Genomic DNA, 115,047 nt, shown 5'->3' with positions numbered 1-115,047 from the left:
CAATCGCACGTTCTATCGCCCGGTAATGGCGTTGATTCCGGTTGGTATATTGGATATACTCGATTCCTTTATTCCCAACGATGAAAATAAAAAAGTGTACTGGAAGAGCCAGAGTGATGAGCTCGCCAGACTACTAACGATTAAACTACAAACCCTGCAATCCTTTAACGCATGAGTACATTATTAAGACAACACGCTGAACAGTTATTTGCCCACGAGCTGGACGAACTGCGAAAAGCAGACACTGAAAAACGTCCGCCTAACTGGAGTTTATCACCGCAGGCTGTAGTAACCTATATTTTAGGCGGCAAGCTTAAGAATGGTTTTGAGGTAACTCCGAAATATATAGGCAATCGAAGGCTTATTGAGATTGCTGTGGCTACACTCACAACCGATCGCGCATTGCTGCTATATGGTTTACCAGGTACCGCAAAGTCGTGGGTGTCTGAACATCTCGCGGCTGCTATATCCGGCAATTCTACACTCATCGTACAAGGTACAGCAGGAACCGGTGAAGAAGCGATACGCTACGGCTGGAATTATGCGCGTCTGTTGGCAGAAGGTCCATCTGAAAAAGCTTTAGTGGAGACACCGGTTATGCAGGCAATGCGCGATGGTAAAATTGCCCGCATTGAAGAACTGACACGTATAGGTTCGGATGTGCAGGATACACTGATTACTATACTTTCCGAAAAGACGATGCCGATACCAGAGTTGAACACCGAAGTACAGGCAGTAAAAGGCTTTAATGTAATAGCTACTGCAAACAACCGCGATAAAGGTGTTAACGAATTGTCAGGTGCGTTGAAGCGAAGATTCAATACGGTCATCCTTCCATTGCCTGATAACATGGACGAGGAGATTGATATTGTTCGCAGACGCGTACAGAGCTTCGAGAAAATTATGGAGCTTCCTGCAGAGCCACCGGCTGTAGCCGAGATCAAACGCATCGTTACTATTTTCAGAGAGCTTCGTTCCGGTGTAACGCTGGATGGTAAAACAAAGATCAAAGTTCCGTCTGGTACACTCAGCACAGCGGAAGCTATATCTGTAGTAAACAGCGGTATGGCTATGGCTGCATATTTTGGTGATGGCTCTTTGAAAGCAGCCGATCTTGCAGCCGGTATCATAGGGGCAGTGGTGAAAGATCCGGTGCAGGATAAAATTGTGTGGCAGGAATACCTGGAGACGGTAGTTAAGCCACGCGATGAGTGGAGAGATATATACAGAGCTTGTCGCGATCTGGGTATATGAGTGTTCATGTTCTGGGCATACGACATCACGGTCCGGGTTCGGCCAGAAATGTAAAAGCATTCCTGGAGAAAACGCAGCCGGATATTATACTGGTGGAAGGTCCGCCGGAAGGAGATGAGTTGTTGCGCTGGTCCGCGCATAGTGGATTCAAACCACCTATAGCGATACTGGCCTATATACCGGATCAGCCGCATCGCGCAGTATTCTATCCCTTTGCTGAGTTCTCGCCAGAGTGGCAGGCGATATATTTCGGTGCCAGGAAAAATATACCGGTCCGCTTTATGGACCTTCCGCTTGTGCACAGCTTTGCGCTCGAGAAGAAAGAAAAGCCTGCAGAGGATACTATATCCAGTAATGCATTTCGTCATGCAGAAGTTACTCCGGAAGTATACCAGGACCCGCTTCGCCACCTGGCAGAAGCTGCAGGTTTTAATGATGGTGAACGCTGGTGGGAGTATATGTTTGAGCATCGCAGGGACGATGAGGGTGTATTTGATGCTGTACAGGAGGCTATGCAAACGCTTCGTACTGAACTACCGCAGAAAGATGACTATGTAGAAAAGCTTCGCGAAGCCTATATGCGCAAAACCATCCGACAGGCAGAAAAAGATGGTTATCAGAATATAGTCGTCATCTGCGGAGCATGGCACGCACCGGCATTGGTAAATATGCCGAAGCAAAAGGACGACAATGATCTTCTGAAAGGACTGCCCAAAGTAAAAGTAGAAACCACGTGGATACCGTGGACGTATAATCGCCTCACATACACCAGCGGTTATGGTGCCGGTATAAAGTCTCCCGGCTGGTATGAGCACGTATGGCATTACCCCAACGATGATGGTACACGCTGGATGGCAAAGGTTGCCAAGCTGTTTCGCTCGAGGGATATGGATACTTCGACAGCTCATATCATCGAAGCGGTGCGTCTGGCAGAGGCACTTGCCGCCTTGCGAAATCTCAGCAAAGCGCGCCTCGAAGAACTGAACGAAGCAACACTTGCTGTACTCTGTAATGGTGACGAAATATTGCTGCAGTTAATACGCGAGCAGCTAATTGTAAGTGATACGATCGGACAAGTTCCGCATGAAGTACCCAAGCCTCCGTTGTTGCAGGATGTAGAGAAAACACAAAAGCGCCTGCGCACGCCGGCAGAAGCTGGCATCAAAGAACTTACACTCGATCTTCGTGAAGACACACAGTTACAACGAAGTATATTTCTCCATCGGTTGTTGCTGATTGATGTGCCGTGGGCACACATCATGCAGGTGCGAAGTAAAGGAACGTTCAAAGAGCAATGGCAACTGAAATGGGAGCCGGAGTATTCCATCCGCATTATTGAAAAAGGTAATTGGGGAAATACACTCGAAGAGGCGTCTGCTAATTATGTAGCAGCACAAGCGAAAGATGCTCCGGGTTTGCAGGCGGTGTGTGCATTGCTCGAAAAAGTTATACCGTCTGACCTTCCAAAAGCTGTTCAAGCGTTGATCACACAGATCAATAACCTGGCAGCGGCTACTAATGATGTTGTTCAGTTACTGGAAGCGTTACCTGCATTAGTGTCGGTGTCGCGCTATGGTAATGTGCGTCAGACAGACGAAACGATGGTGCTGGGTATTGTTAACTCCATGATCGCGCGTGTGTTTGTGAGCCTGCCTGCTACTTGTGTAGGTATAGATGAAGAGGCCGGTTCAAAAATGACAGAGCATATATATCAGCTGAATGAATCGATCATCTTGTTAAATCAACAGGATCAGCGCAGCGAATGGTATACTACGTTGCGCACGATCTGCAATCACCCTAACACAGCGCCTATTGTGAGTGGATATAGCACACGTATACTCTGCGATGCAAAGATTGTGGAGGGTGAAGAACTTGCTAATCGCTTTCACTTTGCTTTATCACGCACAGCCAATACATCGGAAGCCGCCTCATGGCTGGAGGGTTTTCTGAAAGGCAGCGGTACCATTCTGATTATTGACAACCGACTTTGGACATTGGTAGATCAATGGGTGAAGAGTTTAAGTGAGGCTGATTTTATAGCATTGCTTCCGTTAATGCGCAGAACATTTTCTCAGTTTTCACATGCAGAGAGAAGAAAGATCGGAGAGAAGGCAAAGAAAGGCATAACCGATCCAACGGCTACCGCGCTGGCACCTGCAGAAGATATAGCGGATGTAGCACGGGCTATGAGAGGTATACCGGTGATAGCACAACTGCTGGGTATAAATAAAAAAGGAACAGATCAATAAAGTATATTTCATGGATGCACATCTTCGTAAATGGCGAATGATACTCGGAGGCGAGCAGAACGATGGAACTGGTTATTCCCTCGGAGATACAGATCTGCAGATAGATAAAACACTCGAAGCGTTATATGATGCGGAGCGAAAGGGCGGTCTCGGTCCTTCATCACCAAACGTAAGCCGATGGCTGGGTGATATACGTACTTACTTTCCAAATACCGTTGTAAAAGTAATGCAGCAGGATGCGTTGAAACGACTCAACCTTACTTCCATGCTGTTGGAGAAAGAGATGCTTGAGAATGTTGAACCCGATGTGCACCTGGTTGCAACGCTCATGTCACTGAGCCGCGTCATACCTTCCAAGACAAAAGATACAGCGCGACAAGTAGTAAGACGTGTGGTGGAAGATCTGATGAAGAAACTTGCACAACCTACGCAGCAAGCTATCGCAGGTAGTCTCAATCGTTCAACACGAAACAGGCGTCCGCGACACAACGAGATCAACTGGCGCTCGACTATATTGAAGAACCTGAAACATTATCAGCCCGAGTATAAAACGATTATACCGGAAACGCGTATTGGTTATGGTAAACGAAGACGTTCGCTGAAGGATGTAGTACTGTGTATTGATCAGAGCGGATCGATGGGAACATCCGTTATATACTCCGGTATATTTGGAGCGGTAATGGCATCTATACCCGCCATCCAAACCCGCATGGTTGTTTTCGATACAAGCGTTGTTGACCTCACAGAAGAACTTGATGACCCGGTTGAATTGCTGTTTGGTGTTCAGCTCGGTGGCGGCACTGATATTAACCTTGCATTAACGTACTGCCAGCAAATTATACAGCGGCCTGCGGATACGGTGCTGGTTCTGATTACCGATTTGTATGAGGGAGGCAGTGACATTGAAATGCGTAAACGAGCCAAGACATTGACGGAGGCAGGTGTTCAGGTTGTTGTGTTACTGGCGTTGAACGATGAAGGTGCGCCATCATACGATCATGGCAATGCTGAATACATGGCATCGTTAGGTATACCGGTATTTGCCTGCACACCGGATAAGTTTCCAGACCTGATGGCTGCTGCACTTAGCAAACAGGATATTACTATGTGGGCCGCGAAGGAAGATCTTGTAACGCGGAAGTAGAAACACAAACAGATGACTGTCTGATCAGGCAATATATATCAGTTCAAATTGTATAGCGAAAAGCATGAAAGGGGAATCGTATGGCGGTTCCCCTTTATTTATTGTTAAACAGAGCTATCGTTTCAGGCGTTAACGCCCGTCATTGCGCGGCACTCTTCTGCACATTGGCGGCAGGCCTCTGCGCATACGCGGCAATGTGTCATACCATGTGCTGCATGCTTCTCACATTCTTCAGCGCATACTTCACAAATTTCGGCACAGGCGTGGCAGAAGAGCAGAGCGTGTTCGCCTCCCATTCCCATCAGGCGTGCACTGGCATAACATGCTTCAGCGCATTCACGGTCTAGTTGGATACATCTGGTTAACATGGCTACATCTTTCTCGTTCAGGCAAGACGTTGCGCAGTGTTCACATTCTGTTGCACATTCAAGACATGCATCAATACAAGTTTGATAGCGTTCGTATTTCATGGCAATTTTACTTTAGTGGTGGAATCATTTCTGATGTTTTCAGAACAATACGGTAGTGCGAAAACATTATGCCGGGAAGTATCCCATTTACAACGCGTGTAATATTTCCGTAGTCAACGTGCTTTGCCGGAATGTTTTTGATTATGATGTAGCGATGCTTCAACAAGTATTGAGGAGTGTTGCGAACCATTTTTAAATGCCTGCGTTATTATGCAACACGATGTAGTAACACGAGCTTTCCGCAAAACGAGAAGTTTACTATTTTTGCATTATTCAAATCAAAACGTCACCACGTGTAGGATTTAATTTCTTTCAGATTCCATTCAATATTGGCAAGCCGGCTTCAAGGCTTGTATTGTTTACATTCTAACGAAAGAAATTATGCTTACGCTTCAAGGTGTTACGTATGTACATCCGAACAAGGATGTATTATTCACGGACATAAATATTAATATTAACAAACACGAAAAGATTGCGCTTATCGGCAATAATGGCGTTGGTAAATCTACGCTGTTGAAAATATTGTCGGGCGAGTTGCTGCCTTCTGCCGGCTTTGTGAAAGCGGAAACGAAACCATACTATATACCTCAGATTTTTGGACAGTTCAATACGTATAGTGTAGCCCGGGCGTTGCGGATTGAGTCCAGGCTTCAGGCTTTACAGGAAATTCTGCGAGGCGAAGTTACAGAGACCAACCTGGCATTACTCGATAACGATTGGTCGATAGAAGAACGATGTCAGGAAGCACTGACGCATTGGGGTCTTGGCGGACTCGATCTGAATCAATCCATGGCATCACTCAGTGGTGGACAAAAGACTAAAGTTTTTCTGGCGGGTGTTATGATTCACCAACCTGAAATGGTTTTGCTCGATGAACCGAGTAACCACCTGGATATATCTGGCCGAAGGGTTTTGTATGATTATATAGCATCTGTCAATCACGCACTGATGGTGGTTAGTCACGATCGTACACTGCTAAATTTATTGCCTGTGGTATATGAAATGGGTAAGCACGGTATAATGGCATACGGTGGTAACTACGATTTTTATACAGAGCAAAAACAAATTGAAAACAATGCGTTGAACCAGGGGTTGAAAAGTAAAACGAAAGCGCTACGTAAAGCAAAGGAGGTCGAGCGCGAGTCGATGGAGCGCCAACAAAAGCTCGATGCCCGTGGCAAAAAGAAACAGGATAAGGCCGGACTTCCTACTATCATGATGAATACTTTCAGGAACAACGCTGAGAAAAGTACGGCACGGATGAAAGGTATACATGCAGAAAAGATTGGTGCTATTGCAGAAGAGGTAAATCAACTTCGTAAAGAACTGCCCGATACCGACACTATGAAGATGAACCTCGATAATGCATTTCTTCATCGCGGCAAAGTACTGGTAACGGCCAACAAGATTAACTATAGCTATAACAGCGTATTCCTTTGGAAGCAACATCTCGATTTTCATATCCGAAGCGGTGATCGGATAGCTATTAAAGGTACCAACGGCTCCGGCAAAACAACGCTGATAAAAATTATACTTGGAACGCTAGAGCCCGGTATAGGTACACTTGAGCGCGTTGATGTAAAAGCAATCTATATTGATCAGGATTATTCGTTGATCGATAATTCACTGAGTGTTTATGATCAGGCGCAAAAGTATAACACTATCAACCTGCAGGAGCATGAGGTAAAGATTCGTTTAAACCGCTTTCTTTTTCCCAGAGAAGATTGGGACAAGTCCTGTAAAGCACTTAGCGGAGGAGAAAAAATGCGATTGATGCTTTGCTGTTTAACAATAGGTAATCGTGCTCCTAATATGATTATACTCGATGAGCCAACAAACAACCTCGATATCCAGAATCTTGAAATTTTAACAAACGCTATTAATGAATATCAAGGAACATTGATTGTGGTTTCGCATGATGCGAGCTTTTTGAAACAAATACAGATCGAGAGATATATAGAGCTATAATCCTGATCTTATGCCAGGGGATTAATCCCCTGGCATCGGATTATGAGTAAATTTTCTAATAAAACATGCACAAGTCGAATCAATGGGAGGGTTGTTTTTATATTTGTGTAGATAATGTTTTTTGTTTTGCGTAAGATCCTAACCTTGTTACTTGTGGTCTCCATGGCCGGTAGTCCCTTCGTTGTGTTCGCTCAGCAAGAGGCCTCCAATTGGGTTTTTGGCGTTGGAGGTGGACTTGATTTCTCCTGTTCTACCCCTCAATTTTACTCAACTCCATTTGATGGATTGGAAGGCGGAGCTGTTATTTCTTCAGCTGATGGTGACTTGCTCTTTTTTACGGATGGTAATGTTGTATGGAGCAGGGACTATCAAATTATGCCGAACGGTCACGACTTGGGAGGCTTATGTGCAGGTTATGGTAACTATGCATCATCTTCTCAAAGTGCCCTTATTATTCCACATCCGGGAGAATCTAATCTATACTATATATTTACAACAGACTGCACGGAAGATGGTTTTGCCGCGGGGTTGCGTTACTCGGTTGTAGATCTGTCTCTAAATGGCGGCATGGGTGACGTAACACAAAAGAACAAGCCTCTGGTTGCTAATACAGAAGAAAAAGTAGCTGCCGTCTTTCAGTCAAACGGTAAAGATGTATGGGTTCTGACACACGGAGTGCAGTCCAATAAATTTTATGCATTTTCCATCACAAGTGCAGGACTTAATACAACTCCGATAATCTCTTCCATAGGCCAAAGTCATCCAGGCGGTAGGGGATACATGAAGTTTTCTCCCGATGGCCAGCGGCTTGCTGTTGCTTGCTTTCTCTATGGCTACAATAACGATGGTATACCGTTGGAATTATTTAAGTTTAATATCTCTACAGGTCAGGTTACATCGGATTTTGTTATACCTACAGGGACTGAGGTTATTTATGGAGTTTCATTTTCTCCCAACGGCAGAGTACTATATACATCTTGCGCGTGGGGATGTTCAGGAAGTCTCATTCAACAGTATAATTTGGATGCAGGTACACCACAGCAAATATATGATCAACGCTATACCATTCGGGATACATATGTACAGGGAGGTATGCAATTGGCGAATGACGGCAAACTTTATTTTTTATCAACGAACTCCACAAAAGTGGAAGAGTATCTGGGAGTGATTATGTATCCTGATAAAACCGGTAATGCTTGCGAGCAGATATCGAATTACGTTGAACTTCCTTGTTGGACCGGTGTGACATATGGCGTTCCTAATTTTATTGAATCATATTTCAGAGAGCAGGTAACTAATGGTAATTGTACGCAAAAAAATGAAAGCTTTGTTGAGAATTTTGATTTTGGTATATCATCAGATTGTCATACCCGTAGTGTTTTCTTTGATAATAAATCTTCTGTTATAGACGCGGAGTTATCCAGACCAACCTTGTTCTACTCGTGGCTTATTAATTTTGGTGACGGAGCAATACATTGGTCACGAGTACCTGAAGATGCTACACATACTTATGCCACACCTGGTACCTATACAGTAACATTGTCAGTTTCGAGTGCAGGTTGTGTGATATATTCTATGCAACAGCTTGTGACTATCGGAGCGCCCTCTCCTAAATTTAGTTATAAGCAGGACTGTAAAACACTTGCTGTCAATTTTAACAATCTAACAAGTGAGCAAGGTGAGGCCTATACCTTGCATTGGGATTTTGGAGATAACAGTATTGATAACACTAGTGACGCAAAGAATCCAACACATAAGTATGCTATACCAGGGAAATATGCGGTTACACTGACAGCTACAAATGACTGCGGATCATCATCAACCCAAATGGAATTTCAGGTGTACGAACCACTTTCGGTATCATTGGGACCAGATACCGCGTTTTGCTTTGAAACAGATTATATATTGAAGGTAGCTCGACAGCCTAAGGCTTCCTATCGATGGAGCACAGGTGATACGTGGATCGATATTAAAGTTACTACTCCTGGAGAATACTCAGTGATAGCGAGCCGAGATGGCTGTGTTGTTTCCGATGTAATCCAATTGAAGTATGAAGATTGCGATTTGTGCAGTACAGTTGTCAAGGATTTACAACTTGGCAGCGATACTACTATCTGCGAAACGGATCTTATTCATCTTGGTGTGGATAAATCTGTTAAAGGAGAATTTTTATGGAGCAATAGTCAAACAGAGCATGGTATTGATGTAACCGAAGCAGGCAAATACTGGCTTACACTTATACAAGGAAATTGCCAGACATCGGACACTGTAACAGTTGATATACGGGACTGCACTGTATGTGATGTATTTATACCGAACGTGTTTACGCCCAATATAGATAGTAAGAATGATGTTTTTGCTGTTGATGTTAGATGCGAGCACTATGCCTTTAGATTGACTATATATAACCGTTGGGGCGATAAATTAATTACTGTTTATGAGCCATCCTGGAACGGGCGCATCGGAAATGAATTTGTCTCCCCGGGTATATATTACTATGCCGTGCAGTATTCGTTTACGGGGCCGCAATCACGGGTAATTACTCATCAGAAAAAGGGTTGGCTACATGTGGTCCGATAAACTTCAGCGAATGTTCAAAGAGTTAATCTCCTGGCAATAGATGTTGCCTGTTTGTAAAGCTGATATAGTTTGTTAGCAATCCTCTTATTTGTTCAGCAGCCACTGGGTTGGCGGAATGAACTTTGAATGTTAGTTTGCTCAAATCTAATCCTGATTCATAGACCAACCATTTGGCGGCAGCGTATCCATCGGCAGCCACTTCTCCATTTGCATCCAGTCCTAAATCGTTATCAAAGCTGATGAATTCAGGTAGGCCATGCTTTTGTATATGGGTTACAAATTCATTAAAGCTTCTCACAACGTCAAAGGTGTGTACAACGGAATAGTCATAAACCATATCAACAGTTCGCAGGTCGTCCAGGAATAGCTTTTTCATAATGATTATTTATTGGAATCTGCCAAACACCTCAGCAAAGGGGTCGCGCCCTACTATTGTATAGTAAAATAAACCACCGAGCCAACCGTGAAACAATCCTAATACGTATACATTTCGATGGCGCAGGTAAATATAGGTGTATAACAAGGCGAGAACGAACGTGCCCGCAATCAACCAGTAGTCTGGATAATGTACCAATGCAAAAAGTACAGCGGTGATAGTTATGATGAAAGCCTCGCTCGTACGATTTACTTTCAGGTGTTGTAAATTGCCTGCCACCAGACCGACAACAAGGAATTGCTGGATCGTGCCCCATGCTGGATATAAAATAAGAATGGGAATAATATGCCAGCTAAAGTTTATACTGTGACGCTGATAACCTATGATGAAGAATATAGCAATCGCAATTACTCCAAAAGGCAAAAGCTTGCGTGCCACTGTTCCAAAGTTATCTGTACGAAAGCCCCAATAGGCGAGTATGCCTTTTACCCGTTTGCTCTGATTTATAACATAGATCGTCCAACCAATGATTGCTATCGCTATAAAGGGAAGTTGCCATTGCGATATATCCATGAAGATAATTTTGCCGATGCCCATCAGGAGTACGGCCGTTATTTCATATTTCCTTCGTTTATCCGAAATGAAGTGTTGAGGATCAGAGAGATTTTGTTTCATGGTGTTTGTCTATAGGCAACTATAGCAAATATAAATCTGAATCATTAATATCTAGCAGGGTATTAATTCCCCTGCTATTGATAAAAATGAATACAATCTACCTCTTAAAATCGCGGAATTTGATTTTCGCTACGATTCGCTGACCGTGACGATTAAACAAATCGACTTTAGGCTTCATGATGAGACCTTCTGCGATGTGCTTTTTATCATGTGCAATGATAGAGGTGTAACCTTTCTTTACAAAATCTACTGCTTCTATCAGTGTACCGGTACCGATAATTGGTACGATATCTACTTTAAATTTGTTAGCAATGTCTTCTACGTTTTCGCGGGACAGCCAGAAGTTACCGACTTTTACATCGAACAAAATAAAATCAGTACCCTGAGTGATGTAACGACTACCATCCTTCTGGATTTTGTTACCGTAGCCTTCACCGTATATACATACTTCGGTTGCATCAGTAAAGATTTGTTTCATAGTTTCTGCGGTAAATTTCTGTTGCAGTACATTTAGCAGGAAGGTTGGTATATGTGCATCATCGGTTTTTCCTCCGAAGCGCACTTCACCACCATTCCACATGATGCGAATGTTTGTACCATCAATTTTTTCGGTCCAGGTCCATGGAATATCTTTCAGTGTTTCAAATTCCGGTAACGCCCAGTGGCCTTCCATCAGTTGTTTAAAGTTGGTTTCAGGACTGCGCAAAAACACAGTCTGAATCTTGTGGTATTCTTTCATTAGTTTATTCAATAAGAGTGTTAATAATTGTATTAGGTATAGCGAATGATATATGCGTTCAGAAAAGACATGGCAGCGCCACTCCGATGTGTTTTCATCAGACGATATATACTTTTACTATCGTGGAGAATAAAAAAAGCCCCGGGTTGGTTTACCAGGGGCTTGTATGCATCAGCAGTGTGATGTTTTATCTATACATATACCCAGGGTAAATCCCAACAGCTCTTCCCGTTAAATACGAGGCGTATTTAGGGAGCGTATTTTGGTTTGCGATGTTTACTCCTGGTTTCATTTTAGTTTTAATTTTTTATCGTGTTGCAAATATAGTATGAGTTTTTGATGTTGTGGTGTAGTATTCCTGTATTTTTTTATGATGATTGTTTTGATAAAGGCCCTGACACTCGGGGCTTTCTATTTGTATAGGCTCAATTCAACCTAAACTCCTTCGGAGACTTTCCCATCTTCGCCTTGAAAATTTTTGTAAAGTAAGAAGGATGTTCAAAGCCGAGGTCGTAAGCGATTTCGCTTATTGATTTATCTGAACCCCAGAGTAATGATTTGGCTTTCTCTATTAACTGAAGGTGTATATGCTCCTGCGTGGTTTTTCCGGTGTAGCGCTTTAGTAAATCTGACAAGTAATTAGGAGAGAGGTGTAACTGCTCAGCAAAATACTTTACATCGGGTAGACCTGTATTTATAAGTGTGTCTTGCGCGAAGTAAGCCAGGAGTGCATTTTCAAATTGTTGTACTATATCGTGGTTTACTTTGACGCGTGTAATGAACTGGCGGTCGTAAAAGCGATTACAGTAGTTTAGCAGTAGTTCGATGTTGCTTACAATAAGCGCATGCGAGTGTTTGTCGATATTCTGAGAGTATTCGCGTTTTATGTTTTCGCCACAAGTGCGTAGCATTGCTTTCTCATCGTCAGATACGTGCAGTGCTTCGTTGGCATCATATTGAAAGAATGAATACTGATGTATTTTTTTTCCGAGGTCGGTTTTGTGGAGCAGATCTGCGTGGAAGAATAATCCCCAGCCTTCGTTGTATGCAATATAGCGTTGTGTAGATATAGCCTGACCCGGAGCCGTAAATACGAGCGTACCTTCATCGAAATCGTATTGCGATTTGCCATACTTCATAGAGCCTTTTAACTGCTTGAGATATACTGAGTAGAAGTGAATGCGGAAAGGTGTTTCTTCCTCCGGAAAGTTGTTGCGATTTATTTCGTCTAAAGAAACAAATGAGACCAGTGGATGCTTGGGTCCCGGACAGCTATACAGCTTGTGCAGGTCGCTGATGGTGTATATATCTACAAAAGTATTTGGCATATTGACATGTCAAAGATACGCAATAATGTTTCTGAATTTATTTACTGTTGTTGAGTATGCACTTCTTATAGGTACATACCCCCGGCTACTTCAATACGTTGTCCGTTTATCCATTTAGCATCATTGGAACATAGAAATGCTACTACGCTTCCAATGTCGTCAGCTTGTCCAATCCGCGGCAGCGCTGTGATTGCTTTTATATGCTCTTGTACTTGAGGTGTTTCACGAAGTCGGCTGCCATTAAAATCGGTAGCGATGGCGCCTGGCGCTACTACATTGGCACGTATATAGCGTTGTCCTAATTCTTTAGCTATATACTTGGTGAGTGTTTCTACTCCTGATTTTACACTGGCGTATGCGCCACTGCCGGGATTTGTAAAGCGTGTTAAGCCGCTGGAGATGTTTACAATGGCACCGCCATCGCTGATATAGGGCAGGGCTTTTTGTGTAAGGAAGAATACACCTTTTAAATGTACATTTACAAGTTCATCAAACTGCTCTTCTGTCGTGGCTGCAAGCGATGGTACAGTTATGCCATGTCCTGCGTTGTTGATAAGAAAATCGAAGCGTTCTGATTGGAATCTATTCTTTAAGGATGTCAGTAATGTAGCGTAAAAAGTATCGAAGCTTTTCGTGTCACCGGTGTTGAGTTGTAAAGCTGTGGCACGTTGTCCGGTTTGTTCGATAGCAGCTAAAACAGAAAGTGCTTCGTCTTTCCTGGAATTGTAGGTTATGATTACATCGTTACCGCGTGCAGCCAGGTTTAAGGCTATATCTTTTCCAAGGCCGCGACTTCCGCCAGTTACCAAAGCGATTTTTGTTATGTTCGTTTTCATATTGTTTTGTTTTTAATTACGATGTAAAGGTGCACACACGCCTCGTGACGGATTTATATCTATCTACGCATTGCTTATACTTTTCCCGGTTTGGTTTGCGCGCAGATTTTGCAGGTTGACGCAGAGCTGGATTTGCAAAAAGATGCTATATTGGCTAGTGTAGGATGGTTAAATGTTGGCTTAAACTAATCGGAATTAGTACTTATGAGCTATATAGAAGATATTCGGATTTATGATCGCAAGGAGGATAAATTTCGTTCCGTGTTAACGAATTGTGTTTCTCACATGTTCAAGCGTATTTTGAAAAGTAAACTCAGAACACCAAACGTCTTTATTTTTTCGATATATCTGACGGATGATGAAAGTAAACACTTAAGTTACTATCACTATGGAGGTTTTTTGACTATTGATTATTTCTTTGATCCAGATGTCTACCAGCAGAGTAAAGATGTTTTTGAAAGAAAGAAAATGATTCTCGATATGATTCGTAATGCGCTGCTTCACGTGGCTTCTTGCGAAAACTGGGGAACTGATATTATTTTAGACACGTATAATACATGCTTAGCGAGCGAAATAAAAAATGAATGGTGGTTTAAAGGAAAACCGATTGCTTCACCTGATAGAAGACATTATATCGGTATGTATACCGTGTATGATTTTAGTCGGTTTGAATACTGGCTCGTACTGTTTGATAAGGCCAAAACAGAATTGATACGACACTTAGTATACAAGGATCGTGCAGAAATTTTTGTAATTTCTCATCTGTCATGGCAGGATCGTGAGCATATTGTATACAAATTTGGCGGGCCCCAAAAGTTGTTTATATATAGTATTGATGATCTGCTACAATCGCGTGTTGCCGAAATTCCTGAGAAGATACATTTGATGTTTAAGTAAACAACAGGACACGCAAATGTAGCTATCAGGTCAAGTGTAAAACACAATGTTACTCATTCCTTAAACTCTTCACCGGGTTCTCCAATGCCGCTTTAATAGATTGGTAGCCTACCGTAACCAGTGCAAGTGTAATACATAGCGTTCCTGCGAGTATAAATATCCACCATTCTATGTTGGTTCTATAGGTATAGCCTTGAAGCCATTGATCCATAGCATACCATGCGATGGGTGTACCAATCAATATCGCGATAGCTACGAGTGTTGCAAAATCTTTGGAGAGAAGCGCGGTAATGCGAAGTACAGATGCTCCCAAAGTTTTTCGGATGCCAATCTCTTTTATTCTGACTTCAGCCATATAGCTGGCGAGTCCGAATAGTCCAAGACATGAGATGAAGATCGTTAGTATAGTGAATACCGAAGTGAGTGATGCGGTGCGTTCGGTGTCTTCAAATTTCTGTGCATAGTCATCATCTGAAAAATGAAACTCAAAGGGATATTCAGGATTATACTTTTGAAAGAGTGCTTGTATACCTGCAATGGCTTGCTGTGGAGCTATATCTTCTCTCAGTTTGATGTGGATTACATTAAATCCGCTTCCTTTTTCTCCTTCAATAACGAGGGGCTTTATAGTTTGATAAGGTGATCCGGTGATAAAATCTTTCACTACGCCAACGATATGATACTCGGTACCATCCGTTTCGGTTACTCGTTGACCAATCGGGTCTTTAAAGCCAAATGCCTTCGCTGCCGCTTCGTTGATGAGCATGGCCGTTGAATCGGTCGGGTATTTTTGAAGATCCATATCGCGACCTTGTATCAAGTGAAGTGATGCAGTTTCCACCAATCCTTCGTCAGCCGACATTCGGTCAAAGTCGGTTTTGTCTTCCGGATTTTTACCTTGCCATTGCAGGTCCCACGTGTCACTCATAATCATGCTCATGGGCGACAGCGTTTTGGTTACGCTTGAAGCTATACCGGAATTGATGAGCTCATTTTTTAACGGTGTATAGTTCTCGTAGAGATCGCCTGTCATCCAATGATATACCAGTGGTGTCGCATTATAGCCGCGATCGCGTGTTTGCGTATAGCGTATCTGTTGCACCACTACCATGGTCGCTATAATCAGCACGATTGCAAATGTGAACTGTGTAACGACCAGTATCTTTCTCGGGTTGATGCGTGCAAAACTTTTTTTGAATGTGCCCTTTAGCACCGTAACAGGTTTAAAAGACGAAAGGAAGAATGCCGGGTAACTGCCAGCAATAATACCCGTGATAATCGTGAAGGCAATCAATGCTATCCAGAAATATAGTTGTGTAAAGGGTACTGAAACGATTTGGCCAACGAGTGTATTAAAGTAAGGTAACATGAACTGCACCAACACAACGGCTATAGCTGCCGATATACCGGCCAGCAAAATTGACTCGATTAAAAATTGTCCTATCAGCAATGTTTTATCAGCACCGGCTACTTTTCGTACACCAACTTCTTTTGCCCGTTTTTCACTCCGCGCGGTGCTTAAGTTCATGAAGTTAATGCAGGCTACCAGTAGAACGAATCCACCAATAATGGCGAATAGCCGTACCGTTTCTATTCGTCCTCCGGCAGATTTTCCATTTTCAAATCGTGAGTATAAATGCCACTGACTGATCGGGTGAAGTATAATCTCTTCTTTAACAAGCCCTTCGCTGTGACGAATGGTGACGTCTTTTATCTTTTCGCTTACGGATGCAAAGGAGTGCCCGGGCTTGAGTTGGACATACGTAAATATACCATTGTTCGCCCAGTTTACTTCGTCATCGTTTGTACGTTTCATGTACCCCCACGACAATATATACTCAAAGTCGAAATCGGTATTGGGCGGCAGGTCTTTCATAACACCGGTTACACGGTATAGCTCATTATCGATTTTAATCTCTTTTCCCAATGCATGAATGTCGTCAAACATTTTGAGCGCCATTTTCTCTGTTACAATAATGGAGTAACTATCGTTGAGTGCTGTGCCGGGATTACCTTCTAATAGTGGAAAGGTAAATATCTTCAGGAAGGAAGGATCTGCAATAAGTGCTTTTGTTGATATTTTACGATCGTCTACAACCGTAACAAACCACCGGCTAAAGGTTCGTGCTGCATCTGCTACATCTTCATACTCTGCTTTGAGTGTTGGGCCAAGAACCTTTGGTGTATACGGCCAACACTCAATCTTGTCGTTCATCCGGCCTTTGTTCCAGGCCTGGTATATATCTGGGCGATTTACATGAAAGGTATCGAAACTTACTTCATGGTCTATCCATATAAAAATTATGATCGCTGTTGCCATTCCCACGGCAAGCCCGGAAATATTAATGAACGAGAAGCCTTTGCTTCTGATGAGATTCCGGAGTGCGACCTTAAAATAATTTCTGAGCATGCGTGAAAGTTTATGACCTATTCAGGAATGCACTTGCAAAGCATATTCCAGAATGAAACCCATTTTCTTGCTTGCATTCCAAGAGTATAAACTTATAACATGTCCGGAATTGAAATAATGTGAACGGAAATGGAGTTTAATAGACATGTTAGGACTGGCTTTCTCGGCATTGCCTGCTTATTGATTCCGCCTGATTGTTCAGCCATCAATACGTTGCAACGGTGGGGTACACTAAATGTATTGCTTGTGGATAAATAGTATTATTTTTCCAGCCGATATTTGCTGTTCTTGAGTTTTAAAAATCTCTTTTCAAAGATCTCGTACGACATCATTGCACTTACAATACAAAACGCCAATCCTAACAAATTGTTTATATAGTAATTGTCCGTTGGCCGAATGTGATAAACCACCAATAGCGCTAAAAGATGAAATATATACAACCCGTATGAGATCTTTCCCAGATAACATATTGGCTTGAGAAATAGTAGTTTTTGCAGCCATTTCAATTCGCTGTTAATTGCCAATGTTACTACTGAAAAAGAAAACAACCCCGCACTGGTATAGGAGATGAAAAAGAGAATGTTGCTCGTGCTTACGTGGGGCGTCATAATTATTCCGCACAGACTTACAGCAAATATTGCTAAGAGAAGTATAGTCGGTATATCTTTTAATCGGTTATAGTAATATGCCATTAAGGTTCCTGCAATAACAGACTCAAAGTGTGTTACCGGCAGAACCCATATTGCCGGGTGACTTGCTTGCGCGTGTATAAAAAGAAATCTGGAAAGTAAGCCTGTCGCAATAATGCTGATGAGTATAGCTTTGCTCGTTGCCTTCTTTAGACGCGATGCAAACATTACGACAAAAGGAAGTACAAGATAAAATTGTTCTTCGTACGAAATAGTCCAAAGGTGGCCCGTTGCAGTGTGTGGATTGTAGCCATGTATAGCGGTAGCTATATTATCGGTGAAGGTAGCCAGCGTTACGAAGCGGAAAAGACTTTGCTCAGGTTTGAATACAAAAAACGAGATGGTAATTATAAAGATAAGGTATGCGAAGTATAGCGGCCATATTCGCAGCATCCTTCGCATGTAGAATTTAAAGAGACTGATTTGGTTGCGTGTTTGTATTTCGATAAGCAACAACCGCGTGAGAAGAAATGCCGACAGGCAAAGGAAGATATCGACACCTACCCACCCCATCTTTTGCAGACCCGACATGGCTGCAACACCGGCAACATTTGTATGGTGTATAAATATTAAAATGAATGCAAGAAACCGGACGGAGTCCAGTTGAGGTATGTATACAAATGAAGAGGCAGGTGATTTACTTTGATTCATCGGTCCATGTAAATGTACATATAGTCTCTATACTTTGGTTTGAGTTACAATGATTTAGCGCCCCAACGTTTTGAGATGTACATATTAATGCACTTCATCCACCACTTCCTCCAACGTCTCAGCTTCAAATAGTTTCTCCCATCGGCCGTTTCGTTTGCCTTTTGCTTGTTTGCTATAGGGTGTAATTTCATCGTATTGCGTGTCGACAACCAGCTTGCCGCTTTTGTTGATGAAGCCCCATTTGCCGTTGCGTTTTACAGCAGCGTGTCCGTTGTAAAATTCAGTGGCATCGTCCCATTCTATGGGTATAACTATTTTGCCGAGCTTGTTGATGAAGCCGGCTTTATAGGCATCGGTATTTCCTTTTAATACCAGCGCATAACCCTCTGTGAATTTTCCGGGCATAAGGCCTACAGGAGCGCGAAGTATAGATTTGCCGGTCTTGTCTATATATTCAAAAACTTCACTGCCCACGACCTGCACCAGCGCAAGGCCGTCACTGAAATCTTCAGCGTATGAAAACTTGATCGGTATAACAAGTTTTCGTGTTGCATTGATGTAGCCGAACTTCTCATCTTTCTTTACCCGCACCATTTCGTGTGGTGCAGAGATGTCACCGATAAAATCATATATGGCAGGACAAATCGCCACGCCTTTGGTGTTGATTATACCGTAGTGATTATCTTTCATTACCTGTGCGAAACCTTTGTAAAAAGGACCTGCCTCCTGCCACTGAATGGCGCTGATCATAACACCTGAATCGACATGCTTGTATCCAGTGAGCCCGTTGAGTGTTAGGCGAACAATTCCTTCGTCTGATACATTGGTAATTTTATCGTACTCCAGCGGAATAACGTAGGCACCTTTCGCGTTAATCATGCCCCACTTCGATTTGTACTCTACACGCGCTTTGTCTGCAAAAAAATCATCGACATAATCCCACTGCGCAGCTGCAACGGTATCCCTACTGCTGTTAATAAAACCATAGAGACCATTCTTCCTGAATCGTTGGAGGCGGTCGGTTTGTTGTTGCTGTGCGAAAGAAGTTGAGTGAATGATGAATACGAAGAGAAAAAGTAAAACGATCCGATACATGTTAAAAAATGACTTGTGCTGAAGTTAAGGTGATAAATATATCGGGTTGTTGATTGGAATTGCCTATTTTTTATATACCAAGCCGGTACGTTTTAAGTTCGGTTTTTATGTAGTGTGAAAGTTATTTTTGTCAGCTTAATTTAGGCACCGCCTACCTTGAATTCTTCACAACGATACCAATATCTCCGGCATACGTTCGAAACTGAAAGAGTTGGTCGGAAGGGAGCCAGTATCTCTTCTTTTTGCCGTTCTTAAAATGAATCTTGAAGTATTGATCGCTTATCTCGTCTTTCGGGAGTATTTGAAATAATATATAGTCGATATTTGAAAGCTTGTATATTCTGTTTTTGCGGAAGGATAGCGCTGGGAAAATGATCTTTAGTTTGTCGGGGTAAAGGTATATAGTTTTGTACATCGCCCGGAAGTACACGTAAAAACCAACGGTATATATCAGCTCTACATATTGGACTTCTTTGTAGAAGGAGTCGTGCGGAGCAACCAACCCAATGATGAAAGCATTAATGAAGTACCAGGCAAGCATTTGTCCCCAGGGAGATCTTACAATTTTTACTTTGTACGAAGAGGGCCGGGGAGGATAATCTATTGTAGACACGGCATCAGATAATTATAGTTGCTTTACCGGTTTGTTATATTGACGCTCACGGTTTTGCTCATACGACTATATTAGTCACTCCACCAGTTTTATCACTTCTTCTTCCTTCAATTTTCTGACTGCCATTTCGTGGGCAGAGAATTCTTTATTGCGTGGCCAGATGTGAAAGCCTCCGGAGAACTGCTGTCTGAATTCAGATATGAGTTTATTGAATGCAGCTTCATCAATGCCCATGCCGGGATAGTAAACGTAATACCATTTGCCCCATATACCATTTTCATCGATCTGTCCATGGTAATCGATTTGATGCGTGCTATAGTGTTTCATAAAACGACAAGTCATGGAGGTAAGATCATAGTGACCTTCGAAGGTGAAAGCGCCAACGTCATCATGTCCGTTGCCTGAGATGTTACCGTTTATAAAGTCAAGCATCAGCAGCATTTCATGTCGCTCTTGGCTATGGTAATAAACGTAGAAGCCAGTCCAGTACCCGCTGGGGAGGTGTGGATGTTGCTCGTAACTATCGGGAGACTCGCGCATCGATGCTCTTTCGTTTAACTGGTTTTAAAAAATAACAGACTTCATTTGTGAGATAAACTCCCGCAGAATTTTAGTAGCCCAGATACGGAATTGCGTTGCCTGCAGGCTGTTAACCCGATAACCTACCGCGATGATGGCATCGAGATTGTACAGCGCAGTAAGATAATTCTTGCCATCTGCAGCAGTTATTTCCATTTTGGAAACAACTGAATCTTCACGCAGTTCACTACTATCAAAAATATTTTTTAAGTGTTTGCTTACGGCCGGAACTTCAACCCCGAAGAGTTCAGCCATTCTCTTCTGGGAAAGCCAGAAAGTTTCTCCGGCATAAAGCACTTCAATGCGCACGTTACCTTGAGGGGAACTATAAAAAATGATATCTGAACTTTGCGGTTTATCCATTTTGCGTAGTTAATTCTTTTTTGCATAAAAGACTATATCGTTGCTCTCCGCATCTCTGGATTGTAATTCTTTATGAAGTTTGCTTCCTAGGATAAAAAAATAGGCAACATTTCGTTTCGCTCTTTGCTATTGTATAGATATTGAACCCAGTCCAGTACCCGCTGGGGAGGTTTGAATGTTGCTCGTAACTATCGGGAGATTCAGGCATAGTAGTAATTACATCTGTGTTTAATGACAGTAATTTTTATACTATACATATTATGTGAAGGGTGTGATAAATTCCAACGCTTCAATTCTTTATTGTTCAATCAACAGCGAAGATACTTTTACATCCAGGTATTTGGCAATTTCAAATAGTGTAGCAATGCTTGGCTGGCTATCATTAGTGCACCAGCGTGATACTGTGCCGGGTTGAACATTCAAATAATCTGCGAGCTCTTTATTGGTCTTTTTCTTTTCTGCCAGTACGACCTTGAGCCGGTTATATTCAGGACTTGCTGTTTTGCTCATAGTTTCTTAAACGTTTCGAACAAAACTAAGTGTTTGAAAATTAGTGCTTTAAATGTGTTTTAAGCGCATATTATTATCATTAAAGTATTATTAATGTCATTTATTGTTATTTATATGCTTATTGATGTTATATTTATGACAGTAAAGCATCTAAAAATATTTTATGACGACTAAATGTTGCCCATCAGAACTGCCTTATCAAAAGGAACTCATTCTTCAACTCCTCAAACAAGAGCTTAAGAGTTATAGATTCTTTAACGGCTTGCGCGAGGTTGGCCTTGATGATTCTTTCTATCATTCAGACTTCAGTTCGCTGGTTCTAACCTATATAGGCTTTGATGATGAAGAGAACGTAACCTATGATTTCTATTTCGCTTTACTTGAAAAGTATAGCACGTACTTCCAACCTAATGAAGAAACTGTAACGAAACTCGCTCTAAGTGTATATTTAGAACTTGTGCTAGAATTAAAAAGTAGGAAAGAACTCAGCCGGGACTAAGGTTCACATATACGCTGCCATCATTTCTTTCGTTTCTTTTTCTGTTTTTCAGCAAATTTCATCACCTCTTTTTGCTTTTCGTCAAGCAAAAAATGATAGTATTGATCGAGATTGTTCAGTGAGCTTGTTACTAATTCAATATATCACTCTTAAACTCTCTCGATAATTGCGATTGGTAAATGGATTGTTTGATGTTCAAGTAATATCCGCGGAAATAAAGCCCATAAAGTCGTTGTAATTTTTCAATAAGAGTCATTTTCTCGTCATTGGAGAGGATAGAGTTTACCATTAACCTGGAAGCAAGAAACACAAACTGATCGTTTAAATATTTGATGAAAATATGTAAATCATTATAAAACGAATGTTGTGACGCATCCGCAATTACCTGCTGCATGAATGAATCTAAAATTGCTGGCTGTTGGTGTCTATTTCCATACACGCCTTGAATTTCCTTAAAGTCTTCCTTGAGCTCGGAATATAACTTGTAAACTATTTCTATTTCCGCTTGTTGATTTATAGCATTAAACTGAAGCTTGTTCGCTTTCACTTGCTCTTGAAAAGATACGTAGACTAAAATTGCCCCGACTATTGCAATAATTGGAGCTGTCATGCCATTAATGGCATCTCCAACTGCACCTTTTTCATGAAGATCCCAAGTAGTTGACCTTGCAGGCAACGAAAAGAGATAGACGGCAAGAAATAAGGAGCAGATGAACAGTAAAACCCCTGAGATTGTCTTCCACTTTAGTTCGTTTTTCATATTCCGATGCCTACAGATTTTGAGTCGAGGAAAATTTCTTTTTTGACATATTACTTTGCTGTTCTGCGCTTCAAATCTTTACAAAGCAACATGCAGACGAAAGAGGGCGTTAGTACCTAGTGGTTTCTAGAACTATTATTTATCAGGTTTCGATGATAAAAGATTTCTTAAACATAAAGAGAATGATATTAGTAAATTGTCAACCCTTCGTTGAAGATCTTGTTTACAAATTCGTAAATTGAATGTATAACTACAAGCAATGAGAAAAGCATGGATAGTTTTAACCGTTACATTAGAAAGTCCTCTTTCGGCTAACTTCCCTGCAATTTCCTTTGCGATGCTTTTGTTGAAAGCACAAAATAAAACGTTAGCTGTGGACATTGGAATGTGACGAGCACATTCCATGATAGTAGTTGTTTTTCCTGCTCCGGCTACAGCGTCTATGATCCCAATTCCATTACCTTGCTGAACAAATCTAAATATAGTTTGTTGCTCTGGAGTAAAGTTCATATTTATTATGATTTGCTAAACCAATCTTAGAGGTTTGACGTATTTCGTTTTATAAAAAACGAAATGGCTACTTAAGCAAGATTCAATTTCTCAAACAGAATTCTATTTCTTTCCTTTGAATCTCTAAGGACCTTATCAAAACTAATTATTTCAATGTACATATTATAGTTATCATTGAAAGAAAAATACCCATCACTATTTGGCAAAATTTTATAGCCAGCATCATCAGCGAATTCTTTTAATTTTTTAGTGAGATCACATACTATATATGCGTAGATAGGCGTGTTCTCTCTGAAATTAAATTCTCGCTCATTTTTGTCTTTTGCGTGACCCTCAATTATTTCTCTAGCGTATCGGTTTATCTGTAAAATTGGGTTTTCCAGATCGGTATAGTCATCTCGCATTGGCCTTTTAAATTCAATCAAAACAATTGAATGATATGGCTTATCATCATTAGTAAATGCGAAAGGTTTGTTAAATATTATTATGTCTGGTCGCTCAGCAGATTCCGACTTGGCGAGTTTAATTTTTTTAAACGATTTGTCTGACGCGAGATATTTATGATACGATAACTTTTCGTCCAACATCCATAGGTTATGGTCCTCGAATCCAATCTCGTCAGAAAGCTTTTGAAGTGGGAATATTAAACTATGGACAGCTTTTTCAGTGGCTTTCTTGTTTAAGAGTTTTTCAAAAAGATCAAGTACTAATTTTCTATGAACTACATACTCAGAAAGTTTTGCATTACCAACCTCTACGACTTTAGCGTAAAGTTCTTTGTGCTGTGCATTGAAAGCGTCTATATCGTCTTCGTTTTCAATAAATTTTAAAACTGTGTTAGTTTCCTTTTTTACATCGAGTTCTAACTCTTGTTGAATTTTAAAAACCTCAATCTCCATCTTTTCTTCTGATAATGTAGACGGAATCTTTTTAAGTTTATCAGATTTATACTTAAGGAGCTGCTTGTAACGAGGATGTTGCGAAACAAACTCTTTGACTTTAGTTATTCTTACTTCCGATAGCTTGGTAATTTGATCTTCAAATTCAGTATGTAAAAGATCGGTTATTTTTTTTCTAAGCTCCTCTTGAGTGGTTTCTCCTGAATATTCCAGATCGCTTTTCGAAAAGTTTATAGAAGTCCTCTCATCGTTGACATTTTCATCTAAGTATTTTCCCTCCACATAGACAGCGATAGAAAAATTCCCGTCTTTATCAACTAAGAAATTGTCGAGTTCAGGAATGTCTATTGACATTTTTTCTGATATCACTTCTCTATTATGTGCGCAGTAATGAATTTTGTTGTCGATCTTACTACTATAGAGTTTTACAATGCGTAGGGTAAATTTATTGTCGCGTATTGGAAGATTTTTATTTTTTACTTTGCCTCCGGTAAATACATTAAAAAGATCGTTCACTACTGTTGTTGTCCCCAAATCATTAATACGGATGCGAGCACAATCCGTAGCCACAAAGTATATAAATGCATGTTCAATAATTTTGAAGGCAATGTCCTCAGTTTTGGAATTGCACCACTTACGGTAATCGTCTTTAAGTCCTTTTAGTTTTACAATTGTATATCTATCAGTTGTCGAGTTGACTTTTTCCAGCGTGTGTTGTTCGATGCCTTTTTTAGTCGGTTCGAAACGGAACTTTCGAAGATTCCACTGATCATTCTCGTAGAATCGGCTTTCAATTTCTGCAGCTTGAAAAGCTCTTAACCAGGTAAAGCGACCTATGCCTTTACCTCCCTTTTTGTATGTCGAATGTGCGAAGTTAAATGACTCATAGTTAGCTTCCGTAAAGCCAATCCCATTATCGCGTACTACAAAGTCAACAATTTCAGGTAGAAGCTCTTGACCATCTAGTTCCAAACCCTTCTGATTTAACCTTATGATGTCAACATCCACGATACCAGGTTTAGTGGAACTACCTTCTTCAATTGCCTGAATAGAATTTATAATAGCCTCGTAAAGTGGAAGAAGGGTGTTGTTGTAAGCTAGCTTTTTCTCGTTGATTTTCCCCTTAATATCTATCTCCATGATTCTGTATTTTCAGAGTGCTATAAACTTATGCTAACCGAGAAGCCCAGTCGGGTTTAAGTGAATATTAGAACTAATATATTTCTTTGTAAATGTTGATCAAACTCTACAAGGCCTATATTTTCCGAATGTCGGATATAAATTTCCGAACAACTAGATTTTGCCTCCCAACAGATTACTGGCCTTCAAATTTTATTCCGTTCCCTGCCACAATAGCATGAAATAATCACGGGGTATAGGAAGCGTTAAGGAAGGCCTTAGGATCGCTATACCTAGCCTTTACCTTGCTTTTCGAAAAACAGCTCTAAAATCAGAAGTTTCTTTGGTGAGTCGGCAGTTTTGTTAGTACTTGGGCTCATGACTATAAAGGGCATTGTAACCGTATTTATACACCTGAGCGCAGGCTTTGCAGCCTGGTCGCAGCTGCTATGCGAAGAGGCGAATCTGCATAAGCTGATTATAGGTATAGATCATGTTCCTATAGTTGTGCGTGATCTGAATGAAGCAAAGACTTTGTTTTCCGACCACCTGAAGTTTACGGTGAAAAACGGCAGAGAGCATGAAGGTATCAGTAACTTCTTCGTAAAATTTCAAGACGGTACATATCTTGAGTTCATCACACCGTTGGATAGTTCATTCGCTATCGGCAACTACTATTCAAACTTTCTCAAGCACAGGGCGGGAGGAACCAGCCTTGCGCTATCCGTAAAGTCAGCAGACTCTGTAATGCTGTCGCTTCAACAATGCGCGGTGCCGTTCAAATCAAATGAGAATCCTGTGTGGCTAAGTGTTGAACCTTCAGGTTACGATTTGTTCTATATCGAATACAGAAACAAGACTTGGAAAGAGCGTGAAGTATATACAACGCATGCCAATCAATCGCTGTCGTTGAAATCTGTTTGGTGGATTTCAGAAGATCCTGCAAAGTATATATCAAATTTTACGAAGCTCGGTTTTGTCCATACAGGTGCGTCCACATATTTGGGTATTCGGGCACAGGTACTAAAAGCCGGGTCAAGCGAATTAATAGTGGTGAGTAGAAGAGACGGTGCCAGTATACTCGCCAACTTCAAGTCGGCTGCAAGGGAAGGTGTTTTTGGATTTACGGTTCAGGTAAAATCGTTGGCTACAATCAAGCAGTTACTCAAAGATCAAAACCTGGTCATTAAAGGTAACAGTATCATATACTATGTTAGGGATTACAATTTCTTCATTGTGTTTACTGAGTGAAATGAATGCTGTATCCTCCGGATAGATAGTTACGTTATTGGGGTAAAACTTAAACGATCATCCCCATGAAACCCATCAACCCTGACCGGTATAGCACGAACGATCATCAACGTTATTATAGTCAGCTAACCATACTACCGGTTTTAATACTCTTTATTTCATTGCTATTCAGTTCGTGTGGAGGCGCCTCAAACGGAAATGATAGTCTTCATGCCAATAGCAAAGCAGAAGTTAAAATAGGCAACCAGGTTTGGATGGTTCATAATTATGATGGCATCACCTTCAGCAATGGCGATTCTATACCACATGCAAAATCGGCTGAAGAATGGGAGCGAGCTGGTCGGGAAGGAAAGTCAGCTTGGTGTTACTATAAAAATGATGCAGGCATGGGAGGTAAATATGGACGTATCTATAACTGGTATGCCATCAACGATGCGCGCGGTTTTAGTCCGGAAGGGTGGCATGTGCCCACCAATGATGAATGGATAGCCTTGGAGGAGTTTGTAGGTACAGCAGAGGCTGGCCAGCGATTGAAATGTAGTGGCGATACTACCAGCGGATTCTGTGCGCTTCTCGGTGGGTATCGAAGTAAAGAAGGAGGCTTTTCGGGCGTTGATGAATTTACCTATATGGCCAGCGCCACCGAGCGCGATCAACAGGCAAATGATGCTTGGGGACGCGGTATACATAACACCAACAATTCCATCATGCGCTGCGGTCTATATAAAGCGCACGGCATGTATGTGCGACTTATTAAAGACTAATTAAAGTATATATATACTGATGATTACGATATCGATACTATAGCTAAAATGCTGTACACAATGCTGTGCGATCAACGCAGAACGAAATTTTTTAAACTACGTTAAAATGGTTATTTTTGAATATGGCCAAGAGGAAATCTAATAGCGACTTCCAATATTCTCATAATCCATTGGAAATGGAGCGCACGCTCGTTGCCAAAATTTCTGAGACGGGCAAAGAGCAACTGAAAAAGCGCAGAAAGGCAGGGTTGTCGTCATTTTATGCTAAAGAGGGAAAAATCGTTGAAGTATTGCCCAACAACTCTGAACTTGTACGACACACAATAAAATCCAAGTGGGTTGTTTTAAAGAAGGAAAAAAGATCTTTAAAACTTAAATGAGTCGGCTCCGTCTTATTGCCGGCCCAAATGGCTCAGGTAAATCTTCCATCTTTCAGCTTATTAAGGAGTTTAAAGAAAAGCAGAAGGTCATCCCCACAGGTCCATTTATCAACTCCGATCAGATCGAAAAGGAATTTAAAGACAAGGGCTATATTGAGCTTAGACTTTTTGGTATTGAATCTCCTCCGGCCTCGCTAATTTCCGATTACCTGAAAATATCAACGTTTAAAGATCCTTATGATGCAAAGGTAATCGTTGATCTTGTTGTGTTAAAAGATGGATATTTAAAACTAAAAGCAGAAAAGTCTTCACCATTAATTGGAATGATTGTGTCGGATTTGATAAGGGAATATCTTTTATCAAACGGTATTTCATTTACAATGGAAACAGTTTTCTCTCATCCAGACAAGCTTGAACTTATTCGAAAAGCTATTGCCAAAGGCTATAAGGTATATCTATATTTCGTATCTACAGAAGATCCGCTTATCAACGTGAAACGTGTTGAGGGACGTGTAGCTGCCGGAGGTCATGATGTACCTTATAATAAGATTATCGAGCGATATGAGCGAACAATGAATAATCTGTATGAAGCCGTGAAGCTTTCTTACCGCGCCTATATTTTTGATAACTCAGGAAAGACAACCGTTAAAATTGCCGAGAAGGATAAAGATGGAACGGTATATATCGAAGAATCTGTTCCTGAGTGGCTACTTAAATATCTCAAAATCTCCTAAGGAAAATTATTAGTCTAAAATTTAAATATGCTATGAAGCAGCACGATGATTTAAGTCGAACTAAGCGATCTTAACTTTGTCTGTGTTAGTCTGTCGGTTCCATCGGAGTATAATTAATTTCTAACGCTGCAGGGTTATCGAACCAACTCCGGCCAAATACATCAAATATCACTACCGCGAGAAGTTGTTTGATTTTTTGAGCATCCTTCAAATTACTGGCTTCAATACTTTTCACAAACCTTCTCTGTTCATCAACTTTGGAAAATCCAATTCTGCGAAGCCTCTTCTTCATGTACGGAAAAAGCGATCCCTTCTTATAGGACAGTCCAATACGTAGCAGATTATTTATGCATGCAAAATCAAAAACTAAAGCTTCGCTCTTGTTAAGGTGCAACCTGAAGCTTTCGATTGAGCCATCCAACAGAAGAAAAATGGCATCATCTATATGCTGAGTATCAAGGAGAGTATATTTTGAGTCTTCGAGTTTATCGAGTGCCTCATTTGTCTTCTTTATCTCTTCTGTAAGATGTCTGATGAGTTGTGGGGCATTGGTATACTTCTCCAATTGTTCTTCGAGAAAGACCAACTTTCGATAGTAGCCTGCACGTTCATCAAACCCGGGATCTCTTAAATTCTTAAGTGTGTGTAATCTGCCAGCAATATGACTATGTGCCTTTGCAAAGGCCTTCGCTTCCGAAAACTCCCATTGCTCAGCGGCTGTCTCCACGCATTTTTTTAAACGGTCCTTCTCCTTTTCGAGGTAACGAATGAGATCATCAAGATTATCAAGTTGGTCTTCAATGTTATCATCAGCTGTCATGGATATGAAGATATATAATTCTTACAAACAAAAGATAAGAAGCTGTGGAAAGACATTGTTCAGAGATTTATCCGAGTTGAATTACAGGATGTACTTTCTTATTTCTGTAAGAATAACTTTATTGATTCCACTTTTGCGTTTAAGCCGCTATACTTTTTGTTGTCGTCTATAAATTCAATTTCTACAAAGGGGTCCTTTTTTACCTTTTTCCAGGTGCCTGCTATAGTGTTGTTGAATAGTACCAGCGGCTTGAATATACCGTTGCCTATAAATGATTTGTCGATGTCGGCAGGGAATGCAACGTCTCGGCCTTCCGTATAGCCAACCATATATTCATCGTAAGGAGGAAGTAGTGCTGTTACTTTCTTCTTTTGATGTTGTGTGTTTTCGAAGTATAAATAATTCAACCCATCCACGGAAGTGCTCTTGAGGTCCGAGCCTAATCCTGATATTCCGAATGCTGCATCCGTCATGCTCAAACCGCTCCACCATGCAAAATCTTTTGCAGTAGCAGGACCTCTCGACTTGAAATATACCGATGCGAGTTTTACAAGTGCATCTTTACGGGATATATTCTCGGAAGGCGGAACTCGTCTGTCGAGGAGTGCATAGGTAACTTTGTTGTTCTTTCTTTCGCCATTGCAGATACGCATTTCCAACTCGGCCCGTATTAATATCTGTGTTATAAGTAAACTTTCTGCGTTGATTTTCTTTCTGGCGAGCCGATCGGTGAGATCTTCCTTTGTAAGGTTGTGGTCGCGGTTCAATTCAGCCTCTATAACCTTCCATGCTTTTTTAAACACACTGTCCGTAAGACCAACTTGTTTATCTATATACTGCGTTGCTTTCTTTACATTGGGTGACGACAGTTCCATCATCCAACGGATATCGTTAGCATGAACAAAGTGCCACGTTGGTCTGAGTATATGCGTGCGGATAATTTCGCCAGCGTTTATGCTCTTCTCTATAGCAGTATCGGAAGGGTTTTGCATGCGCATACCAACGGCCCACTTTGCCATGGAATAATCCTGCGACTGCATGGCTCCGAAATGAGAGACAACATCTGCGCAAGTGTTAAACTCCGCAGATGTTAATCCCTGATTGGTCAATCGTAATTCTATCAATTCCTTTACCTTCATACTAAGCTGTCTGTTGAGCAAAAACTTGTCGGAGGTCGTTCACAAATAAATCCGGAACTTCCATGGCAGGGAAATGACCACCTTTATCGTGAAATATATAGTGATCAGGTTCACCCGTGAAAGATATCAGTTTTTTAAAGAGCGATTTGTCTTCGTTCTTTGCATATACCGTCATAGCTGTGGGTACTTTGGGTGGTGTCCATTGGTTCGCTTCTTGTGAGGCACCATCGTCAGATCCCCAGTTAAAAGCCATGCTCATATTTTCATATAGTATCTCGGCACTTGAGGCGCCAATTTTATTGAACCAATATAACGATACATTGGTGAGAATCTGATCGACAGGGATTGCATCTTCTGGTAATTCCTTTTCTTCGTCAGTCCACTCTTTATACTTTTCAATCAACCAACCCAGTTGTGCCACCGGACTATCAGACAACGCATAGGCTACTGTTTGTGGTCTTGTTGATTGTATTTCAAGATACGCTGTTCCGTTCTTTTTATACTCCTTCATGCGCTCGAGTCTTGGCTTTTCTTCCTCTGATAAAAACGAAGTATCGGATGGAAACATACCGAGACCTGCTACCGAGTAGAAATCAGTATTCACGTGTGTGCCGATGAGTTTATGTGCTGCCAATGCCGACATGGTACTGGTTATACCGGCCCCCATATCACCACCGTGCACCGCGAACCTGGTATAGCCTAATTGTTCCATCAAGGTGCTGAACGCTGCAGCAATGCGAAACATATTCCATCCTTTCTCTTTCACCGGTGTTGAAAAACCAAAGCCGGGAATGGAAGGTATAACTACATGAAAGCTCACTTCATTCTCGTTGCCCGGATTAGTAAGCGGTTCAATTACATTGATGAAGTCTGCGAAGGAACCCGGCCATCCGTGGATTAGCAGGAGTGGTGTAGCATTGGCATTGCCGGATTTTATATGAAGGAAGTGAATGTTCTGACCATCAATTTCGGTGATGAACTGCGGATACTTGTTGAGCAGTGCTTCCTGTTTTTTCCAATCAAATTTAGTGAGCCAGTAATCGGCCAGCTTTTTCAAATAATCTGTTGGTGCACCTTTTTTCCATCCTTCGTTGATCATTTCGTTGGGCCAACGGCTTTTGGTCAGTCTTTCGTTCAGATCGTTGATTTCGTTCTGGGAGATTTGAATTTTAAATTGTTTCATCGCTTTTGGGTTTTGTTGAGACAAAGTTGGCGCGAGATACCTCCGTGCGGCGATAACAATTGTTAATAAATACTATCTCCGGTTTCTGATCCTGCTTAACGAAACGGAAGTAATGCCTAAAAACGATGCTATATAATGCTGCGGCACCCGTTGCAGTATATGTGGACTTTGCTTTACCAATTCGTTATACCTTTCCTCCGGACTGTTTTTAATTCGGGAGAGAAACAGCTTTTGGTAATACATCAGTCGCTCGAATGTCTGTTGCTCCAGTTCCTGCTTGATAAGTGGTGAGCTTTCTATCATGGTGAAGTAATCCTTCTTGCTTAATATGTGGAGTATAGAAGGTTCGATTGTCTCAATGGAAAATAAACTCGGCTCCTCATTCCGAAAACTCTCGGCAGATGAGACACCTTCTCCTTCAAAGAAAAACTGGAATGTTATATCCTTTCCGTCTTTATTGAAGGACAATCTTATACAACCTTTTTCAATGTAAAACATTCGTTCTGAAGTCTGGCCCTCCTTTAATAGAATTGTTTTAGCGGGTAGCTCTTCGCGTTTAAAGAAGTGCCTGAACCGTTCCCATTCGGCATTAAGCTGTTCACGTTCTTTTACCATGGTGGAAATTATTAATTAAGTAGGGAAGTTGAAATAGCTGGGGAGTCGGGGAAGTCAGGAAGTCGGAAAGTGAAAAGCTTGTTTACTATACTCATCTGGCTGAATATATAGATGTATTTAAAAAATGATTAATCAGGTATACATCTCTCAACCACTGTTCTAATACAAGAAGATCGTTATAGCATATATTACTGCCTCCGCTTATACAATTTTACTATTTCGAACCAAAGCACCGACACAATGCCTGTTAACACAGCTCCGAACGCCTGGCTAATGGAAAGGGTTGTGAATTGAAAGAAGGCAGAAGCTGGTTCAATGAGTATGAAACATATAGTCAATATTGCAGTTATAGCGATGATGGCAGGAACCATTGCATTCTTATACCGGATGGTTGTCACTACCGAGTAATAAAATGATCTATTCACAAGTGTCAGGAAAATATTCGCTGCTATCAATGTAACGAACACCATTGTGCGTGTAACGGCTTCGTTATTGAATTGGTGCCGGGAGTATTGGTATATAAATAGAATGCCAATCGTTATTGCAAGGCCTTGTACAATACTTACGCTTAATTCGCGCCAACTAAAAAATGTATTGGTCAACGGTCGTGGCTTCTGTATCATTACATTTTTTTCCACGGGTTCATTTTCGTAAATGATAGAACACGTTGGTCCCATGATCAATTCCAGGAATATGACATGAACAGGAGTGAAAATCGAAGGATAAGCCCATCCCAGAACGAGTGGAATGAAAACTGTTAGAATGATGGGTATATGAATCGAGATGATATATTGAATAGCTTTTTTTAAGTTCCCATATATCTTCCTTCCCATGGCAATGGCGTCAATCATTTTTGCCAGATCGTCATCAGTCAGTACCAGTGAAGATACCGCCTTGGCAATCTCCGAACCTTTTTTTCCCATCGCGATGCTGATGTGTGCCGCTTTCAGGGCAGGCCCGTCATTTACACCATCACCTGTCATTGCTACTATATGACCATTCGCCTTCAACGCATCCACTATTCTAAGTTTGGCCTCAGGAAACATTCTTGTGAAGACATTATATTCTAATACTTTCTTTTTTAATTGATCTGTTGAAAGATTCATTAGTTCATCACCACTCACAGCTTTTTCATAGCCGCGGAAATTTACCTGTCGCGCTATCGTTGCTGTAGTAGCTGCATTGTCGCCCGTAATTATTTTGATCTGTATACCAGCCTGATAAAATGAGTTGAAAACATCTTTGATATTTTCTTTCGGAGGATCGTAAAATGCCACCAGGCCAAGAAACGAAAATGACAATTGCTGCTGCTCTTGGGGAAATTGCAATCCTGCAAAGTTACTGACACCTACACCAAGTACTCTGAAGCCCGCGCGAGTCAGTTGATCCAGGGCGGTTATGATACTAGTTTTTTCCTGAGTTGTGAGCGATGATACTTCCATCATGGCTTCCGGTGCTCCTTTAGCTGCGATAATTCTTTTACCATTGATATCCTCGAAAACATGCGTCATCATGGGTGGCCTGCCTCCCAACGGATATTCATGAATCATCTTAAAATTACCTCGGTCATCTGTTGCTGCAGTGTGTTGATAAGCGTCATGCAACGCCAGCTCCATCGGATCAAAAGGAATAGGTTCACTAGCCCACATGGCTGCAGCAATGATCTCATGTACCTGAGGTTCATTCTCTATATCATGTATCAAACCTGTTGACAAGGAAAAAACCTTTGTTAGTTTCATCCTGTTTTCGGTAATGGTACCTGTTTTATCAAGGCAAATAATCGATGCACTTCCAAGTGTCTCAACCGTTGATGTATTCTTTACAACTACGCCCAGCTTCATCAACCGCCATGCACCCAGCGCCATAAACGTTGCAAATGCAACCGGAATTTCCTCCGGAAGAATGCTCATGGCCAGTGTCAGTGCCTTCAGCAGACTTCCCAACAAATCATACGACTGAAAAAAATTAATTGACCAGATGATCATAAAAACAACAGTGCCTGCGACTGCCATTTTTTTCACGAAGCTGCCTATCTGTTTTTGAAGAGGTGTTTCTCCTTCCGCTATTCCTTCTATCGTCTTACCAATCTTGCCGAGAGCCGTGGCAGAACCAATTTCTGTAACTACACAAATGGCGAGTCCGCTTGTAACCAGACTTCCTTGTAGTACTTTATCGTTGGTTGTATTGTCTTTCTCAATTGGAAGAGATTCACCTGTTAGTATAGATTCATTTACAGCAAAGTCATTCGATTGAATAATTTTTCCATCGGCTGGTATCGAAGTTCCTTCTTCGATGATCATGTAGTCGCCCTGTACCAATTCCTCTTTCGGAATAGTTGAAATTTTACGCTCACGTATAACCCGGCAAAGTGGCTGCGTTAATGCACGAAGTTTATCCAGCGCTTTTTTACTTCGCGATTCCTGAAAAAGAGAAATGCCCGTAACAACTACAATGGAAGAGACCATAAAGATTCCATCGCTTGTATTACCTGTCACGAAATAAATCACGGCTGCCACTATGAGAAGGATCAGCATAGGTTCTTTCAACAGGTTGAGTAAGACGGCTATAAAATGATTCTTCTTTTCTTTGATTTCATTTCGCCCGGTTATAGCGCGAGACTTTATCACTTCAGCAGCTGTTAGTCCACTGATCCCGGAGTTTTCAACTATTATATCGGCCTGAGTTCTCAAATTAAATATCAGATTATGATTGAAGTTGTACACTTCATAGTCTCAAAATAGAGAAAAATCAGGGGGGAATCTATACCTCTTTAACTAAATCAAAGAACCTCGTACTAGAGTGAGCTGTCACTTCGTGCCTCACAAATAAAAGGTAATGGTGTCTGCCTGGAAATGATGGCGCCTACATATAGTAATTTTTCATTGTGAATGATACTTATTTTAGAACAGTTCTTCATCGCCCGCAACTTATTATACCGGACGCTTTAATCATTCTGGTGACAGTAAATTTTCACATTACATCAATAGAAGAACAAACACTTAAACAGATAAAAGAAAATCGTAAGCATGAAAGGAGAATAAATCATAAGGTTGAAAAGACTTCTCATTCATCTTAAGCCGAAGAAGAACATTCAGCTATATAACTCTATATGGCGATTACAGATGCTTATTCAAATCATGCTGTTCAATGCTTCTTCTTCGTGACAGCTCGCTATATATAGATTGTGCCATAGCATTCAACTGCTGCTCTCGCGTGCCGATGTTCGAAAGATCAAGCGATTCACTCTGTTGTGTGAGTTGAAAATATAGGTCGTGAATGGAATCGTCCTCGGTATCCAGGCCCATCATTGTTAAGATTGTTTCACTTAATTGGAGATGGTAATCGCTTGCGTTAAGGCCGAGATTGTTCAGGCCGCTTACAAGTTTGTTGTTAGTTAAATCATCTTTGATTAAAGAAATGATGAGATTTTTGTCCTGCATAACAGATGTATTTAAGTGCACAATGATAATTTAAAAATGCATTATATGCATTATAAAATGCATTAAAAACTTTTAGTAGTGCGTTTGGAGTGCTGTTTCTGTTTGATTGCCAAATCCTAAATTTGATTGAAACGATTCACTGCTAGGATAAAAACGAATGGCTTTTAAGGAAATAAATCGCATCAAGGTTGTATTGGTTGAGAAAAGAAGAACGAATAAATGGTTAGCAGAAGAGCTCGGCATGAACACTACAACTATATCGCGATGGTGCCGCAATGACGTTCAACCTCCGTTGGAAACTCTTGTTGAAGTAGCAAGATTACTTGACGTTGATATCAGGGAGTTGTTGGTGCCTACGAAGAAGTAGATATATACTTTGAAACAAAAGCTCTAAAAAGATAAATAAGGTTTAACCCGGATTTGACAGTATATATACTATGAAAAATATTAAACACACCATCAAAGGAGCTCTGCATTAGGTTAAACCCTAATCAAGCTCTTTATGAAAAGACAAAGGCAAATGCAGAAGGCATTTGGAGTTAATGAATTCGGACTTGTTGATTTTCCTGTGAAGATTTCAAATATCCGGATATCAAGAATCATTTATGGTAATGAAAGAGGTTGCTCTTGGTGCTTCCCTCATGGATGGGAAACAGATAACTCAACCATGTTTATCAACAGTCAGCGAAACTGGAAATGCTTCAGAAGAACAAAATGGAAATCCCTGTAGAAGAAAGGCCGGATTACTCCCGGCCTTTTCTTGATTTTCAACTCAATAGTAAATTATCAGACGCCCGTTAACGTTGGGTTAATTGTCCTCACTGTGTCATGAATAAAGTTTGTACATTTCTCCACCCAATGTAGCAGGCGTTAAATATAGATTTTCTGGCTGCTAACGTACGGCTCCAATTACCTCGCAGATTCTTTTTTAACTAACGAGGCCCAGGCACCCGTTGACCATAGCGCCCATACAATAAGCACAGGTTGAAAGAATAATCGTATCAATCGTTTTTGATCGGTATCTAATCCAAAAGCATCGATGCCATTGGTGTATTGGGAAATGTTTCCAGGGAATACAAGGATAAAAAAAATGGCTAATGCAACCCCCACTTTATGTTTGTACTTAACCAAGAAGATCATACTTAAACCGAGTACTATCTCAACTATACCCGATGACAGCACGACAAAATCCATAAAGGATTCATTGTTCGGTAGCCAACGCGGAACCTGTGCCTGAAATTCTTTACGTTGAAAGGTAAGATGTCCTACACCGGCGAGCACCATAAATGCGCCAAGCAAGACTCTCATTACATTTTGAATTGTGGTGGTTTTCATGCTGTAAAAATAGTTTTACGATGGATCGATTCACCCAGACCTTGATCAAAGCGCCATTAAAATTTGTAATTTAATCTTTCGAAATTTCTAGTGATATATATTCTTCAAAATCATCTTTCCAGTAAAATTTGTGTTCGCCTCAATTTGAAATTTTGACGAATACACTCATTGCAGTCATCAAATGAAAAAGCCTGCAATCATTTGATTTGCAGGCCTTCGTTTTTTTGATATTGTTATTAGATGAGGAGGAGGGAGTGATTACTAAAATCTAACTTCTTCTCCTTCAAATATTTTCTTCGTATCAATTTGCACCGGTGTGACTAATGACACCTCACAAAGTCTTACAAAAGTTCTGATTCCTTATGAGGCAAAGATACAAAATCAGCCATTCATTGTTGAAAAAAACTTTACAAAAAATGTAAAGTTTTTCGTATATTTACGTTAATGGTTATAGTGGAAACAGCTTCCGGACAAACTCATCCTATTGCGATAAGTTCTGTTTCCCACGGTGAATTAAAGTTGCTGAAGAAGGCCAAGTACTCATTCAACTGGCGTCAAACTGCAAAAACTTGCCCTTTATTCAAACTAACGATCGAAGGCCAAGAAGAAATACTCGGTGTTATGGCATTAGTCGAGCACCCTGGAGACAATAGAGTGGAAATAAAGCTGCTTGCGAGTTCAGTTGAGAATATTGGTGCAAATAAGAAGTTTGAAGGTATTGTCGGTTGTCTTTTGGCATACGCATGCGGTGAATCATTGAAGAACTATGGGGAGTTGGCATGTGTTTCATTATTACCTAAGACAGCCCTTAAACAGCACTACATGGAAAAATATGGAATGCTCGATGGTGGCCGACAGGTATTTTTAGAAGGTAAACCTTTGTTTGATTGGGCTAAAAAGAATCTCTGAAAATGAAAAAAAAGGAAGATTATTTAGATCGCGAGAAATTTGATGGTTTGATTCTTACAAGGAATCTGAGCAGCAAAGAACTTGATAAAGCAAAAGATGAACTAGCGGAAGCACGGAGAAGAATTCAATCTGGCTTAAGTGACAGGGATCGACTTGCTGCCAAAATTCTTCAATTCAAATTGAAACTAAAGGACTATCTGAAGAAAGATGATTTTGACCCTAATATGAGGTTTAGCTCTTGCTTAGTTCAATATGTTCATATTTTGGATATTAAGCGAAGAGCGTTTGCAGAAGAAATCGATATTGATGAGACTGAACTTAGTCAGGTAATAAATAAACATCGGCCACCAGCGGAATATCTTTTTATTAGGTTAGAAATTCACTCGAATAATAATATACCAGCTAATTGGTGGTATAAATTGATCGAGAAAGAAAAAGAGCATCATATTTCCACCGACAAAGGATTGAGGAATCAGCAAAAGAAACATGTTCGTAAGAAATTAGAAGTAACAGTCTAACAGTCGTTACTCTAAATATTGATTTACCCACCCAATGTGCGAGTTCCGAGCACATTTTTGGCTGCCAAAAATACATCTTGCTGATGCTGGAAGACCGGCATCGAGAGAGGGATTTTTGTTGACAAAGTTACATCTTGCTGAGGCCGCGAAGTCAAGGCATCGGCTCTTCTTTTTTGTGGACAAAAATACATCTTGCTGTTGCCAGAAGACTAGGCAACTCAATTAATCTAACAGGATTTTGTAATGCTCTCTAAGATTGAGACTTTACTCAAATCATGCGGATTGAACTCCCTTCATGCGGATGAAACGATGGCTGATACTGAATATATCCTAGCCGCTGAAGATCTGAAATTGCTTTGTGATATGTTGTTTTAGAATTGAGATGAGACGCACGCATCAGTTGGCGTCTTGATACATGATAGGGACTTTTGCAGTCGCTTAGAAGCCAGGCGCGACAGAGGGCGGTGAAGAGAGAAATATGGGAAGGCTTCAGACGAGCATCTGAAGCCACCCGATTAAGGTACGTTTTAAGTTGCTCAAGGTGGTCCATCTACCTGCGGCTACCTTCCAGAAGTTTGATAAGGTCATCGTATTTATAGAAGATGATACCGCCTACCTTACTGCAAGGTAGTGAGCCATTCACCCGAAGGTTCTGCAAGGTGCCGTGAGAGACTCCAAGCATCTTTCTCACCTCAGAACTTTTGAGCCATTCTTTCTTCACCAGCGACTGTGATGCGCCAAGCATTGCTTTTAAGTCTTCCAACAATTGCACGCGGAAATGCTGCAAATCCTCATGCTTAAAAATTGCTTCATTCATAATCAAAAAGTTTTGTTTGATTCGAATGTGATGCAATTGAATTCAAAAATCTACCCAGTTGGGTCCCAGCTGGGGAAGAAATATTTGTACAGACCAAATGAAGCGACAGTATTGTTTTGCTGAATTCGAAGGTTTATTTTAGTATATTTCACGGTTGTGTTGTGATCGCAACGCCTTTCCGATTTCAACCAAAACTCATAATCTGCGATGAACTCGTAGTTGAGAAGCTTGATATCTATGTCATCGATTTTCAATTTCCAACGAAGGAAGGATTGCGTGTGACGGAAGGAGGTTTCATATCGCTCGAATGTCAATGGCGAAAATTCCTTATTTATAAGTTCTTTCATCTGATGATTATGCTGCGCGAAAATTTCCATCAGCATGCGCGGTCGCTCCAGTGAAATGCCGAACCATTTTGCTTTGATGTTGTCAAGCGTCACTTCTTTCCCTTCATTCATCAGCTCACGTTGAAGATCAAACGCTTTCATCTTGAAACCTTCAATGCATCTGTTAACTCGCTTGGCTTCCTCGTTTGTACCTTTTACTTTTTCGTTTTTCCATTCTTCGGGCTTGACGTAAATCTTTGTGTTCGTTTCAAACTTCTGATCGCCCATGTAGATGCGCATGCACACTGGTGCTAAGCCTGCCGCTGTAGATCTTCCTTTGCGAGCATAGAACTTCACTGAAATTGTTCTCCGTACCATAGTCACTTTTGTTTTAGTTAAAAATGAATTTCTAAGGCACTGAAATCAAGATGTCCAAATTTTGAACTGGTTGGATTTCAATGTGTTTGGTACGATTTAGTGACACTGATTTGCCGCATGGCTTGGTCACTGAATTGTCACCTACAGATCAGTAACTTTTGGTGACAAATGGAAGGCGCTAAAATGAAAAAACCTCGAATCCATAAGGAAATCGAGGTTTTAACTTTCTTTGATTGATACTCAGCAGAGGAGGAGGGATTCGAACCCCCGGACCTGTTACAGTCTCCGGTTTTCAAGACCGGTGCAATAAACCGCTCTACCACTCCTCTGTGTTTGCTGGTTTATTTAAGGAGTGCAAATGTATAGCTTTCTTAAAAACCAGCAAAAAATCTTGAAAGAAGTTTTTTACTTCTGTTCGTCTGCGAAGTCAACAAACACTTTTTTGATGTCTTTATTGTCGATTTTCGCGGCATTCTTGGAGTATGCGTCCAATTCCAGCAGTACAATGCGCTGGTCGTTGAGGTTGGCGCGTAGTTTTTCGATGTCTTTATCGAACTCCAGGTTTCTCCGCGCTGACTTCAATGCATACTTCCGGGCAAAATCATCGCCCATGGATTGAATCTTGTTCCGGATGTCGATACCAATCTTGATCTTCTCCAGGATGTTTTCTTTCGAGCGACCAACAACTTCCGTTGCCTCCAGCGTACCCAGCGTAAGCACCGTTGTACCACCCACAGCCGAAACTACTTTCGACTGATCCGAATTGTCAACCACAGCCGGAGTAAAACCGGTAACAGCACCGAGCGATGCGTTTACAATCGAGCGGTTCTTTTTACCCTTCTTCGCTTTCTTATAGTCTGCATTTAATTTTTTCTGGTTGGCATCGAGTTGGTCTATCAGCACCAACGCATCCACCAGGTTAGCTCTATATTTCTGGTAAAGGTGACCGTCTTTCTTGATCAGGTTTTCAGTGTCGGCAATCTTGATGCGTACTTTTCTTTGTGTACGATTGTTTGATTTATCTACTACAAAGAACACAATCTCGGCTATTAAGAAACTCTGCGTGTCGTCTACAAAATCATAACCCGGTGTCCAGGTAAACTCAGATTGAAGCGTTGTATTTTCTTTGAGACTTGCTGCCGGTATACGTTTATCAGCTGATACAAAACCAACGTTACGAACATTGTCGTCACCGTTGGGGTCAGATATATATATCTTCAGGTTCAGTGTTTCATCTTCTTTAATGGTGAAGAGTGAATCACCGGGTACGATAAGGATCTCTGGTGGAAGATCAAGCTGCGTCTGCGCGATCTTTATTTTACCTTTTGATTCTGCTTTGTCGGGTTGATCCTGCACGATGAACTCCACCTGCAACGGACTATTCTTCAACGAAGAAAACTGTCCGCGCGAAGGTGTCCAGGTAAATTGTCCGAGTGATGAAAGCGCAGAGCCTTCCGGCATTTGTGATTGAATGGATTTGATTACGATCGGGTCGCCATCCGGATCATATACATAATCATTCGCGATTTGGTAGGTGTTCTGGTTTGATTGCTTTACGTAGAACACCGGGAGATCTTCTACAACCGGAGGACGATTGATGTGACGCACTGTAAACGTAACGGGTTTACGCTCGCGTTTACCATCGCGTAGTGTTGCCTGAAAAATTACCGTAACATCTTTTGTTAATGCTACGCGATCTACCAGGTCGTACGAAGGCTTCCAGTTGAAATTACCGAGTGTATCGAAATTTATATTGAGGCCTTCAGCTCCTTCAATGGAAAAGAATGCCGGCACCTCGGGTGCAATTTTTACTTTGAACGATACCTCTTGATTTTCATTGAGTACATTCCATCCTGTTGAATCAGGAAAAACTAAATGATGATTTTGGCCGATGGCTGTTAAGCAACTACAAAACAAAAAAATGAAAATATTTAAATGCTTCACGATTAAAGTTTAAGTTAGTTCTAATTCTAAGGAAGCCGTAAAGTTAATAAGATCGAAAGTTTTAGATATGCCACGTACCAAAAAGAAACAAACTGATAAAAATTTCTTTACGGATGTGTTTGATGTAGCGCGGCTCATTCCCGTGGGTCGTGTAACCAGTTACGGTGCTATTGGACAATACCTTGGATTGAAATCGAGTGCGCGCATGGTAGGCTGGGCCATGCATGGTTGCCCAAAAGATGTACCCGCACATCGCGTTGTAAACAGTAAAGGTCTGCTTACCGGAAAGCATCATTTCAACCCACCGGAAAAAATGGAGCGACTTCTAAAGAAAGAAGGAGTGAAGGTGGTTAACGATAAAATCGTAGCGTTCAACGAAGTTTTCTGGAATCCTTCAACGGATTTGGAGTTGAATGAAACCAAACCGAGAAAAAAGCGTCCCAAAACTGGATAAGATGTAAGGATTACCCCTCTAATTTAACTGTATTTGCGGCATTTGTCGCTGTGGCATAGGGTTGGCAATAGGTGGTTTCAAAACAACGACTTATGAAGACCCTTATCAAAGTTCTTGTTGCTGGTTGCTTTTTAATCTCTTCTTCTGCTTTTGCAGATGATGTAATACCAGTACCTGCTTACAAGCACAAAGATCTTTTCGTGCTGAAAGCTCATAAGAAATTTAAGGGAGCAAAGGTTGAAGTTTTCCATGCCAATGGTGAACTGATCACTTCGCATAATATGCAAAAGCGTAAGATGATCATCGATTTTGGCAGCGTACAACGGGGTACCTATGTGATACGACTCACCAAGGGAAACGAAGTACAGGAATATCAATACACAAGCAAACACAAGTGATGCATCTACCGATGATGCACCTGTAAAAATATAGTGGGGTTGGTTTTAATCGGGTCTAGGCTGCTTCAGACGAGAGGTGGCCTTTTCCTTTTTATAGCTTCTGCAACTAACCCCGTGGCTACACGCAAACCTTAAATCTTCACGTGTGCGTGGTCTTTTCTCGAAATGAGCCACAAGCCAAGAAATGTGATCATGCCGTTGATCAACAAAATTTCCAACCCGATTTTATAGCCTCCGAAGAGTTTTTCAGAATTGAGACTGAGCAGGTAAGAAATTGCCGGAGAAAGCACGCAAACAATGGGTACGAGCTTGTCGCGCACCTGCAGCTTGGTAAATAAGCCGAACGCGAATAGTCCCAATAAAGGTCCGTAGGTATAGCCGGCTATGTTCAGCACGGCATCGATGACCGAGCGCTTGTTGATTTCTTTAAACACCAGAATGATGATGAGAAACAGGAACGAGAACCCTAAGTGCACCATAAATTTTTGTCTGCGCTTTACGGCTTCAGGCTTGTCTTTGAAATTCAGGAAGTCGATGCAAAATGAAGTGGTGAGTCCTGCGAGGGCAGAGTCTGCACTGGCGTATGACGATGCTGTTATACCGAGTAAGAAGAAGACACCAACGGCCAGGCCGAGTTCATTGATGGCGAGTCGCGGGAACAACTCATCTGACGCTGCAGGCAGTGGTATATTATTCTTGGAGCTATACATATATAGCAACGCACCGAGTGTAATGAACAACAGGTTTACAACCACCAGCAGCAAGCTGAACCAGAACATGTTTTTCTGAGCTTCGCCCAGGTTTTTACAAGTGAGATTTTTCTGCATGATCTCCTGGTCCATCCCGGTCATAGTAAGCGTGATGAACGCTCCCCCTAAGAATTGTTTCCAGAAGAATTGCGTGGAATTGGGATCATCGAAATAAAACATCTTCGAGTACTCGCTCGATCTTATCGTACTCACCATCTCGCCAAATGACATACCCAACTGACTGGCTATTTGCCAAACAGCAATGCACACGGCCGAGATCAGAAATATAGTCTGGAAGGAGTCCGTCCACACAATGGTTTTAACTCCGCCTTTGAAAGTATATATCCAGATGAGGAGGATTGTTGTTGCTACCGTAACAAAGAAGGGAACGTTCCACGCATCAAATAAAAATAATTGCAATACAGTTGCCGCCAGGAACAAGCGGAGCGATGAACCAATAGTACGCGACACCAGGAAAAAGAACGCACCGGTTTTATAGGTCCAGAAATTAAAACGTTGTTCGAGGTAAGTATATATGGATATCAGGTTGAGTCGATAGTACAACGGCATGAGTATACCGATGATTAACCAGTAACCTACCAGGTAGCCGAGCACGACTTGAAAATAACCGAAGCCGATTTTGCCAACATTGCCGGGAACCGAAATGAATGTTACACCTGAAAGCGATGAGCCGATCATACCGAAAGCCACCAGGTACCAGGGCGACTGGCGGTTGGCGGTAAAAAATGTATTGGTGTCGGCCCCGCGCGATGTGATCACGGAGATGAATATCAACGCACCAAAATAGACAATCATGATAATGGCAACCAGTGTGGGAGTCATGTTTATGAAGTTTGCAGCGCAAAGAATCAGGAAATCGGATCAAATCCAAATCGATCTTGAACGAGACCGTTTCGCAACGTATTTTTGTATTATGAAACCCATGTATCAGGAAGAAGTATTGACCGATGTGGATGTGCTGGAAGCGGTGGAGACGATCGATCAGATGGATCTGGTAGTTTTCAACGATGACGTTAATACATTTGATCATGTAATCGAAACGTTGATTCGCGTTTGCAAGCATACCCCTGAACAAGCGGAACAATGCACACTCATCATTCACTATAAAGGTAAGTGCGCTGTGAAAAAAGGAACGTTTGATTTTCTGCGTCCTATGCGTGAGGCGATCTGTGAGGTGGGTATTGATGCCCGCATTCTGTAATCGCGTAGTCTTGCCTGTCTGAAATTTTATACCTTAAATCTTTGTTGCGTTTACCGTGGAGTATCCTTCCAAACTTATTGAAGAAGCTGTAAATCAAATCGCGAAACTTCCCGGTATCGGTAAGAAGACTGCTTTGCGTTTGGTGCTGCACCTCATCAAAGCGAAGGATGAAAATACCTATGCGTTAACGGATGCTCTGAATAAACTTCGTGCAAACATCAAGTTCTGCAAAGTTTGCCATACTATATGCGATGCCGAGATGTGCTCTATATGCTCGAGCCACAGACGCGACCGAAGTATAGTATGCATTGTGGAGGATGTAAAGGATGTGATGGCGATTGAAAACACAGCGCAGTTCAACGGGGTGTATCATGTGCTGGGTGGAGTTATCTCTCCGGTAAATGGTGTAGGACCTGCGGATCTGAAAATAGAGTCGCTTGTAAATCGTTTAACCAACGGACAAGCCGAGATTAAAGAAGTAATTCTGGCACTGAGCCCCACCATGGAAGGCGATACCACGGCCTTCTATATAAACAAGCGCATTCGCGAGATCGCGGTTAAAGTAAGTGTTATTGCGCGTGGTGTACCCGTAGGCGGGGATCTGGAATATGCAGACGAAATAACGTTAGGTAGAAGTATAACGGGCCGTACGCTTTTCAATTAATACCAATTGCTGATTTCAATTTTTAAAAATTCAGACACAGAAGTATAGTCTGAAATATGAAATCTTCAAATCTGTGGGCAAATCTTCCAACTTAAAGCGATAATGCCTTTCTTTGCTCGCTTTTTTTACAAACAAAATTATGAGTACACTTTCCAACCGAATCAACGCGATTGAAGAATCTGCAACCCTTGCAATGGCCGCGAAGGCTCGTGAGTTTAAAATGAAAGGTATAGATGTTATAGGTCTTAGCCTTGGTGAGCCTGATTTCAAAACTCCTCAACACATTTGTGAGGCTGCCAAGAAAGCGATTGATGATGGAAAGTATTTTGCATACCCTCCGGTAGCCGGCTACCAGGACTTGCGCGAAGCCCTGGCTGCCAAGTATCAGAAAGAAAACAATGTTCCCTATAAAGCCGAAAATATAGTTGTATCAAACGGAGCGAAGCAATCTATAGCAAATGCTATGCTTGCGTTGCTGAACCCGGGTGACGAAGTAATTGTATTCTCGCCATACTGGGTAAGTTACGATGCATTGGTTCGCCTCACGGAAGCAACCCCGGTAATTATAAAAGGCGGTATAGAAAATGATTTCAAAGTTACTGCGAAGCAACTGGAAGCTGCCATTACTCCCAAGACAAAAGCAGTGATCTTCTCATCGCCATGCAACCCTACCGGTTCTGTATTCTCACGCAAAGAACTTCAGGATATAGCGGATGTTGTATTGAAGCACCCGAACCTGTTGATCATCGCTGATGAAATATATGAGCACATCAACTTTACAGGCGAGCAGGTAAGCATAGCATCATTCCCCGGAATGTTTGAACGTACCATCACAGTAAACGGTTTTGCAAAAGGTTATGCCATGACCGGCTGGAGAGTTGGATATATAGCAGCACCAAAATGGATTGCTGATGGTTGCAATAAAGTACAAGGACAAATTACATCCGCCAACTGCTCCATAGCACAACGCGCTGCACTGGCCGCTGTAACAGGCGATATAGCACCTACTACTAAAATGGTGGAGGAATACCGCAAGCGCAGAGATATAGTATATAACCTGTTGAAAGAAATTCCAGGCGTAAAGGCAAACTATCCGGAAGGCGCCTTCTATTTCTTCCCGGACGTAAGCTCATTCTACGGAAAATCAGACGGAACAAGAACAATCAAGAACGGAGATGATCTTTGCCTGTTCCTGCTAGAGAAAGCACACGTTTCACTAGTCCCAGGCGGGGCGTTCGGAGATGAAGCCTGCATAAGACTTTCATACGCAGCTTCAGAAAGCGATCTGCGCGAGGCACTGAAGAGACTGAAGGAGACGTTGGCAACGCTGAAGTAAGAACTAAGTATATAAAGAACCCTGAGCGTTGCTCAGGGTTCTTTGCTTTTTATAGGTATAAGCTAAGCCATTAATTTTTTGTAGCTACTACGTGGAAACGTTTCATAACGGCTCTCAATCTAGAAGCTTGTAGCCAGCAACTATTTCAACAGCTAATTCTCAAACTGCTCCTCCAGCGGTGCGTCCTTCTCCAAATCGCGGATCACTTGCCGATCCAGCGCAGTCTCTTTTATTACGTTGTAGCTTGCCCAGAATTCTTTGTTGTAGGGGTAGTCCTGGTATTGGAGGCCATAGTTGCGCATCTTTTCGGTTGATCGGATGCGCTCGGCAGTGTTGGTATATACCTGGTTGATGAGGAGATGTTGCACGAGTTCAGTGTCAAACTTCAGTGCCTTTGTGGTTATGTCGTTCCACTTCTCGTGTGTCACTACGGTAATGTAGTTGAGGTACATCTTGCCGCTATATTTCCGGAAATCAATTTTCTTTTTGTAGCCGATATAGGTGTTCACTACATCTTTGCGCGAGTCGAGGTTATCGCCTGTATATTCTATTTCAAAATCAATGTGGATGACGGCGTAATCTTCTTTATCGATAAACACCTTCAGCTTGAAATCCTTTTCATACGACACTACAAAGATCTCGCGGTCGTTGTAATGAGAGTCTTCTTCGCGCTGCATGTTCTCGAATACTTCTTCCGCTATCTCATGGTGGTAGCGTATCGTATTGTGAAGCAGCAGATCTTCCAGTAAATTTTTTTGATCGAAGTATGCAGCAAATTTATTTTCGTATCCTAAACTCTTACGCACTTCCACAAGTTTTACATGTTCGCGTAGCTTGGATGGGTTTCTTGGTTTAGCATAGTTCTCGTCAAATATTTTTACGGCAGCTTCCAGTAATGCTATAGTGGTACCGCTTACTTTTTTAATGTCGCGGTAGAAGCCGTCCATCAGAAATGGCTCCATCGGAAAGTTCTGTTCAATTTTTGAAAGCGCTATACGAAATATTTCCCCGCCTTTTGTTACGGTGTCTGTCACAACAACTTCGTCCAGCATCGTTACAGATTTATTCAGCGCTATTGTTCCTGAGCTCATTGACCAGACAGGCGCTTCAAAATTCTCGTAGCCAAGCATGCTCACCACGATAATATCGTTTCGGTATTCGGAAGGAAAATGGAAATCGAACTCGCCATTAGCGTTGGCGATGGTGCCGATCGGCTTGCCCTTAATAACGACCGATGCAAAAGAAAGTGCCTCACCCGTTGCCTTGTCGGTAACTCTGCCTGAAAGTGTTATTTTCTGCGCAGAGACACTGAAAAAGCCAATAAGGAGTATAAAAACAATGATAAATCGCATTTATCGGGGGAAATAGACGGTCAAATTGGACATTAACTCCCGGCTTTCAAACAATGAGTAGGATATTCCTTTAAATTGAAGATTTATCGCCTTTAATCAAGCCTGATCGGTTTTGTATTTCATTGTGTAACTTTAAATTATGAATTTGCCGGTCTTGAAGTCTATAGAAGAAATACCACGTGTCTGGAAAAAGGCTTACCTCTTACTCTGCCTTTGGTTTGCCGCCAATTACGGTGTGGGTACTTTTATAGAGTGGAAGCTGGAGAACCCCAATACCTACATTTTCTGGAATGCCCTATATCTGTTTGAAGTTCTCTGCATTCTCATCATCGGTATCTTCTTTTACGCCAACTGGCTGTTCCGTTTCAGAATATATTTCCAGGTAGCAGGCCATGCCGCAGGTGCTATGATTCACTTTATGATCATGGGTACGCTGTCCTATTACCTGGAAGATTATGTGGAAGGCTATATCGGCTGGGACTTCTGGAAAGCACACATTATCGGGTTGCTCAAGTGGGAAGGACTTCATTTTCATGATCAGTATATAATTACTGTTGGAGTATACTATGTGATTGGCTACTTCCAGGGTTTGCAGAAACAGGAGCAAGAGAAAAGTGAGCTTGCCTTGAAGAACCGCGAGATGCAGATCTCGTTACTCAAGTCGCAGATTAACCCGCACTTCCTTTTCAATACACTGAATTCAATCAATACCCTCATTGGTTCCAGCAAAGAGCAGGCGCGTAAAGTAATTACACAGCTCTCGGATATATTCCGGTATGCGCTTGATTCGCATGGCGACCAGATGGTAAAACTTATTCACGAGCTTGACTTTATTGACAACTATATACGCATTCAGCAGGTTCGTTTTGGAGATCGCCTGAAGTTTGTAAAACAAGTGGATTTCTCTTGTTTGAATGTTGAGATCCCTCCGATGATTCTTCAGCCCCTCGTTGAAAATTCTGTGAAGTATGGAATTGCCCCGAAGGAAGATGGCGGAACGATCATCCTTACTGTAAAACGTTTTAACAACATGATCTTTTTTGAAGTAAAAGATGATGGACTCGGTTCAAAAGCGAAAAAGGTAATGGATGGAAGTTCCAGTGGTGTAGGTATGAAAAACACGGATCAGCGTTTGAAAAGTATTTTTGGTCCGGGCTCGGGTTTACGAATTCACTCCAATGAGTGGGGGTATTCTGTCAGCTTCTTTATTCCGTACGAGGAAATAGTTGAAGAATTGAAAAGCAAAGCAATGTAACTTATTAAACTATATCTATACATGAACATAACTTGTGTTATTGTCGATGATGAAAAATTAGCACGCGACCTTTTACAAGAGTATTTGCAACAGATGCCGAACATCCAGGTAATTGGTGAATGCTCGAAAGGAAAGGATGCTGTAGAGTTAATTGATAAGGAGAAACCAGATCTTGTTTTTCTGGATGTACAGATGCCGGGCATGACTGGCTTTGATGTACTGGATGAAATCACACACGATCCATACGTGATATTTTGTACAGCATACGATCAGTATGCGCTGAAAGCATTTGAGAAAAATGCAGTTGACTATATTCTGAAACCTCTCGACCAGGAGCGTTTCAAACTCGCGGTTGAACGTGCTATAGCGCGTATGAAGATGGAGCAGAACAACGTAGGTGAACTGCTGCGCAACCTCAAAACTGAAAACAAGACTTCGTACGACTCGCATATATTTGTGCAGAAGTCTGAGAAGTTGTTGAATCTTCCTGTAGATGAAATAGTATACCTGGAAGCTTCCGGTGATTATACTATTCTTACTACCAAGAACGATCAGTTCGTGAGTTCATCCGGTATAGGTAAACTGGAAGAGATTCTGAATCCTGAGATTTTTATCCGTGTACACAGAAGTACGATCATCAACATCAATAGTCTGAAAGAAATTGAAAAACATTTCAATGGTGGCATGGTGGTGAAGATGCAGAACGGTAAGAGCTTCCCGGTTAGTAGAACGTATGCTAAGCTTATTCGTAAGAAGGTAGTATAAATATACTTGCATTAATTTTGGATTCCCGTGGGTTAGAAGTATTGCTAAACTCACGGGAATTTTTTTTGGCCTGCAGAAGACGCAGGCAAATACAAATAATACAATTAATGCATTTGTGATTTGATGCAGTCACTTGCAGGTTGCCTGCACTATATATTTTGAAATGCTGTTAAAATATATCTGCGAAAATCAGCGTCCTCTGCGGGCAACAAAAAACGCAGCTATGGAAAAAGAATCTTTTCCCCACCCGAATACTCAATGGTAACATTCTTCCCATGCGCCTTCATGATCTCGCGAATTTTAGTTTCGAATGCTTGCTGAGCTTCCTTTACAAAGTCTGCCTGTGCAGCATATCGCTTTGCATCGTTGTTGAATGCGTTGATGGCCGCAGTTCGATCTTCTGCCTTGATCGGATTCCACCACCCATGTTCATCTTTGAATTTTATATCGCCCATTGACTCCAGTGAAAGTAGTTTTGGATGCGGGAGTATAATGGTTGCATTTTCTTCATTGATGTTTATAGTAAACTTCTGGTTGAGGTCAAAGCCAGCCTTTGCCTCAAAGGTGCCAGTGATCGAAATAGTCTTGGTACTCTTCAGCCAGGTGTTGGTCCACGCGTAGTTGTGCTGAAATTTTTGAGATATAGTGGCGAGTTCCAATATAGGCGTTTGCTGTTGCAAGACAACGGTGTTATTAACTGTTACCTCCGGTGTAAATTGAAAAGCCTCTTTAAAATCGCGACCAAGTTGTTTGGCTCCTTCGTAACTGCGCTGTGCAACCTGTGTAGGTATATATACAATCAATACATAAGCCGTAATGCTTAACGTTACCAGCAGTAGAATGATGAGTATGATTTTTCGGTTTGAGAACATTTCGCGTTGCTATATAAGCTATTCTATATACTATTTAACCTGCTCTACCAGTTCAAGCCTCTTTACAATGGAATTGACAGAAAGAATTGTGCCGGGTGACAACACTGCGTTGGCCCCAATCTTTGTTCCATCGCCAACCAATGCTCCGAACTTGGTAATGCCAGTGGCCATTTTTTTTCCATCAATCAATATAGTAATCTCTTTGTCGGTTCGCTCGTTGTAATGATTGGCAATGACAGAGCCTGCTTCCATATTTACTTTTGACCCTACAATGGAGTCGCCTGCAAAATTAAAATGAGCCAGGGCTGCGTGAGGCATAATGAAACTCGATTTTATTTCGCAGCCTGGTCCGATGCTGCAGCCTTCTCCTAGAAATACACCACCTCGTAAATAAGCGTGCGCTCCTATAAAGCAGCCAGCGGAAATGATGGCAGGACTTTTTATAGTAACATGTTCTTCAATGCGCGCGTCCTTGTGAATAGCAACATGGTCGCGTATAGTATATTCTCCGGAAAGCGTCTTTATCTTTTCTAGAATATGTACGGATGCGGATGTGGTGATGTCCCACGGAGCGATGCCTTGCAGATGCGCGAAGATCTGTAGGAAATTTGGTGTATAGGACTGAAGGTTGATTGTATTCATGATTGACTATTGTTCATATAGTTCAAGCGGAAGGCCATCAGGATCGGAGAAGAATGTAAAACGCTTGCCGGTATACTCATCCACGCGTATAGGTTCTGTTACTACGTTGTGTGCTGTTAGCTCCGCGACTGCGGAATCGATATTGCGCACTGTAAATGCGAGATGACGCAAGCCTCGTGCTTCTGGTCGCGATACACGCTGTGGTGGATCAGGAAAAGAAAACAGCTCAATGGTATAGTGATCGCCAAGAGCCAGATCCAGTTTATAGGATCTACGTTCAGCCCGGTAATATTCTCCCAGCACGCGAAAGCCAAGTACCTCGGTATAGAATTTTTTAGACACTGCATAGTCAGAGCAGATAATGGCGATGTGGTGAACGTTTTCCAGTTGCAGCATGTGAAGTAATTATCAACTTAAATTTCATTATTTTTTGTTCATCATGGACATACTTTGCATCGTTCTCGGGATAATTTTCATGCTGGCGGGGTTGGCCGGTTGTATTCTTCCATTACTGCCAGGCCCACCGTTGTGTTTTGTCGGTATGGTGTTGCTGCAGTTAAGAACAGAGCCTCCATTCACAACAAAGTTTCTGATTATATGGGGAGTAATTACGGTTGTTATAACGGTGCTGGATTATGTTATACCACTCTACGGAACCAAAAAGTTTGGCGGCAGCAAGTATGGTGTGTGGGGTTGTACACTCGGCTTGCTCGTAGGTATATTCACCGGACCGTGGGGTATAATTATAGGCCCGTTTATAGGTGCCTTTATAGGCGAGGTAATGGCCAACGCCAATTCATCGCAGGCCTTGCGTGCAGCCTTCGGGTCGTTCATCGGTTTTCTGTTTGGCACGCTGCTGAAACTTGTTGTATGCTTTGTGATGTGCTGGTATTTTGTAGCAAGCCTGATAGGTTGATGAATAAATATATACCTTGCAACAATAGTGAAAATAACGATATGGCAAACTTTAGTCTCCCGATTCAAATCCGATGGGCTGATATAGATCAGAACCGTCACCTGCGCCACTCTGCGTATTATGATTATGGAGCGATGGCGCGTATGATTTTTCTTTCAGAACACGGTATCACTACACAAAAACTGGAGTTACTTAAAATAGGTCCGATCTTGTTTCGTGAAGAAGCTGTTTTCAAAAGAGAAATTACACTGGACGACAAGCTTACGCTGGATGTAGAGTTGATTAAGGCTACGAAAGATTTCGCGCGTTGGAGCCTTCGTCATAATTTTTTGAAACTCGATAATACATTGGCGGCTAACGTTACCGTGGAAGGTGCCTGGCTCGATCTTGAAAAAAGAAAGCTTATAACGCCAGATGAGTATATCCAGTCGATCTTCAGCGAATTTCCTCGCGCAGCCACATTCGAGTGGATTATTCGTGAAGAGAAGAAAGCCTAATTACCGAATACCCATCGCTCGATTACTTCAGGATAATGCTTGTATTCGAGCTGATGTACTTTGTCGGCTATCTGCTCCGGTGTATCATCTGCGTGCACCGGGCATGTTGCCTGAAAAATGATCTCGCCTTCATCGTACTTGTCATCTACAGCATGAATCGTGATGCCCGTCTTAACATCACCGCCAAGCTTAACCGCTTCATGTACTTTCATGCCATACATTCCTTTACCACCATGGTTGGGTAAAAGAGCCGGATGGATATTGATGATGTGGTGAGGATAAGCTTGTATCAGGTACGATGGTATAAGCCAGAGGAACCCGGCCAGTACAACGTGAGTAACTTTCTTTTGGTGTAACCAGTCCAGTACAACAGTGCTTTCTTTGAACTGCGGTCTGTCGAATACTTTAGCATCAACACCAAAGTTGCGTGCCCGTTGTAATGCAAACGCCTGCGGATTGTTGCTCAACAAAAGAACAACTTCAATGGAGGGATGATTTTGAAAGTACTTAAAGATCTCTTCAGCATTGGTTCCGTTGCCGGAAGCAAAAATCGCCAGACGATATTTCTCAGACATAGGTCGCAAAGATAACGCAGCGTTACTATTCGTTGCACCTGCTATAAATAAAATTATGACTATAGCACATCGCGATTCACAGCGAAGCGATTAACTTTAACCTGTAAATCTACCTTGTTACTGTTATGGAAACCTTTGGCGAAAAAGTAAAACGTACAACAAAAAAAGTGATCCGCGCTATAATCATCTTAGTGATACTGGGTGGTGTTATCACCTTTTCATTTTTATACTGGGGTACTTATGAAGATGGCGTAATGGCCGGAAAGATTCTGCGCATTAGCGAGAAGGGCGTGATGTTTAAAACCTACGAAGGGAAAATCAACCTTGAAACGTTCGGTGCGCTGAAGGGGACCAGTCCTATAGCAGAGTCGTTTGACTTTTCGGTTGAGAAGAGCGATAAAGATCTGATCAAGCAACTGCAAACTGTAGCCCTTAGTGGCGAGCGGGTAAATCTATACTTTGTAAAACGATATGCGCGTTTCCCGTGGCGAGGTGATACTAAATATTTTGCTACCCGCATCGAGCGCTTGCAATAACATTAAGGTAAATATATACCTATATACTGAGGCTGTTCATGATGATGAGCAGCCTTTGTTATTGAATTCGCGTGTGTATCATTAGCGAATCAATACAGATTTCTCTTCCATCAGTTTAATGATTCTGCGCAGGTAGTCGATTTCCTTGCGCGAGAGCTCGAGTTGCCGTTGGTATTCTGTTTCGGATGAATGGTTGCCGTTTTTGTCCGTTTGTGCAGGCTCATTTGAGTAGTACTGAAAGAAATCGTGGTTGAGCACCTGCGAAATGCGAAGCAGCAAACCTGTATCGAGATGGCGCTTGCGGAAAATGCGATAGACATTCTGGCGTACCGTTCCCAGTTCATCGGCAAAATCGGTGAGCTTCATTTGGCGATGGTCAAATACTTCCTTGATTTTGGGGCCTATTTCAACATATCCCATGATCCAACTATTTTTTTTGTGAACGATCGGATGATAAAGTCTTAATATACGCTTTGTAATCAGTTGGGTTACAATTGTAACCAAGGGTTTTACGTCTTCGTAAATTGTCGTTAAAATTACATAACCAAAGCAATATATGAGCTTTGCAGAATTTGCTTCGACCCTTAGTAGTTCTGAATGTATGGTAAAAGCTTTTTACCAAGATGAATACGCTACCATCGAATTGGACGACTCAATCCCATGCGTTCGTCTTACGTTAAATGGAGTACCGCGTTACAGCGAGCACTATAACTTTGTCCAGAAAAAGCGGTTGGAGTTAATGCAGCGGGAGATCCGTAACTATCCTAAACTGCACATGCTCACGGATAGTCGCACAGCAGGACCGGTGCTGGATGAAGATGTACATTACTTCAAAACGAACGTTATGCCCGCCATGGAGCGTGCAGGGGTTCGTTTTCTGGCCATTGTAATGCCCGCCAGCAAATTTACCCAGATGACCATTCGCGAGATGACGGAAGATCCGCGCCTTATGACTGTCCAATATTTTGATTCCATGCGTGAAGCACGGCACTGGCTTCGCAAGATGACAACGTTGTAAAACTATTGTCTCAAATTACTTTTCTGACGGATTCTTTTTACCTGCCAGTAATTTCTCTATCGTTGCTTCAAGGCGTTTGGTACGTGTTTCCTCTTTCTTTGCTTCGCTGACCCAGTGTGCATATTCCTTTCGGTTGGTATAGCTGAGTGTCTCAAAAAAAATAGCGGCTTTTTTATTCCGGGCAAGTACTTTTATGAGCGGCTCAGGCATTTCAACAACACGCTCTTCCGTGTCTCGCTCAATTTCTACGCGTATTGTGTCACCAACGTTTTTACCAATAGCAGCACGAATATCTTTTCGTACCAGAATTACATGGAAGCCTGTTCCCATGTTGGCTAATACACCGCGATACGACACGCCATCGAACCATGCTTTTACCTTTACCTGGCCTTTGGTGCCGTATACTTTTTTCGACATCAAACGGAATGGACACATAGGCCGCGTCCATCGAAGAATCCGGGTTTTCCAGTATTGCTTTAAACACTTGTTTAACAGACGCACGCATCGGTAAAAAATATATCGAAGTAAATTTATTCATTCTGCATCTGAAAAATCACGTTTTCAAAACAAAATGCCTCGTTTTGGACCTTTGTACCACATAAAAGTTTGACAAACTAAAAACAGGCCGTTGTTTTGTTAGGCGTATAGAATTATCTTGCAAGGCTTGAACCCAAAGCCAAGACCCTGTCATTAACCTATGTCAACGAGTTTGCCAGTATAAATATATATGCAGGATCTTATCAGGCATCTCCCCGCGGTCATTTACGAATACACAATCTACCCGGATGGTCAACCGAGATTCACTTATGTGAGTGAATCGAGTGAAAGCATTTTGGGACTCGCACCGGAAGTTATACTGGCCGATGCTTTTGTATTGGATTCTCTCATTCATGAAGATGACCGTGAGTCGCAGCAGGAAACTTCAGCACTCAGCATAGAAGAGGGCAGAGATTGGAATTGGGAAGGGCGTATGCGGGTAAAGGAAAATATAATCTGGGTGGAAGTAAAATCAAATCATGAGTTAAGACCCGATGGTATCATCATCAGGCGTGGCGTAATACAAGATATAACGGAGCGTAAAGAACTTGCGCGTGAAAGCGAGCAACGCTATTTATCGCTTGTTGACAGATTGCCGATTGGTATAGTAGTACACAAGCAGGGTAAACTTGTTTTTGCAAATTCGCAGGCATACCAGATTCTGGCGTGCAAAAAATCTGATGAACTGATTGGTACCGATGTATTGAACTTCGTGCATCCCGATTATCATCAGCGTTTGGCGCGCAGAATGAAAGAGACTGCTGGTCTGTTGGCTCCTATGGTAGAGCAACAGTATATACGCATGGATGGAAAAGTGATTGATGTGGAAACGATGTCATCACCCTTTACATTTCAGGGCGAACCCTGTATGCAAGTAATCTTTCGTGATATAACCGAACGAAAGCAAACAGAAGAGCGCATCAAGAAGAATGAGACATTACTCGCACAGCTCTTTCAAAATATACCGATGGCGGTTGTATTGCTGAATGAGCAGGGTAAAGTTGAGCAGGTAAATAAAGGCTTTGAAGAGATGTTCGGCTTTGCGCTGGATGAACTCAAAGGCAAGAGTATAAATGATTTTATTGTTCCGGAAGAACTGGTACACGAAGGGGTAGACCTGAACAATCTGATTACGGCTAATCGTATCGTAAGCATTGAGACTATACGCAAGAATAGAAACGGTAAGCTGGTAAACGTTATACTATACGGTATGCCCGTAATGCTGGATAACCAGACTATAGGTATATATGGTGTATATGTAGATTTTACCGATCGCAAAAAAGTAGAAGAGGAATTGAAAATCCGGAATACCGAGCTGGATAATTTTGTATACAAGGTATCGCACGATCTGCGTGCGCCCCTTTCCTCTATACTGGGCCTGGTAAATCTTGCGCGACTGCCCGGTAATACCGACAATCCGATGGATTATATCGATATCATCGGTGAAAAGGTGCAGCACCTCGATCATTTCATTGGCGATGTATTAAGTCACTCGAAGAACCTGAAGATGGATGTCACTACCAGCAAGGTGGATTTTGAACACATCATCGATCGCACTTTTGAAGATTTGAATTACCTGGAAGGTGCCAAGGAAATGGTTCGCAATGTGAGGATTGATGGTGTTGAATTTTATAGCGACCCGTGGAGGATATCCGAGATCTTCCGTAACCTGATCTCCAACGCAGTAAAATATCGTCAGTTAAATATCAGCACAGCCGAGATCAATGTGAAAATACGGGTTGATAATCACCATGCCGAAATTGTTTTTGCCGACAATGGTATCGGTATAGATGATGTTAACCTGGCAAAAATTTTCGAAATGTTTTACCGTGCCACCGAGCAATCCGATGGTTCCGGTATAGGTCTATATATCGTTAAGAATGCAGTTGAAAAGCTGGGCGGCCAGATTTCGGTAGCCAGCAAAGTAAACCAGGGAACGCGTTTCAGCATTGTTCTTCCTAACAGGATCAGTAGCTTTGTGCCTGCATCCAAATCTCAAGTTGTAGAAGAACACAAATGAAGATCATTGAAGTAACTACCCCGCAGCTGGCACGCGAATTTCTGCTGCTACCCGTTAAGCTTTATAAGAATGAACCTGCGTGGATTCGTCCGCTCGACCAGGACATTGAAAGTGTTTTTGATCCTGAAAAAAACAAAGCGTTTCGCCACGGCACGTGTACCCGCTGGATTCTTCAGAATAAAGAAGGCGAAACCATTGGTCGTGTGGCGGCTTTCGTAAATGAAAAGATTGTTCATAAAGGCAACGACCAGCCTACTGGCGGAATGGGTTTTTTCGAATGCATCAACAATCAGGATGCTGCATTTTTACTCTTCGATCAGTGTAAAGCATGGCTACAGGCAAAAGGCATGGAAGCGATGGATGGCCCGGTTAACTTCGGAAGCCGTGATCGTTGGTGGGGCTTATTGATTGAAGGATTCGACCGTGAACCTAACTACCAGTGCAACTATAATTTTCCGTATTACAAAGATTTCTTTGAAGCATACGGTTTCCAGGTCTATTTCTATCAGTTCACGTATGCACGAAGCATACAGGGACCGTTGCATCCGCGACTTTCCGAGAAGGCGGAGATAGCACGAAAAGATCCTGATTACGATTTCCGCTACCTGCGGAAAAGTGAATTTGAAAAGCTGCCGGAATATCTGATGACGGTATATAACCGCGCATGGGCTAATCGTTCGGAAAATCCGGAGCTTACCATGGCGCAGGCAAAAGTGCTCGTAAAACAGATGAAGCCGATCATGGATGAGAAGTTGCTATACTTTGGTTTTTATAAAGGTGAACCGGTATCATTCTTCCTGTCGCTGCCGGAGATCAACCAGATATTCAAGTATGTAAATGGCAAGCTAGACTGGTTGGGTAAATTGAAATTCATCTGGCATACGTTCAGACGCACCAATAAAAAAGCATTTGGTATTTTGTTCGGGGTTGTTCCGGAGCATCAGGGTAAAGGCTTGGATGGCGCGATGATCATCAACGCGCGCGATGTATTGCAGCCCAATGCGCGCTATGAGCAGTACGAATTGAACTGGATTGGTGACTTCAATCCGAAGATGATACTGGTGGTAGAACAGGTTGGCGCGGAACTATCAAAACGTCATGCCACGTATCGTAAACTTTTTGATGAAACGAAGCCGTTCAGGCGTGCACCAATTTTAAAATAGGTGCAGAAGTTTTCTCGTTTCCATAAACTTCTTTTGTCGCATAATGTTATTCGCTTACTTGCAACGCGAAGTTTTCAGTCATGAATAAAACCGGAGTTCTTCTTATCAATCTCGGCACGCCCGACAGTCCTTCTGTAGGCCATGTGCGTTCATACCTTTCTCAGTTTCTAAACGATCCGCGTGTAATCGACATACCGTGGTTGCTGCGCAAAATGCTGGTGAACCTCATCATCGTTCCGTTTCGCGCACCCAAGTCTGCCAAGATCTACCAGAAGTTGTGGACAGAAAACGGTTCGCCTCTGCTATACTATAGTGAACGTGCCAGAGATTTATTACAAGAACAACTCGACAGCACATACGAAGTTCATCTCGCGATGCGCTATAAAAATCCTTCTATACCGAACGTGCTGGAAACGATGCGTAAGAAAAATTATGAGCGCATTATTGTTGTTACTATGTTCCCGCAGTATGCTTCAGCTTCTACCGGGTCAGCATTGGAAGAAGTGATGCGTGTTGTAAGTAAATGGTGGGTTATACCGGAGCTTAAATTTGTTAGCCAATACTTTGATCATCCATCGTATATAGAAGCTTTTGCCGAGCGTGGCAGAAAGTATAATATCAACGAATACGATCACGTGCTTTTTTCGTACCACGGTCTGCCCGAGCGCCAGGTTGATAAAGTATATGACGAGGGGCTATGTTCAGATCACGACTGCGAGCACGAGATCACGGAAGAAAACAGATACTGCTATAAAGCAACCTGTTACGCCACTACGCGCCTGCTTGCTGCTAAACTAAATATACCCCAGGAGAAATATACCGTTTGTTTCCAGTCACGACTCGATCAAAAGTGGCTCAAGCCTTTCTCCGATGAAGTGGTTCGCCAATGTGGAGATAAAGGAATGAAAAAAATTCTTGTATTCTCGCCAGCCTTTACTGCCGATTGCCTCGAAACTATAATCGAGATCGGAGACGAATACCAGGAAATCTTCACCGAACACAAAGGTGAAAAAGTACAACTGGTAGAAAGCCTCAACGACCATCCGCTTTGGATTAAGTGTTTGAAAGAGTTGGTATTGGCGAAATAATATATATCTGTTTCAAAGGCGTGCGTAAGGGGGACGAAGCATTTTCTGCTGCTACGTAGTTTATTTGAACTTTTGTAACTTTAATACTAGTAAGGAAGCAATGGCCTTATGAGCATCAAATAGAGTTACTCTGAAATTATCTCGTGCGGCTTTTTGGGATATTGATCTTGAAAAGCTGGACCTGGAGCGTTTTGCTGATTTTGCTATAATCCGAATTTTTTGAACGCGGTACGGAGCAAGATATATATGAGATCATCAAGTACTTTGGTGGATCGAGAATAATAGATTCGCTGCCCCACGCTAGTTCATTACAGCCACGTGCTATTGCTGTTGCTCAAAAACTTTTTAATCTTTCTTCTAATCAATTTTCATGCTTCACGCCTTCACAACAAGTGAGGAACTACTCCAAATACTAAGAATAGTAATGAAGGTTCCTTCATTAACTTCATTCAGACTTGTTGGTGGTACTGCGCTGAGCCTTTTAAGGGGACATCGGATATCAGAAGATATCGCGATATGTTTGCTTCTGTAGTGTATGGATCTCTGAATTTTGTGGCAATTGAAAATGATATCAGAGGAGTGATTCCCTACGTAATTAATGATGATTCAATTTTAAATCTGCCTGTTGATCTCGATAATAATTTTGGTTTGCATTACATCTTGGAATGGCTGACGAAACTTTAATCAAAGCACATATTCTAAATTGGACTGAAGCAGAGTTTATATATACTGTTTTAGAAATTGAAAATATTCGCTTTGCTACCATAGAAGAAATAGCTTTGATGAAATTGGATCTCAAGAGGAGGACGGAAAAAAGATTTTTGGGATATGTCTGAATTTTTGAACAGTATAGCCTCGTGCATTTGCTTGAAGGATATTCAAAGAAATATCCTTGCAACGAAGTACAGGCTGTTATCAAGGGAATGTTAAACTTTGAAATTGCTGAGCAAGTGCCGGATCCGGTATGTCTGAAACAAAAGCACTGGGATCTAATAAGAGCTGAAATGCAGCAAGCTGTTTCTTTGCTCTGAGTATATAGTTCAATGCCCTCCCAATTTCTTCGCAAGCTCATGCTTATATAGCGGCCCCACCGGCAACTCCGTTTTGCCAATGAAGACTGCATTCAGATTATAAGAATCAATCTTATTCATAGCCACTATAAATGAACGATGAATACGAGTGAAGTCGTGCTCCGGCAGCATTTCTTCTAACGCTGTTATAGTTTGCTTGGTGATTACCTGTCGGTCGGGGAGGAAGATGCGAACATAATCCTTGAGACTTTCGATATAGCGAATCTCATCGACCATGATCTTTACCATTTTACGATCAGCACGCACATAGAGAAAGCGCTCTGTTTCGGTTGTGAGCGTTTCTTTATTGGATGCAGCATGCTTCTGCTCCGGATTTATAGCACGATGCACCGCGCGTAAAAAACGATCGAGCGAATACGGCTTCAAAAGATAATCAACCGCACCTAACTCAAAACCATCTACTGCGTAATCGCGATGGGCGGTAGTAAAAATTACCTTGGGAGGTGAAGGCAGCGCGCGCAGAAAATCGATGCCTGTTAACTTGGGCATGTTTATATCAAGGAAGATCAGGTCTACCGAATTGTTCTGAATAAACTCAAAGGCCGCCATAGCATGATGACACTCCCCGGCAATCTCGAGCATAGGAGTAGCATCAATATAGGTGCGCAGGATGTCTAACGCTGGTGGTTCATCATCCACCAGCAGACAACGGAGTTTGGGGGTCATGTTTCGATAAGTTTGATCGAGCCGAGTTCTATAGCCAGCGATACTACAAAAGTATCTGCGTCTTCGGTAATACGAAGTTCGTGTGCATTAGGATATAATAATTGAAGTCGTTTTTTTACATTTTGTAACCCCATGTGTATGGAGTTTGGATTGTTGTGATCAATAGCTCTGCCGTTGATTAGTTTGAACTTCAGCGCGGTTTCGTTTACCTGCAAGTCCAGACTCATCCAAGCTTGCTCAATCATTTCATTAGCGCCATGTTTGAAACTGTTTTCCAGGAAGGGCAATAGTAGAAGCGGTGCAATGGCATTTTTTTCAATGTCACCTTTTATGTTTACCGATATATCCAGTCGGCTGCCAAACCTGCCTTTCTCCAGTTCGATATAGTGAAGCAGCACTTCAACTTCTTTGCCGAGATTAACCGTAATGTTTGTACAATCCGTGAGTATATATCGCATCAGCTTGGAGAGCTTGAGAATAGCTTCCGGAGTTTCGTCTGATTTTTTTAAGGCGAGTGAATATATACTGTTCAGTGTGTTGAACATGAAGTGCGGATGGATTTGTCCTTTCAGAATTTCCAGTTCCGCTTTTATGCGCTCCTTTTCGAGTTGCTCGGTCTCGATTTTCTTTTGATACCAGTGCTTGATCAGTTTGATGGCAACGGCAAAGCCTGCGATCGTCATCGAACCACGTAAACCACCCATGAAGGAGAAGAAGAATGTCATGGCCTTGACGGGGTGATGGAGATATATCCGCAAAGGCGTGATCAGGTAATAATTCACGACAGGTGACAAGGCTGCTGCGATAAGTATTAGGGCGATTACCCAGACAAAACCAACCCAATACCGATCGCGAAAAATTATATACGGCAACACATAGTATATAATGGCATAGCTCAGAAACATGTGCTGTGGCAGGTATATGAACGACTCTATGTAGGATATAGCAAAGAAGTTCGTGGCACGACCTTCTATATAGTAAAAGCCGTAAATGAAACCCTGGAACGCCCAGCAGACAGTCCAGAATAAGGCGTGCCTGCCTAACCGGTAACTGGTTTTGTTCGACAAGACAAGTCTGGAAAAGAAACTATCCATATCTATAAACATACTCGATCGACTGATTAAAGTTTGATTCCATTACGGTTTGTAGACGAAAATGGAGGAATCGTAGACGGAATATTTTAATCGAAGTTCCAGGCATGCCGGTCTAGAAACACGATGCATCGGTCTTATCTGTGAAAATCGAGAGGCGTCTATTCCGTATTTCATTACTAAAAGACCCTTTTACTATGAAACGAATATTAACCCTTACAGCCGCGATACTGACTATAACAGTGTCAGCGTTTAGTCAGCAGGACAAATCACTTTACTGGGTGGTAGAAACCAATACGCAGATTAAAAATTACTCAGTAGTGCGATTCTATAACCACAACAATCAACTGGTGCATGAAGTAGCGATGGATCATGTACGCATTGATGTTACTAAACCAAAGCATCAGCGCAAGCTTAACCAACTGCTTAAAAATTATCAGGATCGTGTGGCCAGCACATCCAAAAGGAACAAGTCGAAACGATCGATTTGATTTAGATTAAATGGTTCGCCCGGCTACGAGATGGCCGGGCTTTTTTTGCTATAGCTATAGCATCAATGTATGGCTATTCTTCTTCCATATCCTTCAACTCGATCTCAAGTGCTTTTGTGCTGATGTATATTTCATTCAAGGAAAGTGCCAGCGACAGCAAAAGAAATATGAGACTTAATCCAAATATAGTGATAGCCCAGGTTTCATACTCCAGGTAAAAGAAAAGCATGCTGAGTACACAGAAGAAGAAACTGGTGATACCAGCAGCCTGCATGTGCTTAACAAGCATAAGTCTGAGTTTAAGATTTCGTATCTGTGCACGAATGATCTCGTGATTCTCCTGGATGGTTTTATACTTCGCGTGCAGGTTACGAATGAGTGTAGCCAAAGCCAGAAAGCGATTGGTATACGCCAGCATCAACAATGTAATAGCAGGAAAGAGAAGTGCCGGTGTATTAATGGAGATCTGTGTCATAAGTATATATAGTATATTATTCAACACGCTGCAGCGTGCGCAGCGATTTGGAGAACCAGCTTGTGGCCCCTACAACCACCAAGGTCATAAAACCACCAAAGATTACCGAGCGCACAACGCCCAACATACTGGCCGCAAGTCCGGATTCAAACATCCCGATCTCATTCGAAGACCCGATGAAGATATGATTTACTGCTGATACACGTCCTTTCATATTCTCAGGTGTAAGCGTCTGTAATAACGTTCCGCGAATGATTACGCTGACACAATCAAATACACCACTCATCATCAACAGGAACATTGATATCCAGAAATTTGTAGAAAGACCAAAGAGTATAATACAAACACCAAAGCCTGCAACACAATATAGTAAAAGCTTACCGGCATTTTGCCTGATCGGATGGTGTACCAGGTATAACGCCATCAGCAACGCACCTACACCCGGTGCAGCGCGCAGAAACCCAAGTCCTACTTTACCAACATGAAGTATAGTATCTGCAAAGATTGGAAGGAGCGCAACAGCGCCACCAAACAGTACAGCGAACAAGTCGAGCGATATAGCACTCAATACAATCTTGTTGTTATAAACAAACCGTAGCCCGGCCTTGATTTTCTCAACGATGCCTTCTTCGGTTGTAGTGGGTGGCAATGGTTTATCGCTCACCATAAAGGCGAGCATGAGGCCTGCTAAAACCAGTAGCACATCTGTTGTATACGCAACAGAAATTCCGAAAAATCCATAGAGCAATCCTCCGAGGGGAGGTCCGGATAGGGAAGCGGTTTCCCACAACGTGCTGTTCCATGTAATCGCGTTACTATATAATTCGCGTGGCACCAGTTGAGGCATGAACGCGAACAGCGCGGGTGTCATAAACCCACGCGCTATGCCACTGATGAAAATGACCGTATAGATGGGGAGCACACCAAAGTCGAGAAGAAACTGCCCGGGTTCAAGGGTGAAAAAAAGAAGACTGAATGAGCAGAGAAATAATGTGCTCAGGCATAGCAGTATAATTCGTTTACGCTGAACGACATCCGCCACGTGCCCCGCATATAGCGATACACTGATGGATGGTATAGCTTCAGCAAGTCCGATGAGTCCGAGGGATAGCGGGTCTTTTGTTATTTCATATACCTGCCACGCTACTACTACGGCTTGTATCTGTATAGCCAGTGTGGTGCAGAAGCGTGCTGAAATAAAATACCGGTAGTCTCTGATTTTTAGTGCTGCGTATGGAGAGGAGGTTGTACTCATACTGTTGTAAGAATCTTTTCAATTGCATCTACTGCCAGCTTTCTGCGTTGCTCGCGTTCGCCACGAATTTCAACGTATGGCACGGGCTGATTTTTCATTTCGTTAAGGTATAGCTGGTAAAGTTCTTCACGCTGATTGGGATGCTCACGCTGCGGATCTTCTTCCCAGGGTAAGTCTACATACGTTAACATATATAGGTCATACTTGCGCGTAGCAATCTGGTGAAGTATATCCGGGTGACAACTTCCGTATTTGAATTCACTCCATACTTTAATCACGTAGAGGTTGGTATCGCAGATCAATACCTGATTTGCATCACGCGTCCATTCTTCTTCCAATCGCAGCTGGCCATGTGCTATGGTTAACAGATCGTTTTCCACATACGGTCGCACCAGGTTGCCAATATAGCCACGTGCATATTCGGGTACCCAGGTGGTATGAAAGTGTTCTGCAAGAAATTTAGAGAGATCGGATTTCCCCGTGCACTCCGGACCGATTATCGCCACTTTCTTCACAGTGGGCAGATTGAAAGCATTCATAATGCGAAAATCGTTTATATTTCCCGGAATTTTTTTAGGAATACACATAAACATTTACCGGTGAAGCGAAGAAAAGCATTACGGCATATCGGTCTTGGATTTTCGGCTGGCTTGATGTTGCCATCCCTGTTAACTGCGTGTAAGGAAGATGATGCTACACCTTCTGTGAGGTATAACGGTGTAGTAGGAGTGATTGGTGCAGGTGCTGCTGGTTTACATGCTGCAGATATTCTGCGCAGCAACGGTATTCCGGTAAGAGTGTTCGAGGCATCGGGTCGTGTAGGAGGAAGAGTTCGCACCATGCAACGCACCACGCAGCCTGACGATGCATTGCTTTTTGATCCGAATAATTTACCGGTGAGTGAATTCCCAACCGAGTTTGGAGCTTCGTTTATTTCAGGCTCTGATTCTGCCTGGGGTAAAATAGTCGATCAGTTAAATGCACCGCTTATTGAAATCTATACGCAGGCCAGCGATATATTTATAGTAGACGGCTCCGTTAAGACTGCGGCTGATTTGCAGGGCGATGCTGATTTTATAGCGGCTAAGAATTTTGTGTCCGGTCTTGCTTCAAACTCATCAGCAGGTTCAGTGCAGCAGGCTATTGCGAGTGCTGGTATAAATGCGCGCATGTATACTATTCTTAATTCGTGGGTTGGAAATAAAGCCGGTACATCGAACGATGTGCTGGGAGTAAAAGCATTGGCTGAGGCAATTGCCTTAAGAACGCGAAACGACAAGCAATATATACTTCAGGCAAACCCGATGGAAGATGCTGTGCTTTCGCGATTCAGCAATGTTATACCTTACGTTGAGTTAAACAGCGCTATACAAAGCGTGAATTATACCGGAGATAAAATTACGCTCACCGGTGTAAAGAATGGAACGGAAGCATTTACCGCTGAAGTCGATCGTTTGGTTGTGTCAGTGCCGGTCTCTATACTCAAAGCGAATACTATAGCGTTTACACCTTCACTTCCTTCAGCAAAAGCAACGGCACTGAGTCGTATGGATATGGAAGCCAGTATTCGTGTACGTCTGGAATTCAAAAAGAATTTCTGGGGCATGGACAGCGCATTTATTTACGGAGGCGCACAAGCTCCCGAATATTTCAATGCAGGTATAGGGCGCGATGCCATGCAAAAAACGTTGGACATAACGATACAAGGTGCCAGGGCGCAAGAGCTGTCAGCTAAAGGTAAAGAGATGGTGCCTGTTATACTGGCAGAGCTGGATGCTGTATTCAACGGACAGGCTACTGAAAATGTGCGGAGAGATGCCTCGAATAATGTTCTGTCTGTCATTATGGATTGGACAAAGGTGCCTTATATCCGCGGAGGCGCTTCCTATGTTAAGCCCGGTGGAAGCAATGCAGATCGGATTTCATTATCAGAATCGGTGAACGGTAAAGTATTTTTTGCCGGAGAGGCAACCGATATAGCGGGCGATGCAGGCACGATCAGCGGTGCTATTCAATCTGCTGACCGTGCTGCCTCAGAGGTAATGGAGACCATTACACTGATATAGGTTTGGGTTATTCGTTCTTCAACGATTTTACGGGGTTTACAATAGCTGCTTTAATGGATTGATAGCTTACGGTGATCCAGGCGATCAGCAACGCTATAACACCTGCCAATAGAAATATGCCTACACCGAGTTGAATACGGTATGCAAAATTTTGCAGCCAGTTATCCATCATATACCATGCAAAGGGTGTTGCCAGTATAAAGGCTATCACAATCAGTTTTGTGAAATCTTTTGACAGCAATACAACAATGCCTCCTACGGATGCACCCAATACTTTGCGTATACCAATTTCTTTTGTGCGCAGGTTTGCTGTATAGGCTGCGAGTCCGAAGAGACCTACGCAAGCTATAATAATGGCCAGCCCTGAAAATATAGCGAACACTTTTCCGGCTCGTTGTTCCGATTCATATTGCGCATTCAGGTTCTGATCAAGGAACTGGTACTTGAAAGGTTGATCAGGTGCTAATTTTTTCCAGGCAGCTTCAATATCGCTTATAACAGTCGTTGCATTTTTACCTTTAACGCGTGCGTATGTATAGGCCGCACCGCCACCGAAGCTCTCGTTGCTTTGAATGGTAAGTGGTGTAACCGGATCGCGCAGCGACTGAAAATTAAAATCTTTAATGATGCCGATAATGGTATACTGTACCGTTACATTGCCTTGCTGCGTGCGTTGCACCTGCAATAATTTTTTACCGATCGGGTCTGCTATATCTAGCGTTTTCACAGCGGCCTCGTTGAGAATGATAGACAATGAATCGTTAGTTGATTCGGAGAAACCATGTCCTTCAGTAAATTCAAATCCAACGGTCTCGGCAAATGTATCATCTATACCCATCGTTTTTGTTGTGAGTATTTCAGATGATCCTTCCGGAGTAAATTGCGCACCAAAGAAATCGCCTTGTCTTCCGAGTAGTGAAAATGAGGTCGCAGCTTTCTCAACATTCCCGATGCGTTTTACTTCCTCGGTAAATGTTCGGGCGTTATTTTCCAATGCGAATACGCGTTCAATAACCAGCATCTGTTCTTTGTCATACCCCAGCGATTTGTTCTGCATATACTGCATCTGCTCTGCTACTACCATAGTGCCTACTATCAGTACAATAGAAATAAAGAACTGAAATACAACGAGACCATTGCGTAACCACGTACCTTTTGTGTTGCTGGTAAAATTACCTTTCATAACAACAACCGGATTGAATGATGACAGCGCGAATGCAGGATAACTGCCTGCAAGAAAACCAACGACCAATGCTATACCGAGCAAAGCAAGGGGCAGTAAACCTGTGAAATCAAGTGTAAGATGTTTGTCAACGAGGTTGTTGAAATAGGGAAGTGCAAACCATGTTATGGTGAGCGCAAGTGCGGTAGCAAATAAACTTAGCACAATGGACTCTGTGAGGAATTGAAATACCAGTTGACTCTTCAGTGAGCCCATGGTTTTGCGTACACCAACTTCACGCGCACGCTCGGCCGAGCGTGCTGTAGCAAGATTCATAAAATTGATACAGGCTATAACGAGTATGAGTACTGCTACCGATATAAGGAAGTATACATAGTTAAGATTACCACCGGGCTGCATCTTTGCTTCGATGTTACGCGGGTCAAGATGAATTGATTTCAGAGGTTGCAGAAAATATGTATACCCGTTTCCTTCTTTTTTATAGTCTTCCCATGACTTGCCGAGGTCGCGCTCTATCTGTGCAGCAGCGTAAGTGTCAACCATCTTCGGCAATTTAGTTTGCAGCGCCTTGGCATCTGCCCCGGGTTTCAATTGTATATATACATGCGCTGAGAAAGTTGTGAAGTTACTTTGATTGCCACCACCGAAGAAATTATCATCCCACTTGGAAAGGAAGTCAAATTTGAAATGCGAGTTATCGGGTATATTTTCACATATGCCACTTACGTGAAAATCCTGGTTGAACATTCGGATTGTTTTGCCAACAGGATCGTTATTGCCAAAGTATCGCTTCGCTGTTTCCTCTGTAAGCACTACATCATTCCGTTGCAGTAATACTTTTTTTGGATCGCCCTTCAAAACACGAATACTGAAGAAAGTAAAGAAGTTGGAATCAGCAGCCATGATAAAGTCTTCTTCAAATTGCTTTACTTCATCACGTTCATCTTTATAGTTTACTACAACCTGGTTGATCGGTCCGCCCATCTTGACCACACTGGCAATTTCAGGGAAATCGTGTTGCATCACATCGGCATACGAGTGAGGAATGATGGCATAGTTGGTAGAATGATTCGGATACTTTCGCTCCAATGCGACTTTATAAATGTTGTCGGCATTGGAGTGGAATGAGTCGTATGAGAACTCATTGGTAACAAACATAACGATCAAAATACAACTGGCTATACCAGTTGAAAGGCCCAGTACATTAATGATGGTGTAGACCTTTTGTTTGATCAGGCTTCGGATGGCAATGCGCAGGTAATTTTTCAGCATAGCAAAAGTTCTCTGGTAATTTTCAGAAATGCAATACCCTACGCCTCGGTATATCGCCAAAGGCTATAAATAAAAAAATCGTCCGTTGCCGGACGATTTTCAAAAGTATATATAGTCTCTTAAGGATGAATTAGTCTTGCAGCATTTTCAGCAGCGTAGAAATTCTGTTCTTCAGGTTTCTGCGATCGATGATAAAATCGAGGAAGCCGTGTTCCAACACAAACTCAGCGCTCTGAAATCCTTTTGGCAGATCTTTACCGATGGTTTCGCGGATAACACGCGGCCCGGCAAACCCGATGAGGGAACCTGGTTCAGCAATGTTAAAGTCTCCCAACATAGCATACGATGCTGTTACACCACCCGTTGTAGGGTCTGTCAGCAAGGATATATAGGGAATCTTTGCCTGATCAAGCAACGCGATCTTGGCGGAAGTTTTGGCCATCTGCATCAGCGATAAACCCGCTTCCATCATACGCGCACCGCCCGAGCGGGAGATCATGAGGAAAGGTTTCTTGTTTTTGAGACTGTGGTCCATCGCGCGGGCAATTTTCTCGCCCACAACGGAACCCATTGAACCACCAATGAACGTGAAGTCCATACAAGCGATGGTAATATCAAGTCCGTTTATTTTTCCGTAGGCCGTACGAACCGCATCCTTCAGTTGAGATTTCTCCTGCGATTCCTTGATGCGTTTCGGATATGCTTTTGTGTCTTTGAAAGTCAGCGGGTCAGCAGACTCCATGTTCGGGTCGAGCTCAGTAAATTCATTGTTGTCGAACAGTACTTCAAAATACTCTTCGGAGCCTATACGCACATGATAATCTTCTTCGGGCACTACGTAGGCGTTGCTCTTCAGCTCCCGGGTGTGAATGATCTTGCCGGCAGGCGATTTAAACCATAGTCCGTCAGGCACCTCACGTTTCGATTCCGTAGGTGTTACTATACCTTTATCACTGCGTTTGAACCAAGCCATGTGTTAAAAAAAATTTTAGTAAAAAATAAAGCCGATGCATCGGGAAAGATACATCGGCTTGTTCGATAAATAAACTATGCCACGTCAATCGACTTGTCGAGGTATACATCCTGAATCACATTCAGAATCTCTACACCTTCTTTCAATGGACGCTGGAATGCTTTTCTACCAGAGATCAGACCCATACCACCAGCACGTTTGTTGATAACAGCTGTGCGTACTGCATCTGCTAAATCACTCTGACCTTTTGACTCTCCTCCAGAGTTGATCAAACCTGCGCGGCCCATGAAGCAGTTTGCTACCTGGTAGCGGCAAAGATCGATCGGGTGATCAGAAGTTAAATCTGTATAAATTCTTTCATCCAGTTTACCGTAGCTGCTTCCACCGGTGTTCAATGCTTTGTAACCACCGTTGTTCTCAGCAAGTTTTTGTTTGATGATGTCCGCCTGGATTGTTACACCCAGGTGGTTTGCCTGACCAGTTAAGTCAGCAGATACGTGATAATCAACACCACCTTGTTTGAAAGCGTTATTACGGGTATAGCACCACAGTATAGTACCCATACCTAATTGATGTGCCTTTTCAAAAGCTGCAGCAACTTCCTGGATCTGACGCGTAGCGTTGTCTGAGCCGAAATATATAGTTGCTCCAACAGCAACTGCTCCCAGGTTCCATGCATCTTCTACAGAGCCGAACATGATCTCGTCAGCTTTGTTAGGATAGGTAAGGAGCTCGTTGTGGTTGATCTTTACAATGAAAGGAATGCGGTGGGCATATTTTCTTGACATCATCGCCAGCACACCGTATGTAGTAGCCACTCCGTTGCAACCACCTTCGATAGCAAGCTTGATAATATTTTCAGGATCAAAGTAGTCTGGGTTCTTTGCAAAAGATGCACCGGCACTGTGCTCGATACCTTGATCGATCGGAAGAATAGAAAGGAAGCCAGTGTTCGCGAGGCGACCTGTTCCGAATAATTGCTGGAGACTTCTCAATACCTGCGGAGAGCGGTTTGATTGTACGAAGATGTTGTCTACAAAATTCGGATTCGGAAGATGAAGGCGATCTTTTGAAATAGTTTTGCTCTGGTGCTTCAACAGGAAATCTGCGTCTTTGCCCAAAAGCTCTACGATGTTCTTTGCCATAATTATTAATTATTGGTCTGGTTATGGTTTTTTAATGAGCGGGGACAAAGTTATTAATTATTTAATTGTATGCTAATTAACGCAAATTTCGCGGTTTTTGACGTCATTCAATCGTGTTAGATTTTTACTTTGGAATTTTTATTCTCACGGAAGTGAAAAATTTCAGACTACTAAAGCCTCCCAATGCCGAAATAAAAAGGTGCTGAAAAGCAAAAAGCCATTCCGAAAATTCGGAATGGCCTTCTGATGTTTTGAATCGGTACCGCTTAAAGCTTTTCCTTGATACGGGCAGCCTTACCTTGACGGCCTTTCATGTAGTACAGTTTCGCTCTGCGAACTTTACCTTGCTTCAATACTTCGATTTTATCGATAGTAGGAGATACGATTGGGAAGATACGCTCAACACCTACACCATTAGATACTTTTCTTACTGTGAAGGTCTCACCGTTTGTTCCGAATCCTCTGCGCTGGATTACAGTGCCCTGGAATTGCTGGATACGCTCTTTGTTACCTTCTTTTATTTTCACGTGAACGTTGATAGTATCACCAGGATTGAAGCTGGGAACAGATTCACGGACTTTCGCAAATTCCTGCTCAACTAATTTAATTAAGTCTGCCATAACTCGATGGTTTTGAAAATTGGACTGCAAATGTATGGAAAGAATTGAGAAATTCAGAGGCAAGCCCCAAGATTTAACTGATTAATTATCAAAGCCTCCAAATTCATCTGTTTTCGCAGGTTTGGGCTTCGATGGTTCCGTACAAATCTGCGAATAATTAAGTCTGAAAGCATTATTTCAGCAGTTCTGGTCTTCGCTGGCGGGTGCGTTCCAGCGATTGCTCGTGTCGCCACTCTTCAATTTTGGTGGCATGCCCGGAAAGTAAAACGTCTGGAACTTTCCATCCCTTATACTCTGCTGGTCGGGTATATACGGGTGGGGCAATCAGATTATCTTGGAAGGAATCACTTAATGCCGATGTCTCATCCGATAATACTCCAGGAATTAACCTGATCACGGCATCAGCAACAACGGCTGCAGCCAGCTCTCCTCCCGAAAGAACATAATCCCCAATGCTTATTTCGCGGGTTATCAGATGCTCGCGAACACGTTCGTCTACACCTTTGTAATGGCCGCAGAGCAGGATTAAATTTTTCTTCAGACTAAGTTCATTGGCAAGAGACTGATTCAGCCGCTGACCATCCGGACTCATATAAATTATATCATCGTACTCGCGTTTCGATTTAAGATCGGCAATACAATTATCGATTGGCTCAATCATCATCACCATGCCGGCACCACCACCAAAAGCATAGTCATCGGTAGTGCGATGCTTGTTGGTTGCGTATTGACGTAAGTCAATCACGTTAACGGTAACTATACCTTTTGCCTGTGCTCTCTTTAAGATAGAATCCGAGAACGGACTCTCAACAAGTTTGGGTAACGTGGTAATGATATCGATGTGCATATATATACTACTAAAGACAAATAACTCAAAAGTCAGTAACTCTCAATAAGATTAACATCAGATATCCAGAAAGCCCTCCGGAAGATCTACACTGATTTTCTTCTTGGATTTATTTATACTCGTAATGAAGGGGCTGTTCACCGGAATCAATACTTCTTTACCATCATGCATTAGTACCAGTAAACGATTAGCACCGGCCTGCATCACTTCCGTTACATTTCCCAGCACACCGCTTGTCTCATCGATCACTTCGAAGTCTATTACTTCATCATCGTAGAACTCGCCACGTGTAGATTTAGGACGCGCTGTCTTCGGTAAATATATAGTCTGCTTGGAAATTTTTCCGGCATCTTCAGCAGAGTCAACATCCTCAAACTTTACAAATGCTTTCGCTCCGCGCACCGACACCTGCTGAATGAAGTACGGAACGAGCCGCTCATTGCTTGCGAGAAATACAGCGTCTAAAGTAGCGAAGTCGTTGGGAGTATCCGGATCGATAGAAACCGTTACTTCTCCTTTTAAACCGTGTGGTTTTAAAACCAAACCTATTTTATAGCACGAATCAATATTCATGGAGGCACATTCCTAAAATAAATATGCCGGTCCCGAAGAAGATCGGAACCGGCACACAATTCAATTTCAAATAATTAAGCTTGTTCAGCAGCAGGAGCTTCGCCTTCAGCGGCAGCTTCAGCAGGAGCTGATGGAGCAGCGGCAGCAACTTCAGCTTTCTTACGAATAGCTTCAGCACGAGCTTCTTTCACTTTTGTTTCAGCAGCTTTACGAGCTTTCAGGTCAGCTTGTTTAGCTTCTGAAAGTTTGTTGCGCTTCGCTTCGATCTTGGCATCTTTACCTTTCAACCAGTCAGCTAATTTAGCATCAGCCTGGTCTTGTGTTAAAGCACCTTTAATAACACCAATCTGGAGGTGCTTCTTCATTAAGATACCACGGTAAGAAAGCATAGCTTTAACAGTATCGCTAGGCTGTGCACCGTTCATAACCCAATGAAAAGCGCGATCGTCTTTCAGGTCGATCGTTGCAGGGTTGGTGAGGGGATTATAAGTCCCGATTTTTTCAATAAAGCGTCCATCGCGTGGAGCTCTGGCGTCAGCAACGACTACATCGAACATCGCCAGTTTCTTGCGGCCTCTGCGGGCCAATCTGATTTTAACCATCTCTTGTTAGTTTTTAAAATGTGGAACTCGTCCTGATTTTTAAAGGTCGCAAAGTTAACGCTTTTTTTTGGCCCGACAACCCTTCGTAACGAATTGGCTGACATTCGCCTAGTTCAAAGTCTTGTTGATCGCGGTTAACTTGTGCACCAGTTGATTTAACGTGCTGTCTTGCCCGTCTAATTCAACAACTATGGAGATTGAATTGTTTTTCTCTTTTCGCGTGTACGGAACATTTGCCTCCTGCACACCGCTATCCTGATAAAGCGAGAAAAAATTGAAATTCAGAATTTTGCTAATCCTTTCCAGCTGATCTGTTTTGATCTCACTTCGTTCGAAGATATCATAAACATTACGTGAACTTGTGTTCAGCCTTTTGGCAAATTCTGAAAGTTTAAGGCCAGATTCTTTATATCTGATTTCAATTTCTCGTCCAATGTGTAACGCCATGTCACAAACTTAGAGCGCTTCTTACATACCGTGCGATTCCGTGCGTGTGAATTTTGTGCGCTAAAAATGTGATTTTTTGTCACGTTGAATTATAATTACATCGAATTGAGAACAATTATATCCGATTCAACCGTACAGTCAAATGAAGTTTAAACATATAACCGCGAACACGAGCCCATTCTAAAGTGAAAGATTCGAAGCTTATTCTCTCCAGGATACATAGTCCCATCAAACCTGATAGCTTTTAATTTCCAGAGCGGACAAAGGCACTTCTCATTCGTGTGAAGTGCCTTTTTTTATGAATTAACCCGCAAATAATTGTTTATGCGATTTAACGGTTTTTTTATGAAAACCACCTTCTCTACATTTGTTCACTTTCTATAAAAACCATGGACAAATATTCATACATCTCAAATGCAGACGTTGGTTATCTCGATCAACTCTATCAAAATTATAAAAAGGATCCAACCTCTGTTGACGCCACCTGGCAAAAGTTCTTTGAAGGATATGACTTCTCACAGGAACGTTATGGTGACAAAGCAAACGGCAATGGCGCACCTGCAGGTACTGTAGCAGATTCACTCTCTATAAAAGAGACGCAGGTTCGAAATCTCATTTTTCAGTATCGCTCTTTCGGTCACCTGAAATCGAAAACAAACCCGGTACGCGAAAGAAGAAATCATAATGTAAACCTCGATCACAAGAGCGTTGGGTTAACCGATGCTGATCTTGATACAGAGTTTGATGTAGCAGCTGAAATTGGCATGCAACGCTCAACGTTGCGCAAGATCATTGAGAAACTGAACGCGGTATATTTAGGACCTATCGGTTTTGAACACAACTTCATTCGCAATGATGATGTGCGCGCGTGGTTGTATCAGAAAATTGAAAAGGAATATTACACCTATAATCCTGCGCAAGACGAGAAAAAGCGCATTCTGAATAAACTCAACGAAGCGGTTGTATTCGAAAACTTCCTTCATACAAAATTCCTCGGGCAAAAACGTTTCTCGCTGGAAGGTGGGGAGAATACAATTCCTGCACTGAACACTGTAATTAACGTAGCGGCTGAGCTGGATGTAAAAGAAGTTGTTATCGGTATGGCGCACCGCGGTCGCCTCAACGTACTGGCTAACATACTTGGTAAAACCTACGAGCAGATCTTTACAGAGTTCGAAGGAAACGTAAGTCCGGAGAACCTTACCATGGGTGATGGTGACGTGAAGTACCACCTGGGGTATTCAAGTCACATCAATACACCATCCGGCAAAAAGATATATGTAAAGCTTACGCCTAACCCTTCGCACTTGGAGGCAGTTGATCCATTGGTGCTTGGTTATACCCGTGGTCAGATTGATGACGAGTATAAAGGAGAGCTTTCAAAAGGTATGGCGATTCTCATTCACGGAGATGCTGCCGTTGCCGGCCAGGGTATAGTATACGAAGTAGTACAGATGTCTGGTCTGCCAGGCTATACTACGGGTGGAACGATTCACTTCGTGATCAACAACCAGGTTGGTTTTACTACTGACTATGATGATGCACGTACCAGTATATATTGTACAGATATAGCGAAGATTGTTGACGCTCCTGTACTGCACGTTAATGGTGATGATGCTGAAGCGGTGAGCTTTGCAGCTAAATTATCAGTGGAGTATCGCATGAAGTTCGGAAAAGACATTTTCATCGACCTGCTTTGCTACAGAAGACATGGTCACAATGAAAGCGATGAACCGAAATTCACACAGCCTAAACTTTATAACATCATTGCCAAGCATCCGAACCCACGCGAGATTTATGTGAAAAAACTGATTGAACGTGGTGATGTTGATGCAGCTTTGGCTGATGAAATGGATAAGAATTTCCGTAACCAGCTTCAGGACAGACTCAACGAAGTAAAACAAAAACCGCTTCCCTATAAACCACAAAAAATTGAAGAAGAGTGGGAGCAAATGCGCTGGGCTAAACCGGATGATTTTGATAAATCGCCTGAGACGGGAATCAAAGAAAGTGTAGTTGAGAAAGTAGGTAAAGCACTTACCAATATACCGGAAGGCTTCAAGCCACTGAAGCAGATCGAAAAATTACTCAAAGACAGAACAACAGCATTCTTCGAGGAGAAAGTATTAGGATGGGCAGAAGCAGAATTGCTTGCCTATGGTTCTATGCTTCTGGAAAAAACTCCGGTGCGTATGTCTGGTCAGGATGTAAGACGCGGTACATTCTCACACCGCCATGCATACTTCTTCGATGCGAATACAAACGAGCCGTATTGCGGACTGAATAACCTTGACAAGAGCCAGGCTAAATTCCACATCTATAACTCGCTGTTATCAGAGTTTGGCGTGTTAGGTTTTGAGTATGGTTACGCCATGTCATCACCAACCGCGCTGGTTCTGTGGGAAGCACAGTTTGGTGATTTTGTAAACGGAGCACAGGTAATTATTGACCAGTTCCTCTCAAGTGCTGAATCAAAATGGCAGCGCATGAACGGTATGGTAATGTTACTGCCACACGGTTATGAAGGTCAGGGACCTGAGCATTCAAGCTGTCGTCCGGAAAGATTTCTGCAACTGGCAGCAGAGTATAACATGGTTGTATCGAACCCGACTACACCTGCTAACTTCTTCCATTTGTTGAGAAGACAGGTAGCGTGGCCGTTCCGTAAACCATGCGTGGTGTTCTCGCCTAAATCATTGTTGCGCCATCCGGCTGTTATTTCTCCGCTGAAAGATTTCACTTCGGGTTCATTCGCGGAAGTGCTGGATGATGCCAGTGTAAATGCGAAAGAAGTGAATCGTGTGATTCTCTGCAGCGGTAAAATATATTACGACCTGGTAGAAGTACAGCAGAAGCGTAAGAACAAAGACACTGCAATTGTTCGCCTGGAGCAACTCCATCCGTTCCCGGAAAAACAACTGAAAGCCGTGCTCAAGAAGTATAAAGATGCTAAACTTGTATGGGCGCAGGAAGAACCGGCCAACATGGGAGCACAATCGTACATTGTTCGTATGATGCCGAAATACGATCTTGAGTTCGTATCACGCAAGGCAAGTGCATCTCCGGCAACGGGCTACCTGAAAGTACACAAGGTAGAGCAGGATAAACTTGTTAATAAAGCTTTTGAAATTTAACTGATAGCAGATTGACGTTGGAAGAGTATATTTCAGGTGAAGTATAAATTCCAACGTCAGTTGAACAATCCATAAAATCAACCAATCGAATGGCATTACAGATAAAAGTACCCGCAGTAGGCGAATCAATTTCGGAAGTAACTATTGCAAACTGGTTAAAGAAAGACGGAGACACCGTACAGCTCGATGAAGTAATTGCCGAGCTGGAATCTGATAAAGCAACCTTTGAACTGACTGCACAAAGTGCAGGTGTTCTGAAGATCGTAAAACAACAAGGCGATACTGTACCGATCGGTGATGTAATAGCCGAGATCGATTCTAACGGACAGGCTACTGCTGCTGCATCCAAACCAGCTGCTACACCAGCTCAACCCGCAGCACAAGCACCAGCGGCTGCTCCGGCAGCATCAGCACCGAAAGCTACCGGTGGAGTAAAAGAAATGAAAGTTCCTGCTGTGGGTGAATCCATCACGGAAGTAACAATTTCTACCTGGCTGAAGAAAGACGGTGACTTTGTTAACATTGACGAAGTTATTGCTGAAGTAGAATCGGATAAAGCAACGTTCGAGCTACCCGCAGAAGCATCGGGTATACTGCGCATTGTTGCCAAAGAAAAAGAAACACTTCCTATTGGCGGCCTGATTTGTAAAATAGAAGTAACAGAAGGCGCACCTGCTCAAACGAAACAAGCTACAGCACCGGCTGCAACAACAGCAAACGCTGCTGATAAAACATACGCGGCAGGACATCCGTCACCTGCGGCTGCGAAGATCCTGGACGAAAAAGGAATTCCTTCCAACCAGGTTGCCGGTTCTGGTGTAGGTGGAAGAATTACAAAAGAAGATGCGCAGAAGGCAACAGCGACTCCTGCCAAACAGGAAGCTAAACCACAAACAGCTTCTGCACCTCCGGTGATTGTAAGCGGAGGTGGTCGTGGTGAGCGCAGAGAGAAAATGACTTCGCTGCGTAAAACAATCGCGAAGAGACTTGTTGCTGTGAAGAACGAAACGGCTATGCTTACTACGTTTAACGAAGTAGACATGAAGCCTGTAATGGATCTTCGTTCCAAGTATAAAGATCAGTTCAAAGAGAAATATGGCGTAGGTCTTGGCTTTATGTCATTCTTCACGAAAGCTGTATGTACTGCATTGAAAGATTTCCCTGCGGTAAATGCATCGATCGATAAAGATGAAGTTATATACCACGACTACTGCGATATATCTATCGCTGTATCAACACCACGTGGTTTGGTTGTGCCGGTAATTCGCAACGCTGAATCACTTTCATTCAACCAGATCGAAAGCGAAGTTATCCGTCTTGCTACACGCGGACGTGATGGTAAACTGTCAATCGAAGAAATGACAGGTGGTACATTCTCCATTACCAATGGTGGTGTGTTCGGCTCCATGCTTTCAACACCAATCATCAACCCTCCGCAGTCTGCTATATTAGGTATGCACAACATTGTTGAGCGTCCTGTGGTAAAGAATGGTGAAGTGGTGGTTCGTCCGATTATGTACCTCGCGCTTTCGTATGATCACCGTATCATTGACGGAAGAGAGTCCGTAAGCTTCCTGGTACGAGTGAAAGAATTACTGGAAGATCCGGGAAGACTTATTCTCGGAGTTTAATCTGAATCACATATAGTTTCATTATAAAGACATGAAGTATAAATTATTCAAGGGATGCCTGAGTGTAATTTTTATTTCATGTCTTTTTTTCTATACAGGCTGTATCGATGAATGCGATGGCCAGGAAGGCGAGCCCACGCTATATATAAGCTTCGCCACGGAAAAGCGCTACACCCGTGTATATGGGGTGGGCGGCAAGGAAAAGGACACCTACGATTATCCGAGTACACAATGGCACGTACCGGTGTCTATCAAAGACGACTCAACCATTGTTGTATTTGAATCCAGTACCGGTAACGACACCCTTACTATTCGCTATAGCCGCACGGTTAAAATGGAATCTCAACGATGTGGCTTCCGACTTTTTCTCGATGACTTCGAAATTACAGAGCCAACCACCTTTACGCGGCTTCCGGATGAAGTAAGTTACTATACCAATGAACTTTATGTTTACATCGATGAATAAAAGATCATGGGTATATACTACACTGTTGCTTTTACTGGCAACACTAACGCAGGCACAGACTTACGATACACATCGTTTATACTTTGGTCTTGACCTTCTGCGAACCTTTCCGCTTGTGTTCGAGCGCGGGTATGTGTTTGAACCTTCCATCATCTATAAAACCAATACGCATACAACTTTTGATGTTGCCGTTGGTTTTAATGACATACGCAAGGATGAGCTCTATGGAAATATGGACTATGCCAACACCGGTCTATATTACCGTGTGGGTGTAGGACAATTTCTCTTCAAAGAACGTAAGAAGTTTAATGATTTCAACCTGCAGTTCGGATTGATATACTCTGACTTTACGGAGAAGGGTACGATCGTAATTGAAGGTGATAATTATGGCGACCTGGTAGACATCAAGAAGCAACGCAATCAACTGTTTGTGCTGGAATTACAACCTAATTACACACTGCCTATATCTGACAGAATTTCTGTAAATTTTCAGGTTCGTATTAACTATGTTGTGAGCACTCCGAAAGAAGACCAGTTCCCGTTGTACTATGTGCCCGGTGCTGGTATGATGCAGGTCTTTGAAGATAACGATGAAGGTGTTCATAACAGCAACAGGATAACAGAAGGGATTTCAATTCGATTACTTTATAAATTTTTAGAATTATAATTATTGATCTATGCAATACAACGTCATTGTTATTGGCTCCGGCCCCGGAGGATATGTAGCAGCCATTCGCTGTGCACAACTTGGATTTAAAACGGCTATTGTTGAAAAATACGATACATTGGGGGGAACGTGTTTGAATGTAGGATGTATTCCTTCCAAAGCGTTACTCGATTCTTCTGAACACTTCACAAACGCAAAGGAGCACTTTGCTGAACACGGTATAGATATACCGGCCCCGAAAGTAAATTTCACACAGATGATCAAGCGGAAGGGCGATGTGGTAAAATCCAACGTAGATGGTATTGCGTATCTGATGAAGAAAAACAAGATCGATGTTCATAAAGGTGTTGGATCATTTGTAGATAAAAATACAATAAAGGTTACGAGTAAAGATGGTAAGGAAACTACGCTTACCACTGAAAAAGTAATTATAGCAACCGGTTCAAAACCTACACCGCTTCCTTTCGCAGCGTTCGATAAGAAGAGAATTATATCCAGCACCGAAGCATTGGAATTGAAAGAAGTTCCGAAACATCTTATTGTGATCGGTGGAGGTGTAATTGGTATGGAGCTGGGCTCGGTATATGCACGCATCGGCTCGAAAGTAACGGTGGTTGAATTCCTGGACAGCCTGATACCAACCATGGATGGAACGATGGGCAAAGAACTGGCTCGCGTAGCGAAGAAACAGGGAATAGAAGTATACCTCGGTCATAAAGTTACGGCTGTTGAAAATACCGGCAGCGAGGTCGTTGTAAAAGCAGAGCCGAAGAATGGCGGTACTGCGTTGGAACTGAAAGGCGACTACTGTCTTGTAAGCATTGGTCGCAGACCTTATACGGATGGACTGGGTCTCGACAAGATTGGGATTCAAACTGAGAAAGGACAGATTCCGGTAGATGATCACTTAAAGACAAAAGTAGACAACGTATACGCTATTGGCGATGTAGTGCGCGGTGCTATGCTGGCGCACAAAGCAGAAGAAGAAGGTGTATATGTAGCCGAGCAACTGGCCGGACAAAAGCCACACGTTAATTACCTGCTGATACCAGGTGTAGTATATACCTGGCCTGAAGTTGCCAGCGTAGGCTATACAGAAGAACAACTGAAGCAAAGCGGAAGAGCCTATAAAACTGGAAGTTTCCCGTATAAAGCTTTAGGACGTGCACGTGCCAGCATGGATACCGATGGTTTGGTAAAAGTGTTGGCCGATAGGCAGACGGATGAAATACTGGGCGTACACATTATAGGAGCACGTGCTGCCGATATGATCGCAGCCGGAGTAACGGCTATGGAATTCAGAGCATCGGCTGAAGACGTTGCACGTATGTCGCACGCGCACCCTACCTATATGGAAGCGGTGAAAGAAGCGTGTCTGGCTGCAAGCGACAACAGAGCTATACACATTTAGTGTTTGGATATTTATAAACTGCAGGCTTTCTGAGTATATTGAGAGCCTGCAGTATTTATTTTAATAAACCCTCTCCTCTATGAACGTTCTCCATCCGGGAAACTGGTCGCGCTATAGTCGTGACTTCTCTGGCGATAAAGAAGGTCAGCGTAAATACAAACGGGTAATTTTGCTTTCGCAGTTTGCTATGTTTGGTACGGTAGTAGGCGTGTTGCATGCACTGGAAGATCTTGTAGATGGATTGTTTTTCATGCCTTTGATGGATTTTACGATGGCTGTATCCATCTTTATATGTTACCTGATAAATGAAAACGGTCGCCATAAACTGGCTCGCATCATACTGCTGTCGTTCCTCAATATATTTTTCTTTGTATACTCATCGCTGGCGCATCACGGGCTGGGTATATATATGTATTATTTTGCATGGGTAGGCCTTGCAGCGGTTGTGTTTGAGATCAACGAAAATTTTTATCGCTTCTTTTTTATAGGCCTGTCTATAGTACTCACAATCGTTTTGTTTGCGACCGACTTTAATGTGTTCGGAAAAGTTACGTTCGAAGCGATTGACCTGGAACGATCGTTTATCATAAATTTTGTATCGAGTATAACGGTACTGGTGTTCTTCATTGTGTTTATGGTAAACATGAACGAGCAGTCCGAGAATAAACTCATCAGTTTAGCGAGCGAGATAAAGACAAAAAACACAGAGCTCGAAAAAGCAAACCGTGAGCTTGATCGTTTCTTTTATAGTGCATCGCACGATTTGAAGATTCCGTTGATGGATATAAAAGGCGCCATTAACACAGCCCTCGCTGAAAATAAAAATGAAGAAGTGCTCGCGTACTTCGAAGTGTTGAAAGAGCGCGCACAAACGCTTGATAATTTTCTGCTGGATATCATTGATTACGCCCGCAACAGCCAGACCGGTTTACGACTGGAACCGGTAAATATAGAAGTACTGGTTGATGATGTGATCCGTAATTTTGCCTTTACAAAGGATGCCGACAAGATCAAGTTTCAAACTGATGTAAATTGTGATTACCTCATTGAGACCGACCGCGTGCGACTTATTGTTATTCTGAATAATATCATTTCGAATGCTATAAAATACCACAGCCTGGAGAAGCGCGATCCGTGGGTAAATATCCAGGCATACTATCGCGAACGTAAACTCACGCTGATTGTCTCCGACAACGGACAAGGTATAGATGCAGAGTTGCTTCCCAAGATATTTGATATGTTCTTCCGTGGCACCAACCAGTCCAAAGGCTCCGGTCTTGGACTATATATAGTAAAAGAAACGGTCGAGCGAATGGCGGGAGATATCAGTGTACAATCTGATTTTGGCAAGGGCACTATCTTTACCCTTACCATACCGGCTACGCTTTCAACCACACCGGTTGTGAAACGTAAACGCGTAACCGTTCTTTAAGCTGTTTCCCTTAATTTATACTGCGCTAGCGAACGCAACGCCATTATCACAACGATCGGTATCAGCGACAGATTCAATTTCTGCGGAAGCACCGCCCATAATACTAAGGTGAGTATAGCAATGATGCCGGCTACCAGGAAATATTTCTTTAGCCAGGCCGGTTGTTTTGCAAAAGCAATCACGGCAACAATGTGTGTAGGCAATGCCCAGAGCAAATTGAAATTATAGGAAGCCTTGTGGTCAGTAGCAATCCATAAAAAGGCAAGCAATATCCCGATGATACCCGTTACTGAAAAGATGATCCCATCAAACCACGTTGACAGTTTCTTCTTTTTGAAATCAAGAACGGTAAGCAATACAGCGATGGCTGCCACCGCACTGAATATATAGAGCGGATGAGGTAATCCTTTCGGTGCATCTTCCGGCCGGGCCTCATATACAATTCGTTTTTGTTTTACCAACGGTACAGCAGCTCCGTTGTGTTTAATGGTAGCATGATCGAATCCTGATTCAACAAAATCCGGAAGGAACATATACTCATACGGAGTTGCTTTTTTGTCGATCTCGGAACCGAGGCATATATCTATACCCAGGTCGCCCCACGGTTGATGGCCGAGGTAAATATCAGTGAGCTCGCGAATGGTATAGTCTGTTTTTATATATGAACCGTCAAACACAACACTGTCTCCGAACGTGCGCGATACAATGCCCGGCATTTTGGTAGCGCAGTTATCATAGAAATAATCGTAGCGGTAATTTTCGTTTTCAGGCAGCGCATTCCACTGCAGATAGTCATACATCTTTTGCTTTTGAGCCTGCGTCAGGTTCAGCTCCTGCTCGTGTATATAGCGGTTGTAGTAAATATATACATCCCGGAAACGATTATAGTCATACACCCCCAGCTTGTAATACATATAGCCCCGTGCAAAGTTCAGGTAGAAGTTAGGCTGGTCGAAATCAAATACACCATAGTTGTAAGCTTCGTCAATGCCTTGTGCCGGGTCGTGCACACGAAAAGCACTGTGACCGAATGCCGAATATAGTTCACCCTGCCACGGACCGCACGTAATCACAGAAATAGTTGCCTGCTCAGAGAGTTGAACAGATTGTGCATAACCTGTAAACGACACACAAAGCAGCAAAAACAGAAATTTTTTCATAAACACAGATGAATTTCGAAATATAACGACATTACCATAATCCATCCGATACTTTTCGCGAGTATCTTGCAGCATGATGCGTGTGTGGAGAGATCAGTTGAACTTTGCTTCCGGCTTAACGGTGAAACGTGCCTGGAATGCAGCACAGATCGTTACCAGTTATCACCGTGCACGGTTCACGGGTGTACCTGTCATTCAGGGGTTGCCCATCAGCATTTCATTCGAGCCCACAACATCGTGCAACCTGCGTTGTCCGGAATGCCCAAGCGGTTTGCGTTCGTTTACACGCGCAACGGGTATGTTAGGGCAGCCGTTGTTTCAGAACGTAATCGATCAGCTCGCACCAACGTTAAGCTACCTTACATTTTATTTTCAGGGTGAACCGTATCTGCATCCACAGTTTCTGGATATGGTGCAGTATGCCGCAAGCAGAAATATATATACTGCTACGTCAACCAACGCGCATTACCTAAAAGATGAAAATGCGCGGCTAACCGTAGAGTCCGGTTTGGACAGACTCATCATCTCCATTGATGGCACTACACAAGACACCTATCAATCCTATCGCGTAGGCGGAAGTCTGGAGAAGGTTATAGAAGGTGCGCGTAATATTATTGCCTGGAAGAAAAAACTGAAGTCAATAACGCCACACGTTATGTTTCAATTCTTAGTGGTGAAACCTAACGAACACCAGATACCAGAAGTATATACTTTGGCAAAACAGATTGGTGTTGATCAGGTGGTATTGAAGACCGCGCAGATATACGATTATGCCAACGGCTCTGATCTTATACCCGAGCAGGACCAGTACTCACGCTATCGTAAAATGAACGATGGCTCCTATACCATCAAGAACAGTTTAGACAATCATTGCTGGAAGATGTGGCACAGTTGTGTGATAACGTGGGATGGAAAAATAGTACCGTGTTGTTTCGATAAAGATGCACACCACGTTTTGGGCGATCTCACTGAAAATTCATTTGAAGAAGTCTGGAACGGTGAAGCTTACAATACATTTCGCGCCTCATTGCTGCGCTCAAGAAGTGAAATAGAGATCTGTAAAAATTGTACGGAGGGAACGAAGGTTTGGGCGTAAGTTAAAGACCTTTTTCGCGCAGCTGCTTTTCGATCTTGTTAAAATCTACCGCGCCACATTTACCACAACCTGAATCGCACGAAGACTTGGCCTGGAAACTTTTATAGATAAGTCTGCCCACATAAATCAATGCGAGAAGAAATATCAGGCCAACTATAAGATTCTGCACCATAACTGCAAAGGTAATACAGTTTGGAAACTATGTGCTAACCGGAAAGGTTCGCCCGTCCGGATTTTTTGTTCGCAGCCGGACGCGCCCGAACATATCTGAACAAACCGTTTTCCTGTAAATCCTGCTAAACGAGCTGTTTTTAAGGAATGCCGTGCATGGCATGATGTTGATTAGGAGGGAAGTATCTCATACAGCTTATGCTAAAAAATTATTTTAAAACCGCTATTCGCAATCTGCTTCGTCAGAAGAGTATTTCGCTTATTAATCTCGCAGGGTTAACGCTTGGTATTACCAGCAGCCTTGTGCTGTTTCTCATGGTTGCCTATATGAGCAGCTATGATTCGTTTGTAACAAAACGAGATCGTATATACCGTGTGGTAAATCAATCGGAAGGCAACAACGGAACAGATTACCAGGCGGGCGTGCCGACTGTATTGCCAGACGCATTCCGCAATGATTTTCCGGAAGCAGAGGAGGTCGTATTTATATCCGATGGTTCCAGCGACCTGGTACTTATACCACAACGCAATGGCGAGTTGAAGAAAATTCAGGAAGAAGAAGGTATAGCATTTACCGAGCCCGGTTATTTTAAACTTTTCGATCGTGTTATACTTCAAGGTATAGCAGCGCAGGCTATCGATGAACCTAACGAAGCTATTATATCTGTCGGTCTTGCTAAAAAATATTTTGGTAAAGAAGATGTAGTGGGTGAAGTACTGAAGTTTGACGATGCCGAGTATAGCATCAAAGCCGTGATGGAAAATGCACATTCCAATACCGATTTCCCTTTTAATCTCTTATTGTCCTATAGCACCATTAAAAAACAACGTGAAGAATCCGGCTGGAATAGTATATGGAGTGGTGAGCAATGTTATTTTCTGTTGAAGGAAGGTGAGTCGATCGCAAAAGTAGACAGCCGCATGCCCGCATTTACCAAAAAATATATAGGAGCAGATGATCCAGATAAAACACAGTTCCTGACGCAGGCCCTAACCGAAATGCACTTCGATGAAAGGTTTGATACATATTCATTCAATACGGTTTCGCGCACAACACTAGTGGCATTTAGTGTTATCGCGCTTATCCTCATCATTACAGCAAGTATAAATTTCATTAATCTTTCTACTGCTGAAGCGATTAAACGCTCCAAGGAAGTGGGTGTTCGTAAATCATTAGGCAGTACACGCGGTCAGTTGGTATTTCAATTTTTGGGAGAGACTACACTTGTAACCGTGGTGGCTGTTCTCTTATCGCTGGCCCTTACACAGTTTGCGCTCACATTTATTAACCCGTTTATGGAGATGGAGCTCGCGCTTAACTTTGCAAAGGATACCATGCTGTGGATATATATTGTATCTGTTACCGTAGTGGTGGCAGTCTTCTCAGGACTATATCCGGCCTTTGTAGTGTCAGGCTTTAAACCGACACAGGCATTGAAGAATCTGATCAGCAACCGTAATTCCTCAGGCTATATGCTGCGAAGAGGATTGGTAGTGATGCAATTTTTTATATCGCAGCTGCTGATCATCGGTACCATTGTTATTGTTAGTCAGATGAAATACTACCAGAGCAAAGATCTGGGTTTTGCCAAAGATGCTATTCTGGTGGTGCCTATACCAGAGCATGAGAAGCCCGTGACGGGCGGTGATGCATCTAGTAAAATGCGCACCCTGCGCGAAGAGATGGCACGTATACCGGGAGTTGAACTGGCAAGCCTTTCGAGTGCACCGCCTTCATCGGGGAGTGTATCCGGAACAAATTTCCGATTGCAGGGAAGCGATGAAGAACATTCTACGCAGGTAAAACAAATTGATGGTAACTATATAGATCTGTATAAATTGCAATTGCTGGAAGGTCAAAATGTAGCCGATCTCGATACAGCAACCGGCTTTGTAGTAAATGAAAAGCTGGCGCATATAGCAGGCTTTGCAAACCCGAACGATATGCTCGGTAAAGTAATTCGCGTATGGCGTAAAGAATATCCGGTAGTGGGTATCGTAAAAGATTTTCATACCGTGTCACTACGTTCACCAATAGAAGCCACCGTATTATTTAACCGCATCAGCGGCTATGAAAATTTGGCATTGAAAGTAAAGATGAGCGAAGCACAGAATATAATCGCTCAGTTAAAAACAAAATGGGAAGCTACCTATCCGGAACACCTGTTTCAATATGAATTTCTGGATGAGAACATTCGTGAGTTTTATGAAGGTGAACAGCGCATGTCTATACTCCTGAGTGTATTTACCGGCATGGCTATATTTATAGGTTGCCTCGGCTTGTTCGGACTCGCCACTTTCATGGCCAACCAAAAGACGAAGGAGATTGGCGTACGCAAAGTTCTGGGTGCTTCCGTAGAAAGTATAATCATGATGTTCTCCAAAGAATACCTGAAGCTTATCCTGTTAGGCTTTGTGCTGGCTGCACCGGTCGGTTGGTTCTTTATGGGTAAGTTTTTAGATGAGTTTGCCTATAAAATTGACGTTGGTCCGCAGGTGTTTTTGCTAACGTTAGGTATTACGTTGCTCATTGCAGTCGTTACCGTAGGTTACAGGTCGTTTCGTGCAGCAACCGTAAACCCGGTTCGTTCGCTTCGCTCGGAATAAATGTATTTTATGTCACGTAATGAAAGCCCTCGTATGAGGGCTTTTTGCTTTTACGACTGTTGGTTTTGGTTTCCACTTACTCAAAACATTTCCCACCTGCTCATTCATGGTCAGACACCTACAGGAAGCGTAGTAATCTTGCAACAGTTATCCAGGACCCCATGAAATTAAAACAACAAATTACCCTTCTCATCAGCCTTTCGCTGCTGCTGCCTTCCGTGCTTATCAGCTCGGTTGCGATCTATAAGATCAAGTCGAAGGCTACTGCTGATATCGAGTCGTACCGCACGGACGAAATGGACAAGCTGAAGCTATATGTAAAGCACATTACAGATATAGGCTACGGCATGATAGAGGTTAATTACAAACACCTTCAGGATTCGCTGAAGACAATGGCTGCAGACACCACTGTTTCGAAAGGTGGCGTTGAGAAGGTCATGCTCAACAGAAGTCTCAAGATGCTCTCCGACATTCGCTTTGATAAAGGTGAAGGATATTTCTGGGTAACGGATAATAAGATGCCTTATCCTACCATGTTGATGCACGCTGAGAAGAAAGATCTGAAAGGTGTTACGCTGAGCGATGCCAAATACAATGTAGAGAAATATACCAGCAAAAATATATACCAGTTGCGTTCGGAATTGTGTAACGCAAAAGGTGAAGGCTATGTAGAATATACCATGAAGAAGCCGGGCTCAGACCTGGTGGAAAACAAAATTTCATATTCACGCCTGTATGCTCCACTCGGCTGGATCATCTCAACCGGTATGTATACCGACCAGATTGACCATGCTGTTGCTGCCAAGGAAGAAGCCGCTAACGAGCAGATTGGTCAGGTGGTGGGTGCGATCATCATCATAACGATATTAATACTTACTATAGGTTTATCCATATCGTATTACTTCAGCACCAAGCTTACAAAGGCTATTATCACGATAAAAGAGAAACTGAAACAGCTTGCACGTGGTGAGCAGGCAGACGAAACCAAATCAAGACGTAAGGATGAGGTGGGAGATATGATTGTATCACTCAACGGTTTGGTGAACGGACTGCGCAGCTATACTTCCTTTGCCAAGGAAATTGGTCGTGGTAATTTAACGCAGTCGTTCGAGCCGCTTAGCGAAGCTGATATACTGGGTAATGAGCTGCTGGAGATGCGCAACAACCTGAAGAAAGCCGCTGACGAGAAAAGTATACGCGACTGGGTGAACGAAGGTATGGCGCACCTGGGCGAAGTACTGCGCAGAAACAGTTCGGATACAAAAGAATTGACGCACGAAATTGTTAAGTCACTCATCAAATATCTGAATGCGAACCAGGGCGCTTTGTTTATGATGGCTGAAGGCGACAAACATGGCGATATGTACCTGGAGCAGATGGCAACCTATGCTTACGACCGAAAGAAGTATATCGATAAAAAAGTACAGATAGGCGAAGGTCTTGTAGGACAATGTGTATTGGAGAAATCTACAATACACCTGCAGGAAATTCCACGGGACTATATTTCAATCACTTCGGGTTTGGGAGCTGCATTGCCGGAAACAATTTTAATTGTACCCCTCATGCACAACGAAGAAGTATACGGTGTAATCGAGATGGCCTCTTTTGGAAAATTGAAAGACCACGAGGTGCGCTTTGTTGAGAAGGTGGCAGAAAGTATAGCCAGCACAATATCAACCGTACAGATAAACGAACGCACCAAGCGCTTGCTTACACAAAGCCAGCAGATGTCGGAAGAACTGAAAGCGCAGGAAGAAGAATTGCGTCAGAACCAGGAAGAACTTCAGGCTACACAAGAGCAGATGCGCAGACGCCAGGTTGAACTTGAGCGCGAAAACGAAATGCTCAAGCAAGGTAAATCTGTAGCATTTGGTAAAGATGAGCCTGCCACTGATGACGACTATATGGATTCTTACACCAGACAAGCGGGATAATAACGATGAGAAAGATATATATACTGCTGATGGTATTGGCGCCAACACTGGTTTGTGCGCAGGAAAATTACTGGATCAAAACCGATAGTCTTTTCAAATATGTTCAGCCGGTGGCAAGTCTTCAGTTCTGGAGCACGTACACCATGGGCGAAAAGGCACAGCTTACGGAAGATGGCCCGATGGAAGCCATGCAAGACCGACTGAATTTTATGGTGCGCAGAGCCCGCATTGGTTTTAAAGGCAAGCCCTATAAAAAACTCGGTTATGCTGTTATGATACAGTATGACAATATGGGTAAAGATCGTTTCAGCGGAGTGCGTGGTTCCACCAACACCGGTCAGCTCGGTATACTGGATGTATATGCAACCTGGCGCGTTAGTAAAAGTGAGATGGCTTCCGTAACGGTTGGTTATTTTCACCCGCAGATAAGTCGTGAGTGTGTTACGGGCGACTTACTGGTGAACTCATTTGATAAAGCGCCAACGCAAGGGTATATACGTCAGCACATAACCGGTAAAGGCTATGGTCGTGCCACCGGGGTAAATTTAGGAGGCGTTACTAACAAACACCGTGTTACCATTGAGTATAACGTAGGTATATTTAACAACAACACAACCTCCGAAGAGTTTACAGAAACATCGGGCCGTTATTGGAGTCCGCTGGTGGTAGATCGCGTAACCTTTACCATAGGCGATACCGAACGAAAGAGTTATGCCATTAACTATGATGCCAATAACTACTACAGCAAACGCAAAGGTATTACCGTTGGCCTGAACAGTTCCATGCAGAGCAAGACAGATATATTTACTTCAAACTATGCCGGAGGTTTCGATGTGTTGTGTAACTACAACAATTGGAACATTGATGGCGAGTGGATGTATATGGAGCGTCACACAGAAGGACAGATATATAACATGAAGGCCGGACACGTTCGCGCGGGGTATAATATTATTGTAAAGGATAAGATCTTCCTCGAGCCCTGCTTTATGGTGTCTGTGTTTGAAGGCGATCCGGGTGCACAATTCTCGGGTGAAGACAGAATGTATGATGTTGGTATAAACTGGTACCTGAATAAGAAGAGCTGCAAGCTCAGCCTGCACTACATGAAGCAGGAAGGTAACGGTGACAATAACTATACGGACGAAGAAACATTCAAGAAGGGCGACTTTGCCGGCCTGGCCTTTGTACTTCTGCTATAATTCAATAACAAAATATATAGTTTAGTTATACCGGACGAACGATGGCGGGTTTACAAAACGCCCGCTATATTTCAATCGTACATTGGTAGATACTTTGAAACTGAAGTGATCGACACCATCTACGGCCGTAGGGAAGTAGAACGCGCGCAATTCAATCGTACCGAAGATAAGGTTCTCGTTGCGTATGCGTATACCTCCGGTTGTTCCCCAATAGAAATCACCAAGTAGTTTTTCAGATTTATAGTTTTTTAGAAACGCATTTTCCAACGACATAAAAGGTGCAAACCGAAATCCTGCAAATTTCAAATTCGTAAAGAGTGTTGACTCAAAACGCACGTAAAGTCGTTTGGTGCCGTAAAGACTATCGGGCGAGAAGCCGGTAAGTTCATCGTTCAGCGTTAACAACTCCCGTGCTACTACCTGGTGCGCCTGTGCATAACCACCTTGCACCAGATGGCGAAGTTTCACCCGCTTATATTCATACAGTTTACTATAATGTGTACCGCGTATATAGTAAAAGACATCAGAAGTTCTGCTGCGGTTAAAGAATGTACCCAAGCCGGCTTCTATACTTGAAAAACTTCCGTTCCTGTTTACAAATCCTTTCATCACCGAAGTGCCCGCATACATGCGCTTTTGCCCCATGGCTTTAGACCAGCCCGTGGTGAGTGTTACGGTTTTACCATACGGTACATCTTCCGTTCGTCCGAAACCATATATATATCTTGTTTTGTAGAAGTTCTGATTATAGAACGTCATTTCACCCAGTACAAATTTTTCATCGTTGTAAAGCGGGTTGAGTGCTTCTCCGGGCTGCACAGGTTGTTGTGAGTAATGTTGACGATAATAACGGATCGCAGCAAAATGACGGTCGCGGTTTCGTGCCATGTTCCCGATGCTGAAGTTATACCCCGCCCATACGTCCTGAATATTATACCGATACTTTCGAAACGTACTATCGACAGTCTGAAAAACATTGCGCGACCAGTTACGACTTACTTCCAATCCGCCTGCGAATCGTGAATACGGTGATACCAGCGGTCGCTCCAATCGGACGAAATATGCATACTCATTCTCTTCACCCAGGCTCCTTGCATTGTCCAATTGTGTATAGCCACCGGATGCATTGATCAGTGTACCTCCCAGGCTCGACTTCCTGTAAAATATATCAAAGCCTACAGACGGTGCACGTCCGCTTTCAAAACCGAGATCGGTCTGCACGCGCTGGCCCATACCAAACAAGTTGGCATCATACAAGCCCACACGATAATCCGTAAGACCACCCGCGGATACGCGGGCACCAAGACTGAATACATCCCGTGTTACAATTTCAACATCAACGGAATCGGGCGAACCTTTAATGCGGTGTACAATGATTTTGGAATCGAGTATAAAATCAAGATCACGCAGGTAACGTTCATTATCGGCTACACGATAGGGGTTGAGTGGACGATTCTCACGAATAAAAAGATTGTCGCGTATCACACTTTCGCGCGTGGTATAGTGTAGCGCATCGGCAATTTTCGTGATCTGGTTGCGAAGCCTGCGGGTCGAGTCGTACATCGTTCGTTCAAAACCGATGTGATTAATAACGATGTGCCGGATGATCTTTCCTTCGTACGGCAGAAAGGGAGCCTCACTTTTTACAGCGATGGCTGAATCGGGATTCGATTTTCTCGAAATTGTTTTGATAACTTCCTTCGAAAGCTTGTTATCCAGAATTTTTCTGCGGGTAGTATCCGTCTGCGCCCATAGCGTTGTATACGTGGTCAGGATCAAAACAAACAGCGCAAACAGCCTCATGCCCGGGATTGGAAATATATAGATACAAAAAAAACTAACGGTGGAAGTAATATAGGTATTGAATCGGCTTCATGAAATTTTATCACGTGAACAACATAAAAAATCGTTCCAGTTTTTTTTCAGCTACCGGGGTCTGTTTATTTTCGAAACTACTCAGGCCATAGAAATATGCACATTACTGGCAAGTGATCGGAAGGGTAATATGTGCCGTTGTGATCGGTAATAACCTGGTAATTCTTGGGTGTCAGTTCTGCGGTATAAAAAATATAATCGATCACTTTGCAGGGTGCAGCGTTAACGGTGAATGTGCAGAATGTTCCCTGCGATTCTGTAGCCGGACGAGGGTTAAATAATTTCAAAGCTTCGCCATTCAGCATGTTTTTATAGGGAGCCTCGGTTGGTTCGCTGTTAAAATCACCGGTAATAATTACAGGGACTTGCTGATGTACCGCGGCAATTTTTTCCTTGATCAGTGCAGCACTCTTTTCACGCGCTACCGTGCCGATGTGATCAAAGTGCGTATTAACAATGATAAATTCTTTTTTGGTTGGGAGATCGCGCAGCGAAGCCCACGTAGCTACGCGGGTAATGGCGGCATCCCAGCTTTTGCTTCCGGCTACATCCGGTGTTTCAGAAAGCCAGAATGTATTTTGCTGCTGCACAGCAAAGCGATCTTTTTTGAAAAGTATAGCTGAATATTCACCTTTTGTTTTTCCATCGTCACGCCCCACACCAACGGCAGTATATTCCGGGATATTTTTGAGAATGTCTTGCAACTGATGATGCAGCGCCTCCTGTATACCCAGAATATCCGGATCGTATTTACGAATAAGCGCATATACTTTGTCGCTTCGCTTCGGCCACTGATTAACACCATCAACTGTATGATCGAGCCGGATGTTATAGGTCATCACTTTTAGAGATTGTGCCCGCATGGTAAATGCCGCGGCCAGCATAATAGCCACGCAAAATAATCTGATCATAATTGTACGCTGGTTGTCACAGCAAGTTAACAGATACAGATCAATTTGGCTTTAATTTTTCCACGACCTGTTGATAACGGGCAAAAAGTTGCGTAGATTGGTATACTTCAATCGGCTCCTCGTATTCGGTTACTATGTGTGCGAAAAATAAACGGGCATTTTGAAATACCACCTCACACTCGTTGAACAGTTAGTGCTTAAAAAATAAACCCCCTACCGCTATGAAAAAACATTCAGCACATTACTCCCTTCGGTTACAAACCTGATAGCAAACTTGCTGCATTTTGTAAGACCACCGTTGTTCATGCTCACCTTTGCGCAGCCGCACGGCTGATATACTCTTATTTATAGCTTTGGTACATTCCGGTTGTTGTTCCTGATCTATATTCCTGATGCTTCCGTGTGGCTATACACGCACAACGGATAACGATTCACGGATAACAACTAACGATATACTATATTTTCTTCAATCCCAACCATGGATACCCTCATTAAAACCGCCATAGCCGAACTTGGCCAGAAAGAAGTGCCGGGCGCGGATGATAATGCTGCTATAGTTCGTTACGCACACGAGTCGGGTTTCAACTGGATCAACGATGATGAAACGCCATGGTGCAGCATCTTTGTAAACTGGTGTGCTAAAAAAGTAAATCTGAAAGGAACCGGAAAAGCCGATGCACGGTCGTGGCTGTTCGCAGGGCAGCGCATTGAAAATCCAGAGCCCGGGGATGTTGTAGTCTTCTGGCGCGAAAAACCGGAGTCATGGAAAGGACACGTTGGTTTCTTCTTTGGCTTTTCGAAAGATGGTTTACGGGTATATTGTCTAGGCGGTAACCAGGGCAACCAGGTATCTATATCGGCCTTCCCGATAAATACTATATTAGGCTTCAGAAGACTCGCGCCTTCATCCACAGTAATTTTACCCGACACCGTGCTTCGTATAGGGCATACCGGTAACGCAGTTAAAAATTTACAGGACGCATTGAAGGTGGCGGGTTTTGATTGTGGTACCTCCGATGGTGACTTCGGTAAAAAGACTGAAGATGCTGTTAAAGCGCTGCAAAGTACCCGCTTCGGTTTGCGTGTAGATGGTATATTTGATGAAACCACGCGGGTATACCTGCTCGAAATTTTAAATCAATAGTGTATGTCGCTCTTTGCTATTCTTGACCTCGTTATCGGAATAATCTTCATTTACTTTCTGTTGAGTCTTGCATGCTCTGCCGTGCAGGAAATCATATCCAGTATTTTAAGACTTCGCCCCAAAGTATTGAATCAGTGGATTCGCGATACCTTCAGTAAAGGAAATACAGGCGAAGCTATACTCAAGCATAAACTGATTGACGGCCTTACTGCGAAAGGCCGTATGGCCGCGTATATACCTTCGGATAAATTTTCGCGTGTACTGCTGGATATCATTCACCACAAGCAGTTTGGCGATAAGCCCTATACCATCGATTCGTTGCGCCAGGCTATAACAGCAACGGATTTACTGGACGATGATTTTAAGCGGTCGCTACTGCAATCTATAGCGGAAGCTTCGGGTGAAATAACCAAAGTGCGGCACGAGGTACAAGCATGGTTCGATCAGGCGATGGAGCGTGTATCAGGCACCTATAAAAAGAAAACACAGACTATAATTCTCTGTATATCGCTTGTGCTTACCGGTTTGCTGAATGCGGATACAATAGATCTTGCCCGCTATCTCTACGAAAATCCTGCGGTTCGTGAAAGTATCGCTGATCGCGCGGAAGAAATAGCCCATGACTCTACCTACAGAGAGATGGTAAACAAGATCAAACAGGCAAAAGATGATTCGCTGCACCCTTGGCAAAACGCAGATGATGCGATGGCCAGCATAAATAAAAATGTAGCCGATCTTAAATCCATCAAGGCCGAACTGGATGCTACAAAATTGCCGCTGGGTTGGAAGAATCTTCCCGAGAACTGGATCATAAAAATTCTCGGGCTGCTGTTTACAGCACTTGCTGTTTCACTCGGTGCACCGTTCTGGTTCGATATGCTCAATAAATTGGTAAACCTGCGCAGCGTTGGCAAAAAACCAGCCGCAACAAAGCCGGACCCTGGGCAACAATCATCATAATTCATAAACGTTGATGTATATATAGTATAAATTCTGCTACCCTTTAATGATCTGTACCTAACCGTATTTTTGTTATGAATAATTTTATTGTAGACCTGCACTGCCATCCCGCGATGAAACCCTATGGAAGAAGTTTTAAAGAATCATCTTCAACCGGTACGAATAGTTCAAACCCTGCGGATATTACGAGTATATGGCATTACGATCAGCCCTCACTGAAAGACAAACTTTTAAACTATGTAACAGGTCTTACCAAATTCAGACAGGCTGATCTTTCTTCTGCCCTATATGGAAGTGTGAAGGTAATGACAGCATCGCTCTATCCGTTGGAAAAAGGCTTTGTAAAAAACAGACTGGGCAGCGGGCAACTCTCGGACGCCACACTAAATCTCGCAACAGGTTTAGGTGACGAACGCGTAGACTTTCTGCAGAAGATGCCCGACTATTTCAGCGATCTTCAGAATGAATATAATTTCTATCGCCAGCTTCACGACACAACGGTAACGGTAGACGGCAAGCCGGTGCGCTATAAATTGGTTCGTAATTATACTCAGCTGGAGGATGTATTGCAGACAGCAGATGATGCCATACCTACCATTGCTATCGTTCTGAGTATAGAAGGTGCCCACGTGTTTAACTGCGGCCTTAGCCCGGAGCAGAAGCCGGCTGATCGGGGAGAGATCCTGAAGAACATCGAGCACATGAAGAAGCAGTGGGAGTTTCCTCCGTTCTTCATTACGTTCGCGCATCATTTTTACAATGAGCTCTGCGGACATGCACGCAGTCTCACCGGCATTATGGCCCGCGTACTCGACCAAAGCTATAAATTGGACACAGGCTTTACACCACTTGGAGTTGAAATAGTAAAATGCCTGCTGTCAAAGAAGAACGGCGCGCGTGTACTCATTGATGTAAAACACATGAGTCCGGTAGCACGCAGGGAATATTATACGATGCTTGATAAAGAGTTTGATAAAGATCCTGTACCCATTGTAGTAAGTCATGGTGCTGCGAATGGTCTTAAGGCGTATGACAATAATTATATAGCGGTGCGTCCTACCGGAGTGTGCATGAATCCAGGATCAATCAATTTCTTCGATGATGAACTCGTGCGCATCGCTCGCAGTGGCGGTATATTTGGTTTGCAGATGGACGAGCGAAGAGTAGGCAGTAAAGATGCGCTTGCCCAGGCCCGTGGACACGTTGATCGTAGAAAAATTTTATACCACCGCTCCAAACTTATATGGAATCAACTGGAGCATATAGCCTATATCCTTTCTGCTGCCGGTATATATCCGTGGGGACTTGCTGCGATTGGTTCGGATTACGATGGTATCATCGATCCGTTAAATGGTTATTGGACACATGAAGATCTGCAGTTTATGGACGATTACCTGTTGAAGCATGCCTATAATTTTATGCAGGGTAATGGAAAGAATTTGTCGATAGGAAATAATACTGATCCGGAAGAAATTGTCAGTCGTGTGATGAATATAAATGCGATGGAATTCTTCAAACGTAATTTTTGAAATATAGCAACGGTTCTTGCTGCCGTGATCTTGTCAATACCGGCAGCAGGTTAATAAACAAATCCGATAGTCGATCGGATAAAAGATGTTGGCTTTTAATCAATAACCTGCTTTTATGAAACTGCCAGGCTTAACCAAAAAATTCTGGATAGTTATCGCTACGATAATTGTTGTAGGATTGGCGTTTGCATATTACCTGCTCGTATATGTTGGCGAGAGACGAGCAGACGTAATAGCACAGAATTACCGGATGCTGAAGCGCATCGGTGATAATTCTGTTGAACTGATGAAATACTATGAAGTTACCATCAGGAATTACAGGAGTATATTTCCGGACAAATTGCGCATGCAGGCGGGTGACAATGCTCAGCTCGCCAAACTCCTGGAAGCGCAAGACCTGCATTGTATTACTTCCCATGTTGCTAAGGAACCCGATTGGATTTATTTCCGGGAGCGAGGAATTGACGATTGCGAGGTAAGAACATCTGTTGCTGATTTTTTAGCCAAGGCTATGCCGCAATCATCCTGCTTCGATGATTTTTTTCTGGTAAAAATTATCAAAGGAAAAAAGGAAATGGCAGGCAAGGATAGCTTGATCGCTATAGCCCATCAGACATTCTATAATCGTATCGAGATAAAGAAGCGCGATAGTTTATTTAGTGTCGATAACGGATTGGAAAGTACACCGGTTATCGATGTTAATCTCTTTGGTGTACCCTATAAAGTATTTACCAATAGAATTCAGGTATCAAATAATGAATCGTGGGTTTTGTGTGGTGCAGTCAAGGAGTCCACATTCAATCGCAAGATTCATGAAGTAGATACCTATACAATCAGTATCGCCATTCTTGTGCTTCTGTTTGTTTTGCTTTCCATGCCTATACTCAAGCTGGTGGTGATGAATGCTGTTGAGCGGCTTCGCATTGTTAATGTATGGTTTACGGGCTTCTCGATTATTGTAGGCACGGCCTTGATAGTGCTTATACTGGTGGCGGCAAATCATTTCTTTAGTCATAAAGGCATTGTGCGCGTAGACCTGACGCGCCTGTCTGATTCTGTTAAGACCAGATTTCTGCAAGAGCTGAATACTATATATAACCAGCTATATTCAATCAGGAACAGCGCGGCTATGCCTGATGAGGGGAAGACTATAGCTTATGAGAATTTCTTTTCGCGCGATTCTTTCTTCCTGAAGTTGAAGAATAAACCACAAGGTGCATATCCCTATCTTCCTGATACAGCAAAGCTGAACAGCAACTTTCATTATCCCTTCACCAATCAAGTCATGTGGCTTGATGTGCGGGGCGATCAGCTTTTTACATTGGCAACACAATCGGTAAATAGTTTTAACCTCGGCACGCGCGAGTATTTTATAAAGGCAAAGGATGGAGATCTGTGGACTCTTCCGGGGAATGACGGGAAGCAAAAATTTTCATTGCAATCTATACGATCCTTCAGAAGTGGTCGTAACGCGGCCGGGTTTGGTGTTCCATTGTCAGGAGGCAAAGCAAGCGTGCTCGCTGTATCAAGCAAACTACATTCGATCATGGCTCCGCTTCTGCCCCCGGGATTTGGTTATTGCATTATTGACAATAAGGGCGAGGTATGGTTTCATTCCGACAGACTGCGCAATATGCAGGAGAACTTTTTTGAAGAAACCGAGCACAACGAAAAAATGCGTGCTGCTATTGCAGGCAGAATGAAAGTTGGACTCGATGCTTCGTATGATCACCGTGGGCATCAGATGTATATACAGCCTATTGACAATTTGCCGCTATACCTGGTTACATTCTACGACCTCGATTACTATAAATCTCCGCTGGTGCTTACTATGGGCTATGCGTCCCTGCTTATCTTTTTAATGTTTTCCCTTATAGGTATACAACTGTTGTTGCAATTTGTAAGCGTATACCGGCCTACGAAGTTGAAGATAAGGCGCTTTTATTTGAGCTGGCTTCGTCCGCGCAAGATGAACGAAGAGCAATCAAAGGAGTTGTGCCATGAGATACGCGAGAAATATACGCGCTCGATTTTGACGCTTGGCACACTCGCAATAGTGTCGATGGTATTTTTATTAATCGATCACAATGCTTCTGTTACATTCGGATTTTTAGTGTTGCCGCTATATATACTGGTGTTTCAATACCTGCTTTTCGAACGGGAGAATATTCGGAAGAAGGACGCTGATGCTAAAATAATTCGCCACTCTTTTGTCTGGCTTAGTGTTATATTGATTGTATTGGTAAACTTCTTTATAGCACCCTTTGCAGATGGGTTTGACGTAGCGGTATGGGTACAGGTATTCTTCCTGGTCATCTTGTTAAGCGGATATTTTATCGGGGGTATAAAAAAGATAGCGGGTTTTGATTTTGTGAAGGGCCATCAGCAAAACCTGTATTTTGTCATGATCTTTTTGTGGCTTGGAGTAGTTTCTGTTTTGCCGGTTATTGGTTTTTACAGGATGGCCTATCATGAAGAGTCACTCACATGGACCAAGTATCTCCAATGGGATATTGCGCAGGCTGAGGAGAAACGGAATGCTGATCTGAAAAAAGAACTTGTTGCCTATAAGAATGTGATTGACACACTTGGCGAAGAAAGTAACTACCTGGATGTTACCGGTAATTTTAAAAGAACAAGCGTGCTGGAGAAAGGCTATACGCAGGATTCATCAAAACACAGATATACCTTTGAGTTTTTGTCGCGCCCTCCGATGAGTAAAATCCTGAACAGTACATTTCCCGTGTTGCAGGCATCGGCCGGTGATGGTAAATGGTGTTGGTACGAGACGGAAGATGAGTGCAATGTAGCGATGAAGTTTATCCCCGATGAAGGCGCCCCACGTTATTATACCGTGACAAGGAGTTACTTTGATTTACACGGTAGTAATTACTTTGTACTGTTCATTATATTACTGCTGGGCTTTTTCTATCTCATTTATCACGTTACACTTTTCGCTGTCAGAAATATATTTGGGTTAGGGGTCGTGTTGGATAGCAGGCTTATCAAAGATTCACATGCTGAAATCAGTCACGGAGATCTGCTGAATCAGAACCGGATATTTATCGTAGGACTTCCTTATGCCGGTAAAGAGTTGCTGCTGAATAATTTTTCGTGCGTTATAAATTTACGCGCCGATCTTAAAAAAGCGATTCCTGCCAACAAGCAGAATGTAATTGTAATAAAACATTTTGAGCACGGTATTGACGATCACACGATCAATGATGATAAGTTAAAGATCATTCAGCAACTGGTGGACGAGGATCGAAAGATCATTATTGCTTCTGTGGTGCAACCTGGTGCTATACTTGAGTTTTATGAGAAAGCTCTTGATCGTATAGATGAGAGTAAACCGGAGTGGGGCACCTATAAACACGCGGAGCAGATGTGGAAGAACATGCTGAGTGGTTTTGTTCTGTATTTTCAGCCGTTGTCGAAGGAGAATACACTCTTGTCCGACGATGTCTTTATCCGATCCGAACTTAATCACGGCCTATATTTGCCGACACTGGCATCGCATATTCCCAATGAGACAACCAATACCTATCCGTGCCAGGAAAATTTTGTGTTGAAAATTGAAGAGCTGGCTGATACGTATTATCACTCACTCTGGAATTCATTTTCTGATGCAGAGAAATTTCTGCTGCACGATCTGGCGAAAGATCGCTATGTAAACCTCAAGAACGTAAAGACTATTCGCCTGCTTCTTCAGAAAGGCGTGATCGTAGCAGATGATTCACTGCAGATCATGAACAGAAGCTTCAATAACTTTATTCTGTCGGTCGTGAACGAAGACGAAGAAGTGCAAATGGAGAAAGAACAAAGTAGTAGGGGAAGCTGGAATATAGTTCAATCCGTGTTGATCATTTTACTGATTGCCCTGATTGCATTTATAGCGATTGCCCAGCAAGACTTGTTCCGTGATTTGAATGTACTGATCGGTGCTTTTGGCTCTGCTATAGCGTTGATTACACGCTTCGGAGGATTGCTCAGCATCAAACCAAAAGATGGGTAGAAGCAACTAAAGAAGTATACTGTTTGCTGGTTATGCAAACAGTATACTATATAATCTTTCAATCTTCCTGATTTTTAACCCTATAGATGGTCGTTCTGCTCATGCAACTGTGCATCCACAACGGCAATAGCAGCCATGTTTACGATCTCGCGGATGGAACTTCCAAGCTGAAGAACGTGAACAGGTTTTTTCATACCTAACAGGATCGGACCGATCGCTTCTGCACCTCCGATCTCCATCAGTAATTTATAGGCTATATTTCCGGAGGCGAGGTTCGGGAAGATCAATGTGTTGGCTCCTTCTTTTGCCAGCGCGCTGAACGGGAATGTTTCCTGTTGCAGAGCAGTGTTCAATGCTACGTTTGCCTGTATATCTCCTTCTACAACCAGGGAAGGATTTTTTGTTTTGGCAATACGCACCGCTTCGCGACTCTTCTCGGGTATTTCGCCCTTAGACGAACCAAAGTTTGAATAGGACAACACAGCAATGCGCGGATCCATATCAAAGAATTTCACACCGCGTGCGGTGAGTTCAATGATACCGGCAAGCTCCTGTGCATTTGGATCAACGTTAACCGTTGTATCGGCAAAGAAGAATGTTCCTTTTTTGTTGGTAATTATATACATACCGGCAACGCGTTCAACGCCATCTGCTGTACCGATGATTTGAAGGGAAGGCAGAATGGTTTTGGGGTAATCTTTTGTAAGGCCACTCACCAAGGCATCTGCATCACCAAACTCCACCATCATGGCGCCAAAATAATTTCGCTCGCGCATCATGCGTACGCTATCCAGGTATGTTAACCCTTTGCGTTGACGTTTCTTATAGAGTACTTCGGCATAGCGCTTCACCATATCGTCATCCTCGCGCGGATAATATATAGGGCAATCGTGCAGGTCGAGGTTGTGCTCTTCAATCAGGGCGTGTATCTCTTCACGGTTTCCTAACAATATAGGCAGTGCTATACCTTCATCTTTCAGTATTTGTGCTGCCTTCAGAATTTTATGGTGGTTCGCTTCAGCAAATACAACGCGCTTCGGATTCTTTTTGGCGCGATCAATAATACGCGACATCAGTTTCTGATCGATACCAATGCGCTGTTGCAATTCGTGGTGATAGGCTGTCCAATCGGTAATAGGATATTTTGCTATACCTGAATCCATCGCAGCTCTGGCAACAGCAGGCGATACCGTAGTAATCAGGCGTGGATCAAGCGGCTTCGGTATTAGGTACTCACGACCGAATTGTATCTTGTCAGTACCGTATGCTTTTACAACCATATCGGGTACAGGTTCTTTGGCAAGCTCAGCCAGTGCATATACCGCAGCGAGCTTCATTGCTTCATTGATTTCAGTAGCGCGTACATCGAGCGCACCACGGAATATATAGGGGAAGCCCAATACGTTGTTTACCTGGTTAGGATGATCAGAACGGCCCGTAGCTAATATAGCATCTTCGCGTGTTTTGCGAGCGAGGTTGTAATCGATCTCCGGGTTCGGATTGGACAATGCAAACACGATCGGATCTTTTGCCATGTTGTTCAGATCTTCCGGTGTAATAGCATCGGCAACGGAAAGTCCGATGAATACATCAGCACCTTTCATTGCTTCCTGCAAGGTGTTGATCTTCGTATCGAGTACAAATTGTTTTTTAATATCATCAAGACCTGTGCGGGTAGCATTCAATACACCCTTACTGTCGCACATGATGATGTTCTCTTTCTTTGCGCCCAGCGCTATATATAGTTTGGTACAGCTTACAGCAGCAGCACCGGCACCATTTACAACGATCTTAATGTCTTCAATTTTTTTACCGACAATCTCCAGTGCATTCAACAAGGCAGCACATGAAATGATAGCCGTGCCATGCTGGTCATCGTGCATGATCGGAATGTTCATCTTCTCGCGCAACTCAGTCTCAATCTTGAAACACTCCGGAGCTTTGATGTCTTCGAGGTTAACACCGCCAAATGTAGGCTCGAGTGATTTAACGATCTTGATAAATGCATCCGGATCTTTCTCATCGATCTCGATATCGAATACATCAATGCCGGCAAATTTTTTAAAGAGTACACCTTTACCTTCCATTACCGGCTTGGAAGCTTCGGGACCGATGTCGCCTAATCCCAGTACAGCCGTACCGTTGGATATAACCGCTACCAGGTTCCCCTTGGAAGTATACTTGTAAACATCTTCTTTGTTAGCATGAATTTCTTTGCAAGGCTCTGCTACACCCGGCGAGTACGCCAGGGCGAGGTCGAGCTGTGAGCTCAATACTTTGGTTGGAACAACTTCAATCTTACCCGGCTGACCCTGCATGTGATAGTTGAGGGCATCCTGCTTTCTGATCTTAATCGACATAGTATGAAATTAGACGCCAAATATAATCAGTGAATATTGAAAGAGAAGCTTCAATATTTTTTCAAAACTGGAATAGAATGCGGAATTTGCCGCGCTGTTACACGGCTTGTGTAACGCTGAAATACTTTAACACGAACATCTTGCGATGGAAAAATCAGATATGATCTACGGTACCCGTGCAGTAATGGAAGCAATTGCTGCCGGAAAAGAGATTGAAAAAATTATGATCCAGTCGGGACTCAGTAACGATCTTATCAAAGAGCTTATTACTACTGCGCGCAGCCGAAACGTGCCCTTCACGTTTGTGCCGTTGGAAAAACTGAAGCGCATGTCATCCAAAAATCACCAGGGAGTTATATGCCTCTTGGCAGCAGTATCTTTTGCTTCGCTGGATAATTTGATTGATCGCGCTTACAGTGAAGGGCGTGAGCCGTTTTTTCTTTTGCTTGATCGTATAACAGACGTACGAAATTTTGGAGCGATTGCACGTACTGCCGAATGTGCCGGGCTGGACGGAATTGTTATAGGCGAAAAAGGAAATGCTCCCATCACCAGCGATGCCATGAAGACATCAGCCGGTGCGCTGAACCATTTACCCGTGTGCCGTGAAAGAGATTTAAAGAAGACGTTGCAACTGCTTCGCGACAATGGTATACGTGTAGTAGCATGTACAGAAAAAGCGAGTAAAGATCTGTATGAAGTAAATCTCACCGGACCTATAGCATTGATCATGGGCTCCGAAGAAGATGGCATCTCCGATCCATTACTTCGCGAAGCCGATGAACTCGCCAAGATCCCCATGAAAGGAAGGATCGGCTCCCTCAACGTATCCGTAGCCGCAGGCGTAGCCATCTACGAAGTAGTCCGCCAGAAGATAAAAGTATAATTATATACCAGCTAAAAAACAAAGGGCTTCTCATAATCCATGAGAAGCCCTTTGTGTATATAGTATATTTTGTATTTACTTCTTACCTCTTAAAACTCAGCATACTCTTTTCAATAATATCACAACACTCATGCACCTGTTCTTCCGTAATAACCAACGGAGGTGCCAGGCGAATAATATTACCATGTGTAGGTTTAGCCAGTAAACCATTCTTCATAAAGTCCACACATATATTCCAGGCAGTTTTACTTTCTGGTGAGTCGTTAATAACAATTGCATTGAGTAGACCTTTACCGCGTACTAACGTGATGAGATCTGTTTTCTTTTGAAGCGCCAGCATGCGCTCGCGGAAAACTATACCGAGCTTCATGGCGTTGTCTGCAAGGTTCTCGTCTTTTACTACCTGCAAAGCCTCTATACATACCGCTGCGGCCAATGGATTGCCACCGAAGGTAGAACCGTGCTCGCCTGGTTTGATCACGAGCATGATGTCATCATCCGCCAGTACACACGATACAGGCATTGTACCACCTGATAAAGCTTTGCCGAGTATCAACAGATCAGGACGAACATTTTCATAATCGGAAGCGAGTAATTTACCGGTACGAGCTATACCGGTTTGTATTTCGTCCATCATTAACAAAACATTGTGCTTGCGACAAAGTTGTTCAGCTGCTTTCAGATAACCGTCAGCTGGTAAATATACTCCGGCTTCACCTTGTATGGGTTCGATCCAGAGCGCACATACATTCGGATTGGCAAGTGCTTTTGCCAAGGCATCAACATCATCGTATGCCACTACTTCAAAGCCGGGCATAAAAGGTCCGAAACCTTTGCGTGAATCAGGATCCGTAGAGGCCGATATAATAGTTGTAGTACGGCCATGAAAATTTTTCTTTACGGCTATAATTACCGCTTCATTATCCGGTATACCTTTTTTTGTATAGCCCCACTTGCGTGCGAGTTTGATGGCACTTTCATTGGCTTCGGCACCGCTGTTCATGAACAATGCTTTCTGATACCCGAAGGTTTCGCAGATATACTTCTCGGCAACACCAAGTTTATCATTATAGAAAGCGCGCGATGTAAGCGTAAGTTCTTTTGCCTGGTTTATTAAAGCATTGATGATGCGCGGGTGGCAGTGGCCCTGGTTAACGGCACTGTATGCGGAAAGAAAATCGTAGTAACGTTTTCCTTCAACATCCCAAACAAACACTCCTTCGCCTTTGCATAACACTACGGGAAGCGGGTGATAATTATGCGCACCATACTTGTCTTCCAATAGAATTGCCTGCTGGCTGGAGTTAATTGTTTCGATCATAGAACTTAGAATTTGTATTATTGCAAATCTATCAAATAGGTATGGTAAAGCCTACACGATTAGAGTATAGCTAAAGTTATTTCGTTATGAGCAAAACCGTTTTACGCCCGGAAGAGCAGATCTTTCGCAAAATTTATGTTGTACGAGATCAGAAAATTTTACTTGGATGCTGATCTGGCAGAGTTGTGTAGAGTTCCCACAAAAGCGTTGAAGCAAGCCGTAAAAAGGAACGCAGATCGGTTCCCACATGATTTTATGTTCGAGTTGTCTTCAGAAGAATGGAATTCTTTAAGGTCACAATTTGCGGCCTTAAACGATCATGAACTCGATGTTGAGCATTCACAATCAAAAGAGGCAAGCATACCAAGTATTTGCCCATGGCATTTACCGAGCAGGTTGTTGCCCATGCTTTCGTCTGTGCTGAAGAGTAACGTGCTGTAGATGTAAATATTCAGATCATGCCGTGTATTTGTAAAGATGCGCCAGAGGATCAACTCGTATCACGACCTGCTAACAAAAATTGAAAAACTTGAAGCATCTGACCTGCAGCAGAATGAGGATATCCGAAACATTTACGATGTCATTAAAGAACTTTTGGAACCTGCAGTGAAGTATCAGCGCCCGATTGGTTTTCGAACAAGTCGTGATAAAGAATGAATTCTAGTTGCCCGCTGTTGGTTGTTAAACATATATTTACAGCAAATGGAAATTCTTTTTTTATTGGTAGGGGTTAGTGTCGGTGTGGTAGCCGCGTGGCTCGTTTTTAAATTCAAATCTTCGGCAGAAGCGCAATCAGCCGGCTCTGCTATAGTACTGGAACAGGAAAAAAATAAAACACTTCAGCACCAGGTACAGGAGCTTAAGCACGAGCTTGAAGGCGAACGCCACAAAGTACTGGAAGTGAATAACAGTCTTGCTGCATCGGAAGCAGATTACCGGAACCTGCAGGAAAAATTACAGGACCAGCGCAAGGAGCTTGAAACACTGAATGAAAAATTTACACTCCAATTCAAGAACCTGGCGAATGAAATTTTTGAAGAGAAGAGTAAAAAATTTACCGATCAGAATAAAACAAACCTGTATGATCTGTTAAAACCACTCGGTGAAAAGATCACCGAGTTTGAGAAGCGCGTAGAGGAAACACATAAAGATACAATCTCGCGAAGTTCTGCCTTGCGTGAGCAGCTCGAGAACCTGCAGAAACTGAATGTGCAGATGACGCGCGAAGCGGAGAACCTGACGCGCGCATTACGCGGTGATTCTAAAACACAAGGTGCCTGGGGTGAATTTATACTGGAAAGTATATTGGAGAAATCAGGACTCGAAAGAGATCGCGAATATTTTATACAGGAGTCATTCACAACGGTAGAAGGCAGATTACGCCCCGATGTAATTATACGTTTGCCGGAAAACAAACACGTTATCATCGACTCGAAAGTTAGTCTTACGGCGTATAACAATTTTGTGAATGCGGAAACGGAAGAAGAGAAGATCGTTCACCTCAAGAGCCATCTTACCTCCATCCGTCAGCACATGAAATTGTTGGGTGATAAAAACTATCATAAGAATATAGGGGGTGAAGGTAATGGCAGTCTTGATTTTGTGATCATGTTCATTCCGATTGAACCTGCCTATATACTCGCGATACAAAGCGAAAAGACATTGTACGAAGAAGCACTTGAGAAGCGAATTGTATTTGTGAGTCCTACATTGCTGATACCATCGTTGCAACTCATCAAGAATACATGGAAGCAGGAGTACCAGACACGCCACGTGCTGGATATAGCCAATAAAGCTGGTGACTTATACGATAAATTTGTAGGCTTCTCGGAAGACCTGATCACTCTCGGTCGTCACCTGGAGACTTCCAAAAAATTCTACGAAGAGTCGATGAAAAAATTATCGGTAGGAAGCGGAAACCTGGTGCGCAGAGTAGAAGACTTGAAAAAGCTTGGTGCAAAGGCCAGCAAGACTATAGATTCAAACCTGCTGAAACGCTCCGAAGATCAGGCTGATCTGTTTGATAAATAAAATAGATAGTGCCTCTGTCAATGATAACAGAGGCACTATCTATAATATTAGTAAATACGACCTATATTTTCAACAATAATTTTTTTCAGTTCAAGCGGCTCGATCAATCCTTGTTTGCCATAAATAATTTTGCCGCCCGGGGCAACAAATAAAGTATACGGAAGCGAACCCTCCCACTTCTTGTCAAGTGCTTCCATAAAAGCATACTTGTCACCTTTAAAGATATAGTTCTTCATGGAGGCTTGCTTCTTAGTTAGGAAATTAAGGGCATTCGGCTTTCGGTTAATGTCATCCAGACTTATCGTCACCAATTCAAATTCACGGTTACGATACATGCGGTTCATGTTTACAAATTCCGGAAACTCCGTAACGCAGGGTCCGCACCAGGTAGCCCATACGTTGATGAGCTTGTAATTTATACCATCGTTCTTAAGCAGTTGTTTTATACCGGCTATATCCAGCTCATCAATTGCTATTTTTTCTTTAGCCCACTCCTCGGTTGCCTTGTTAGCATAGTCTCGTTTATCAGGCCACTTAATGGAGCAGCCAAATGTTTTTGTTTTTTCTACCGGCACAGGTTTATCTGCCAGTAAAGCATCCAATGCATTACGCGTGTCATGTGTTTTGGCAGTGCCCGGCTTTTCACCATCATCGATGCGGCCTGTATAGCGAAGCGTGCGTTTATCATCGAATATAAATACGTGAGGTGTGGCCTGCGGACCATATTGACGGGATATAGCTGAGGTCTCTCCATCGTAGAGATACGGAAAATTATACTGCTTATTCTTCGCACGAATTTTCATCTCTTCGAATGAATCGCTCAGGTCGGTATAGCCCAGTTCATCCAGACGCACCGACTGCGGGTCGTTGGGTGATATAGCAACAATACCTACGCCCTTGCTGCTATAGTCTGTAACAAGCTGCTTGATGCGGTCTTCATATGCTTGTGCCGTAGGACAGTGGTTACACGTGAAGACTATAGCGAGTATTTTGTAGCGGGCGAAATCATCGAGGGTGTACGTTTTACCATCGGTTGCCGGCAACGAAAATGCAGGAGCTTTGGCTCCTATTTCCAGCGGGGTGGGGTCTGCGGCCAATGCCAGCCGGGAAAAAAGACCCAGAATGAGTAAAAACAGGGACTTCATGGCGAAAGGGTTGTTTGTTTTAAGTATCTTAAAGTTAATTAAAAGTTATTTTTGTCGAATAGAAGAGTGTCTCCTTAAAATTTACCGGTTAGGCATTTCGTTTGATCGCCTTAAAAGACCTTCAGTCGGTTGCTGAATACGATTCAGGTACCATTAACAGTTATATCTTTGTAATCCATTTTATGCGTATACTAATCACTTTGCTTCTGCTTGCATTAGCATTCTCAACATTCGCACAGTCGAAAAAGAAGCGCAGAAGGTCTGCCAATACCGAGCAGAACGCACCTACCACGCTTGAACCAGGCGAAGAGCCTTATTATCCCAAGAAAGAATACGGGCCGAAGAAATCGCGCAAGAGCAGAAAGAAAGGTGGTGGTCCTACATACGAGTCGCAGGATGAGTTTGAAGCACGCATGCGCGAAACGGTAAAGACCATTCGTAAGAATGAAAAGAATCTCATGAAGCCACAGTATACAAACCCCATGTATTTTGGTCATAAACGTCCGCCTAAAAAGAGACCACCCGGAAAAATGAAGTATTGCAAAGTGTGTGGTATCCGCCACTAAATTTACAGGTATATCTATGATAAACAACCCATTCGCTATGGGTTGTTTTGTTTTATATAGGGCCCTATAAATAATAATGTTGCACCGTTGTGGAACTAATCAGCTTGTGATTTGATTTTTTTAGCGAGTACTTGCAGTAATGAACCTCGCCAGTTATATAGAGCACACCAACTTAAGTCCAACACTTACCATCGGTGATATAGATAAACTTGTTGAAGATGCTAAACGACTTAGCCTTCTGGGAATCTGTGTTCCACCTTTCTGGGTAAAGCGAGCCAAACGTGAAATAGGAACTGCAAAAATTTTACTGGTAACGGTAGCGGGCTTCCCGTTAGGGTATAATATGACCGAGACTAAATTAGATGAGATGCAGCGCGCAGTCGATAACGGTGCTGATGAAATCGATGTAGTGTGGAATGTGACATCTTTTAAAACGAATTTACCATGGACAAAAATTGAAGTAGCCAAATGCAGTAAACTGGCACACGACAATCATAAACTTTTGAAAGTAATCATTGAGACTGCGTATCTTTCTGATGAAGAAATAAAAAAAGCGTGTAAGCTATGTGCTGATGCCGGTGCCGATTTTGTTAAAACATCAACCGGGTTTGCGCCATCGGGTGCCAAAGCCGAACATATAGCTTTAATGCGTGAAAATTTACCGCCTGCTGTAGGTATAAAAGCATCAGGTGGTATAAAAACTTTTGATGATGCCAAACGTATGATCGATGCGGGTGCAACACGCATCGGTACGTCATCAGCAGTAAATATAGTCCAACCAACCCTATAAGTATAATGAGTCAAATCTTAGCAAATGTTTTTCCGGAAGAGGATGTTATTCCGGATGCGTACAAAATTTCTGAAACGATTGAACAACGCGAATACCTGATCAATGGTGAAATGAAAACGTGGGCAGGCAGTCTTAATCCCGTGCTGAGCCCTGTGTTTATAAAAGAGAACGGCAGTTATAAACAAAAAATAATAGGCAGTACACCGCTGTTAACATCAACCGAAGCACTTGAAGCATTGGATGCTGCTGTAAAAGCTTACGATTTAGGACAAGGCCTGTGGCCAACCATGAGTGTAACGGAGCGTATTGAACACGTTGAAAAATTTCTGGCGGCCATGCGCGAACAGCGTACTGCTGTTGTAAAATTACTGATGTGGGAGATTGGTAAAACACTAAAAGATTCTGAAAAAGAATTTGATCGCACCTGCGATTATATAGTAGATACGATAAAAGCCTATAAAGATCTTGATCGTAATTCGGCCAAGCTTATTGAAGAGCAGGGTTTCATGGCGCAGATAAGACGTGTGCCGCTCGGTGTTTCGCTTTGCATGGGGCCCTATAATTACCCGCTCAATGAGACATTCACAACGCTTATACCTGCGTTGATTATGGGTAACACCGTAGTATTTAAGCCCGCTAAATTTGGTGTGTTGCTGATTCGCCCGCTCATCGAAGCATTCCGCGATAATTTTCCTCCAGGCGTTATTAATATTATATATGGAAGAGGTCGCGAGACAGTAGGAGCCTTGATGGAAACTGGTAAGATAGATGTGTTTGCATTTATAGGTACCAATAAAGGTGCGAACGATCTGAAACGATTACATCCGAAGCCACATCGCCTCAAATCTATATTGGGACTTGATGCCAAGAACCCGGCCATTGTACTACACGATGCTGATATAGATAATGCGGTGAGTGAATGTATAACCGGAAGTCTTTCCTTTAACGGACAACGTTGTACGGCACTGAAAATTCTTTTTGTACATCGTTCTATACTTGATTCGTTTCTCGAAAAATTCAATGCTGCTATAAAGAAATTGAAGCCGGGCATGCCTTGGGACAATGGCGCTTCTCTTACACCGCTGCCGGAACCTGGTAAAGTAGAGTACTTGCGCGAACTGGTAGAAGATGCTAAGAAACATGGCGCTACTGTTATAAATGAAAATGGTGGCGAGTCAATGAACTCATTCTTCTATCCGGCAGTGGTATATCCGGTTAACAGCAAGATGCGCTTGTATAGTGAAGAGCAGTTTGGTCCGGTAGTGCCGATCGTTCCGTTTGATGATGACGATGAAGCTATCGACTATGTGATAAACTCCAACTATGGCCAGCAGGTAAGTATATTTGGAACGGATTCCAGAAATATAGCCAAGTTTATTGATGCGTTTGTGAATCAGCTTGGTCGTATCAATATCAATGCGCAGAGTCAGCGCGGACCGGATACATTCCCGTTCAATGGAAGAAAAGATTCTGCAGAAGGAACACTTTCCATCGCGGATGCTTTACGTGTATTCTCCATGCGAACCCTGGTTGCCACCAAGAACACCGACAGCAACAAGCAAATTATCAGTAACATTATTCGTAACCGTGAGTCTGCCTTTTTAAGTACAGACTATATTTTCTAAAACCTGAATTTACACAGCGCTTATAAAAACGGGAGGTTGCCTTTGTAAAAGGGCAACCTCTGTTATATATATAGTTAATGATTGTGCGACCAGGTATCAGGTATGTACAAACTGCAGGCCGAGGATTACCCCAAGCATAGACAGAGCAATCAGCATTGTTATAATTCTACCTTTCATAAACCGTTCATTAAAAGGGCCGCTACTAACGTGTTAGCAACAGCCCGGATCTTTACTTTTTCAACTATAGCGACATGACGAAGTAAAATTCATAGATCTATCCGTAAGCGTATCTCATGCTGCACATTGCTCTGCCATTGCCTACAGATATATTTCCGATGAAGGTGCACTTTTGGGAGTTACCGGTTCATCATGCTGTGGTGACACATGAGTAACCTATAACTTCCCAAAAATGACCTAGACAAACTGTTCCACTCGTGTGTGTAAAATTGAGAACGTGTGTTGGGGTAACAAATTAGATATCCTCAATAAGTTTTCTCACCTCTTCTTTTGTCTTGCCTAGCTTTTGCTGCAGACGGCCGTAAAGCTCATCTTCTTTGCCGGATGTAAACATCAGGTCGTCATCCGTAAGCTCTCCGTATTTTTGTTTCAGCTTTCCCTTAACCTCATTCCATTTACCTTTTATATCAAGTTTCGTTGCCATAATAGTAGTGTTTAAATTATGCCTTAGCTACAGAAAAGGTTATGCCACCATGTAATTGCATGGTCTGTACAAGTAAAGTATAGCTATATATGTTGAACGGGGCGAGGCTTTGGGTATAAACATCTACAGCAATTTTTTGATGTATACTATAAATTAAGGTGTGTAGCAGGTACGCTTAGTACGAAGTATATACGCAGGCACGATTTCATACTACCAATACATTGCACAATTAAACTATAATATTATGATACGCTGGACAATCATCTTTTTAATAATAGCCATAATTGCGGCTATTTTTGGTTTTGGTGGCATAGCAGCGAGTGCCGCGTATGCAGCTAAAATCATTTTCTTTATTGCGATCGTTATCTTCCTCGTGTCGCTCATTGCGGGCGGCTTCAGACGAAGTTAGAGGCAGATGTTCCGTTCAAATAAAATCCACTGCATACGGACATGCGGTGGATTTTTTATTTATACCGGTATAATTCGTAAGAATACTCCACACATGGGGTATATGTGTGGATGGGTTTGTACGAGACTTTCAAGCTATGTAGCTAACGCTCATGTAAAACCCTTCATGGCACAGTAATTTTTACCTGACTAGTAAACTTTGAAACATTATGAAAACAAAACTAAGACACATCTTGTTGGTTGCGGGGATATTTACAATAGCATCTACCGTTACCTCCTTCGCTCAGGATAGAAGAGCTGGTATTAAGGGTGGTTTGAACGTAAGTAACATGTACGTGGATGATGTGGACGATGAAAATGCAAGATATGGCTTTAACGTAGGTCTGTTTGGTGAGATCATATCTACAGAAGCTTTTGGTCTGCAGGCAGAATTGCTGTACTCCACAAAAGGTTCAAAATTCGTAACAGACGGATTTGTTGATCAGGAAACAAAATTCAATTTAAATTACCTGGATTTACCTGTACTCGCTGTATTTAAACTGGGCGAATCGGTAGATATACACCTCGGTGCATACGGATCATACCTGCTGGGTGCGAACATTACAACAGAGGGTGATCTTGGAAACGGTAGTGACGATCTTGACAAAGATAACTTCAGATCTTTTGACTACGGTCTTGTGGGTGGTATAGGTTTTAATTTCGGCCCTGCACAAGTTGGTGCACGCTATAATTACGGTCTTGCAAAAATTGCCGACAGCGATGCTGCGGAGGCATTGGTGGGCGATTCTAAAAACTCATTTGCCCAGTTATACCTGGCGTTCAATCTGAATCATCATCCATAAGATGAGGTTAATTTAAAGCGGTAAAGCCCGGGCCTAACAACCTGGGCTTTTCTTTTTTTTGTTAGTATACGTGATGTTTTGTTGATAATTGCAATAGTCAAGTATATAGATGTACTGAATGCTGTGTGTATATACCGATCGGCAATACGACTGTATGATTTGTATCGCGTAGTGTTTAGTTATCAATGTCCTCCATCAGCGTATAACGCGCATATACTGTGTTCATTCTTATGCTATATAAAATAAAAGGATGATGCGGTTCGTGCACCATACTTCGATACGTTTGTAGGTACTTGGGCGTAGCTATACTCTTTCTTGTAGCCAGTAATCAGCTGCCTTTCCTCTCACAGTCGTAGCTCGCATCTCACAGCTCAGGGCAAGTATGTCTCATTTGCAGCTACTTAATTAGTCTGCCTCCTTCTTTCTTCGATTTCTCGTTGTCGCCCAT

General features: G+C 42.7%; 113 protein-coding genes and 1 tRNA gene (2 of these 114 running past the window's edge). 57 read left to right on the top strand and 57 right to left on the bottom strand.

Features of this window, described 5'->3' with window-relative positions; genetic code table 11:
• The 4 genes in view from ACFQ21_RS21775 to ACFQ21_RS21760 are tightly spaced (at most 10 nt apart) and all read left to right on the top strand, a layout consistent with a single transcriptional unit that may run on beyond the window.
• On the top strand, nt 1-175 hold the 3' end of the coding sequence (locus tag ACFQ21_RS21775; protein ID WP_377582623.1) for a DUF5691 domain-containing protein. Its footprint begins 1,319 nt before the window's first position; 175 of the gene's 1,494 nt are visible here — the last part of the coding sequence; the start codon falls outside the window, past its left edge; it ends in the stop codon at nt 173-175.
• On the top strand, nt 172-1,254 hold the full coding sequence (locus tag ACFQ21_RS21770; protein ID WP_377582621.1) for an ATP-binding protein: 1,083 nt from the start codon (nt 172-174) through the stop codon (nt 1,252-1,254). Before ACFQ21_RS21775 ends, ACFQ21_RS21770 begins: the two co-directional genes overlap by 4 nt.
• A complete protein-coding gene (locus ACFQ21_RS21765) occupies nt 1,251-3,503 on the top strand; it encodes a DUF5682 family protein (protein WP_377582619.1) in 2,253 nt (750 codons plus the stop codon). The genes ACFQ21_RS21770 and ACFQ21_RS21765 overlap by 4 nt, the downstream gene beginning before the upstream one ends.
• A 10-nt stretch (nt 3,504-3,513) precedes the next feature.
• Nucleotides 3,514-4,647, top strand: a complete 1,134-nt coding sequence (locus ACFQ21_RS21760; protein WP_377582617.1) for a VWA domain-containing protein — start codon at nt 3,514-3,516, stop codon at nt 4,645-4,647.
• Between the two features lie 122 nt (nt 4,648-4,769).
• Here ACFQ21_RS21760 and ACFQ21_RS21755 read toward each other — a convergent pair whose 3' ends face one another.
• Complete coding sequence (locus ACFQ21_RS21755) at nt 4,770-5,117, bottom strand: four-helix bundle copper-binding protein (RefSeq protein WP_377582615.1); 348 nt, start codon at nt 5,115-5,117, stop codon at nt 4,770-4,772.
• A gap of 381 nt (nt 5,118-5,498) precedes the next feature.
• Here ACFQ21_RS21755 and ACFQ21_RS21750 point away from each other — a divergent pair, with 381 nt between their 5' ends.
• Nucleotides 5,499-7,085 carry an ABC-F family ATP-binding cassette domain-containing protein gene (locus ACFQ21_RS21750; RefSeq protein ID WP_377582613.1) on the top strand — a complete coding sequence of 529 codons (1,587 nt, stop codon included), beginning with the start codon at nt 5,499-5,501 and terminating at the stop codon, nt 7,083-7,085.
• A gap of 126 nt (nt 7,086-7,211) precedes the next feature.
• Nucleotides 7,212-9,665 (top strand): PKD domain-containing protein, encoded by a 2,454-nt coding sequence (locus tag ACFQ21_RS21745; protein ID WP_377582611.1) that lies wholly within the window; start codon nt 7,212-7,214, stop codon nt 9,663-9,665.
• 22 nt (nt 9,666-9,687) lie between these two features.
• On the opposite strand, the gene ACFQ21_RS21740 is transcribed toward ACFQ21_RS21745, so the two are convergent.
• The 5 genes from ACFQ21_RS21740 to ACFQ21_RS21720 all read right to left on the bottom strand — a co-directional run bounded on the left by ACFQ21_RS21740 (nt 9,688) and on the right by ACFQ21_RS21720 (nt 13,619).
• Nucleotides 9,688-10,041 (bottom strand): cyclic-phosphate processing receiver domain-containing protein, encoded by a 354-nt coding sequence (locus tag ACFQ21_RS21740; RefSeq protein ID WP_377582609.1) that lies wholly within the window; start codon nt 10,039-10,041, stop codon nt 9,688-9,690.
• A gap of 9 nt (nt 10,042-10,050) precedes the next feature.
• A complete protein-coding gene (locus ACFQ21_RS21735) occupies nt 10,051-10,716 on the bottom strand; it encodes a CPBP family intramembrane glutamic endopeptidase (RefSeq protein ID WP_377582607.1) in 666 nt (221 codons plus the stop codon).
• 97 nt (nt 10,717-10,813) lie between these two features.
• Nucleotides 10,814-11,455 (bottom strand): RNA ligase family protein, encoded by a 642-nt coding sequence (locus ACFQ21_RS21730; RefSeq protein ID WP_377582605.1) that lies wholly within the window; start codon nt 11,453-11,455, stop codon nt 10,814-10,816.
• Between the two features lie 425 nt (nt 11,456-11,880).
• Nucleotides 11,881-12,783, bottom strand: coding sequence for a helix-turn-helix domain-containing protein (locus tag ACFQ21_RS21725; protein WP_377582603.1), 903 nt, complete (start codon nt 12,781-12,783; stop codon nt 11,881-11,883).
• Between the two features lie 65 nt (nt 12,784-12,848).
• A complete protein-coding gene (locus tag ACFQ21_RS21720) occupies nt 12,849-13,619 on the bottom strand; it encodes an SDR family NAD(P)-dependent oxidoreductase (RefSeq protein ID WP_377582601.1) in 771 nt (256 codons plus the stop codon).
• A gap of 204 nt (nt 13,620-13,823) precedes the next feature.
• Between ACFQ21_RS21720 and ACFQ21_RS21715 the strand changes: the two genes are divergently transcribed.
• Nucleotides 13,824-14,516: a hypothetical protein gene (locus tag ACFQ21_RS21715; RefSeq protein ID WP_377582599.1), complete on the top strand. Its 693-nt coding sequence runs from the start codon at nt 13,824-13,826 to the stop codon at nt 14,514-14,516.
• Nucleotides 14,517-14,565: 49 nt separating this feature from the next.
• Here the strand turns inward: ACFQ21_RS21715 and ACFQ21_RS21710 are convergent, their stop codons facing one another.
• From ACFQ21_RS21710 to ACFQ21_RS21680, 7 genes are all read right to left on the bottom strand, one after another.
• A complete protein-coding gene (locus ACFQ21_RS21710) occupies nt 14,566-16,926 on the bottom strand; it encodes an ABC transporter permease (protein ID WP_377582597.1) in 2,361 nt (786 codons plus the stop codon).
• Nucleotides 16,927-17,186: 260 nt separating this feature from the next.
• Nucleotides 17,187-18,266, bottom strand: a complete 1,080-nt coding sequence (locus ACFQ21_RS21705; RefSeq protein ID WP_377582595.1) for an acyltransferase family protein — start codon at nt 18,264-18,266, stop codon at nt 17,187-17,189.
• Nucleotides 18,267-18,350: 84 nt separating this feature from the next.
• The gene (locus ACFQ21_RS21700) at nt 18,351-19,361 is read right to left on the bottom strand and encodes a WG repeat-containing protein (protein ID WP_377582593.1); all 1,011 of its coding nucleotides are present in this window, start codon (nt 19,359-19,361) and stop codon (nt 18,351-18,353) included.
• Between the two features lie 151 nt (nt 19,362-19,512).
• Nucleotides 19,513-19,974 carry a hypothetical protein gene (locus tag ACFQ21_RS21695; protein WP_377582591.1) on the bottom strand — a complete coding sequence of 154 codons (462 nt, stop codon included), beginning with the start codon at nt 19,972-19,974 and terminating at the stop codon, nt 19,513-19,515.
• 75 nt (nt 19,975-20,049) lie between these two features.
• Nucleotides 20,050-20,514 carry a hypothetical protein gene (locus ACFQ21_RS21690; RefSeq protein ID WP_377582589.1) on the bottom strand — a complete coding sequence of 155 codons (465 nt, stop codon included), beginning with the start codon at nt 20,512-20,514 and terminating at the stop codon, nt 20,050-20,052.
• Between the two features lie 24 nt (nt 20,515-20,538).
• Nucleotides 20,539-20,916: a virulence RhuM family protein gene (locus tag ACFQ21_RS21685; protein ID WP_377582587.1), complete on the bottom strand. Its 378-nt coding sequence runs from the start codon at nt 20,914-20,916 to the stop codon at nt 20,539-20,541.
• Between the two features lie 297 nt (nt 20,917-21,213).
• On the bottom strand, nt 21,214-21,426 hold the full coding sequence (locus tag ACFQ21_RS21680; protein ID WP_377582585.1) for a helix-turn-helix transcriptional regulator: 213 nt from the start codon (nt 21,424-21,426) through the stop codon (nt 21,214-21,216).
• Between the two features lie 163 nt (nt 21,427-21,589).
• Here ACFQ21_RS21680 and ACFQ21_RS21675 point away from each other — a divergent pair, with 163 nt between their 5' ends.
• Nucleotides 21,590-21,925, top strand: a complete 336-nt coding sequence (locus ACFQ21_RS21675) for a hypothetical protein (protein ID WP_377582583.1) — start codon at nt 21,590-21,592, stop codon at nt 21,923-21,925.
• 130 nt (nt 21,926-22,055) lie between these two features.
• On the opposite strand, the gene ACFQ21_RS21670 is transcribed toward ACFQ21_RS21675, so the two are convergent.
• The 3 genes from ACFQ21_RS21670 to ACFQ21_RS21660 form a co-directional block, all read right to left on the bottom strand.
• On the bottom strand, nt 22,056-22,685 hold the full coding sequence (locus ACFQ21_RS21670; RefSeq protein WP_377582581.1) for a hypothetical protein: 630 nt from the start codon (nt 22,683-22,685) through the stop codon (nt 22,056-22,058).
• Between the two features lie 135 nt (nt 22,686-22,820).
• Entirely contained in the window at nt 22,821-23,195 is a 375-nt protein-coding gene (locus ACFQ21_RS21665) for an AAA family ATPase (protein WP_377582580.1), read from the bottom strand.
• Between the two features lie 71 nt (nt 23,196-23,266).
• Entirely contained in the window at nt 23,267-25,234 is a 1,968-nt protein-coding gene (locus ACFQ21_RS21660) for a hypothetical protein (RefSeq protein ID WP_377582577.1), read from the bottom strand.
• Nucleotides 25,235-25,591: 357 nt separating this feature from the next.
• Between ACFQ21_RS21660 and ACFQ21_RS21655 the strand changes: the two genes are divergently transcribed.
• The 4 genes from ACFQ21_RS21655 to ACFQ21_RS21640 all read left to right on the top strand — a co-directional run bounded on the left by ACFQ21_RS21655 (nt 25,592) and on the right by ACFQ21_RS21640 (nt 28,342).
• The gene (locus ACFQ21_RS21655; RefSeq protein ID WP_377582574.1) at nt 25,592-26,464 is read left to right on the top strand and encodes a VOC family protein; all 873 of its coding nucleotides are present in this window, start codon (nt 25,592-25,594) and stop codon (nt 26,462-26,464) included.
• A 65-nt stretch (nt 26,465-26,529) separates the two neighbouring features.
• On the top strand, nt 26,530-27,228 hold the full coding sequence (locus ACFQ21_RS21650) for a fibrobacter succinogenes major paralogous domain-containing protein (RefSeq protein WP_377582571.1): 699 nt from the start codon (nt 26,530-26,532) through the stop codon (nt 27,226-27,228).
• A gap of 122 nt (nt 27,229-27,350) precedes the next feature.
• Nucleotides 27,351-27,608: a hypothetical protein gene (locus ACFQ21_RS21645; RefSeq protein WP_377582568.1), complete on the top strand. Its 258-nt coding sequence runs from the start codon at nt 27,351-27,353 to the stop codon at nt 27,606-27,608.
• The gene (locus ACFQ21_RS21640) at nt 27,605-28,342 is read left to right on the top strand and encodes a zeta toxin family protein (protein ID WP_377582565.1); all 738 of its coding nucleotides are present in this window, start codon (nt 27,605-27,607) and stop codon (nt 28,340-28,342) included. Before ACFQ21_RS21645 ends, ACFQ21_RS21640 begins: the two co-directional genes overlap by 4 nt.
• Before the next feature lie 85 nt (nt 28,343-28,427).
• Here the strand turns inward: ACFQ21_RS21640 and ACFQ21_RS21635 are convergent, their stop codons facing one another.
• The 6 genes from ACFQ21_RS21635 to ACFQ21_RS21610 all read right to left on the bottom strand — a co-directional run bounded on the left by ACFQ21_RS21635 (nt 28,428) and on the right by ACFQ21_RS21610 (nt 35,539).
• Nucleotides 28,428-29,162, bottom strand: a complete 735-nt coding sequence (locus ACFQ21_RS21635) for a hypothetical protein (protein WP_377582562.1) — start codon at nt 29,160-29,162, stop codon at nt 28,428-28,430.
• A gap of 98 nt (nt 29,163-29,260) precedes the next feature.
• The gene (locus ACFQ21_RS21630) at nt 29,261-30,301 is read right to left on the bottom strand and encodes a winged helix DNA-binding domain-containing protein (RefSeq protein WP_377582559.1); all 1,041 of its coding nucleotides are present in this window, start codon (nt 30,299-30,301) and stop codon (nt 29,261-29,263) included.
• A gap of 1 nt (nt 30,302) precedes the next feature.
• Entirely contained in the window at nt 30,303-31,484 is a 1,182-nt protein-coding gene (locus ACFQ21_RS21625; RefSeq protein WP_377582556.1) for an epoxide hydrolase family protein, read from the bottom strand.
• 72 nt (nt 31,485-31,556) lie between these two features.
• Nucleotides 31,557-32,099 carry a Crp/Fnr family transcriptional regulator gene (locus ACFQ21_RS21620; protein WP_377582553.1) on the bottom strand — a complete coding sequence of 181 codons (543 nt, stop codon included), beginning with the start codon at nt 32,097-32,099 and terminating at the stop codon, nt 31,557-31,559.
• Nucleotides 32,100-32,287: 188 nt separating this feature from the next.
• A complete protein-coding gene (locus tag ACFQ21_RS21615; protein WP_377582551.1) occupies nt 32,288-34,822 on the bottom strand; it encodes a cation-translocating P-type ATPase in 2,535 nt (844 codons plus the stop codon).
• A gap of 393 nt (nt 34,823-35,215) precedes the next feature.
• Nucleotides 35,216-35,539 (bottom strand): hypothetical protein, encoded by a 324-nt coding sequence (locus ACFQ21_RS21610; RefSeq protein WP_377582549.1) that lies wholly within the window; start codon nt 35,537-35,539, stop codon nt 35,216-35,218.
• 157 nt (nt 35,540-35,696) lie between these two features.
• Between ACFQ21_RS21610 and ACFQ21_RS21605 the strand changes: the two genes are divergently transcribed.
• Nucleotides 35,697-35,906: a helix-turn-helix transcriptional regulator gene (locus ACFQ21_RS21605; RefSeq protein WP_079687313.1), complete on the top strand. Its 210-nt coding sequence runs from the start codon at nt 35,697-35,699 to the stop codon at nt 35,904-35,906.
• A gap of 542 nt (nt 35,907-36,448) precedes the next feature.
• Here the strand turns inward: ACFQ21_RS21605 and ACFQ21_RS21600 are convergent.
• Complete coding sequence (locus ACFQ21_RS21600) at nt 36,449-36,874, bottom strand: DoxX family protein (RefSeq protein ID WP_377582545.1); 426 nt, start codon at nt 36,872-36,874, stop codon at nt 36,449-36,451.
• Between the two features lie 444 nt (nt 36,875-37,318).
• Between ACFQ21_RS21600 and ACFQ21_RS21595 the strand changes: the two genes are divergently transcribed.
• On the top strand, nt 37,319-37,783 hold the full coding sequence (locus ACFQ21_RS21595; protein ID WP_377582542.1) for a hypothetical protein: 465 nt from the start codon (nt 37,319-37,321) through the stop codon (nt 37,781-37,783).
• A gap of 2 nt (nt 37,784-37,785) precedes the next feature.
• Nucleotides 37,786-38,301: a hypothetical protein gene (locus ACFQ21_RS21590; RefSeq protein WP_377582540.1), complete on the top strand. Its 516-nt coding sequence runs from the start codon at nt 37,786-37,788 to the stop codon at nt 38,299-38,301.
• Between the two features lie 550 nt (nt 38,302-38,851).
• On the opposite strand, the gene ACFQ21_RS21585 is transcribed toward ACFQ21_RS21590, so the two are convergent.
• The 4 genes from ACFQ21_RS21585 to ACFQ21_RS21570 form a co-directional block, all read right to left on the bottom strand.
• A complete protein-coding gene (locus tag ACFQ21_RS21585) occupies nt 38,852-39,118 on the bottom strand; it encodes a helix-turn-helix domain-containing protein (protein ID WP_377582537.1) in 267 nt (88 codons plus the stop codon).
• 50 nt (nt 39,119-39,168) lie between these two features.
• Nucleotides 39,169-39,822: a phage integrase SAM-like domain-containing protein gene (locus ACFQ21_RS21580; RefSeq protein ID WP_377582534.1), complete on the bottom strand. Its 654-nt coding sequence runs from the start codon at nt 39,820-39,822 to the stop codon at nt 39,169-39,171.
• A gap of 244 nt (nt 39,823-40,066) precedes the next feature.
• Nucleotides 40,067-40,151: transfer RNA gene (locus tag ACFQ21_RS21575), tRNA-Ser, on the bottom strand.
• Nucleotides 40,152-40,227: 76 nt separating this feature from the next.
• Complete coding sequence (locus tag ACFQ21_RS21570) at nt 40,228-41,766, bottom strand: Ig-like domain-containing protein (protein WP_377582531.1); 1,539 nt, start codon at nt 41,764-41,766, stop codon at nt 40,228-40,230.
• 67 nt (nt 41,767-41,833) lie between these two features.
• Here ACFQ21_RS21570 and ACFQ21_RS21565 point away from each other — a divergent pair, with 67 nt between their 5' ends.
• Nucleotides 41,834-42,220, top strand: a complete 387-nt coding sequence (locus tag ACFQ21_RS21565; protein WP_377582528.1) for an MGMT family protein — start codon at nt 41,834-41,836, stop codon at nt 42,218-42,220.
• Nucleotides 42,221-42,312: 92 nt separating this feature from the next.
• Nucleotides 42,313-42,618, top strand: a complete 306-nt coding sequence (locus tag ACFQ21_RS21560; RefSeq protein WP_377582525.1) for a T9SS type A sorting domain-containing protein — start codon at nt 42,313-42,315, stop codon at nt 42,616-42,618.
• 131 nt (nt 42,619-42,749) lie between these two features.
• On the opposite strand, the gene ACFQ21_RS21555 is transcribed toward ACFQ21_RS21560, so the two are convergent.
• Complete coding sequence (locus tag ACFQ21_RS21555) at nt 42,750-44,210, bottom strand: sodium:solute symporter (RefSeq protein WP_377582522.1); 1,461 nt, start codon at nt 44,208-44,210, stop codon at nt 42,750-42,752.
• A gap of 91 nt (nt 44,211-44,301) precedes the next feature.
• On the opposite strand from ACFQ21_RS21555, the gene ACFQ21_RS21550 reads away from it, so the two are divergent.
• The 3 genes from ACFQ21_RS21550 to ACFQ21_RS21540 all read left to right on the top strand — a co-directional run bounded on the left by ACFQ21_RS21550 (nt 44,302) and on the right by ACFQ21_RS21540 (nt 46,589).
• A complete protein-coding gene (locus tag ACFQ21_RS21550) occupies nt 44,302-44,589 on the top strand; it encodes an ATP-dependent Clp protease adaptor ClpS (RefSeq protein WP_377582519.1) in 288 nt (95 codons plus the stop codon).
• A gap of 55 nt (nt 44,590-44,644) precedes the next feature.
• Nucleotides 44,645-45,253, top strand: a complete 609-nt coding sequence (recR, locus tag ACFQ21_RS21545) for a recombination mediator RecR (protein ID WP_377582516.1) — start codon at nt 44,645-44,647, stop codon at nt 45,251-45,253.
• 136 nt (nt 45,254-45,389) lie between these two features.
• Complete coding sequence (locus tag ACFQ21_RS21540; protein ID WP_377584042.1) at nt 45,390-46,589, top strand: pyridoxal phosphate-dependent aminotransferase; 1,200 nt, start codon at nt 45,390-45,392, stop codon at nt 46,587-46,589.
• Between the two features lie 152 nt (nt 46,590-46,741).
• Here ACFQ21_RS21540 and ACFQ21_RS21535 read toward each other — a convergent pair whose 3' ends face one another.
• The gene (locus ACFQ21_RS21535; RefSeq protein WP_377582513.1) at nt 46,742-47,941 is read right to left on the bottom strand and encodes a carboxypeptidase-like regulatory domain-containing protein; all 1,200 of its coding nucleotides are present in this window, start codon (nt 47,939-47,941) and stop codon (nt 46,742-46,744) included.
• A 139-nt stretch (nt 47,942-48,080) separates the two neighbouring features.
• Here ACFQ21_RS21535 and ACFQ21_RS21530 point away from each other — a divergent pair, with 139 nt between their 5' ends.
• Together ACFQ21_RS21530 and ACFQ21_RS21525 are read left to right on the top strand one after the other, a co-directional pair.
• A complete protein-coding gene (locus ACFQ21_RS21530; RefSeq protein WP_377582510.1) occupies nt 48,081-49,196 on the top strand; it encodes a sensor histidine kinase in 1,116 nt (371 codons plus the stop codon).
• Between the two features lie 21 nt (nt 49,197-49,217).
• Nucleotides 49,218-49,961: a LytR/AlgR family response regulator transcription factor gene (locus tag ACFQ21_RS21525; RefSeq protein ID WP_079687297.1), complete on the top strand. Its 744-nt coding sequence runs from the start codon at nt 49,218-49,220 to the stop codon at nt 49,959-49,961.
• 221 nt (nt 49,962-50,182) lie between these two features.
• On the opposite strand, the gene ACFQ21_RS21520 is transcribed toward ACFQ21_RS21525, so the two are convergent.
• From ACFQ21_RS21520 to gloA2, 3 genes are read right to left on the bottom strand one after another with little or no spacing between them, the layout of a single operon-like run.
• Complete coding sequence (locus tag ACFQ21_RS21520) at nt 50,183-50,833, bottom strand: DUF4230 domain-containing protein (protein WP_377582507.1); 651 nt, start codon at nt 50,831-50,833, stop codon at nt 50,183-50,185.
• Nucleotides 50,834-50,863: 30 nt separating this feature from the next.
• Complete coding sequence (locus ACFQ21_RS21515; protein WP_377582504.1) at nt 50,864-51,475, bottom strand: LpxA family transferase; 612 nt, start codon at nt 51,473-51,475, stop codon at nt 50,864-50,866.
• 6 nt (nt 51,476-51,481) lie between these two features.
• A complete protein-coding gene (gene gloA2, locus ACFQ21_RS21510; RefSeq protein ID WP_377582501.1) occupies nt 51,482-51,871 on the bottom strand; it encodes an SMU1112c/YaeR family gloxylase I-like metalloprotein in 390 nt (129 codons plus the stop codon).
• 43 nt (nt 51,872-51,914) lie between these two features.
• On the opposite strand from gloA2, the gene ACFQ21_RS21505 reads away from it, so the two are divergent.
• Together ACFQ21_RS21505 and ACFQ21_RS21500 are read left to right on the top strand one after the other, a co-directional pair.
• Nucleotides 51,915-52,391 carry a DUF456 domain-containing protein gene (locus ACFQ21_RS21505; RefSeq protein ID WP_377582498.1) on the top strand — a complete coding sequence of 159 codons (477 nt, stop codon included), beginning with the start codon at nt 51,915-51,917 and terminating at the stop codon, nt 52,389-52,391.
• A gap of 41 nt (nt 52,392-52,432) precedes the next feature.
• Nucleotides 52,433-52,888, top strand: a complete 456-nt coding sequence (locus tag ACFQ21_RS21500; protein WP_377582496.1) for an acyl-CoA thioesterase — start codon at nt 52,433-52,435, stop codon at nt 52,886-52,888.
• On the opposite strand, the gene purN is transcribed toward ACFQ21_RS21500, so the two are convergent.
• Nucleotides 52,885-53,463: a phosphoribosylglycinamide formyltransferase gene (purN, locus tag ACFQ21_RS21495; RefSeq protein ID WP_377582493.1), complete on the bottom strand. Its 579-nt coding sequence runs from the start codon at nt 53,461-53,463 to the stop codon at nt 52,885-52,887. The genes ACFQ21_RS21500 and purN overlap by 4 nt on opposite strands.
• A 125-nt stretch (nt 53,464-53,588) precedes the next feature.
• Here purN and ACFQ21_RS21490 point away from each other — a divergent pair, with 125 nt between their 5' ends.
• Nucleotides 53,589-53,999: a hypothetical protein gene (locus ACFQ21_RS21490; RefSeq protein ID WP_377582491.1), complete on the top strand. Its 411-nt coding sequence runs from the start codon at nt 53,589-53,591 to the stop codon at nt 53,997-53,999.
• A gap of 81 nt (nt 54,000-54,080) precedes the next feature.
• On the opposite strand, the gene ACFQ21_RS21485 is transcribed toward ACFQ21_RS21490, so the two are convergent.
• Entirely contained in the window at nt 54,081-54,419 is a 339-nt protein-coding gene (locus ACFQ21_RS21485) for a helix-turn-helix domain-containing protein (protein ID WP_377582488.1), read from the bottom strand.
• A gap of 136 nt (nt 54,420-54,555) precedes the next feature.
• On the opposite strand from ACFQ21_RS21485, the gene ACFQ21_RS21480 reads away from it, so the two are divergent.
• Nucleotides 54,556-55,017, top strand: a complete 462-nt coding sequence (locus ACFQ21_RS21480) for a hypothetical protein (protein WP_377582485.1) — start codon at nt 54,556-54,558, stop codon at nt 55,015-55,017.
• A 15-nt stretch (nt 55,018-55,032) separates the two neighbouring features.
• On the opposite strand, the gene ACFQ21_RS21475 is transcribed toward ACFQ21_RS21480, so the two are convergent.
• Complete coding sequence (locus tag ACFQ21_RS21475) at nt 55,033-55,434, bottom strand: YdeI/OmpD-associated family protein (protein ID WP_377582482.1); 402 nt, start codon at nt 55,432-55,434, stop codon at nt 55,033-55,035.
• Nucleotides 55,435-55,744: 310 nt separating this feature from the next.
• Here ACFQ21_RS21475 and ACFQ21_RS21470 point away from each other — a divergent pair, with 310 nt between their 5' ends.
• From ACFQ21_RS21470 to ACFQ21_RS21445, 6 genes are all read left to right on the top strand, one after another.
• Nucleotides 55,745-57,574 carry a PAS domain S-box protein gene (locus ACFQ21_RS21470; RefSeq protein ID WP_377582479.1) on the top strand — a complete coding sequence of 610 codons (1,830 nt, stop codon included), beginning with the start codon at nt 55,745-55,747 and terminating at the stop codon, nt 57,572-57,574.
• Complete coding sequence (locus tag ACFQ21_RS21465) at nt 57,571-58,737, top strand: hypothetical protein (RefSeq protein WP_377582476.1); 1,167 nt, start codon at nt 57,571-57,573, stop codon at nt 58,735-58,737. Before ACFQ21_RS21470 ends, ACFQ21_RS21465 begins: the two co-directional genes overlap by 4 nt.
• A gap of 80 nt (nt 58,738-58,817) precedes the next feature.
• Nucleotides 58,818-59,825 (top strand): ferrochelatase, encoded by a 1,008-nt coding sequence (hemH, locus tag ACFQ21_RS21460; protein WP_377582473.1) that lies wholly within the window; start codon nt 58,818-58,820, stop codon nt 59,823-59,825.
• 130 nt (nt 59,826-59,955) lie between these two features.
• On the top strand, nt 59,956-60,048 hold the full coding sequence (locus ACFQ21_RS21455) for a DUF6922 domain-containing protein (protein ID WP_377584039.1): 93 nt from the start codon (nt 59,956-59,958) through the stop codon (nt 60,046-60,048).
• Nucleotides 60,049-60,195: 147 nt separating this feature from the next.
• Nucleotides 60,196-60,357, top strand: coding sequence for a nucleotidyl transferase AbiEii/AbiGii toxin family protein (locus ACFQ21_RS21450; RefSeq protein ID WP_377582470.1), 162 nt, complete (start codon nt 60,196-60,198; stop codon nt 60,355-60,357).
• Between the two features lie 133 nt (nt 60,358-60,490).
• Nucleotides 60,491-60,661, top strand: coding sequence for a hypothetical protein (locus tag ACFQ21_RS21445; protein WP_377582467.1), 171 nt, complete (start codon nt 60,491-60,493; stop codon nt 60,659-60,661).
• A gap of 204 nt (nt 60,662-60,865) precedes the next feature.
• On the opposite strand, the gene ACFQ21_RS21440 is transcribed toward ACFQ21_RS21445, so the two are convergent.
• Together ACFQ21_RS21440 and ACFQ21_RS21435 are read right to left on the bottom strand one after the other, a co-directional pair.
• The gene (locus ACFQ21_RS21440; RefSeq protein ID WP_377582464.1) at nt 60,866-61,582 is read right to left on the bottom strand and encodes a LytR/AlgR family response regulator transcription factor; all 717 of its coding nucleotides are present in this window, start codon (nt 61,580-61,582) and stop codon (nt 60,866-60,868) included.
• Nucleotides 61,579-62,676: a sensor histidine kinase gene (locus tag ACFQ21_RS21435; protein ID WP_377582461.1), complete on the bottom strand. Its 1,098-nt coding sequence runs from the start codon at nt 62,674-62,676 to the stop codon at nt 61,579-61,581. The genes ACFQ21_RS21440 and ACFQ21_RS21435 overlap by 4 nt, the downstream gene beginning before the upstream one ends.
• A 194-nt stretch (nt 62,677-62,870) precedes the next feature.
• Here ACFQ21_RS21435 and ACFQ21_RS21430 point away from each other — a divergent pair, with 194 nt between their 5' ends.
• Nucleotides 62,871-63,164 (top strand): hypothetical protein, encoded by a 294-nt coding sequence (locus tag ACFQ21_RS21430; RefSeq protein WP_377582459.1) that lies wholly within the window; start codon nt 62,871-62,873, stop codon nt 63,162-63,164.
• Between the two features lie 73 nt (nt 63,165-63,237).
• On the opposite strand, the gene ACFQ21_RS21425 is transcribed toward ACFQ21_RS21430, so the two are convergent.
• Genes ACFQ21_RS21425 through ACFQ21_RS21415 form a run of 3 tightly spaced genes read right to left on the bottom strand, consistent with a single transcriptional unit; the run spans nt 63,238 to nt 65,433 of the window.
• Nucleotides 63,238-63,639 (bottom strand): DUF2721 domain-containing protein, encoded by a 402-nt coding sequence (locus ACFQ21_RS21425; RefSeq protein ID WP_377582456.1) that lies wholly within the window; start codon nt 63,637-63,639, stop codon nt 63,238-63,240.
• A 16-nt stretch (nt 63,640-63,655) separates the two neighbouring features.
• Nucleotides 63,656-64,894, bottom strand: coding sequence for an MFS transporter (locus tag ACFQ21_RS21420; protein WP_377582453.1), 1,239 nt, complete (start codon nt 64,892-64,894; stop codon nt 63,656-63,658).
• Nucleotides 64,891-65,433 (bottom strand): AAA family ATPase, encoded by a 543-nt coding sequence (locus ACFQ21_RS21415; RefSeq protein ID WP_377582450.1) that lies wholly within the window; start codon nt 65,431-65,433, stop codon nt 64,891-64,893. Before ACFQ21_RS21415 ends, ACFQ21_RS21420 begins: the two co-directional genes overlap by 4 nt.
• Nucleotides 65,434-65,493: 60 nt before the next feature.
• Between ACFQ21_RS21415 and ACFQ21_RS21410 the strand changes: the two genes are divergently transcribed.
• The gene (locus ACFQ21_RS21410; protein ID WP_377582447.1) at nt 65,494-66,960 is read left to right on the top strand and encodes a flavin monoamine oxidase family protein; all 1,467 of its coding nucleotides are present in this window, start codon (nt 65,494-65,496) and stop codon (nt 66,958-66,960) included.
• 7 nt (nt 66,961-66,967) lie between these two features.
• Here the strand turns inward: ACFQ21_RS21410 and ACFQ21_RS21405 are convergent, their stop codons facing one another.
• From ACFQ21_RS21405 to ACFQ21_RS21370, 8 genes are all read right to left on the bottom strand, one after another.
• Nucleotides 66,968-69,415: an ABC transporter permease gene (locus ACFQ21_RS21405; RefSeq protein ID WP_377582445.1), complete on the bottom strand. Its 2,448-nt coding sequence runs from the start codon at nt 69,413-69,415 to the stop codon at nt 66,968-66,970.
• Nucleotides 69,416-69,545: 130 nt separating this feature from the next.
• A complete protein-coding gene (gene accD, locus ACFQ21_RS21400; RefSeq protein WP_377582442.1) occupies nt 69,546-70,388 on the bottom strand; it encodes an acetyl-CoA carboxylase, carboxyltransferase subunit beta in 843 nt (280 codons plus the stop codon).
• 74 nt (nt 70,389-70,462) lie between these two features.
• A complete protein-coding gene (locus ACFQ21_RS21395) occupies nt 70,463-71,533 on the bottom strand; it encodes a class I fructose-bisphosphate aldolase (RefSeq protein WP_377582440.1) in 1,071 nt (356 codons plus the stop codon).
• Between the two features lie 266 nt (nt 71,534-71,799).
• A complete protein-coding gene (gene rplS, locus ACFQ21_RS21390; protein WP_377582437.1) occupies nt 71,800-72,153 on the bottom strand; it encodes a 50S ribosomal protein L19 in 354 nt (117 codons plus the stop codon).
• Nucleotides 72,154-72,325: 172 nt separating this feature from the next.
• Entirely contained in the window at nt 72,326-73,000 is a 675-nt protein-coding gene (gene trmD / locus ACFQ21_RS21385; protein ID WP_377582434.1) for a tRNA (guanosine(37)-N1)-methyltransferase TrmD, read from the bottom strand.
• Between the two features lie 57 nt (nt 73,001-73,057).
• Nucleotides 73,058-73,573, bottom strand: a complete 516-nt coding sequence (gene rimM, locus ACFQ21_RS21380) for a ribosome maturation factor RimM (protein WP_377582431.1) — start codon at nt 73,571-73,573, stop codon at nt 73,058-73,060.
• A 74-nt stretch (nt 73,574-73,647) separates the two neighbouring features.
• Nucleotides 73,648-74,175, bottom strand: a complete 528-nt coding sequence (locus ACFQ21_RS21375; protein ID WP_377582428.1) for a 30S ribosomal protein S16 — start codon at nt 74,173-74,175, stop codon at nt 73,648-73,650.
• A 108-nt stretch (nt 74,176-74,283) separates the two neighbouring features.
• Nucleotides 74,284-74,622 (bottom strand): hypothetical protein, encoded by a 339-nt coding sequence (locus ACFQ21_RS21370; protein WP_377582426.1) that lies wholly within the window; start codon nt 74,620-74,622, stop codon nt 74,284-74,286.
• A 389-nt stretch (nt 74,623-75,011) separates the two neighbouring features.
• On the opposite strand from ACFQ21_RS21370, the gene ACFQ21_RS21365 reads away from it, so the two are divergent.
• From ACFQ21_RS21365 to ACFQ21_RS21340, 6 genes are all read left to right on the top strand, one after another.
• Nucleotides 75,012-77,756 (top strand): 2-oxoglutarate dehydrogenase E1 component, encoded by a 2,745-nt coding sequence (locus ACFQ21_RS21365; RefSeq protein WP_377582423.1) that lies wholly within the window; start codon nt 75,012-75,014, stop codon nt 77,754-77,756.
• Between the two features lie 89 nt (nt 77,757-77,845).
• Nucleotides 77,846-79,387 (top strand): 2-oxoglutarate dehydrogenase complex dihydrolipoyllysine-residue succinyltransferase, encoded by a 1,542-nt coding sequence (gene odhB / locus ACFQ21_RS21360; protein ID WP_377582420.1) that lies wholly within the window; start codon nt 77,846-77,848, stop codon nt 79,385-79,387.
• A gap of 31 nt (nt 79,388-79,418) precedes the next feature.
• Entirely contained in the window at nt 79,419-79,853 is a 435-nt protein-coding gene (locus ACFQ21_RS21355) for a DUF6452 family protein (RefSeq protein WP_377582417.1), read from the top strand.
• Entirely contained in the window at nt 79,846-80,520 is a 675-nt protein-coding gene (locus ACFQ21_RS21350) for a hypothetical protein (protein WP_377582414.1), read from the top strand. The genes ACFQ21_RS21355 and ACFQ21_RS21350 overlap by 8 nt, the downstream gene beginning before the upstream one ends.
• 10 nt (nt 80,521-80,530) lie before the next feature.
• Nucleotides 80,531-81,931, top strand: a complete 1,401-nt coding sequence (lpdA, locus tag ACFQ21_RS21345) for a dihydrolipoyl dehydrogenase (protein ID WP_377582411.1) — start codon at nt 80,531-80,533, stop codon at nt 81,929-81,931.
• Between the two features lie 79 nt (nt 81,932-82,010).
• Complete coding sequence (locus tag ACFQ21_RS21340; protein ID WP_377582408.1) at nt 82,011-83,363, top strand: sensor histidine kinase; 1,353 nt, start codon at nt 82,011-82,013, stop codon at nt 83,361-83,363.
• Here the strand turns inward: ACFQ21_RS21340 and ACFQ21_RS21335 are convergent.
• Nucleotides 83,360-84,523, bottom strand: coding sequence for a lipoprotein N-acyltransferase Lnb domain-containing protein (locus tag ACFQ21_RS21335; RefSeq protein WP_377582405.1), 1,164 nt, complete (start codon nt 84,521-84,523; stop codon nt 83,360-83,362). The genes ACFQ21_RS21340 and ACFQ21_RS21335 overlap by 4 nt on opposite strands.
• Nucleotides 84,524-84,596: 73 nt before the next feature.
• On the opposite strand from ACFQ21_RS21335, the gene ACFQ21_RS21330 reads away from it, so the two are divergent.
• Nucleotides 84,597-85,619, top strand: coding sequence for an SPASM domain-containing protein (locus ACFQ21_RS21330; RefSeq protein ID WP_377582402.1), 1,023 nt, complete (start codon nt 84,597-84,599; stop codon nt 85,617-85,619).
• 1 nt (nt 85,620) lies between these two features.
• Here the strand turns inward: ACFQ21_RS21330 and ACFQ21_RS21325 are convergent, their stop codons facing one another.
• Nucleotides 85,621-85,791, bottom strand: a complete 171-nt coding sequence (locus ACFQ21_RS21325) for a FeoB-associated Cys-rich membrane protein (RefSeq protein ID WP_377582399.1) — start codon at nt 85,789-85,791, stop codon at nt 85,621-85,623.
• Between the two features lie 197 nt (nt 85,792-85,988).
• Between ACFQ21_RS21325 and ACFQ21_RS21320 the strand changes: the two genes are divergently transcribed.
• From ACFQ21_RS21320 to ACFQ21_RS21310, 3 genes are all read left to right on the top strand, one after another.
• Nucleotides 85,989-88,397 (top strand): ABC transporter permease, encoded by a 2,409-nt coding sequence (locus ACFQ21_RS21320; RefSeq protein ID WP_377582396.1) that lies wholly within the window; start codon nt 85,989-85,991, stop codon nt 88,395-88,397.
• Between the two features lie 161 nt (nt 88,398-88,558).
• Entirely contained in the window at nt 88,559-90,331 is a 1,773-nt protein-coding gene (locus ACFQ21_RS21315; protein WP_377582393.1) for a cache domain-containing protein, read from the top strand.
• Nucleotides 90,332-90,336: 5 nt separating this feature from the next.
• Nucleotides 90,337-91,530 carry a porin gene (locus ACFQ21_RS21310; RefSeq protein WP_377582390.1) on the top strand — a complete coding sequence of 398 codons (1,194 nt, stop codon included), beginning with the start codon at nt 90,337-90,339 and terminating at the stop codon, nt 91,528-91,530.
• A 21-nt stretch (nt 91,531-91,551) separates the two neighbouring features.
• Here the strand turns inward: ACFQ21_RS21310 and ACFQ21_RS21305 are convergent, their stop codons facing one another.
• Complete coding sequence (locus ACFQ21_RS21305; RefSeq protein WP_377582387.1) at nt 91,552-93,333, bottom strand: hypothetical protein; 1,782 nt, start codon at nt 93,331-93,333, stop codon at nt 91,552-91,554.
• Between the two features lie 149 nt (nt 93,334-93,482).
• Nucleotides 93,483-94,316: an endonuclease/exonuclease/phosphatase family protein gene (locus ACFQ21_RS21300; protein ID WP_377582385.1), complete on the bottom strand. Its 834-nt coding sequence runs from the start codon at nt 94,314-94,316 to the stop codon at nt 93,483-93,485.
• A 478-nt stretch (nt 94,317-94,794) separates the two neighbouring features.
• On the opposite strand from ACFQ21_RS21300, the gene ACFQ21_RS21295 reads away from it, so the two are divergent.
• The 4 genes from ACFQ21_RS21295 to ACFQ21_RS21280 all read left to right on the top strand — a co-directional run bounded on the left by ACFQ21_RS21295 (nt 94,795) and on the right by ACFQ21_RS21280 (nt 101,964).
• A complete protein-coding gene (locus ACFQ21_RS21295) occupies nt 94,795-95,460 on the top strand; it encodes a C40 family peptidase (RefSeq protein ID WP_377582382.1) in 666 nt (221 codons plus the stop codon).
• Nucleotides 95,461-95,463: 3 nt separating this feature from the next.
• Entirely contained in the window at nt 95,464-96,420 is a 957-nt protein-coding gene (locus ACFQ21_RS21290) for a hypothetical protein (RefSeq protein WP_377582379.1), read from the top strand.
• Nucleotides 96,421-96,494: 74 nt separating this feature from the next.
• Nucleotides 96,495-97,949: a hypothetical protein gene (locus ACFQ21_RS21285; RefSeq protein WP_377582376.1), complete on the top strand. Its 1,455-nt coding sequence runs from the start codon at nt 96,495-96,497 to the stop codon at nt 97,947-97,949.
• A 115-nt stretch (nt 97,950-98,064) separates the two neighbouring features.
• The gene (locus tag ACFQ21_RS21280) at nt 98,065-101,964 is read left to right on the top strand and encodes a hypothetical protein (RefSeq protein WP_377582373.1); all 3,900 of its coding nucleotides are present in this window, start codon (nt 98,065-98,067) and stop codon (nt 101,962-101,964) included.
• Nucleotides 101,965-102,044: 80 nt separating this feature from the next.
• Here ACFQ21_RS21280 and ACFQ21_RS21275 read toward each other — a convergent pair whose 3' ends face one another.
• Nucleotides 102,045-104,324, bottom strand: a complete 2,280-nt coding sequence (locus ACFQ21_RS21275; protein ID WP_377582370.1) for an NADP-dependent malic enzyme — start codon at nt 104,322-104,324, stop codon at nt 102,045-102,047.
• Nucleotides 104,325-104,469: 145 nt separating this feature from the next.
• On the opposite strand from ACFQ21_RS21275, the gene rlmB reads away from it, so the two are divergent.
• On the top strand, nt 104,470-105,210 hold the full coding sequence (rlmB, locus tag ACFQ21_RS21270; RefSeq protein ID WP_377582367.1) for a 23S rRNA (guanosine(2251)-2'-O)-methyltransferase RlmB: 741 nt from the start codon (nt 104,470-104,472) through the stop codon (nt 105,208-105,210).
• 82 nt (nt 105,211-105,292) lie between these two features.
• Here rlmB and rocD read toward each other — a convergent pair whose 3' ends face one another.
• Complete coding sequence (rocD, locus tag ACFQ21_RS21265; RefSeq protein WP_377582364.1) at nt 105,293-106,531, bottom strand: ornithine--oxo-acid transaminase; 1,239 nt, start codon at nt 106,529-106,531, stop codon at nt 105,293-105,295.
• Nucleotides 106,532-106,666: 135 nt separating this feature from the next.
• Here rocD and ACFQ21_RS21260 point away from each other — a divergent pair, with 135 nt between their 5' ends.
• Genes ACFQ21_RS21260 through ACFQ21_RS21250 form a run of 3 tightly spaced genes read left to right on the top strand, consistent with a single transcriptional unit; the run spans nt 106,667 to nt 108,562 of the window.
• A complete protein-coding gene (locus tag ACFQ21_RS21260) occupies nt 106,667-106,972 on the top strand; it encodes an ORF6N domain-containing protein (RefSeq protein WP_377582361.1) in 306 nt (101 codons plus the stop codon).
• 36 nt (nt 106,973-107,008) lie between these two features.
• Nucleotides 107,009-107,188 (top strand): hypothetical protein, encoded by a 180-nt coding sequence (locus tag ACFQ21_RS21255; RefSeq protein WP_377582358.1) that lies wholly within the window; start codon nt 107,009-107,011, stop codon nt 107,186-107,188.
• A 45-nt stretch (nt 107,189-107,233) separates the two neighbouring features.
• Nucleotides 107,234-108,562: a DNA recombination protein RmuC gene (locus ACFQ21_RS21250; protein WP_377582355.1), complete on the top strand. Its 1,329-nt coding sequence runs from the start codon at nt 107,234-107,236 to the stop codon at nt 108,560-108,562.
• Between the two features lie 47 nt (nt 108,563-108,609).
• On the opposite strand, the gene ACFQ21_RS21245 is transcribed toward ACFQ21_RS21250, so the two are convergent.
• The gene (locus ACFQ21_RS21245) at nt 108,610-109,707 is read right to left on the bottom strand and encodes a redoxin family protein (protein WP_377582353.1); all 1,098 of its coding nucleotides are present in this window, start codon (nt 109,705-109,707) and stop codon (nt 108,610-108,612) included.
• Nucleotides 109,708-109,889: 182 nt separating this feature from the next.
• Between ACFQ21_RS21245 and ACFQ21_RS21240 the strand changes: the two genes are divergently transcribed.
• The 3 genes from ACFQ21_RS21240 (at nt 109,890) to ACFQ21_RS21230 (ending at nt 112,688) form a co-directional block, all read left to right on the top strand.
• Complete coding sequence (locus ACFQ21_RS21240; RefSeq protein WP_377582351.1) at nt 109,890-110,273, top strand: hypothetical protein; 384 nt, start codon at nt 109,890-109,892, stop codon at nt 110,271-110,273.
• A 139-nt stretch (nt 110,274-110,412) separates the two neighbouring features.
• Entirely contained in the window at nt 110,413-111,063 is a 651-nt protein-coding gene (deoC, locus tag ACFQ21_RS21235) for a deoxyribose-phosphate aldolase (protein ID WP_377582348.1), read from the top strand.
• A 5-nt stretch (nt 111,064-111,068) separates the two neighbouring features.
• Nucleotides 111,069-112,688: an NADP-dependent glyceraldehyde-3-phosphate dehydrogenase gene (locus ACFQ21_RS21230; RefSeq protein WP_377582345.1), complete on the top strand. Its 1,620-nt coding sequence runs from the start codon at nt 111,069-111,071 to the stop codon at nt 112,686-112,688.
• Nucleotides 112,689-113,160: 472 nt separating this feature from the next.
• Here the strand turns inward: ACFQ21_RS21230 and ACFQ21_RS21225 are convergent, their stop codons facing one another.
• The gene (locus ACFQ21_RS21225; protein WP_377582342.1) at nt 113,161-113,349 is read right to left on the bottom strand and encodes a CsbD family protein; all 189 of its coding nucleotides are present in this window, start codon (nt 113,347-113,349) and stop codon (nt 113,161-113,163) included.
• Between the two features lie 244 nt (nt 113,350-113,593).
• Here ACFQ21_RS21225 and ACFQ21_RS21220 point away from each other — a divergent pair, with 244 nt between their 5' ends.
• Both ACFQ21_RS21220 and ACFQ21_RS21215 read left to right on the top strand, forming a co-directional pair.
• Nucleotides 113,594-113,758: a DUF1328 family protein gene (locus ACFQ21_RS21220; RefSeq protein ID WP_377582339.1), complete on the top strand. Its 165-nt coding sequence runs from the start codon at nt 113,594-113,596 to the stop codon at nt 113,756-113,758.
• A 208-nt stretch (nt 113,759-113,966) separates the two neighbouring features.
• Nucleotides 113,967-114,599: a porin family protein gene (locus ACFQ21_RS21215; RefSeq protein WP_377582335.1), complete on the top strand. Its 633-nt coding sequence runs from the start codon at nt 113,967-113,969 to the stop codon at nt 114,597-114,599.
• 397 nt (nt 114,600-114,996) lie between these two features.
• On the opposite strand, the gene ACFQ21_RS21210 is transcribed toward ACFQ21_RS21215, so the two are convergent.
• A protein-coding gene (locus tag ACFQ21_RS21210; RefSeq protein WP_377582332.1) for an AI-2E family transporter crosses the window boundary here: on the bottom strand, nt 114,997-115,047 show its final stretch. It continues 1,038 nt past the right edge of the window; 51 of the gene's 1,089 nt are visible here — the last part of the coding sequence; its start codon lies beyond the right edge, outside the window; the stop codon is at nt 114,997-114,999.

The organism is Ohtaekwangia kribbensis (assembly GCF_042676245.1).
Taxonomy (GTDB): domain Bacteria; phylum Bacteroidota; class Bacteroidia; order Cytophagales; family Cyclobacteriaceae; genus Ohtaekwangia; species Ohtaekwangia kribbensis.
This window is presented reverse-complemented; position numbering and strand designations above follow the sequence as displayed.

Coding starts and splice junctions, on each gene's coding strand:
- ACFQ21_RS21770 (WP_377582621.1), top strand. CDS start 172: ATGAGTACATTATTAAGACAACACGCTGAACAGTTATTTGCCCACGAG.
- ACFQ21_RS21765 (WP_377582619.1), top strand. CDS start 1,251: ATGAGTGTTCATGTTCTGGGCATACGACATCACGGTCCGGGTTCGGCC.
- ACFQ21_RS21760 (WP_377582617.1), top strand. CDS start 3,514: ATGGATGCACATCTTCGTAAATGGCGAATGATACTCGGAGGCGAGCAG.
- ACFQ21_RS21755 (WP_377582615.1), bottom strand. CDS start 5,117: ATGAAATACGAACGCTATCAAACTTGTATTGATGCATGTCTTGAATGT.
- ACFQ21_RS21750 (WP_377582613.1), top strand. CDS start 5,499: ATGCTTACGCTTCAAGGTGTTACGTATGTACATCCGAACAAGGATGTA.
- ACFQ21_RS21740 (WP_377582609.1), bottom strand. CDS start 10,041: ATGAAAAAGCTATTCCTGGACGACCTGCGAACTGTTGATATGGTTTAT.
- ACFQ21_RS21735 (WP_377582607.1), bottom strand. CDS start 10,716: ATGAAACAAAATCTCTCTGATCCTCAACACTTCATTTCGGATAAACGA.
- ACFQ21_RS21730 (WP_377582605.1), bottom strand. CDS start 11,455: ATGAAAGAATACCACAAGATTCAGACTGTGTTTTTGCGCAGTCCTGAA.
- ACFQ21_RS21725 (WP_377582603.1), bottom strand. CDS start 12,783: ATGCCAAATACTTTTGTAGATATATACACCATCAGCGACCTGCACAAG.
- ACFQ21_RS21720 (WP_377582601.1), bottom strand. CDS start 13,619: ATGAAAACGAACATAACAAAAATCGCTTTGGTAACTGGCGGAAGTCGC.
- ACFQ21_RS21715 (WP_377582599.1), top strand. CDS start 13,824: ATGAGCTATATAGAAGATATTCGGATTTATGATCGCAAGGAGGATAAA.
- ACFQ21_RS21710 (WP_377582597.1), bottom strand. CDS start 16,926: ATGCTCAGAAATTATTTTAAGGTCGCACTCCGGAATCTCATCAGAAGC.
- ACFQ21_RS21705 (WP_377582595.1), bottom strand. CDS start 18,266: ATGAATCAAAGTAAATCACCTGCCTCTTCATTTGTATACATACCTCAA.
- ACFQ21_RS21700 (WP_377582593.1), bottom strand. CDS start 19,361: ATGTATCGGATCGTTTTACTTTTTCTCTTCGTATTCATCATTCACTCA.
- ACFQ21_RS21690 (WP_377582589.1), bottom strand. CDS start 20,514: ATGCGCGAGTCTCCCGATAGTTACGAGCAACATCCACACCTCCCCAGC.
- ACFQ21_RS21685 (WP_377582587.1), bottom strand. CDS start 20,916: ATGGATAAACCGCAAAGTTCAGATATCATTTTTTATAGTTCCCCTCAA.
- ACFQ21_RS21680 (WP_377582585.1), bottom strand. CDS start 21,426: ATGAGCAAAACAGCAAGTCCTGAATATAACCGGCTCAAGGTCGTACTG.
- ACFQ21_RS21675 (WP_377582583.1), top strand. CDS start 21,590: ATGACGACTAAATGTTGCCCATCAGAACTGCCTTATCAAAAGGAACTC.
- ACFQ21_RS21670 (WP_377582581.1), bottom strand. CDS start 22,685: ATGAAAAACGAACTAAAGTGGAAGACAATCTCAGGGGTTTTACTGTTC.
- ACFQ21_RS21665 (WP_377582580.1), bottom strand. CDS start 23,195: ATGAACTTTACTCCAGAGCAACAAACTATATTTAGATTTGTTCAGCAA.
- ACFQ21_RS21660 (WP_377582577.1), bottom strand. CDS start 25,234: ATGGAGATAGATATTAAGGGGAAAATCAACGAGAAAAAGCTAGCTTAC.
- ACFQ21_RS21655 (WP_377582574.1), top strand. CDS start 25,592: ATGACTATAAAGGGCATTGTAACCGTATTTATACACCTGAGCGCAGGC.
- ACFQ21_RS21650 (WP_377582571.1), top strand. CDS start 26,530: ATGAAACCCATCAACCCTGACCGGTATAGCACGAACGATCATCAACGT.
- ACFQ21_RS21645 (WP_377582568.1), top strand. CDS start 27,351: ATGGCCAAGAGGAAATCTAATAGCGACTTCCAATATTCTCATAATCCA.
- ACFQ21_RS21640 (WP_377582565.1), top strand. CDS start 27,605: ATGAGTCGGCTCCGTCTTATTGCCGGCCCAAATGGCTCAGGTAAATCT.
- ACFQ21_RS21635 (WP_377582562.1), bottom strand. CDS start 29,162: ATGACAGCTGATGATAACATTGAAGACCAACTTGATAATCTTGATGAT.
- ACFQ21_RS21630 (WP_377582559.1), bottom strand. CDS start 30,301: ATGAAGGTAAAGGAATTGATAGAATTACGATTGACCAATCAGGGATTA.
- ACFQ21_RS21625 (WP_377582556.1), bottom strand. CDS start 31,484: ATGAAACAATTTAAAATTCAAATCTCCCAGAACGAAATCAACGATCTG.
- ACFQ21_RS21620 (WP_377582553.1), bottom strand. CDS start 32,099: ATGGTAAAAGAACGTGAACAGCTTAATGCCGAATGGGAACGGTTCAGG.
- ACFQ21_RS21610 (WP_377582549.1), bottom strand. CDS start 35,539: ATGCAGGACAAAAATCTCATCATTTCTTTAATCAAAGATGATTTAACT.
- ACFQ21_RS21605 (WP_079687313.1), top strand. CDS start 35,697: ATGGCTTTTAAGGAAATAAATCGCATCAAGGTTGTATTGGTTGAGAAA.
- ACFQ21_RS21600 (WP_377582545.1), bottom strand. CDS start 36,874: ATGAAAACCACCACAATTCAAAATGTAATGAGAGTCTTGCTTGGCGCA.
- ACFQ21_RS21595 (WP_377582542.1), top strand. CDS start 37,319: ATGGTTATAGTGGAAACAGCTTCCGGACAAACTCATCCTATTGCGATA.
- ACFQ21_RS21590 (WP_377582540.1), top strand. CDS start 37,786: ATGAAAAAAAAGGAAGATTATTTAGATCGCGAGAAATTTGATGGTTTG.
- ACFQ21_RS21585 (WP_377582537.1), bottom strand. CDS start 39,118: ATGAATGAAGCAATTTTTAAGCATGAGGATTTGCAGCATTTCCGCGTG.
- ACFQ21_RS21580 (WP_377582534.1), bottom strand. CDS start 39,822: ATGGTACGGAGAACAATTTCAGTGAAGTTCTATGCTCGCAAAGGAAGA.
- ACFQ21_RS21565 (WP_377582528.1), top strand. CDS start 41,834: ATGCCACGTACCAAAAAGAAACAAACTGATAAAAATTTCTTTACGGAT.
- ACFQ21_RS21560 (WP_377582525.1), top strand. CDS start 42,313: ATGAAGACCCTTATCAAAGTTCTTGTTGCTGGTTGCTTTTTAATCTCT.
- ACFQ21_RS21555 (WP_377582522.1), bottom strand. CDS start 44,210: ATGACTCCCACACTGGTTGCCATTATCATGATTGTCTATTTTGGTGCG.
- ACFQ21_RS21550 (WP_377582519.1), top strand. CDS start 44,302: ATGAAACCCATGTATCAGGAAGAAGTATTGACCGATGTGGATGTGCTG.
- ACFQ21_RS21535 (WP_377582513.1), bottom strand. CDS start 47,941: ATGCGATTTATCATTGTTTTTATACTCCTTATTGGCTTTTTCAGTGTC.
- ACFQ21_RS21530 (WP_377582510.1), top strand. CDS start 48,081: ATGAATTTGCCGGTCTTGAAGTCTATAGAAGAAATACCACGTGTCTGG.
- ACFQ21_RS21525 (WP_079687297.1), top strand. CDS start 49,218: ATGAACATAACTTGTGTTATTGTCGATGATGAAAAATTAGCACGCGAC.
- ACFQ21_RS21520 (WP_377582507.1), bottom strand. CDS start 50,833: ATGTTCTCAAACCGAAAAATCATACTCATCATTCTACTGCTGGTAACG.
- ACFQ21_RS21515 (WP_377582504.1), bottom strand. CDS start 51,475: ATGAATACAATCAACCTTCAGTCCTATACACCAAATTTCCTACAGATC.
- gloA2 (WP_377582501.1), bottom strand. CDS start 51,871: ATGCTGCAACTGGAAAACGTTCACCACATCGCCATTATCTGCTCTGAC.
- ACFQ21_RS21505 (WP_377582498.1), top strand. CDS start 51,915: ATGGACATACTTTGCATCGTTCTCGGGATAATTTTCATGCTGGCGGGG.
- ACFQ21_RS21500 (WP_377582496.1), top strand. CDS start 52,433: ATGGCAAACTTTAGTCTCCCGATTCAAATCCGATGGGCTGATATAGAT.
- purN (WP_377582493.1), bottom strand. CDS start 53,463: ATGTCTGAGAAATATCGTCTGGCGATTTTTGCTTCCGGCAACGGAACC.
- ACFQ21_RS21490 (WP_377582491.1), top strand. CDS start 53,589: ATGGAAACCTTTGGCGAAAAAGTAAAACGTACAACAAAAAAAGTGATC.
- ACFQ21_RS21485 (WP_377582488.1), bottom strand. CDS start 54,419: ATGGGATATGTTGAAATAGGCCCCAAAATCAAGGAAGTATTTGACCAT.
- ACFQ21_RS21480 (WP_377582485.1), top strand. CDS start 54,556: ATGAGCTTTGCAGAATTTGCTTCGACCCTTAGTAGTTCTGAATGTATG.
- ACFQ21_RS21475 (WP_377582482.1), bottom strand. CDS start 55,434: ATGTCGAAAAAAGTATACGGCACCAAAGGCCAGGTAAAGGTAAAAGCA.
- ACFQ21_RS21470 (WP_377582479.1), top strand. CDS start 55,745: ATGCAGGATCTTATCAGGCATCTCCCCGCGGTCATTTACGAATACACA.
- ACFQ21_RS21465 (WP_377582476.1), top strand. CDS start 57,571: ATGAAGATCATTGAAGTAACTACCCCGCAGCTGGCACGCGAATTTCTG.
- hemH (WP_377582473.1), top strand. CDS start 58,818: ATGAATAAAACCGGAGTTCTTCTTATCAATCTCGGCACGCCCGACAGT.
- ACFQ21_RS21450 (WP_377582470.1), top strand. CDS start 60,196: ATGCTTCACGCCTTCACAACAAGTGAGGAACTACTCCAAATACTAAGA.
- ACFQ21_RS21445 (WP_377582467.1), top strand. CDS start 60,491: ATGGCTGACGAAACTTTAATCAAAGCACATATTCTAAATTGGACTGAA.
- ACFQ21_RS21440 (WP_377582464.1), bottom strand. CDS start 61,582: ATGACCCCCAAACTCCGTTGTCTGCTGGTGGATGATGAACCACCAGCG.
- ACFQ21_RS21435 (WP_377582461.1), bottom strand. CDS start 62,676: ATGGATAGTTTCTTTTCCAGACTTGTCTTGTCGAACAAAACCAGTTAC.
- ACFQ21_RS21430 (WP_377582459.1), top strand. CDS start 62,871: ATGAAACGAATATTAACCCTTACAGCCGCGATACTGACTATAACAGTG.
- ACFQ21_RS21425 (WP_377582456.1), bottom strand. CDS start 63,639: ATGACACAGATCTCCATTAATACACCGGCACTTCTCTTTCCTGCTATT.
- ACFQ21_RS21420 (WP_377582453.1), bottom strand. CDS start 64,894: ATGAGTACAACCTCCTCTCCATACGCAGCACTAAAAATCAGAGACTAC.
- ACFQ21_RS21415 (WP_377582450.1), bottom strand. CDS start 65,433: ATGAATGCTTTCAATCTGCCCACTGTGAAGAAAGTGGCGATAATCGGT.
- ACFQ21_RS21405 (WP_377582445.1), bottom strand. CDS start 69,415: ATGCTGAAAAATTACCTGCGCATTGCCATCCGAAGCCTGATCAAACAA.
- accD (WP_377582442.1), bottom strand. CDS start 70,388: ATGGCTTGGTTCAAACGCAGTGATAAAGGTATAGTAACACCTACGGAA.
- ACFQ21_RS21395 (WP_377582440.1), bottom strand. CDS start 71,533: ATGGCAAAGAACATCGTAGAGCTTTTGGGCAAAGACGCAGATTTCCTG.
- rplS (WP_377582437.1), bottom strand. CDS start 72,153: ATGGCAGACTTAATTAAATTAGTTGAGCAGGAATTTGCGAAAGTCCGT.
- trmD (WP_377582434.1), bottom strand. CDS start 73,000: ATGCACATCGATATCATTACCACGTTACCCAAACTTGTTGAGAGTCCG.
- rimM (WP_377582431.1), bottom strand. CDS start 73,573: ATGAATATTGATTCGTGCTATAAAATAGGTTTGGTTTTAAAACCACAC.
- ACFQ21_RS21375 (WP_377582428.1), bottom strand. CDS start 74,175: ATGGTTAAAATCAGATTGGCCCGCAGAGGCCGCAAGAAACTGGCGATG.
- ACFQ21_RS21370 (WP_377582426.1), bottom strand. CDS start 74,622: ATGGCGTTACACATTGGACGAGAAATTGAAATCAGATATAAAGAATCT.
- ACFQ21_RS21365 (WP_377582423.1), top strand. CDS start 75,012: ATGGACAAATATTCATACATCTCAAATGCAGACGTTGGTTATCTCGAT.
- odhB (WP_377582420.1), top strand. CDS start 77,846: ATGGCATTACAGATAAAAGTACCCGCAGTAGGCGAATCAATTTCGGAA.
- ACFQ21_RS21355 (WP_377582417.1), top strand. CDS start 79,419: ATGAAGTATAAATTATTCAAGGGATGCCTGAGTGTAATTTTTATTTCA.
- ACFQ21_RS21350 (WP_377582414.1), top strand. CDS start 79,846: ATGAATAAAAGATCATGGGTATATACTACACTGTTGCTTTTACTGGCA.
- lpdA (WP_377582411.1), top strand. CDS start 80,531: ATGCAATACAACGTCATTGTTATTGGCTCCGGCCCCGGAGGATATGTA.
- ACFQ21_RS21340 (WP_377582408.1), top strand. CDS start 82,011: ATGAACGTTCTCCATCCGGGAAACTGGTCGCGCTATAGTCGTGACTTC.
- ACFQ21_RS21335 (WP_377582405.1), bottom strand. CDS start 84,523: ATGAAAAAATTTCTGTTTTTGCTGCTTTGTGTGTCGTTTACAGGTTAT.
- ACFQ21_RS21330 (WP_377582402.1), top strand. CDS start 84,597: ATGATGCGTGTGTGGAGAGATCAGTTGAACTTTGCTTCCGGCTTAACG.
- ACFQ21_RS21325 (WP_377582399.1), bottom strand. CDS start 85,791: ATGGTGCAGAATCTTATAGTTGGCCTGATATTTCTTCTCGCATTGATT.
- ACFQ21_RS21320 (WP_377582396.1), top strand. CDS start 85,989: ATGCTAAAAAATTATTTTAAAACCGCTATTCGCAATCTGCTTCGTCAG.
- ACFQ21_RS21315 (WP_377582393.1), top strand. CDS start 88,559: ATGAAATTAAAACAACAAATTACCCTTCTCATCAGCCTTTCGCTGCTG.
- ACFQ21_RS21310 (WP_377582390.1), top strand. CDS start 90,337: ATGAGAAAGATATATATACTGCTGATGGTATTGGCGCCAACACTGGTT.
- ACFQ21_RS21305 (WP_377582387.1), bottom strand. CDS start 93,333: ATGAGGCTGTTTGCGCTGTTTGTTTTGATCCTGACCACGTATACAACG.
- ACFQ21_RS21300 (WP_377582385.1), bottom strand. CDS start 94,316: ATGATCAGATTATTTTGCGTGGCTATTATGCTGGCCGCGGCATTTACC.
- ACFQ21_RS21295 (WP_377582382.1), top strand. CDS start 94,795: ATGGATACCCTCATTAAAACCGCCATAGCCGAACTTGGCCAGAAAGAA.
- ACFQ21_RS21290 (WP_377582379.1), top strand. CDS start 95,464: ATGTCGCTCTTTGCTATTCTTGACCTCGTTATCGGAATAATCTTCATT.
- ACFQ21_RS21285 (WP_377582376.1), top strand. CDS start 96,495: ATGAATAATTTTATTGTAGACCTGCACTGCCATCCCGCGATGAAACCC.
- ACFQ21_RS21280 (WP_377582373.1), top strand. CDS start 98,065: ATGAAACTGCCAGGCTTAACCAAAAAATTCTGGATAGTTATCGCTACG.
- ACFQ21_RS21275 (WP_377582370.1), bottom strand. CDS start 104,324: ATGTCGATTAAGATCAGAAAGCAGGATGCCCTCAACTATCACATGCAG.
- rlmB (WP_377582367.1), top strand. CDS start 104,470: ATGGAAAAATCAGATATGATCTACGGTACCCGTGCAGTAATGGAAGCA.
- rocD (WP_377582364.1), bottom strand. CDS start 106,531: ATGATCGAAACAATTAACTCCAGCCAGCAGGCAATTCTATTGGAAGAC.
- ACFQ21_RS21260 (WP_377582361.1), top strand. CDS start 106,667: ATGTTGTACGAGATCAGAAAATTTTACTTGGATGCTGATCTGGCAGAG.
- ACFQ21_RS21255 (WP_377582358.1), top strand. CDS start 107,009: ATGCGCCAGAGGATCAACTCGTATCACGACCTGCTAACAAAAATTGAA.
- ACFQ21_RS21250 (WP_377582355.1), top strand. CDS start 107,234: ATGGAAATTCTTTTTTTATTGGTAGGGGTTAGTGTCGGTGTGGTAGCC.
- ACFQ21_RS21245 (WP_377582353.1), bottom strand. CDS start 109,707: ATGAAGTCCCTGTTTTTACTCATTCTGGGTCTTTTTTCCCGGCTGGCA.
- ACFQ21_RS21240 (WP_377582351.1), top strand. CDS start 109,890: ATGCGTATACTAATCACTTTGCTTCTGCTTGCATTAGCATTCTCAACA.
- deoC (WP_377582348.1), top strand. CDS start 110,413: ATGAACCTCGCCAGTTATATAGAGCACACCAACTTAAGTCCAACACTT.
- ACFQ21_RS21230 (WP_377582345.1), top strand. CDS start 111,069: ATGAGTCAAATCTTAGCAAATGTTTTTCCGGAAGAGGATGTTATTCCG.
- ACFQ21_RS21225 (WP_377582342.1), bottom strand. CDS start 113,349: ATGGCAACGAAACTTGATATAAAAGGTAAATGGAATGAGGTTAAGGGA.
- ACFQ21_RS21220 (WP_377582339.1), top strand. CDS start 113,594: ATGATACGCTGGACAATCATCTTTTTAATAATAGCCATAATTGCGGCT.
- ACFQ21_RS21215 (WP_377582335.1), top strand. CDS start 113,967: ATGAAAACAAAACTAAGACACATCTTGTTGGTTGCGGGGATATTTACA.